This is a genomic window from Pseudomonas vranovensis DSM 16006, from assembly GCF_000425805.1.
GTDB lineage: Bacteria > Pseudomonadota > Gammaproteobacteria > Pseudomonadales > Pseudomonadaceae > Aquipseudomonas > Aquipseudomonas vranovensis.
In genome coordinates this window covers 1-115,343 of the sequence record NZ_AUED01000017.1, presented here as the reverse complement: position 1 = coordinate 115,343, position 115,343 = coordinate 1, and the positions used below count along the sequence as shown (strand labels likewise).

Sequence of the window (115,343 nt, the reverse complement as noted above, 5' to 3'; positions counted from 1 at the left end):
GGGCGGTGGACGAGCCGCCGCCCCCCAGTTCGGTGGTCACGAACACCTTGCCCTGGCTCTCGGCGGCGGTGTCGTACATGGCCTGCGCATCCAGTTCGAGCATGCGCATGCTGTAGGGCGCGGCAAAGGCCCGCATGGCGGCCTCGCAGCGCGCTTGCTGGGCTTTGTCGGGCAACACGTGACAGGCGGCAAACGGCAGGAAGTCCAGGGTGCGGCCACCGGAATGGATATCCAGTACGATGTCGGCCAGTGGCAGCAGCGTGCGCCGGAAGTAATCAGCGATCTTCTGCGTCACGGTGCCGTCGGGCTTGCCGGGAAAGCTGCGGTTCATATTGCCCTTGTCGATCGGCGAGGTGCGCTGACCGGCATGGAACGCCGGGGTGTTCATGAACGGTACGATGATCACCCGCCCGCTTACCTGGCCGGCCTCAAGCCGTTGCGCCAGCTTGCTCAAGGCCACCGGCCCCTCGTACTCGTCACCGTGGTTGCCGCCGGTGAGCAACGCCGTGGGGCCTGTACCATTCTTCACCACGGTGATCGGGATCATCACCGCGCCCCAGGCCGAGTCGTCCCGCGAATAGGGCAATTTGAGAAAACCGTGCTGTACACCGTCGCGTTCGAAGTCGACCGTGCTGCTGATCGGGTTCACCGCCAGCGTGGCTTCAGGCAGAGGTGCGTTCATGGCTCAATCCTTCACGAACAGTTGGCGCGGTACGTTGCATAACGTTTCGACGCCGGTGTCGGTAATCAGAATGCTTTCGGTGATCTCCAGGCCCCAGTCGTCCATCCATAGGCCCGGCATGAAGTGAAACGTCATGCCCGGTTGCAACACACTGGTGTCGCTTGGACGCAGGCTCATGGTGCGCTCGCCCCAATCTGGCGGATAGCTGATACCGATCGGGTAGCCGCAGCGGCTGTCCTTGTGGATGCCGAACTTCTCCAGCACCTTGAAAAAGGCCTTGGCCACGTCACCGGTAGTGTTGCCGGGACGTGCCGCCTCCAGGCCAGCGGCAATGCCTTCGACCACGGCCTTCTCGCCATCGAGAAAGTGCTGCGGCGGTTTGCCCAGGTACACCGTGCGCGACAATGGGCAGTGATAGCGCTTGTAGCAGCCGGCGATCTCGAAGAAGGTGCCGGCGCCTTTCTCGAACGGGGTGTCGTCCCAGGTCAGGTGCGGGGCACTGGCGTCGGCACCGGTAGGCAGCAAGGGCACGATGGCCGGGTAGTCGCCGCCATGACCGTCGGCACCGAGGATGCCGCTGCTGTAGATCTCGGCCACCAGCTCGTTCTTGCGCATGCCCGGCTCGATGCGCTCCAGAATCCGTGCATGCATGTTCTCGACAATGCGCGCAGCAATACGCATGTACTCGATTTCCTGGCTCGACTTGATCGCCCGCTGCCAGTTCACCAGCCCTGCTGCATCGCTGAAGCGTGCCTTGGGCAAATGCTTTTGCAGCGACAGGAAGGCGGCGGCGCTGAAATAGTAGTTGTCCATTTCAACGCCGATGCTCAGCGTGCTCCAGCCCCGGGCGGCGATCACCTCCTGGCAGAGATAATCCATGGGATGACGCTCGCGCGACTGCACGTAGATGTCCGGGTAACCGACGATGTTCTCGTGGCGCATGAACACCGTGCGCTTGGCGCCATTGGCGTCCTGGCCGCGGCCATACCACACCGGCTCGCCGTCCAGCGCCAGCAACACACACTGGTGCACATAGAACGACCAACCGTCATAGCCCGTCAGCCACGCCATGTTCGACGGGTCGGTAACCAGCAGCAACTCGATGCCTTGCGCTTGCATCGCGGCGCGGGTCTTGGCCAGGCGCTGCGCATACTCCTGCCGACTGAACGGCAGATTGACGACGACCTCAGACATGCAAATACCCTCGTTGGGTGAGTAATCGGAGTGATCAGCTGTTGAACTGCAATCCCTTGCCCGCCTTGAGCGCACGCTCGAAGGCCAGGTTGGCAATGGCGGTGTCCTGGGCGCCGGTGCCAGTCAGGTCGCACAGGGTGATATCGCGGGCGTCCCTGCGCCCCGGACGCTGGCCAGCAATCACCTGGCCCAGCTCGCTGAAACCGCTTTCTTCGCTGACCAGGCCAGCCTTGAGTGCGTGATGCATCTCGCCCAGCACGCGGGTCTGGCTCAGGCGGTCGGCCACATAACAGTCCACCGCGGCCAGCGCGGCCGGGGCGATTTCATTCTTGTGCTCGGCATCCGAGCCCATGGCGGTGATGTGCAGGCCCGGCTGCAGGTGGCGTACCTCGATCAATGGCTCACGGCTCGGCGTCGTGGTGACGGCGATGTCCACCCCGTGCATGGCCTCATCGACCGAGCTGCAGGCCAGCACCTGCAGGCGGCCATCACAGCCCAGCTCGTCACACAGGACCGCGACCTTTTCGGCGTCCCGCCCCCACACTCGCACCGCCTCGATCGGACGCACCAGGCGCAAGGCCTGCAGCTGCAGGCGCGCCTGTTCGCCCGTGCCGATCAGGGCCACACTGCGGCTGTCTTCACGGGACAACCAGCGGGCAGCCACAGCGCCGGCAGCGGCAGTGCGCAGCGCGGTCAGGTAGCCGTTGTCGAGCAGCAAGGCTTCGAGCAGGCCGGTACGAGCCGACAGCAGCATCATCATGCCGTTGAGGCTGGGCAAGCCCAGCGCGGGGTTGTCGAAAAAACCCGGGCTGACCTTGATTGCAAAACGCTCGAGACCTGGCAGGTAGGCAGTCTTTACGTCGACCTCGCCGTTATGCTCCGGCACATCCAGGCGCAGGATCGGTGGCATGGCCACCGCCGCCGTCGCCAGCAATACAAAGGCATGCTCGATGGCATCGACCGCCGCCGGGTCAAGGCTGACGCAGGCACGCAGGTCGGCTTCGCTGAGCAAGGTAGTAGCAGGCATCACATATCCTCCGTTGGAAACCGTCTCAGGCGTCGGCGCCGTTCATCACCCGCAGGTGCTGTTCGATGTCGACATTGCGGCCACTGACCACCACCACGATCGGGCCCCGCGCCGGGATCAGCCCGTCGAGCAGGGCCGCGATGCCCACCGCGCCCGCGCCCTCCACCACCTGCCGCTCCTGGCGATAGGCGTGGCGCATGCCGGCGGCAATCGAGGCTTCATCGAGCAGGTGTACCTGGTCGCACAGCTCGCGGGTCATGGAATAGGTGTACTGGTTGTCCAGGCCGATGCCGCCACCCAGGGAGTCGGCCAGGGTGGGCAGCTCCTGCACGTCCACCGGCTGGCCGGCGAACAGGCTGGCGTGCATGGCCGCACCACGACGCATGCTGATGCCGTGCAGGGTGATGGCCGGGTTGGTGCTCTTGAGTGCCAGCGCCACGCCGGCAAACAGGCCACCGCCCGACAGCGGCACCAGCACCTGGGCGACCTGTGGAAGTTGCTCCAGAATCTCCAGGCCCAGGGTGCCCTGGCCGGCAATGATCTCGGGGTGATCGAACGGCGGCAGCAAGGTGGCGCCCTGCTCGGCGGCGATACGCTCGGCTTCGCACTGGGCGTCATCCTGGGAATGGCCGACGATGCACACCTCGGCGCCCAAATCGCGAATCGCCTGAACCTTATTGGCCGGCACCAACTGCGACAGGCAGATCGTGGCCCGAACCCCCAACTGCGCAGCGGCGTAAGCCAGCGCCCGGCCATGATTGCCGGTAGACGCGGCCACCACGCCCCGGGCCTTCTTGTCGGTATCGAGTTGAGCAATGGCATTGCTGGCACCGCGCAGCTTGAAGCTGCCGGTAATCTGCTGGGAGTCGAGCTTGAGGTAGACCGCCACGCCCATGAGCTTCGACAAGCTCGGCGAATGCTCCATCGGCGTTGTACGCACGAGGCCGGCGATACGCTGGCGGGCGAGGTAGATAGCGTTTAGCGAAAGCGCTGACATATCCGAATCCCAACAGAAGGTCTGGTGTTGGGCGGAGTGTAAGAGCGGCAAATTGTCGTGATGAATGTACTAGGTCAATTTGCCGGGATTTTTATTTTCGCTGTGCAATCAGAAGTCGTGTATCTGCGGATACTGCCCGAACAGCTCGCGCATGCCGGCCAACGCCTGGCGCATTTCCCTGTCGCTGCACTCGGCGCCCACACACAAGCGCACTGCACGCGGACGTGGTGTGCCCCGTACCAGGAACGGTTCGGGTGGTGTCACGGCAATGTGCCGGTGGCGCAGTGCCCGCACCAGGCTGTCCACCTCCCAGTGCGCAGGAATGCCCAGCCAGGCACTGAGTGCCTGAGGGTGGTGCCCCAGCAGATACTCATCAAGGTACTCGCGCACCATGGCCTGACGCGCGCCCAGCAACTTGCGCTGCAACTGCACCAGGGTCTCGGCTCGCCCGTCGCGGATCCAGCGGCTGGCGATCTCCGAGACCATGGGCGTGGCCATCCAGCTGTTGACCCGCAAGATGCTTTCGGTGCGCAGCGCCAGGCGCTTGGGCATTGCCAGGTAACCCACGCGCAGGCCCGTGAGCACCGACTTGGTCATGCTGGTGCAATAGAACGACAGCTCCGGCGCGTAATGGCTCAGCGGTGGTGCGTGGCGCTCGCCCAGCAACGGCCCGTACACATCATCCTCGATGATATGCACGCCAAAGCGCCGGGCAATCGCGGCAATTTCGCGACGACGGGCATCGGGCATCAGGCTGGTGGTGGGGTTATTCAGGTTCGGCGTACACACCAGCGCGGTGATGCGCTCGTTGCTGCACATGTCTTCGAAATGCTCCGGATCAATCCCGTCGCGATCCAGTTCCAGGCCTTTGAGGGTGAAGCCCAACACCTGGGAATTGCCAATCACGCCGTGGTCGGTCAGGCCTTCGCACAACACCACATCATCAGGGCCGGCCAGCGAGGCCAGCGCCAGGAAAATCCCGTGGGCGGCGCCGTTGGTGATCAACACATCCTCGCGCGCCACATCAAGCCCCAGGCCGCGCACCCACTGCGCGGCTGCCTCGCGGTGTGCCTCGAAGCCCGCGATGGGCCGAAAGGCATGAATCCACGGTTGGTCTTCTTCAACGCTCAACTCGGCACAGGTGTCGCGCCAGATCCGTTCATGCTCCTGGGTGTGCAGGATGCGGGTGATGGAGAAGTCCACCAGAGCCCGTTCAGGCGTATCCAGAATGTCGTTGGCCACACGGTCGCTCATGCGCCGGGTGACAAAGCTGCCACGGCCGATCTCGCAGCGCACCAGGCCCTGGCGCTCCAGCTCCTTATAGGCATTGGTGACGGTCTGCACACTGATGCCCAGGGCATCGGCGACCTGGCGCTGGGGAGGCAGGCGCTGATCGTTGACCAGGTCGCCCTGCTCTATTTCGCGGGTGATGGCCTGCACCAGAATCTTGTACTTCGACTCGCCGATACGCGCCGCGCCGAGGGCCGTTTTCCAGCTTTCCATAGTGATCGCACCGCTAGTACTGACGGGATGCACAGCATCGCCCGGGAAGTGATTGCAGGCAATTGTCCTAGTGCAATGCAATCGCTGGCGCAGCTTTTGTATGCTCGGTCCAAGGTCGATCATTCGCCCGGTTCGCCGGCGTCAACAATAGCCAACTCGACCGGTGCCGGAACGGATCCACCGTTTGCCCGCTCCAAAATGGAACGGCCCTGCACGTTTGAAGTTCTTGCTCCACTGCCTCCTAACACAGTGCCGTCAACGACGGACGTATAACAAACAGGAGATTTCAACGATGAGCCCAACGTTCAAGAACGCAGCAACACCGTTCAAGCAACTGTTGCTTGCCTGCGCAGCCTTCGGCCTGATGGCCAGCGCCCAGGCGGCAACCACGCTGGAAACGATCAAGCAGAACAACAGCATCCGCATCGGCTATGCCAACGAAACCCCCTTCGCCTTTACCGAAACCGACGGCCGGGTTACCGGCGAGTCGCCGGAAATCGCCAAGATCATCTTCGAGAAAATGGGCATCAAGAAAGTCGATGGCGTGCTCACCGAGTGGGGCTCGCTGATCCCTGGCCTGCGTGCGGGACGCTTCGACGTGATTGCCGCGGGCATGTACATCACCCCGGCGCGCTGCAAGCAGGTGATCTTCACCGACCCGCAATACCAGTTGCCCGATACCCTGCTGGTGGCCAAAGGCAACCCGAAAAACCTGCACAGCTACGCCGATGTCGCCAAGAATCCCGACGTGAAACTGGCGATCATGGCCGGCACGGTGAATCTGGCCTATGCCCGCGATTCCGGGGTCAAAGAGGCGCAGATCCTCCAGGTGCCCGACACCACCGCACAACTGCAGGCCGTACGCGCCGGTCGCGCCGACGCCGCCGTCGGCACCCAGCTGACCATGAAGGGCCTGGCCAAGAAAGGCGGTGAAAAGGTCGAGGCCATCAGCGATTTCACCGACGACCCGTCGCACACCGGCTACGGCGCCCTGGCCTTCCGCCCTGAAGACAAGGACCTGCGTGATGCGGTCAACGCCGAGCTGCAGAAGTGGCTGGGCAGCGAAGAGCATCTCAAGGCCGTCGAGCCCTTTGGCTTCGACAAGTCCAACGTGACCAAAAAGACCGCTGCCGAGCTCTGCGCCCAGTGAGTCGAGGTGGCATGGCGCCTGCCATGCCGTTCCCTGCGTAGTCTGAATAGTCAGGTCGAACCATGGGTGAATTGATACCGTTGTTACTGCAGGGGGCCTGGATCACCATCCAGGTCACTTTCTTCGGCTCGATCCTGGCCGTGGTGGCCGCGATCCTCGCAGCCCTCGGGCGCCTCTCCAGCTGGCGGCCGCTACGCTGGTTCTGCGTGGCCTACATCGAACTGTTTCGTGGCACCTCATTGCTGGTGCAGTTGTTCTGGCTGTTCTTCGTCTTGCCCCTGCCGCCCTTCAACATCGAGTTGAGCTCCTACACCGTGGCCATCGTCGGCCTGGGCCTGCACATCGGCGCCTACGGTGCCGAGGTGATGCGCGGCGCCATCAGTTCGGTCGGCAAGGGCCAGTACGAAGCCTCCATCGCCCTGAACATGCCATCGCGTACGCGCTTTCGGCGGATCATCCTGCCCCAGGCGCTGCTCGCGGCCATTGCACCGGGCACCAACCTGCTGATCGAGCTGCTCAAGAATACTTCGCTGGTGTCGCTGATCACCCTGTCGGACTTGAGCTTCCGGGCCCGCCAACTGGACCAGGCAACCTTCCAGACCCTGGAGATCTTCAGCCTGGCCCTGGTGATGTACTTCGTCCTGGCCCAGGTCATCAACTTCACCATGCGTGGCTTTGAACGCCGCTTGAGCCGTGGTCGTCTGCGTGGAGGTCTGTCATGAACCTGTGGGACTGGAACTACGTCTGGCAGATTCTTCCCGAACTGCTGCGTGCCTCGCTCAACACCCTGGGTATCACCCTGGTGGGCTTCATGATCGCCATCGTCCTGGGGCTGTTTCTGGCCATCGGCCGGCGTAGCCGCAAGGTCTGGCTGTCGTGGCCTGTGACCCTGCTGATCGAGTTCATCCGCAGCACGCCGCTGCTGATCCAGGTGTACTTCCTCTACTACGTACTGCCCAACTACGGCGTCAATCTCACGGCCATGCAGGCGGGGATCCTCGGCATCGGCCTGCACTACGCCTGCTACATCGCCGAGGTGTATCGCGGCGGCCTGGACTCGGTGGCGCGCAGCCAGTGGGAAGCGGTCATCGCCCTGAACTTCGCGCCCTGGACCGCCTACCGCGCCATCATCCTGCCCCAGGCGATCCGGCCAATCCTGCCGCCGCTGGGCAACTACCTGATCGCCATGCTCAAAGACACCCCCGTGCTGTCGGCGATCACCGTGGTGGAAATCATGCAGCAAGCCAAAAACGTGGGCTCCGAGAGCTTCCGTTACCTGGAGCCGATCACCCTGGTCGGCCTGTTCTTCCTGGCCCTGAGCGTTGCTCTGGCTTACCTGGTTCGGCGCCTCGAAGTGCGCCTGGAGTTACGCTAATGATCGCGCCCGTCTCGACCCTTGCCGTCAACACCAACCCGCTGCAGCAGGTAGCAACGCCTGCCGTGGACAGTGCCCAGTCGATCGTCAGTTTCAACGACGTGACCAAGCGCTATGGCAGCTTCACTGTACTGGACCGCCTCAACCTCAGTGTTGCGCCGGGGGAGAAAGTCGCCATCATCGGCCCCAGCGGCTCGGGCAAATCGACCCTGCTGCGGGTCCTGATGACCCTTGAAGGCATCGATGAAGGCATGATCGAGGTCGACAACGACTCCCTGACCCACATGCGCAACCGCAACGGCATCCTGGTGCCGGCCAACGACCGTCACGTGCGCAAGGTGCGCGCCAAGATCGGCATGGTGTTCCAGAGCTTCAACCTGTTCCCGCACATGACCGCCCTGCAGAACGTGATCGAAGCGCCGGTGCAGGTACTGGGGGTCAAGCCTGCCGAGGCCCGCGAGCGCGCCGCGCAATTGCTGGAACTGGTGGGCCTGGGCAGCAAGTTCGATCACTACCCTTCGCAGTTGTCGGGTGGGCAACAGCAACGGGTGGCCATCGCCCGGGCGCTGGCCATGCGGCCAAAGGTCATGCTGTTTGACGAGGTCACCTCGGCGCTGGACCCGGAGTTGTGCGGCGAAGTGCTCAATGTGATCCGCACGCTTGGCAGCGAGCACAACCTGACCATGCTCATGGTTACCCACCAGATGGGCTTTGCCCGCGAGTTTGCTGATCGGGTGTGCTTTTTCTACAAGGGGCAGATTCATGAACAGGGTACGCCCAAGCAGATCTTCGAGAATCCGCAGCAGGAGCGGACGCGGGCGTTTCTGAGTGCGGTGAAAGAGGCCAACTGAGAGATGGGCGGTGGGTGGTTGGGCGCCTGGGTGAGCCTATCCAGTCGTGGTGGTGATGCTGCCGGCCCCTTCCGCCCTTACGGCGGCCTGCTTTTCTCTTGGGAAAAGTAGCCTGCCGTAAAGGCGGAAGGGGCCGGCAGCGTCAACCAAGATAACGGATCAACCCCAAACATCAGGCACTGCAATACCACGCCACACCCTCATCATCCTCAGTCACCCGCACCACCCCCCGGTGCAGCAGGTAATTGAGATTGGCCAGACACTCCCCGGTCGCCATGGTCAGTAGCCCATCATCAATGGTGCGCTTGAACAACACACTGAACAGGTCCACCGCCCGCCTGGGCCCATCCAGCAATGCCTGTTGCAGCCGCTCGACCGCGCGGTGCTGGCTGTCATGCAACTGATCGAGCCTGGCATGCAATGGCTTGAACGGCTCGTTATGCGACGGCAACACCAGCACATCATCGGGGATCTGGCGCTTGAGTTTCTCCAGCGATGCCAGCCACAGTGCCAGCGGGTCGGCATAAGGCTCGGTAGGAAACACCGACACGTTGGAAGAAATACGCGGCAGCACCTGGTCGCCAGAAATCAGCAACTGCAGCGCCGGGCAATGAAAGCATGCATGCTCCGGCGAATGCCCCTCGCCCACCACCACCTGCCAGTCATGCTCACCAATGCGCAAACTGTCGCCATCACGCAGGCGCCGATAACCCTGGGGCAGTGGCGAGATATAGCGGCCATAACCACCAAAGCGCACGCGATAGTTCTCGATGGCCTTGGCATCCCATCCGGCACGTCGATAGAAGTTGACGCCCTGCGCGGGTGCTGCGCGCCCACAATCGGCCACCAACACCCGGCAATTCATGTACTCGCCAAACGTCATCCACAACGCGCACCCCAGGGTCTCGGTCAACCAGCCGGCCATGCCGATGTGGTCGGGGTGCATATGGGTGGCGAACACCCGGGTAATACCCAGGCCCCCCAGCGGCCCGTCGCTGGCGAGCAAGGCCTGCCAGGCATCGAGGGTGTCCGGGGTATGCATGCCGGTATCGAAGATCGCCCAGCCCTGACCGTCGCGTACCGCCCACAGGTTGATGTGATCGAGCGATATCGGCAGCGACATGCGCAGCCACAACACTCCCGGGGCAACCTCAACCGCGGTGCCTGGCATCGGCGCGGGGCCACAGGGGTAGTTCAGTGATTGGCGTTCCTGATTCATGACCTATGACTCCTGTTCGCGCATACCGCCGCCTGGTGGGAGCGGCGCTGCGACGTCTCGACTTGTCCCGCGTTAGCGATAGTGACGCCGCCATCGTATCGCGGGACAAGCCCGCGCCAACAGATAAAAAAGGGCCGTCACTTGGACAGCCCAAAGGGCGCAGGCCGACGAACCCACCGTCACCGACACTGCGTCACTGCCGCGTGCTGACCCGATCAGCACGCAGCGAGTTCTAGAACTGATCGTCGCCAAGCGCCAGGGCCGAATCACCGCCCTGAATCAACGTGTGGGCAAGGCCCGGGGCGCGGGACAGCACGTGGTCGGCGTAGAAGCGTGCGGTTACAAGCTTGGCGCTGTAGAAGTCCTGCTCAAAGCTGGCAACCTTCAAGCACTGCTGCGCCACCAGCGCCGAGCGTGCCAGTTGCCAGCCCCCGACCACGGTGCCAAACAGCTCCAGCATCGGTACTGCCCCGACCGATACCGCCGCTACCCGACTGTCGTAGTTCGAAACGATGAACGCGACCGCTTGTTCCAGGGCCCTGACACCCTGCCCCAGGGAAGCGGCGATGGCGGTCAGCGACGGGTCGTCGGCGGCCAACAGTTGATGGGTCACCTGGCGCATCTGTTCGATTACCCAACCGATGGCTCGCCCTTGGTCACGGGCGATCTTGCGGCCGATCAGGTCGGCGGCCTGGATACCGGTGGTGCCTTCATAGATGGTGGTGATGCGCGCATCACGCAGGTGCTGGGCGGCGCCGGTTTCTTCGATGAAACCCATGCCACCGTGGACCTGCACGCCAAGGGAGGCGATGTCCACCGATTGCTCGGTGCTCCAGCCTTTGACCACCGGGATCATGAGGTCCACGAACGCCTGGTCGAGCTCGCGCTGTTGCCGGTCGCTGTTGCGCTCGGCGCTGTCCATCGCCGCGGCCACGGTACAGGCCAGGGCGCGCATGGCTTCGGTGCGGGCCTTCATCGACAGGAGCATGCGTCGCACGTCGGGGTGACGGATGATGGCCACCTTGTCGCGGCTCTTTACCCCGACTTCAGTGCCCTGGACCCGGTCGCGGGCATAGCTGCGGGCCCGCTGGTAGGCGCGCTCGGACAGGCCGACGCCTTCAATGCCAACCGAGAAGCGCGCCGCGTTCATCATGATGAACATGTATTCCAGGCCACGGTTTTCTTCGCCCACCAGCCAGCCGGTGGCCCCTTGCTTGTCGCCAAAGGCCAGCACCGCCGTGGGGCTGGCATGGATGCCCAGCTTGTGCTCGATGGACACGCAGCGCACATCGTTGCGCTCACCCAGGCTGCCGTCGGCTTCGACCAGGAACTTGGGCACCACGAACAGCGAGATGCCCTTGACCCCTTCCGGTGCGCCGGGCACCCGGGCCAGTACCAGGTGGACGATGTTGTCGGTCAGGTCGTGCTCGCCATAGGTGATGAAAATCTTCTGCCCGAACACCCGGTAAGTGCCATCGTCCCGGGGCTCGGCGCGGCTGCGCACGGCGGCGAGGTCCGAGCCGGCCTGGGGCTCGGTGAGGTTCATGGTGCCGGTCCACTCGCCGCTGATCATCTTGGCGAGGTAGGTGTGCTTGAGCAGGTCGCCGCCGCGCAGTTCGATGGCCTCGATGGCGCCACGGGTGAGCATGGGGCACAGGCCGAACGAGACGTTGGCGCCGTTCCACATTTCCTCGACCAGGGCCGAGATCAACCGTGGTAAACCCTGGCCGCCGAACGTGGTATCACAGGACAGCGCATTCCAGCCGCCCTCGACGAACTGTTCGTAAGCTTCGCGCCAACCCTTGGGGGTGATCACCTGGCCATCGACCCAGCGCGCGCCTTCGCGGTCACCGCTGACGTTGAGTGGCGAGAGCACGCCCTGGGCGTACTTGCCGGCTTCGTTGAGGATGGCGTCGACCAGGTCGCTGCCCAGCTCTTCGCAGCCAGGCAGGCGGCGGACGTGGTCAAGATGGCCGAGTTCGTTGAGGACGAACTGCATGTCGCGCAGCGGCGCGGTGTATTCACTCATGGCTCAATACTCGTATCGGGCAGGGCTTTTGAGGGTGCGAGTAGAACAGAGCGCATGGCCGGGGCACCCCACCCGTAGCGAGTGGGCGGGCCTGGTTTATCTTGGAGCAAGCCCGCGGCTACCCGGAAGGCGGCCACAGAGGTCAGTTGTCGAAGGACCGCAAGCGCGCGTACTGGTCATAGGGGGCGTAGCGTGCCTTGCGATCACGCATCACCTTGATCATCGCCACGGCAGGATCACGTGCCAGCACCAGTCGGCCGCGCTTGGCCACCAGGTGATCGAGCAGACGCTCCTTCTCGTCGGCCAGGCATTCAGGGTTGCGATCAAAGCCACTGCCCGCATCCAGGCTCAGCCAGTGGGTACCGGGAATCAAATCGCCGGCAAACACCACACAACCGCCGGGAAGGTCGATTTCAGGCAACAACTGGCCGGGGGTATGGCCATCACTGAAATGAAAGCGCCAGCCACTGCCCAGCACGTCTTCGCTGGTCTCATCGAGCAGTTCCAGGCGCTCGCTGACTTGCAATTGGCCCAGGATCGGGCTGATGAACAACGCACGATCGCGCGGATGCGGCCGCAATGCCCGCAGCCAATGGCGCCTGCCGGTGAGATAGCGCGCGGTGGGAAACAGCAGACGCGGGGTGTCGCCATCCTCGATGGCGTGGCGCAGCTCGGACGACACCAGGGCTTGCAGGTGGGTGAGCACCACCGCGTGGATGTCATGTTCGCCCAGGCCGTGGCGGGCCAGGCTGTCGAGCAGGCCGTGGGTGTGCTTCTGGCAGCGACAGGTGCGCGGCAATGGCGCCAGCAGCGCATCAGTGCCGGCCAGTACCAGGATGTTCTTGTCGCCCTGCTGCACCAGCAGGGCGCGTGAGGGCAACTGCACCAGGTTTTCGTGGTCGGGTTTTATCAACGCTGCCCAGTCTTTTCGTGGGGTAGCGCCAAACATGACGCCGCCATCGAGCGTGCGGCTGCCGCTGGAGAGCGTGGAAATACTCCGGTTCACAACGCGTACCTCTTCAATTCGGGCAATTCGCGCACCGGGCAGGCCAGTGCTTGACGACGTATGCAGACTAGTGTGCCAACAGGCAGCAAGCCCCCACCCACGTGGAGTGGGTGGCAGGTTGGGCGGGGTTCGCGAAAAAAGAGGACCGGTGGGGCTATTCACTTTTTAAGTTGTACGATAACGTATCTCTACTCGAGTACCACTGCGTCTTTCCATGTGTCTTACAGGGTGTTCTACAACAATGAATCCACAAGAACTGAAAACCATCCTCTCCAGCGGCCTGTTGTCTTTCCCGGTCACCGACTTCAACGCCCAGGGCGACTTTAACCGCGCTGGCTACATCAAACGCCTGGAATGGCTGGCCCCGTACGGCGCCAGCGCCCTGTTCGCCGCCGGTGGCACCGGTGAGTTCTTTTCGCTGGCGGCCAGTGAATACTCGGAAATCATCAAGACCGCCGTCGACACCTGTGCCACCAGCGTGCCGATCCTGGCCGGTGTCGGCGGTTCGACCCGCCAGGCCATTGAATACGCGCAAGAGGCCGAGCGCCTGGGCGCCAAAGGCTTGCTGCTGCTGCCGCACTACCTGACCGAAGCCAGCCAGGACGGCGTTGCCGCCCACGTCGAGGCAGTGTGCAAGTCGGTGGATATCGGTGTGGTGGTTTACAACCGCAACGTCTGCCGTCTAAATGCCGTGCAACTGGAACAGCTGGCCGAACGCTGCCCGAACCTGATCGGCTACAAGGACGGCCTGGGTGATATCGAGCTGATGGTGTCGATCCGCCGTCGCCTGGGCGAGCGCTTCACCTACCTCGGCGGCCTGCCGACTGCCGAAGTCTACGCGGCGGCCTACAAGGCCCTGGGCGTACCGGTGTATTCCTCGGCGGTGTTCAACTTCATCCCGAAAACCGCGATGGAGTTCTACCACGCGATCTCCCGGGACGATCACGCCACCGTGGCCAAGATCATCGACGACTTCTTCCTGCCATACCTGGACATCCGTAACCGCAAGGCCGGCTATGCCGTGAGCATCGTAAAGGCCGGTGCCAAGATCGCCGGTTACGACGCAGGCCCGGTGCGCACGCCGCTCACTGACCTGACCGCTGAAGAATACGAAATGCTCGCCGCGCTGATGGACAAACAGGGTGCGCAGTAACACCTGACGACCGCAGGTCGCCGGAGCCGAAGCCTGACCCCTTCGGCTCCACAATAAACAGAACCCCGCACAAAAATAATTAGTGGGAGTACACCTGCATGCAAGCGACTAAAAAGACGCATGTGCGCTATCTGATCCTGTTCATGCTGTTCATCGTGACCACGATCAACTATGCCGACCGCGCCACCATTTCCATTGCCGGCTCAAGCCTGCAGAAGGACCTGGGCATCGACGCCGTCACCCTCGGCTACATCTTCTCGGCGTTTGGCTGGGCGTATGTGCTGGGGCAGATCCCTGGCGGCTGGCTGCTCGACCGCTTCGGCTCCAAGAAGGTCTACGCCCTGAGCATCTTCACCTGGTCGGCATTCACCGTGCTGCAAGGTTTTGTCGGCTACCTGCCAGTGGCCAACGCGATCATCGCCCTGTTCATGCTGCGCTTTCTGGTCGGCTTTGCCGAAGCGCCCTCCTTTCCTGGCAACGCCCGTATCGTCGCGGCCTGGTTCCCGACGGCCGAGCGTGGCACGGCCTCTGCCATCTTCAACTCGGCGCAGTACTTCGCCACTGTGCTGTTCGCACCGCTGATGGGCTGGATCGTCCATTCCTGGGGCTGGGAGCATGTGTTCATCGTCATGGGCGTGCTGGGCATCCTGTTCTCGGTTGCCTGGATGAAGCTGATCTACAACCCCAAGGAACACCCGATGATCAGCGTTGCCGAGCTTGAGCACATCGAGCAGAACGGCGGTCTGGTGGACATGGACAAACCCAGGCAGGCCGGCAAGAGCGGGCCGAAATGGGGCTACATCAAACAGCTGCTCAGCAGCCGCATGATGCTCGGCATCTACCTGGGCCAGTACTGCATCAACGCCATTACCTATTTCTTCCTGACCTGGTTCCCGGTGTACCTGGTGCAGGAGCGTGGCATGTCGATCCTCAAGGCCGGTTTCATCGCCTCGTTGCCAGCAATCTGCGGGTTTATCGGCGGCGTGCTGGGCGGGATCATCTCCGATCACCTGCTGCGCCGTGGCAACTCGCTGACCTTCGCCCGCAAGGCGCCCATCGTCATCGGCCTGCTGCTGTCGACCTCGATGATCATCTGCAACTACGTCGATGCCGAGTGGATGGTGGTAGGCATCATGGCCTTGGCATTCTTCGGCAAGGGCCTGGGTGCGCTGGGCTGGGCGGTGGTGTCCGACACCTCGCCCAAGCAGATCGCCGGGCTGTCCGGCGGCATGTTCAATACCTTCGGCAACATCGCCTCGATCACCACGCCGATCATCATCGGCTACATCATCAGCGCCACCGGCTCGTTCAAGTGGGCCCTGGTGTATGTGGGTGCCAACGCTCTGGTGGCGGTGTTCAGCTACCTGGTGATCGTCGGCCCGATCAAGCGGATCGAATTGCGTGAAGACCCGAGCAAGAACGGCAACGCCCAAACGCAGCCAACTGCGGGCGCGCTGGCCGAAACCCGTCGTTGAGTGAAGCGCCTGCGGCCCTGGCCGCAGGCGTGTTGATCAGCCTGAATACAGTACAAGAAGGGCCAACCCATGCACATGATCGAACACGCCGACTCACCCCGCTACGTGCGCCTGCATGAACAGGACAACGTCGTTGTCGTGGTGAATGATCAGGGTGTTGCCGAAGGCAGCCGCTTTGCCGATGGCCTGACGGTGACCGAAGGCATTCCACAGAGCCACAAGGTGGCCCTGGTGAACATCGCCAAGGGTGAGCAGGTAGTGCGCTACGGCCAGATCATCGGCTACGCGCTGCAAGACCTGCCCCAGGGCAGTTGGGTCAAGGAAACTCAACTGGCCATGCCGTCGGCACCGCCACTGGACAGCCTGCCGATGTCGGACGCCGTGCCCGCCGCGCTGCCGCCGCTTGAAGGCTACACCTTCGAGGGCTATCGCAACGCCGACGGCACAGTCGGCACCCGCAACATACTGGGCATCACCACCACCGTACAGTGCGTGACCGGGGTGCTTGACCATGCGGTAAAACGCATCCGCGACGAGTTGCTGCCCAAGTACCCCAACGTCGATGACGTGGTGGCCCTGACCCACAGCTATGGCTGCGGTGTAGCGATCAACGCCCGCGACGCCTATATTCCGATCCGTACCGTGCGTAACCTGGCCCGCAACCCCAACCTGGGCGGCGAAGCACTGGTCATCAGCCTGGGCTGCGAAAAGCTGCAGGCAGGCCAGGTGATGCACGAGGGCGACGCCTCGGTCGACCTGAGCGAGCCCTGGCTCTACCGCCTGCAGGATGCCAGCCACGGCTTTGCCGAAATGGTCGAGCAGATCATGGAACTGGCTGAAACACGCCTGAAAAAACTCGACCAGCGCCGCCGCGAAACCGTACCGGCCTCGGAACTGATCCTGGGCATGCAGTGCGGTGGCAGCGATGCGTTTTCCGGCATCACCGCCAACCCGGCGCTGGGCTATGCATCGGACCTATTGATTCGCGCAGGTGCCACGGTCATGTTCTCGGAAGTCACCGAAGTGCGTGACGCCATCTACATGCTCACCTCCCGCGCCGAAACCCCGGAAGTGGCCCATGCCCTGGTGCGCGAGATGGACTGGTACGACCAGTACCTGCAACGCGGCGAGGCCGACCGCAGTGCCAACACCACGCCGGGCAACAAGAAAGGCGGGTTGTCCAACATTGTCGAGAAGTCCCTTGGGTCGATCGTCAAGTCCGGCAGCAGCGCCATCAATGGCGTGCTCGGCCCTGGCGAGCGCGTTGCCAGCAAGGGCCTGGTGTTCTGCGCCACGCCGGCCAGCGATTTTGTCTGCGGTACCCTGCAACTGGCGGCCGGCATGAACCTGCATGTATTCACCACCGGGCGCGGCACGCCCTATGGCCTGGCCATGGCGCCGGTGGTCAAGGTGTCGACCCGCACCGAGCTTGCCGAACGCTGGCCCGACCTGATCGACATCGACGCGGGGCGCATTGCCACCGGCCGCGCCAGCATCGAAGAGCTGGGCTGGGAACTGTTCCACTACTACCTGGACGTAGCCAGCGGCCGCAAGCAGACCTGGGCCGAACGCTACAGGCTGCACAACGACATCACCCTGTTCAACCCTGCACCCATTACCTGAGCGTCGTCACCTCCCGCACCCGACGCGGTGTTGGAGGTGATTGCGTTACTGCCTTTCAAGTCATCCGACGTCCTTCATCCTTAAACTCGAACCAGGAGCTCCCCATGCCAACCGTTCTGGGTCACAACTTCATTGCCGGTGCGCGCAGCGCCGCAGGCAGCCAGACTTTGAAAAGCCTCGATGCCAGTACCGGTGAAGCCCTGCCGTACAGCTTCATCCAGGCCACCGAAAGCGAAGTGGACAGCGCCGCCCGTGCGGCCGAAGCAGCGTTCATCGAGTTTCGCCAGCTGAGCCCGCAACGCCGTAGCGAATTTCTGCTGGCCATTGCCGATGAACTGGATGCCCTGGGCGATGATTTCGTCGCCATCGTCTGCCAGGAAACCGCCCTGCCCGCGGCCCGCATCCAGGGAGAGCGTGCGCGTACCAGCGGACAGATGCGCTTGTTTGCCCAAGTCTTGCAGCGCGGGGATTTTGTCGGTGCGCGCATCGACCTGGCGCTGCCTGAGCGCAAGCCATTGCCGCGTGTCGACCTGCGCCAGATGCGTATTGGCGTCGGCCCGGTGGCAGTGTTTGGCGCCAGCAACTTCCCGCTGGCCTTCTCCACCGCCGGCGGCGATACCGCTGCGGCCCTGGCGGCCGGTTGCCCGGTAGTGTTCAAGGCCCATAGCGGCCATATGGCCACCGCCGACCTGGTCGGCTGCGCCATTGTTCGCGCCGCCGAACGTACCGGCATGCCCAAAGGTGTGTTCAACATGATCTTCGGCGCTGGCGTCGGCGAATGGCTGGTCAAGCACCCGGCGATCCAGGCGGTAGGCTTTACCGGCTCGCTCAGCGGTGGCAATGCCCTGTGCAAGATGGCGGCCGAGCGGGCGCAGCCGATCCCGGTGTTTGCCGAAATGTCGAGCATCAACCCGGTCATCCTGTTGCCTGAGGCGTTGGCCGCCAGAGGTGAAACCGTAGCCCGCGAACTGGCCGCTTCCGTGGTGATGGGCTGCGGCCAGTTCTGCACCAACCCTGGCCTGGTGCTGGGCATCCGTTCGCCAGCCTTCGCCGCCTTCCAGGCGCACCTGCAGGAGCAAATGGCTGCCCAGGCGCCACAGACCATGCTCAATGCCGGGGGCCTGCGCAGCTACAGCAAAGGGCTGGAGCACCTGCACAGCCATCCTGGCATCAGCCACCTGGCCGGCCAGCCGCAGGAAGGCAACCAGGCCCGACCGCAACTGTTCAAGGCCGATGTCGAGCTGCTGCTGAACGGCGACGATCTGCTGCAGGAAGAAGTTTTCGGCCCAACCACCATCGTCGTCGAAGCCCGCGACGATGCCGAGCTCAAGGCAGCATTGCAGGGATTGCGCGGCCAACTGACCGCCACCCTGATTGGCGAGCCGGGAGACCTGCAGGGGTATCAGTGGCTGGTACCGGTGCTGGAGCAGAAGGTGGGCCGTATCCTGGTCAACGGTTACCCGACCGGTGTGGAAGTGTGCGATGCCATGGTTCATGGCGGGCCTTATCCTGCGACCTCCGATGCCCGTGGAACCTCGGTGGGCACCTTGGCGATTGACCGCTTCCTGCGGCCGGTGTGCTACCAGAACTACCCCGAGGCATTGCTGCCCGAGGCCTTGCGCAACAGCAACCCGCTGGGGTTGAAGCGCCTGGTCAATGGCGAGTGGTCGGTTGAATCGATTGGCTGATCGGCAAAGATCGCAGGGCATAGCGGATTTCTGTAGGAGCGGGCTTGCCGCGCGAAAACGTACCGTCAGGCAGATCGCATCGCGGGGCAAGCCCGCTCCCACAGAGCCCCGCCGTCAGTTGGTTTTGTTCCCTTGCGCCTCGGCCTCTTCATGGGCCAGCCGCAACCGCTCCCGGCTGTTGGTCAGGTGCAGGCGCATCGCCGCCCGCGCCGCCTCGGCATCCTGACGCGCAATAGCCTCATAAATCGCCTCGTGCTCATGACTCAGGCGGCTCATGTAATGCTGCTGATCATCGTGCGCCAACCGGGCGGAGTTCAACCGAGTACGCGGGATGATGCTGGTACCCAGGTGGGTCATGATGTCGGTGAAGTAGCGATTGCCCGTCGCCATGGCAATCTGCAGGTGGAACTGAAAGTCCGAAGCCACCGCATCACTGGCATGGGCCACGCTTTCGTTCAACGCATCCAGCGCCTCACGCATCGCCGCCAGTTGCTCCGGGCTGCGGCGCAGCGCAGCAAGCCCTGCCGACTCCGTCTCCAGGCTGATACGCAGCTCCAGTACCGCCAGCACCTCTCGCAAGGTGACGATGGTCGCCGGATCAATACGAAAACCACTCGGGCTCGGTGTATCCAGCACAAAGGTGCCGATGCCATGCCGGGTTTCCACCTGCCCGGCCGCCTGCAGGCGCGAGATCGCCTCGCGCACCACGGTGCGGCTGACGCCCTGCTCTTCCATGATTGCCGACTCGGTCGGCAGCTTGTCGCCGCGCTTCAAGTGGCCATCACGGATACGCTCGGTGAGCACGGTCACCAGCTCCTGGGCCAGGCTACGGGGCTTTCTGCGGGCACGTGGCAGTGCGCTCTGGTCTTTCATATCGAACATCTGTCCCGAATATTCTTTAACCCGGATCATAGCGCAATCAGTTGTACGATCACATGCATCAGAAGCGCTGGCCGCTTCGCGGCCAATCGCAGCCTCACGGCAGTGGCTACGGCGCCTCTGCCCTGACTCGGTACGCCTTGCGATTAGCGTTGCGCGCAAAGCACACGAACAGCGCCGCCATCACCGCCAGCGCCATGGGCAGGCCATGCGGCGCCACATCCATCGCCGCACCACTGACCAACGGCCCCACCAGGCTACCCACGCCCCACAGCAAGCCGACACTGGCATTGGCGGTCACCAGGTCCTGCCCCTTGAACTGCTGCCCGATCAGCACCAGCGCCAGGGTATACACCCCGCCCGCCACCGCGCCGAGCAACACCAGTGCCGGCCACAGCAACCACTGCACCTGCAGCAGCCAGGGCAAGGCGATGCCGATCAGCATCGCCACCACACCACACACCAGATGCACCAGGGTGCGCTCACTGCGGTCCGCCAGCCAGCCCAGCGGCAGCTGGAACAGCATGTCGCCGGTCAGGATCACGGTGACCATCAACGCGGCCACCCCCACGGCAAACCCGTGACTGGAGGCATACACCGGCATCAACGAAAGGATCACCGCATCGAAGAAGGAGAAGAACAACACGCCCATGCACAGCGCCGGCGCGACGCGGAAAAAGCCCGCCAGCGAGAAGCTCTTTTCGCCCTCTTCACCATGCTCCACATGATCGTTGGGCACCGTCAGCAGGATGCACAATAGCGCCAGGCCATAGCAGGCCGTGACCACGGCGGTCACCGATGTGCTCTGCGCGCCGACCAACGCCAGCATCGCCGGGCCGAGCATCTGGAAGCCAGTGAAGGCCGTGGCGTACAGCGCCATGATCTTGCCGCGGTTGTGCTCCGGGCTCAGTTCGTTGACCCACGACTCACCCAGGATGATGGCGATGCCCATGCCGATCCCCAGCCCCAGGCGCAACAGACCCAGCAGGTAGATCGAAGAGAACGCCCATTCCAGCAGGCCGATGCTCAAGGTGCACAAACCAAAGCACAGCAGGTAAATGGTGCGCCGGGTCAGGTGCCGGCAGCAGGCATCGACCATGAATGCCGAGAGCATCATGCCCGCCGCCGGAATGGCCGAAAGCACGCCGATCTGCAGGGTACTGGCGCCCGCTTCGAGCAGACGCAGGGACACCAGTGGCAGGCTCGCACCAAGGCTGAAGCCGACCACCGACACGGCGAACAACAGGCCCGCCAGAAAACGCTTGTTCATCACAACTCCACTCCCGGCGCAGACGCGACTTCGCGCCCCGGGCCGGGTCTACACGACCGATAAAATATTCAGGTGCATCAAGGCCGGGCCACGGCAAGGCGCCGGGCGTGCAACGGCCTTGTCAGAGGGTGTGACGGGGAGGGGAGAAGGTAAAGGCGAACAGCACGCTGCGCCGACGCTTGAGGACGGTATCGCTCGGCCAATCGCAGCAGCGGGTCAGGATAACCGGCTGGCAGTACTGGCAAGGGAGGCTGGAGCGATTCATTCGTCGGCTACGCAGTAAAGGACGGGCGGCACTCTAGGAGAACCCATGCCACCCGTCAATAGCCCGTGCTTGAGCCTTCAGCGCTTGCCGGTAGACGGCAGCAGGACCGCCAGCAAGCCGAACAATGGCAGGTAGGAACACAGGCTGTAGACGTACTCGATGCCCTTGAAGTCGGCCAGGTAGCCGAGCAGCGCCGCACCGATACCGCCAAAACCGAACATCAGTCCGAAGAAAATTCCCGCGATCATGCCGACATTGCCCGGCACCAGCTCCTGGGCATACACCACGATGGCCGAGAACGCCGAGGCCAGGATAAAGCCGATGATCACACTCAGGACGCTGGTCCAGAACAGGTCCACATAAGGCAGTAACAAGGTGAACGGCGCCACGCCCAGGATCGAGAACCAGATCACCGCCTTGCGGCCGATCCGGTCACCGATCGGCCCACCGAAAAAGGTGCCGGCCGCCACTGCGCCGAGGAACAGGAACAGATGCAGCTGCGAGCTGCCCACCGACAGGTCGAACTTCTCGATCAGGTAAAAGGTGAAATAGCTGGTGAAGCTGGCCATGTAGAAGTACTTGGAGAACACCAGCAGGCCCAGTACCACCAGCGCTCCGATCACTCGCTGGCGCGACAGGCCGTGGGTGGCGCGCTGGCCCTGCTTGGCCTTGAACAGGTTCAGGTGCTCCTTGTACCAGCGGCTCAGGCCGTAGGTCACCAGCACGGCGAAGATTGCGAACAGGCCGAACCACACCACGTTGCCCTGGCCGAAGGGAATAATGATCGCCGCCGCCAGCAACGGACCGAACGCCGAGCCGGCGTTACCACCCACCTGGAAGGTCGATTGTGCAAGCCCGAAGCGACCGCCCGAGGCCAGGCGCGCAATGCGTGAAGTCTCGGGGTGGAAGGTCGAGGAACCAATCCCCACCAGCGCCGCCGCCAGCAGGATCATCGGGAAGCTGCCGACATAGGCCAGCATGACGATCCCCACCAGCGTGCAAAGGGTGCCCAGGGGTAGCAGGTTCGGCATCGGTTTGCGGTCGGTGTAGAACCCCACCCAGGGTTGCAGCAGCGAGGCAGTGATCTGGAAGGTCAGGGTGATCAGGCCCACCTGGGCAAAGCTCAGCCCGTAGTTGGCCTTGAGCAACGGGTAGATCGACGGCAATACCGCCTGAATCAAGTCGTTGATCAGGTGCGCCAGGGCGCAGGCGGCAATGATGCGCATGACCAACGGGCTGCTCTGGGCAGTCGCGGTGCTGGCGGGGGAAGTCGACGAGGCACTGCTCACAGCCATGACAAAAACATCCATCCGGTAGGCGGGATCCAATTATCCAGAATTCGTTAGCAAGCGCACTATCTCTTTTCCACGGCAACCGACAGGCGTACTTGTTAATAATTCTCAATAACGTTAGCATCGCCAAAACATGTAACCCCACTGCCCGCCTGTTTAGAGGCCGCACACGCCATGCCCGACAACCAGGATCAACGCAACCTGTCGCTGCTCTACCAGCGTCATCGCAGCGAACTGCTGGCGTTCCTCACACGTCGGGTGCGTTGCCGGGAGACCGCGCTCGATCTGCTCCAGGATGCCTTTGTCCGCCTGATGCACAGCGAGCGTGGCGAGGTGGGCAACCTGCGTGCCTTCCTTTACCGCATCGCCAACAACCTGAGCATCGACCATGCCCGTCGCACCCAGGTACGTGGCGTCAACGACGAACAGGCGCTGGGGCTTCTGCTCAACGAAACCTCGCCGGAGCGCAGCGCGGTGGCCGGCAATACCCTCGACCATCTCGAGCGCCTGATCGACGGCCTGCCCTCGCCTACCCGCGAGGTGTTCCTGCTGGCCCGGGTCGAACAGCTGAGCTACAAGGACATCGCCGCGCGCCTGGGGCTGGACCCGCGCGCCGTCGAGCGTCACCTGAACAAAGCCCTGAGCCATTGCGCCGCGGCAGCACTTCATGCCCAACACAAAGATGTCTCGCCATGAACCCATCGCCTGAAACAACCTCATCGATCGAACCGGGCGACCGGGAACAACAAGCCCTGGACTGGTTCACCCGCCTGCGCGCCCACGACCTGAGCGCCGCCGAGCAGCACGCCTTTGCGCAGTGGCGCCTGGCGCCGGCAAACGCCCGGACCTTTGCCGAAATCGAACTGCTCTGGCAACAGGTGGAACTGCCGGCGCGCCGGGTGCGCCGCGCTGAACACCGACCAGCCAGACGCCCTTGGCGGCGTTTGGCGGTGGCCGCGTGCGTCATGCTGGTCAGTGGCCTGCTGGTACTGCAATTGCCCGTATTGGAGCGCCTGAACAGTGACTACGCCACCTCGGCCGGCGAACGCCGCCACCTGCGCCTGGCCGATGACACGCTAATGGTGCTCGACAGCGCCAGCGCCGTGGATGTCGACCTGCGGGGGCCGGTGCGCAAGGTCCGCCTGGTTCAGGGGCAGTTGTTCCTCGACGTGACCCACGATGGCCGGCCGTTTGTCGTCGATGTCGATGACGCACAGGTCCAGGTGCTGGGTACGCGCTTCTCGGTCAGCCGGACCAAGGATCATGACGAAGTGGTGTTGCTCAAGGGCAAGGTCGAAGTCAGCAACAGTGGCCAGAAGCGCATGCTCGACCCCGGTCAGCGCGTGACCTTCAGCGGCCAGCGCCTGGACGCGGTCCAGGCTGTCGATGCCGAACGCCTGACCGCCTGGCGCGATGGACAGTTGCGCGTTCGCGAAGTGCCACTGCGCCAGGTGCTCGAACAACTGGCGGGTTATCACGGCGCTCGCCTGGTACTGCTCGACGAGCAGCTCGGACGCCGGTTGGTGAGTGGCAGCTTCAACCTCGACAAGGCCGACAGCGCGCTCGATGCCCTGGCCCAGAGCCAGAACCTGAGCATCAACAATCTGGCCGGGCAGTTGATCATCGTACGCTGAGGGCCTGGTAAATAATTTACGCGGCCTGCGGTAATTTCAAGCGCTGTTGCGTCACACCTCGGATAAGAAGCATTAGCATTTGCACTTTCTGGGGGAGGACACATGCAGTACCCACGCGATTTCGGCTTTGCCCGCTTGCCACTGGCCAGCGCCATTCTTGCAACCACCTTGCTCTCGGCACTGCCGTTGGCGACCCAGGCGGCCCAACCTGCCGCCGCGCAAAGCCAGGCCCAGCGCCTGGACTTCAACATCAAGGCCCAGCCACTGGCCGATGCCCTGGACCAGTTCAGCGCCCAGAGCGGCTTGCAGGTGATCTACGACGCCAGCCAGCTGGCCGGCCACAGCTCGCCCGGCGTGCAGGGCAAGCTGAACCCGGCAGAGGCACTCCGGGCCCTGATCGCCGGTAGCAATGCGCACCTCAGCCAACCCAATGCCAGCAGCTTCGTGATCGATCTGCCCATCGAACGGGGCGGCGCACTGCAACTGGATGTCCTGAGTATTTCCGGCAAGGCGCCGGGTTCCACCACCGAAGGCACCGGGCTGTACACCACTTACTCCTCCAGCAGCTCGACGCGCCTTAACCTGACACCCCAGGAAACCCCGCAGTCGCTGACGGTGATGACCCGCCAGCGTCTGGACGACCAGCGCCTGACCAACCTCAGCGATGCCCTGGAAGCGACGCCGGGCGTGATCGTGGTGCGCGACGGCCTGGGCGCGGAAACCGACACCTACTACTCGCGCGGCTTCGTAATCCAAAACTACGAGATCGATGGTGTGCCGACCGTCTCGCGCATGGACAACTACACCCAGAGCATGGCGATGTATGACCGCATCGAGATCGTGCGCGGCGCCAGCGGCCTGATCAGCGGCATGGGCAACCCGTCGGCGACCATCAACCTGATCCGCAAGCGTCCCACCGCCGACGCCCAGGCCAGTGTCAGCGGCTCGGCCGGCACCTGGGACCGCTACGGCACCGGCTTTGATGTGTCCGGGCCGCTGACCGAAACCGGCAACATCCGCGGCCGCCTGGTCGCCGACTACAAGACCGAAGGCGCCTGGGTCGACCGCTACAAGATGGAAAGCCAGTTGCTTTACGGCATCAGCGAATTCGACCTGAGCGAAGACACGCTGCTGACCCTGGGCTTCAGCTACCAGCGCACCGATGTCGACTCGCCCCTGCGTACCGGCTTGCCCACCCGCTTCAGCACAGGCGAACGTTCCGACCTCAAGCGCTCGATCAACATGGCGCCGACCTGGTCGTACAACGACCACGAGCAGACCAGCTTCTTCACCTCCATCGAGCAGCAACTGGGCAACGGCTGGAGCGGCAAGGTCGAGTACAGCCATTCCGAGAACCAGTTCGACGAAGTGTTCGGCTTTCTCATGGGTGACCTGCAGCCCGATGGCAGTGGCCTGAGCCAACTGCCGGTGCGTTTCTCCGGCACCCCGCGCCAGGACAACCTCGATGTGTACGTGACCGGGCCGTTCAGCCTGTTCAATCGTGAACACGAGTTGATCGGCGGCGTAACCCTGTCCAGATACAACGAAAACGTGCCGAGTTGGGGCGGCTGGCGCTACGACTACAATGCTACGCCAGGGGCATCGGTCGAGAACATTTTCGACTGGAACGGCAGACAGCCCGAGCCGGACTGGACCATCAGTGGCAAGTCCTCGATGGAGGAAACCCAGTACGCGGCCTACCTCACCTCACGCCTGCACCTGACCGACGACCTGAACCTGATCCTCGGCAGCCGGGTGATCGACTGGAAACGCGACACCGAAGATCGCCCTTACGGTGGGGCCACCACCGAAGTCAATCGCAAGGAGACTGGCGTCTTCATCCCTTATGCCGGCGTGGTCTATGACCTGGACGAGACCTGGGCGCTCTATGCCAGCTACACCAAGATCTTCAACCCGCAGGCTTCGTGGGTCACCGATGCCAACAACCAGCCGCTCGATCCGATGGAGGGCGTGGGTTATGAAGTCGGCGTCAAGGGCAGTCACTTCGACGGCACGCTGAACTCGAGCCTGGCGCTGTTCAAGCTCGAACAGGACAACCTGGCGATCTGGCTGCATGACAACGTGTACGAAGCCAAGCAGGACACCACCTCCAAGGGCCTGGAGATGGAGCTCAATGGCGAACTGGCCGAAGGCTGGCAGGCATCGGCGGGCTACACCTACACCCTGACCACCGACAACCAGGATGAGCGCATCGCCACCGTGGTGCCGCGCCACAGCCTCAAGACCTTCACCAGCTATCGCCTGCCGGGCATGCTCGACAAGGTGACCGTAGGCGGCGGGGTGAACTGGCAGAGCAAAGTGGGGCAGGACCTGCACAGCTTCGATCAAGGCAGCTACGCGCTGGTCAACCTGATGGCGCGCTACGACATCAGCAAAAACCTCAGCGCCACCGTCAACCTGAACAATGCCTTTGACCGCGAGTACTTCTCCATGGCCTCGTCATACGGTAACTACGGCGCGCCGCGTAACCTGATGACCACGTTCAAATACGACTTCTGACCCGGTAATCGGCTAAGCGGTTGATCATGCGTAAAATTTTTTGAAAGAGGTGTTGACACAACTTCGTTTCGAGCGAATAATGCGCGCCACTTGGCTACATAGCTCAGTTGGTTAGAGCATAGCATTCATAATGCTGGGGTCCGGGGTTCAAGTCCCTGTGTAGCCACCAAGTACTGAAAAAGGGCTTACCGAAAGGTAGGCCCTTTTTTTATGCGTTGATTTTTCGCGGGGCAAGCCCGCTCCCACCTCAATACAGTGGGAGCGGGCCTGCCCCGCGAAACGCTTAGCGCACGCTCGCCATCACCACCGCCAGGCCCAAACCGATCAGCGCCACGCCGATCACCCGGTCGACCAGGATCTGACGCTCGAGCATGATCCGGCGCAAACCGTGCGACGAGAAGAAGATCGCCACCAGGCTGAACCACACCCCATGCGCCAACGACATGAACAGGCCGTAGCCCAGGCTGCTGGCCAGCGAGCTGCCGGGTTGCACCACCTGCGTGTAGGCACTGACCACGAACAACATAGTCTTGGGGTTCATGGCGTTGGTCAAAAAGCCCGAACGAAAGGCCGCCACTACCCCCAGCCGGCTTGAACCATCGTTGTCATCGAGCGAGATTCGCGTGGTGTTGGTCAGCGATTTGTAGCCCAGGTAGACCAGATACCCTGCCCCCAGCACCTTCATCGCCATGAACAACGCCGGTGTCTGGCTGATGATCACGGCGATGCCAAACACGGTGTACAGCACATGGACCTGCACGCCCAGGGCAATGCCCAGCGCGGCCGACAGCCCGGCGCGGCGGCCGAAGGCGTAGCTGCTGCGGGTGACCATGGCAAAGTCGGCGCCGGGGCTGATCACCGCCAGGATGGTGAACAGGGCAACGGCTATGAGTTCATTCACGAAAAGCTCCTCGATCTGCTAGGCAATTGCACAGATAGCACCGTGCATGCCCATTATCGAAAGCTCAGTGGCTGGCCAAAAGCGATTTATAGTGTAGGAAATCCGCTAGTTTTTCTCACAGATATGAAACTGCCTGCACTCACCGCTTTTCGTTACTTCGACGTCGCCGCCCAGACCCAGAGCTTCGTGCGCACTGCCGAACTGCTCAACGTCACTCACGGTGCGGTCAGCCGCCAGGTGCGCCTGCTGGAAGAATCACTGGGCGTGCAACTGTTCGAACGGCGCAACCGGGCGATCTTCCTGACGGCAGCCGGGCGCACCCTGCACGGCACCACCCAGTCGATTTTCGAGCAGTTGGAAGGCACGGTGTACCGCTTGCAGCAACAAGCGCGGGAGAACGTGCTGGTGCTGTCGTGCGAACCGACCATCGCCATGAAATGGCTGATTCCGCGCCTGCCGGCCTTTCATGCCGCACATCCCGATATTCACCTGCACCTGGTGGCGGCTGGCGGGCCCATCGACTTTTCGCGCAGCGGCGTCGACCTGGCCTTGCGCCGCGATGACTTTCGCTGGGATGCCGACCTGCACAGCCTGAAGATCTGCGATGAATGGGTGGGGCCGGTGTGCAGCGTCAACCTGCCCCTGCCCGACACCAGCCTCGACGGGCAGCGCCTGCTGCACAGCGCCTCACGCCCGGGGGCGTGGAACACCTGGCTGCGTCTGAGTGGCGAGTCGGCCAATGGCGCCAGCCGCACCGACTACGAACACTTCTACCTGTGCATCCAGGCGGCCGTGGCAGGATTGGGCGTGGCCATGGCCTCGTTCCTGATGGTCCAGGATGAAATCGACAGCGGCCAGCTGCAGGCACCGCGCAGCTTTGTGCAGGATCAATCGGGCTACGTCCTGTTGTGCCCGCGACCGATCCTGGCCGACGACACCTGCCGGCGCTTTGCCCAGTGGGTCAGCGCAGAAGCGCAGGCCTGCCTGGCTCACTTGCTCTGAGGCTTGCCCGCCACCGGCAAGGCGCAGAACGAAGAGTTGGCACTGAAGTCCCCGCCCCAGGTGCGAAACCCCGCCGTGTCGATGTGAATGCGGCCCGACGGATAGCGCCCCAGGCCCATGTTCCAGGCCTTGCCGTGGGCTTGCCAGAAAGTGCACAGCGGCGTGGGATCGGTCCAGCGCGGCAGCAGTACATCCACGGCGAAGGCCCGGGTATGGGCGCTGGCCAGCGCACCACCAGCACAGCGATTGAGCTGCGGGTCGCGATAGGCCGAGACCACCTCGAACTGGCGCAAGATACCCTGATCCCCCAGGGTCTTGAGCAATTGCACCGTGGAGCGCACCGCTGGCCACTGGCTCGCGGGGGCCACGGCAAAGGGCTCGGCGCGACACAGCCGCCAGTCGCTGGCCGAGCGCAGCAACTGGTAGATCGGCACCACCCCGTACAGGCGTGCATCCACCAGCATTTCGCGAAAGGCGCGGGTTTCATGGTCGCCGGCCCATTGCGCGAACATGTACAGATCGCGCGGGTCGGCATGGGCGCTGCACAGCCCAGCCAATAATACGCCAGTGCCGAGTCCGACCTTGCTCCACAGGTTCATCATCCCTTCCCCCCTTGTCCTCATGACATCGTAGCCGCTGCCGTCAGGCTGCGGCTACGGGTCAGTCTTGCGGACGCAGGCGGTATTGCGGGGGCAACTGGTCCAGGCCGCTGATGGTCGCGTTGAGGCTTTTCCAGCGACCATCCTTGATGCCGTAGATGCACCCGTGGATCGACAGGCTCTGGCCACGGTGCCAGGCATTCTGGACGATGGTGGTGTGACCGACGTTCGCCACCTGCTGGATCACATTGAGCTCGCACAAGCGGTCGACACGTTCCTCTTCGGTGGGCAGCTTGCCCAGCTCTACCCGGTTTTCGTAATACAAGTCACGAATCGAGCGCAGCCAACCATCGATCAGGCCCAGCTGACGGTCCTGCATCGATGCCCGCACCCCGCCGCAGCCGTAGTGGCCGGTCACCAGGATGTGTTTCACCTTGAGGACGTCCACCGCGTACTGGATCACCGACAGGCAATTGAGGTCGGTGTGCAGCACCACATTGGCCACGTTGCGATGGACGAACAGATCACCGGGCAACATGCCGACGATCTCGTTGGCCGGTACACGGGCATCGGAGCAGCCGATCCAGAGGAATTCAGGGGTTTGCTGGCGGGCAAGCTTGGCGAAGAAATCCGGGTCTTCCTGCTTGATTGCATCAGCCCAACGCGCGTTGTTATCAATCAGTTCTTGTAGGTCGTGCATGTTCAAGCCTCATGGTTGATGCGCATCTTGTGACAGGCATGGCCCCGTCCGGGTCACGCCTTTGAATCTTCCCGCCGGGGCCCGGTCCACCGAAAGACAGGCACCCGCAGGAGAATAGCCCCCATGAACGAATCAAGACGCCCACCCCACGCCCCGGAACCCGCGCCCATCGACACCAACGAAGACCGCATGGGTTCAATGGAAAGCCTGGACTTCGACGATGATACGCCCAGCGAAAAAATCGGCGACCTGATTCCCGATCAGGAGCGCGAGCACTTGATGCCCGCCGAGCGCGTACGCGAAGCCGGCATGACCGGCGCATCAAGCGATGACCACGCACCCACCGACGATGACCTGAGCCCGGAGACCCTGATTCACCAAGACGGGGCCCGCTCGGCCACTGAAGCCGGCGAAGACAACCCCGCCGACTGGGACCTGAGCCTGGTCGATGAAGACGACATTGGCGGCGGCAACGGCTTGGATGAAGCCGAGCTTGCCCGGCGCGACCCGCTGGACGGCAAGCCCGAGCGCTAAGGCGTTATTCGAACAGGGTGCAGGCCATGACCAGTGCGTCTTCACGGCCACCGGCAATCGGGTAGTAGTCGCGGCGACGACCAATCTCGTTGAAGCCGTAGCGCTCGTACAGGCGATAGGCGGACTGGTTGCTGGCCCGCACCTCGAGGAAGCACTCGCGGCCGTTGAGCGCGTAGGCACGCCTCATCAACTCTTCGAGCAGGCGCAAGCCCAGGCCACGGCCCTGGCTTTCGGGCTTGACGGTGATGTTGAGCAGATGGGCTTCGTCGATGATCACGTTGATCACGCCGTGGCCTACCTGTTGCTCGCCCTCGAACATCAGCCAGATTTCATAGGACTTGAGCCCGTCGAGGAAAATCCCGCGGGTCCAGGGGTGGCTGAAGGCGGCGTATTCGATCTTCAGTACGGCATCCAGATCCGCCTCGGTCATCCGGCGGAAGCTGATTGTGTCACTCATCGCTTGGTTTCCAGCGCGCCATCAGCCGGCGCATGGCTTGCCAGACGTCCGCCTTGCGTTGCGGCTCGTCCATCAACAGTTCGAGGCCAGGCAAGGCCCAGGCAGTGCCCAGGCCCTCGACCGGCAGCTCGCGGTAATAACTTTCGGCATCCGCCTCGCCGGCAAAACGCACGGCAGGCAGGCCGACCAGCCACAGGCAGACACAGGGCGACTCTTCGAGCCGGGCCTGGATAAAGCCCTGGACGAAATCGGTGGCCGCCTGGGGCCCCTGGTCGAGGTTGCCACGCACCAGCAACGGCCAACGCACCGGCTCTCCGATGATCTGCGGGCTGTCGGGCAACCCGGCGGCGCGCAGCATGTCCTTGAGCAGGAGGTACGACGGGTCGCGGCTCTGAAATGGCTCGCCGGTGGCGAGTTCCACCAGCAGCAGGCAGTTGCCGGCACGCAGCAGCTGCAGTGCGAATCGCGGTGGCGGTACCGGGGCCGGACGCGCTGGAGCGGGTGCCTTTTCGGCCTCCTCCACCGGTTTGCCGGCTAGTTTGGGCGTGGTGCCAGGGCGCGGAATCTCGATCTTCGGTCGCTCGCCCGTGCGTGCTGCCGGTGCGCTGGGCACTGCGACCTGCGCAGCGGGCACCTGCACCTGCGGCTCGAGCGCCGGCTCGTCCAGCGGCGCCACCGGCTGCAACAGCTCCAGACGCGACGGTGCGGCGAACGGCAGTTCGGCACGTGGCAGCCAGTGCACCACTTGCATGGCGTTGAGGTAAGCGCGGCGGCGGGACTCGATTAACAAGAAGGGTCGGCCATCTGTGGATAAGTCAGGGGCGACATTCTAACGTTGTTCGCCGCGCTGCGCCGCTGTTGATCGGCACAAATCCGCCGGGATGCCGCGCGAATCGATCAGGGGGTGAATCGACAGGCACTTGATGCAGTACAATCGGCGCTTTTATTTGGCAACGAGTCGACCCGCCAATGATCGAACCCAAGCGCGTCCTGCGCGCCCTAGCCGAACACTGGGCCTTGCTTGAGCCGTTGTGCGAGCGCTTCGACGGAGGCACCCTGAGCCTCGGCGAACTGCGCCAGCAACTGGCCAACCAGCAGTTGGAGAGCACGCCCCAGGACATCACCAGCCTGCTCGACGTCTGGATTCGCCTCGATATCCTGGTGCCGGTGGCCAAGAGCCCCAACCGATTCGAGCTCAATGCGCAGATCCACGACTTCCTCGCCTACCTGCGCCGCGAACACCGCCTGGGCCTGTGCCTTGAGATCGAAGCCTACCTGCGCCACCTGGAGCGTTTGGCCGGGCATATCCAGGACGCCTTCGAGATTCGTGACAGCAACGACCTGGCCCGCCAGCTGCGCTTGCTCGACATGCGCGTGCGCGACGTGCTGAAAAAACTCGACAACGACGAACAGGCCCTGGTCGCCGTGGCCGAACGGGCCAAGACCAGCGACCGGCAGATTCCGTTGCGCCAGCGCTATGCCGAAGTACTGGCGACCTGGGACGAGTACGTCGAACCGATGATCCAACTGGTGAACGCCGACGGCGCCTTCGAGCAAGGCGTGCGCAAGGTCGAGACCGTGCTGCTGCGCCTGCTGGGCGAACAGGCGCGCCTGGGCCATCTGGTCGACGACGACATGCTCCTGCGCACCCACGCGCGCATCCTTGAAATGCAGACCAGCGCCCAGCTGACCTTGCGCCATGCCCGTGAACTGCTGCTGCCGCTGCGTGAAGAAGCCCGCCGCCACAACGCCGTGACCCGTGGCGCCGCCCTGGCCCTGTCGGTGATCCGCCGCAAGGGCCTGGACGCCGTACCGCAAGCGGCCATGCCAATGTTCACCCGCCCGCAAAGCACGTTCCTGGGCAGCGCCAGCCAGGTCGAGGCCTACGTCTATGCACTGGCCCGCTTCGAGCCCAAGCCTGCGCAGTTCCCCAAGGCCCACAAGAGCAACCGTGGCGACAGCCCGAAAGCGCCGCGCACGGTCAAGGAAATGCTCCAGCGCTGCGAAAGCGCCCTGCCACTGCCCGACCTGATGGTCTGGCTGCTGGACCAGGAGCCCGACGGCGCCACCGACGAATTGCTGTACTGGTTCTCGCGCCTGTCGCGGGAAAAACGCTTTACCCGCGAACGCCTCGAGCGCCGCGAATACACCACCCGCGAACACCTGGTCAGCCTGCGTTCCTTCGCCCTGACATCCAGCCGCGAACCATCGCCTGAACCAACTGCGAGCCCTGCCCATGCATCTTGATCTTTCCGAACTGTCCCAGCTCGCACCGATCTTCCGCGAGCTGTTCAAGGGCTTTCACATCAGTCGCCGCGACCCGGAACTGTACGGCCAGCTGTCGAACTTCCAGGACCAGTACCGCGGCCTGTTCAAGGCCCTGGGCTTTGAGCTGGTGTGCGACACCCGCGGCTTCTACTACTTCGTTCCCGACCAGGCCGCCGCCCAGGTCAACAAGACAGCCCAGCGCCTGTCGCTGTTCACCTTCATCCTGGTGGAGCACCTGGCCGACCAGGGCCGCGACCCGATGTCGGTGCTCGACGGTGGCAGCCTGGGCCGTGACGAGCTGCCCTCGATGCTGGAAAAGTACCGCGACCTGTTCATCCAGGCCGAGGTGCAGACCCCGGACGAGCTGGAAGAAAAGATCATGCGCCGCATGACCCAGCTGGGCTTTGCCCACGAAGAGAACGGTATCTACCGCTTCCTGCCCCCAATGCACCGCTTCCTCGACGTGTGCCTGTCGGTGCAGCAGGACCGCGACCTCGCCGCCAGCCTGCACAGCACCCTGCCGCTGCCAACGCCAGTACTGGTCGAAGAAGAAAGCCCCGAAGTGCTGAACCGGACCGACGACCCGCTCGACCTGAGCCCGTTCGAGGAAAGTGAAGAAGACGCCTTGGCCCGCGCCATCGCCGAAGAGCAACAGGAGATTGATGCATGAGCCAGGAACGCTACGGCATTCGCCGCTTTGCACTGCTCAACACCGCCGGCTACAGCCTGGGCCTGTTCCCGCTGGAACACCCGCTGTCGGTCTACGGCGCCAACAACCTGGGTAAATCCGCCTCGATCAACGCCCTGCAGTTCCCGATCCTGGCGCGCATGTCGGACATGAGCTTCGGCAAGTACAGCCTGGAACAGTCCCGGCGCTTCTACTTTGCCAGCGACACCAGCTACATCCTCTGCGAGGTCAACCTGCCCCACGGCCCGCACGTGATCGGCGTGGTCGGCCGCGGCCCGGGTGGCGGCTTCGGCCACCAGTTCTTCGCCTATGCCGGCGAACTTGACCTGGCCCATTACCAGAAGAACGACACCTGCCTGCGCCAGAAAGTGCTGTTCAGCAACCTGGAGCGCAACGGCCTCAAGGCCTACGAACTCAAACCTGACGAGCTGCGTCGCCTGCTGGTCGGTGGCCACACCTCGATCCCGCTGGACCTGACCCTGATCCCGCTGCGCTCCACCAGCGAGCAGAGCCTGAAGACCTTCCGCGCACTGTTCATCAACCTGCTGCACATGCGCGAGATCACCGCGGCCAAGCTCAAGCAGTTGTTCCTCGATGCCTTCGAGCACAGCCTGCGCTCGGGCAGCGTCGACTACATCGCCGCCTGCGAGGAGGCCTTCCGCGACGTGCGCCGCATGGAGCAGGACTACAACTCCCTGGTCGCTGCCGGCCCGCTGGTCGAGGCCCTGGCCAACGGCGTGGCCCAGCGCGACATCCTGCGCGGCAAGCTGCATCGCCTGTCGCCGCTGCTCGACTCGCTGCTGGGCACCTGGCAGGACTACGCCAGCGCCCGCAAGGAAGAGCTGGTAATCCAGGCCGAGCACTACAAGAACGAACAGGACAGCCTGCAGAACGACCAGCGTGGCGGCACCCAGGAGCTGATGCGCCTGGAGCGCGAAATCACTGGTATCCAGCGCTGGCTCGGCGAGCTGTCGGTACTCAAGCACCGCTTCGCCCTGGTCGATGACGTCAAGGTGCTGGAGCAGCAACTGCTGGCCGCCAAGGATGCCCACGACGAACTGGCCGGTGCCCTGGCGCAGTCTCGCCAGTTCAGCGCCGAAGACCTCGAAGAGCGCCTGCGCGACCTGGAGAAACGCCTCAAGTCGGTCAAGCAGCAGCTCGACCATGCTGACAACAACAGCTATGCCCGCCTGCGCGAAGAATTCTCCCAGCAGGATGTCGAGCGCCTGATGCGCCTGTTCAACGGCGCGCTGTTCAGCCTGCCGCTGGGTGAGCGCGGCATCGAGCTGGACGACAGCGACCTGTGGGTCAAATCCCTGGAGGCCGTGCTCGACGGCTTCAAGGGCGAGCGTTTCGAGGCTCCGGGGCTGTCGATCGATCTCTCGCACATCGAACCGCCAGCGCTGCAGGCCCTGGCCGACCGCGCCGCCCTGCGCGACCAGAAGGAGCGCCTGGAAAAGGAGCTCAAGCAGCTCAAGACCCAGCAGGCCGTGGCCGCCGACCGCGCCGCGAGCAAGACCCAGACCGAAACCCTGTACCAACAGGTACTGGACGCGCAAAAGGCCCTGGAAGACTTCCGTCGCACCCAGACACTGTCTGCCGAAGAAGGCGACAAGCTCGAACAGCTGGCACAGATGGAAGCCGCCCAGGACGAGCTCAAGCGTTCCAGCGATGCCTTCACCGAACGCGTCCAGCAACTGTCGGCCAAGCTGCAACTGGTTGGCCGCCAGATCGCCGACATGGAAGCCAAGCAGCGCACCCTCGACGACGCCCTGCGCCGCCGCCAGCTGCTGCCGGCCGACCTGCCGTTCGGTACGCCGTTCATGGAGCCGGTGGACGACTCCATGGACAACCTGTTGCCCCTGCTCAACGACTACCAGGACAGCTGGCAGGGCCTGCTGCGGGTCGATGGCCAGATCGAGGCGCTGTACGCCCAGGTTCGCCTCAAGGGCGTGGCCAAGTTCGACAGCGAAGACGACATGGAGCGCCGCCTGCAGCTGCTGATCAACGCCTACGCGCACCGCACCGACGAAGCCCTGACCCTGGGCAAGGCGCGCCGTGCGGCGGTCACCGACATCGCCCGGACCCTGCGCAACATCCGCAGCGACTACGACAGCCTCGAGCACCAGCTGGCGCTGTTCAACCGCGAGATCAACAAGCGCCAGGTGTCCAACCTCGAGAGCTTCCGCATCGTGCTGGCACCGAACAAGGAAGCCCTCAAGCACATCGACCAGATCATCCACAGCGCCGGACAGTACGAAGAAGGCGAGACCCTGTCGGTGTTCGACCTGAGCGCCAGTGCCGAGCAGGACAACAAGAACGAGGAAGCCAAGGAGTACCTGGCGCGACTGGTAGCGGCCAACCACAACCAGTTGGGCCTCAAGGACCTGTTCGAGCTGGCCTTCGAGATCACCAAGGTCAACGGTCAGCCGGTGATCCACACCGACATCGACGGTGCGGCGTCCAACGGCACCACCATGACCATCAAGGCGCTGACCAACATGTACCTGTTGCTGCACCTGATGGACCGCGACCTCGCCGGTCGCGTGCGCCTGCCGTACTACCTGGACGAAGCGGCAGACATCGACGAACGCAACCAGGCCGCCCTGCTGGAAACCAGCTTGCAGTTGGGCTTCGTGCCGATTCTGGCGAGTGTGAAGCCGCAGGTCTCGGCGCATGTCGCCATCGACCTGGAAGGCGGTAGCGGGCCGAACGGCATCTACATCGACGAGGCCGACTGGAAGTTCATCAGCCGGTTGGATGAGGTGAAGGCGGTGGTGCGCGAGGAAGAGGAAGCGGCTTCGGTCTAATGCAATCGCGGGGCAAGCCCGTTCCTACACCAGTAGGAGCGGGCTTGCCCCGCGATGATTATTGCTGCGGCCAGGGCAGGATCGGAATCGCCGTCACCGCGTTCTGCGGGCTGCCTTCGATCAGCCGGTCCGAGTACACCAGGTAGACCAGGGTGTTGCGCTTCTTGTCCAGGAAGCGCACCACCTGCATGGTCTTGAACACCAGCGAGGTGCGCTCCTTGAACACCTCGTCACCGTCCTTGAGCTTCTCCTTGAAGCGAATTGGCCCTACCTGGCGACAGGCAATGGAGGCTTCGGCACGGTCTTCGGCCAAGCCCAGGCCGCCCTTCACTCCGCCCGTCTTGGCACGGGACAGGTAGCAGGTCACACCCTCGACTTTCGGATCGTCGAACGCCTCGACCACGATGCGGTCGTTTGGCCCGACGAACTTGAACACGGTCGACACCTGACCGATTTCCTCGGCCGCAGCCACTGCCGGCAATGCCAGCAGCGCCGCTGCAATCATCCCTTTGAACACGGTTGTTTCCTCAGACCAGAATCAGGTTGTCGCGGTGAACCAGCTCAGGCTCGGCGATGTAGCCCAGCAGGCTTTCGATGGCCTCGGAGGACTGGCCGATGATCTTCTGCGCTTCAAGGGCGCTGTAGTTGGCCAGGCCACGGGCGACTTCCAGGCCATCCGGGCCGACACAAACGACCATTTCGCCACGGCGAAAGCTGCCCTGCACGGTTTTGACGCCGACCGGCAGCAGGCTCTTGTTGGCCTGACGCAAGGCCTGCACGGCACCGGCGTCGAGCACCAGGGTGCCGCGGGTCTGCAGGTGCCCGGCCAGCCACTGCTTGCGCGCGGCCAACATGCCGCGCTCGGGCGACAGCAAGGTACCCAGGCGCTCGCCAGCCTTGAGGCGATCGAGTACGCGCTCCAGGCGACCACCGACGATGATGGTATGGGCACCGGACCGGGCCGCCAGACGCGCAGCACGCAGTTTGGTCTGCATGCCGCCACGGCCCAGTGCGCCACCGGTACCGCCCGCCACCGCATCCAGGCTCGGATCGTCGGCACGGGCTTCATAGATCAGTTGGGCATCGGGATTGTTACGCGGGTCAGCGTCGAACATGCCATCGCGGTCGGTGAGGATCACCAGCAGGTCGGCTTCGACCAGGTTGGCCACCAGGGCAGCCAGGGTGTCGTTGTCGCCGAAACGGATCTCGTCGGTCACCACGGTGTCGTTCTCGTTGATCACCGGCACCACGCCCAGCTCCACCAGCGTGCGCAGGGTACTGCGCGCGTTGAGGTAGCGCTTGCGATCCGACAGGTCGTCGTGGGTCAGGAGAATCTGCGCGGTGTGCTTGTCATGCTCGGCGAAACTCGACTCCCAGGCTTGCACCAGGCCCATCTGGCCAATCGAGGCTGCCGCTTGCAGCTCATTCATGGCACTCGGTCGCTTGGACCAACCCAGGCGGCTCATCCCGGCGGCAACCGCCCCGGACGATACCAGTACCAACTCGACACCCGCCTCATGCAACGCCACCATCTGCTCGACCCAGACGCCCATGGCCGTACGATCGAGCCCCTTGCCATCTGCTGTCAGCAGGGCACTGCCGATCTTCACCACCCAGCGCTGCGCACCCGTCACCTTGCTCCGCATCTTCTTCCAACCTATAGAGATCTTTAGATACTAAAACGCCGCTCCAGAGAGCGGCGTTTAGTGTACTGCAACGAATCAGTCGCGCACGTAAATGATTTCCGGACCGTCTTCGTCGTCGTCATCCCAGTCGTCATCGTCGTCGCCGATGTCGTGAACGCTCTTGACACCACTGCGGCGCAGGGCACGGGCATCGTCCAGGGCTTGCAGCTGGGCACGGGCCTCGTCTTCGATGCGCTGATCCAGGTCGGCCAGCTCTTCGGCGTAGGCCGGGTCGTTGGCCAGGCGGTCGGCGCGGTCTTCGAGGTAGCGCATGATGTCGCGGCTGAGCTGCTCGGTACCCTGCTTGGAGATGGCCGAAATCACATAGACAGGACCTTCCCACTGCAGACGCTCGACCACTTCCTTGACGCGCTCGTCACGCTCGTCGTCCATCAGCATGTCGGTCTTGTTCAGTACCAGCCAGCGATCACGTTCGGCCAGCGACGGGCTGAAGCGGGTCAGCTCGTTGACGATCACTTCAGCCGCGTCGGCGCTGCTGCTTTCATCCAGCGGCGCGAGGTCGACGAGGTGCAGCAACAGGCGGGTACGGGCCAGGTGCTTGAGGAAGCGGATACCCAGGCCGGCACCGTCGGAAGCGCCTTCGATCAGGCCGGGGATGTCGGCGATGACGAAGCTTTTCCAGCGATCGACACTGACCACGCCCAGGTTCGGCACCAGGGTGGTGAACGGGTAGTCGGCGACTTTCGGCTTGGCGGCCGATACCGAGCGGATGAAGGTACTCTTGCCGGCGTTCGGCAAGCCCAGCAGGCCAACGTCGGCCAGTACTTTCATTTCCAGCTTCAGGTCACGCTGCTCGCCGGGTTTGCCCGGGGTGGTCTGGCGTGGCGCACGGTTGGTACTGGATTTGAAACGGGTGTTGCCCAGGCCGTGCCAGCCGCCCTGGACCACCATCAGCTTCTGGCCTGGCTTGACCAAGTCGCCGATGACTTCCTGGGTGGCGGAGTCGATCACGGTGGTGCCGACTGGCACGCGCAGGATCAGGTCGTCGCCTTTTTTGCCGGTGCAGTCGGTGCTGCCGCCATTGGAGCCGCGCTGGGCCTCGAAATGTCGGGTGTAGCGGTAGTCGACCAGGGTGTTGAGGTTTTCATCGGCGACCATGAACACCGAGCCGCCGTCGCCACCGTCACCGCCGTTGGGACCACCGTTCTCGATGAATTTTTCGCGGCGGAAGCTCATGCAACCGTTACCGCCGTCACCGGCTTTGACCCGGATCGATACTTCGTCAACAAACTTCATAAAAACCGCCTCTCGTCAGCTGGACGAGCTGAGTGACACAAAGACATAAGGCTCTTGCAAAAGTGAGCGCGGCGGCCCCCGTCAACGACCGAAACACCAGCGCCGGCAGCCCATACAAACAGCTTTGCAAGAGACTCACCCCACAAACGAAAAAGCCCCGTCGCGAGACAGGGCTTTTCCAGCGTCCGCGCGATTACTCGGCGACAACGCTCACGTAACGACGACCGAAGGCGCCTTTTACTTCAAACTTGATCTTACCCGCGATCTTGGCGAACAGGGTGTGATCCTTGCCCATGCCAACGCCGTAGCCAGCGTGGAATTGGGTGCCGCGCTGACGGACGATGATGTTGCCAGGAATGATAGCCTGGCCGCCATACATCTTCACGCCAAGGCGTTTGGCTTCTGAGTCGCGACCGTTACGGGTACTACCACCAGCTTTTTTGTGTGCCATGGTTCAATTCTCCAGAAAAGGGATTTAGGCGATTACGCCGAAATACCGGTGATCTTGATTTCGGTGAACCACTGGCGGTGGCCCATACGCTTCATGTGGTGCTTACGGCGGCGGAACTTGATGATGCGCACTTTGTCGTGACGACCTTGCGAGATCACTTCAGCAACAACCTTGGCACCAGCAACGACTGGAGCGCCGATGTTCACGTCGTCGCCATTGGCAACCAACAGAACGCGGTCGAAAGTCACGGATTCGCCAGTGGCGATTTCCAGTTTTTCGATTTTCAGGTATTCACCTTCGGCGACTTTGTACTGCTTGCCACCGGTAACAATTACTGCGTACATGGTATTTCTCCGATAATCCTGCTCACCCAGCTCTTTATAGGAAGAGTATTGGCTGGCATGGCTGCATAGGGCTGGAACGGCCCAGTGCAATTGCGTAAGGCAGGTGCTGCCCAGGAAGTTCAGGGTGCGCGATTGTACGCAAGCCGCCCGCCCCTTGCAAGTCCCGCCCCCGGCCCGCCGGGACCGCGCCTTGACAGGCCGGGACCCGCGACCTAGCATGCCGCGCAACCTTTATGGAGCACCTGTGGCCGATGCAACCCCAAGCTTTCTACCGCGCGGTAGCGGACGACTTCAGCGCCGTTGACGAGATTATCAAGAAACAGCTGACTTCGCGTGTACCGCTGGTATCGAAAATCGGCGACTACATTACTTCGGCTGGCGGCAAGCGCCTGCGCCCTCTGCTGGTGCTGCTGTGCGGCAAGGCACTGGGCCGCGAAGGCGATGACCTGCGCCTGCTGGCCGCCACCATCGAATTCCTGCACACTGCCACCCTGCTGCACGACGACGTGGTCGACATGTCGGGCATGCGCCGTGGTCGCTCCACCGCCAATGCCCTGTGGGGCAATGCGCCGAGCGTACTGGTCGGTGATTTCCTCTATTCGCGTTCGTTCGAGATGATGGTCGAACTGGGCTCGATGCCGGTCATGCAGATCCTCTCCAAGGCCACCCGGGTCATCGCTGAAGGTGAAGTCCTGCAGCTGTCCAAGGTCCGCGACGCCAGCACCACCGAAGAAGTCTACATGGACGTCATCCGCGGCAAGACCGCGATGCTGTTCGAGGCCTCGACCCACAGCGCCGCTGCCCTGGCCCAGGCCACAACTGAGCAGAGCGAAGCCCTGCGCACGTTCGGCGACCACCTTGGCGTGGCCTTCCAGCTGGTCGACGACCTGCTCGACTACAAGGGCGATGCACAGACCCTGGGCAAGAACGTCGGCGACGACCTGGCCGAGGGCAAGCCGACCCTTCCGCTGATCTACACCATGCGCGAAGGTACTGCCGAACAGGCCGCCCTGGTTCGCCAGGCGATCCAGAAAGGTGGTATCGAAGACCTGGAAAGCATCCGCGCTGCGGTTGAAGCTTCGGGCTCCCTGGACTACACCGCGCAACTGGCACGCGACTACGTGGCCCGTGCCATCGCTTGCCTGGACGTGCTGCCAGCCAGCGAATACCGCGACGCCCTGGTGGAATTGAGCGAATTCGCTGTCGCCCGTACCCACTGAGCCTGCCCTGTGGCCCATCGCTCGATGGGCCCGACTAACCTCTGACGGACAAAACCCTATACAATGTAGGCTTTGTACCTGTACGTCTTGAGGAACCCTAGTGAGCACTTTGCCACCCTGCCCTAAATGCAACTCCGAATACACCTACGAAGACGGCACCCAGCTGATCTGCCCCGAATGCGCCCACGAGTGGTCTGCCGCCGGTGACGCCGAAGCAGTGAGCGACGAAGCGGTCAAGAAGGATTCGGTGGGCAATGTCCTGCAGGACGGCGACACCATCACCGTGATCAAGGACCTGAAGGTCAAGGGCACGTCGCTGGTAGTCAAGGTCGGCACCAAGGTCAAGAACATCCGCCTGTGCGATGGCGACCATGACATCGACTGCAAGATCGATGGCATCGGCCCGATGAAGCTCAAGTCGGAGTTCGTCCGCAAGGTCTGAACCCCAATGGTTTCGGGGCTGGCCTCCAGCCTCGAAGCGCCGCGCAAGCACACGGCGGCAATTTTCTGCCAATAGGCACTTGCTATTTTGATAATAAGAATTATTCTCATTGGACGCTTCCAAGGAGAATAGCCATGACTTATCTGATAGACGCCTGGCTTGACCGCCCCCATCCATACCTGCGCATCCTGCACCGGGAAACCGGCGAGGTCTGTGCCGTGCTTGAAGAAGAAGCACTGGACGAACTTCGCGACCAGGGCGACCTGGATCTCAACGGCTTGAATTCGAGTGAGCCAATCGTGCTCAAGGAACTGGTGAGGAACCTGTTCCTGTTCTGCTATGCCCGGGCGTTGCGCCCAGGAGGTGGGACCGAGTGGAACTGATACAAAAATCGCGGGGCAAACCCGCTCCTACAGGTAGGAGCGAATTTGCCCCGCGATCAGGTATTACAGGACGTCCAGCAACTCGACGTCGAATACCAGAACGCTGTGCGGCGGAATGCTGCCAACGCCCTGAGCACCGTAGGCCAACTCGCTCGGAACGTACAGGCGCCATTTGCTGCCGGCGTTCATCAGTTGCAGGGCTTCGGTCCAGCCGGCAATCACGCCGCTGACCGGGAACTCGGCTGGCTGGCCGCGCTCGTAGGAGCTGTCGAATACAGTGCCGTCGATCAGGGTGCCGTGGTAGTGGGTGCGAACGCTGTCGTCGCGGCTTGGCTTGGCGCCTTCACCAGCGGTCAGCACTTCGAACTGCAGGCCCGATGCCAGGGTGGTGATGCCGTCACGCTTGGCGTTCTCGGCCAGGAAAGCTTTGCCTTCGCCAGCAGCCGCTTCGGCTTTGGCGGCGGCTTCGGCCTGCATGATTTCACGAATGACCTTGAAGCTGGCAGACAGGTCGGCTTCGCTGACGCGGCTGTCCTGGCCGTTGAAGGCGTCGGTCAGACCGGCGAGGATGGCTTCCAGGCTCACGCCCGGTGGCGGGTTGTCACGCAGTTGACCACCCAGTTGACGGCCGATGCCGTAGCTGACGCGGGTTTCGTCGGTAGACAGGTTGATTTCGGACATTTGTTTGCTCCGCAGCAGGGCGCACGACAACCGCGCCCTTTATGAAAAGGGCGAGCAGCCTAGCACACTGCGGCAAAGCAGATCAGCTACCAGGCGGAACGGCGGGGCATCGGTATTTTCAGGTCGCCGTCACCGGTGACGTCTCCCCCGCACATCTCGTCGTCCATCGACCAATGCACCAGGTGCAACGGCACGGCCGGCAAACCATTGAGCAGGCGCTGCGCATCGACTACCGAATGGACTTTAAGGCGCTCGCCGCGGGTATCCGACAGGGGATGCGCATGGCCTTTTACGCGAGCTTCGAGAATGTAATCACCGCCTTCGATGGCGATCAGGTTGAGCTCTTCGACATGACCAGCCCTGGCCTCGGTGTTCAGTTGTTGAAGGTTCATTGCGATACCTCGTGACTGGCACTTCGAGTGACCGTTCATTTTTCGTACAGCACGAGGCAAAGCACAAGGTAAAAACGCAACCGCCCGTCCGTTTTGCAACGGACGGGCGGTCTGGAACTGCGCCAAGCCTCTGAATCAGTGCTTGGTCAGCTTATCCAGATAACCCATGGCGAAGGCCGATACCACGAAGGTCATGTGGATGATCACGTACCACATCAGGTACTGGGTCTCTATATTGCGCGCGTCCATGAACACCCGCAGCAAGTGAATCGAGGAAATCGCCACGATGGAGGCTGCAACTTTCATCTTCAGCGAAGAAGAGTCCATCTTGCCCAGCCAGTTGAGCTTTTCCTTGTCTTCGTCGATGTCCAGCTGCGAGACGAAGTTCTCGTAACCCGAGATCATCACCATCACCAACAGGCCACCCACCAGTGCCATGTCGATCAGCGACAGCAGCACCAGGATCAGGTCTGCTTCGGCCAGGGCGAAGACATTGGGCAGGACGTGGAAGATCTCCTGGAAGAACTTCAGCGCCAGCGCCAGCAGGCCCAACGACAGACCAAAATAAATCGGGGCGAGCAGCCAGCGCGAGGCATACATCGCATTTTCGATAATACGTTCCATTGAAAACTCGTCAGGTGGCCAAAAAGCGAGCGCGAGTATAACAGCCAGCCATGACAGAAAAAGCCCGTGGCACGCTGCCACAGGCGTGACGCCCAGACGGCTCAGGTTTCCGGATGGAACTGGAAGTCGCCGACGTGATGGACCCGTTCACCATTGATCCGGCGTAGCTGGGCTTGCAGGTGCACGCACCAGATCTGTGGATCGTCGGCCACTTGATAACCGTGCAGGGTGAGGCTGTCGACAATGGCACTGAGGACCGACTCGGCCACGAAGGGCCCATGAAACGGCCCCTGGGCCTTGATGGCCGAAGGTTGCTCGCCAGCCATGCCGGCGGCAAACAGGAGGGTCCACATGCCGTTGTCGCCGGCCAGTGGGCGGATACTGCATTCAATGCGGGTCACCAGGCCCAGGCATTGGCGGGTGAGGCTGAGGTTGCGCGGCATGGCGACGTCCCTCGGTAAACCCTTGTTCAGCCTTGCGGGCAAGGCTGTTTCGATCCTTTAGCGACTACACTCCCTGTTTATCAGGATAGAAGAATTCCGATAGTGCGTGGAAAAACCGGCGCCCAGCGGTCAGACCCGCTGCGGCGCCGATTATTTGACTCAGGACGGTTTGACCTGGGCCAGGGCTTGCTCGGCCTGCTCCTTCTCGGCTTCCTTGAGGTCCTCCTCGCTGATCATTTCGGCGATCACCCGCAGGCGCTCCACCACCCGGGCGTTGACGCTGCCCTCGGGGAACTCGCCCTCGGCATCGGGCTCACCGGCCGGCTCCCCTACCAACAGGCTCAGCGCCTCATCGGCCTGGCTGACCGCATAGACGTGGAACATGCCCGCACGCACCGCCTGCAGCACCCGCTCGTCGAGCATCAGCGTGGCGACGTTGGCCTTGGGGATGATCGCGCCCTGCTCACCGGTCAGGCCGCGTGCCTCGCACAAGCGGAAGAAGCCTTCGATCTTCTCGTTGACCCCGCCCACTGCCTGCACTTCACCGAACTGGTTGATCGATCCGGTGATGGCGAAACACTGCTTGAGCGGGGTTTTCGACAAGGCCGAGATCAATGTGCAGGCCTCTCCCAGCGACGCACTGTCACCATCCACGTAACCGTAGGATTGCTCCAGGGCGATACTTGCCGAGATCGCCAGGGGGAATTCCTGGGCGTAGCGACTGCCCAGGTAACCGGTAAGGATCATCACGCCCTTGGAGTGGATCGGCTGGCCGAGGTTTACCTCACGCTCGATATCGACGATGCCGCTGCCACCGGGATAGACCGTGGCAGAAATCCGCGCCGGTATACCGAAGGCCGAGTCGCCCACTTCCAGCACGGTCAGGCCGTTGCACTTGCCGACTGCTGCGCCTTCGGTGTCGATCAGGATGATGCCGGCCAGCATGTCGTCGAGGATTCGCGCCGACACCCGGCCGGTTCGCGTGGCCTTGGCCTTGAGTGCCCGTTCGATGTGCCCGGCATCGGTCATCTCATCGTTGGCCAGGTGGCGGATGAAGTCCGCCTCGCTGACCAGTTGGAACAGATCACCGATACGTGCCGACAGGCGCCCTTGGTGTTCGGCCAGGCGGGCACTGTAGGTAGCCAGTCGGGCGACCGCATCGGCGCTCAGCGGCGCCATGCCCTCCTCGCTGGTACGGGTCTTTAGCAACTGGGCGAACTGTTCCAGGCTCTCGTCGACCATGGGAATGTCTTCGTCGAAGTCCACCAGCACCCGGAACATTTCCTGGAAGTCCGGATCATGGTCCTGAAGTGCGTAGTACAACTGGCGCGAACCGATGATCACCACCTTGATGTTCAACGGGATCATCTGCGGATTGAGAGTGACGGTGGCCAGGCGACCATATTCACCCAGCGGCGACTCCATCTTCAGCTTGCGCGACTGCAGCGCGCGTTTGAGTGCATCCCAGACGAAGGGCTCGCCGAGCATCTTCTCGGCTTCCAGAATCAGGAAACCGCCATTGGCACGGTGCAAGGCACCCGGGCGCAGCTGCCGATAGGTGGTGTACAGCGCGCCCTGGTCGGTGCTGTATTCGATACGGCCGAACAGGTTGTCGTAGGTTGGGTGCGGCTCGAATACCACTGGTGCGCCGCCACTGGCGTGGTGACCGACGACCAGGCTCGGTGCGTACTGTTCTTCAAGCAGCTTGCGCGCCTGGGCATCGCTCTTGCTGTCGTCGACCAGTTGCTCGACCACCGTGCGCAACAGGTACACCTGCATGGCCTGCAGGTAGGCACACACGGCCGCATTTTCCGCGTACTTCTCCGACAACGGCGCCAACAGGGGTTGAAGCGCCAGGGTGATAGTCTCCTCATTGAGCTGACGCAGCTGATTGTTCGACTCTCGCTTCCACTGCGGAAGGCTCGCCAGTTCCTCGTTGAGGCGCTCTTCCAGGGCGGAGATATCGTCATGGAAGCGTTCGCGCTCGGCTTCCGGCAACTGGGCAAACTCCGCCTCGTCCAGCGCCTTGCCGTCGGCCATGGGCGTAAAGGCGACGTTGCTGCTGTCGCGGTAAAGGGCCACGTCCTTTTCCAGCGAGGCACGTTCAATCACATCCAGGGCACGGTCGTAGCGCTGGTTGAAACCGCGGTCGATGGCGCTTTTTTTCTGTTGGTAGGACGGGTGCTCGAAGACCGCCGGGAAGGTGGCCAGCAGGTTGTCGATCAGGCCACCAATATCGCTGATGAACGCACCGGCACTGCCGGCCGGCAGCTCCAGGGCCCGCGGCTCGCGGGGCTCGTCGAAATTATTGACATAGACCCAGTCCGACGGCGTGTGCAGGCGCTTGCCTTCGGCCTTGAGGTAACGCTTCACGAAAGAGAAACGCCCGGTGCCGGGCTCACCCATGACAAACACGTTGTAGCCGGGACGTGGCATGGCGACGCCGAACTGCAAGGCTTCGACGGCACGTTCCTGGCCTAGCACACCGCGAAAAGGCTCCAGATCATTGGTGGTGGAAAAAGCGAACTGTTCGGCGGAAAACGGCCGGGTCAGGGCTTCAGGCGCAAGACGCAGACTCGCAGCGACAGGATCGGGCATCGGGCTTCCTTACTTCGGCGGGGCAGATGACGGCATTCTGGCGCCGCCTGCCCGCGCCTTGCAAGGCTCATCGGCACAATATGTCGCAGGGTCGAAAACCCGTGCTACGTCAATGTTTCAAGCCAATTATTCGCAATAAATCACGGAACCCTTAGATCGTGCCTAAACTCCATAACTGCGCGGCTGGGTAAACAACCGACCCGCCCCTGGCTACCGCTCCCAAAGCCATGCCAGACAACCCTGACCTTTGGTATGTACGACTAGAACGAGAACAACGCTATGAAACGGATTCTTCTGGGTACTTTGTTCACCGCGGTTTCCCTCAATGCAATGGCCCAGGCGCCAGGCGGACCGGACTGCGGCTGGGGTAACATGCTGTTCGAGGGCCAACGCGGCACACCGGCCCACTTCCTCGCTTCCACCACCAACGGCACTTCCGGCAACGCCACCTTCGGCATGACCTCGGGCACCAACGGCTGCTCGACCAACGCTGCTCTGACCTATGGCGGCAAATCCTGGTTCGCCATGAACGGCATGATGAACGAGCTCTCCGAAGACATGGCCAAGGGCCAGGGCGAAGCGCTGACCACCTATGCCGTGGTACTCGGTGTCGCCCCGGAAGACCGCGCCCACTTCGCGGCAGTCACCCACCAGCACTTCCAGGAAATCTTCAAGACCGCGGATGTAACCGCCGAAGATGTCCACACCAACACGCTGGCCATACTCAAAAGCGATCCACGCCTGGCCAAATACGCGACCCAGGCTTAAGCTCGGCCACCCGCCCCTTTACCGGGGCGGGTTGTTTTCCGCCTCTATCGGCATCATTCAGACTTAGTTGCCCGACATGCTCAAACGCCTTGCCTACCTGGCGCTCTGTGCCTGCGCCCCGCTGCATGCTGCCCCTTCGTTCGATGACGCGCGCCTTGCGCAACTGGCTGCAGACCGTTACTGGATCGCCCTGGGCCACTACGAAACCGCCAAGCTCGGCGGCTGGCGCAGCTACGTCGACGACCGTCGTTTCTTCCTGGCCGAGGACGGCGCCCACCATCCGGACCAGGAACTGCGCGCCACGGTGCAGGCGCTCTACGCACCGGCCAACCGCGGCGACAAGCATGCGCAGTGTGTATTCCCGGCACGCACCCGCTGGCTGCGCGAGCAGCTCCAGCTCGATGACCTGCCGGCGCCGGAATGCAAGGAGTACACCCAGTGGTTCAAGGATGTGTCGCCGCACAGCGCAGTGATGATCTTCCCCGCCGCCTACCTCAACAGCCCCTCCTCGATGTTCGGCCATACCCTACTGCGCATCGACCAGGCCGACGTGCAGAGCAACGAGACGGCCCTGCTCAGCTACGCGATCAACTTCGGCGCCTACATCGAAGGCAACGACAACAGCATTCTCTACGCCTGGAAGGGCCTGATGGGTGGCTACCCCGGCCTGTTCGCCCTGGTGCCCTATCAGGAAAAGCTCTCCGAGTACCGCAGCCTGGAAAACCGCGACCTGTGGGAATACCGGCTGAACCTGACGCCCGAGGAAACCGGGCGCATGGTCGAGCACATCTGGGAACTCAAGCAGATCCAGTTCGATTACTTCTTCTTCGACGAGAACTGTTCCTACCGCCTGCTTGAACTGCTGCAAGTGGCACGCCCGGGCCTGGACCTCACGTCGCAGTTCCCGCTGACGGCGATCCCTACCGACACCGTCAAGGCTGTCAAGCAGTCGGGCCTGGTGGAGCGAATCGACTATCGTCCCTCCCGCGAACGAGAGCTGCTGGAGCGGGCCAAGCCGCTGGATGCCGATGAACAACAGCAAGTGCTGGCGGTCAGCGCCGACACCGGCCTACTACAGAGCGCCGAATTCACCGCCCTGCCCCGCGAGCGCCAGGCGTTGATCCAGGACGCGGCGTACCGGCTGGAGCGCTACCGCGCCAACGGCCAGGAGCGTGATCCGGCGCGCACCAAACGCAGCTTCGAGCTGCTGCGGGCAATCAACCGCAATCCGGCGCCAGAGCTGGACATCGCGCGCCCCGGCCTGCCTGAAGACGGCCACGAATCACGCACCTGGCAGCTCGGCGTGGGCACCCGAGAAGACCGAGCCTTCGCCGAGTACGGCCTGCGCATGGCCTACCACGACCTCAACGACAATGCCTATGGCTTTCCCCTGGGCGCACAGATCGAGATCCTTCAGCTCAAGCTGCGCCAGTACGAGAACAACGACTGGCAGGTGCAGCGCCTGGACCTGGCGACGATCCGATCGCTGACGCCACGCAATACCTTGCTGCAACCCTGGTCGTGGCAAGTCACCGGGGGCCTTGAGCGTGTATTGGGCAAACATGAGGACGATGTACTGGTCAGCCACATCAATGGCGGCGCCGGCGGCACCTGGCAACTGGCCGACGGCATGCTTGGCTTTGCCCTGGGCACCGTGCGGGTGGAGCACAACAACGACTTCGCCCAGTTCATCGCCCCGGCGGCCGGTTTCAACACCGGCCTGCTGTGGCGCAATCCGCTGGGGAACATGACGCTCGAAGCCAAGGGTGACTACTTCACCAACGGCGAGGTACGCCGCACCCTGAGCCTGAACCAGCAATGGGAGCTGTCACAGAACCTGGGGCTGCGCCTGAGTGCCAAGCGTGAATTCAGCCAGCTGTCGACGGCGCAGAACGAGGTGATGCTTGAATTGAAGTGGTATCACTATTGAGTCCCACGGCCGCTGCGCGGCCGATCACAGGTTGGCGCCAGCGGCTACCACGGTTCGACTTCAATCGATAGCAGCTAGTCATCAGAAAGACCGCGACGCCGCACGTGCCTGCCGACGCCAGTAGGTCGCAAACAGACAGCCAATGAAACCGCCAACCTGTCAGCATGGTCTCCTCTGAAAGGAGGCAATCATGAGCCGAGCATTCGTCAACGAGGACCAGGCTGCCACCCAGGCCGACCAGCCGGTAGAGCGCCGCGTCAGTGAGCAACCCAACTATGTCACCGCCCGGGGCCTGGCCCAGCTGCAGCAACGGCTCGGCGAACTCAAGGCCCTGCGCAGCGAACTGCAGGCCCAGGGCGAGCACGCTGATAAACAACGCCTGGCCGATACCGAGCGCGACCTGCGCTACTTCAACGCTCGCGTACAGAGCGCTCAGGTGGTGCCCAAGGCAACCGCTGAAGACAAAGTGCAGATAGGGAGTCGGGTGACTTACGTCGATGAACACGCCCAGCAGCACCAGGTGCAGTTGGTCGGTGAAGACCAGGCCGATGCCGCCCATGGCCTGATCAACTGGGGTTCACCACTGGGCCGGGCGCTGCTGGGTGCAGCCCCCGGTGATGAAGTGTTGTGGCGACGACCGGCAGGGGATCAGCAGATCGAGATCGTCGCCATCACACCCGAGCCTTAGACCACGCCCTGGGCCAGCATGGCGTCGGCAACCTTGACGAAGCCGGCGATGTTGGCGCCCTTGACGTAGTTGATGCGGCCGTTCTCTTCACCGTAGTGTACGCAGGCGTGGTGAATCGACTGCATGATCGCGTGCAGCTTGCTGTCCACCTCACCGGCGGTCCACAGCAGGCGCATGGCGTTCTGCGACATCTCCAGGCCACTGACCGCAACGCCGCCGGCGTTCGATGCCTTGCCCGGTGCGAAGAGGATGCCGGCCTCGATGAAGATATCCACAGCGTCGAGGGTAGTGGGCATGTTGGCGCCTTCAGCCACGCAGATGCAGCCATTGCGCAGCAGGGTGCGGGCGTCTTCGCCATTGAGTTCGTTCTGGGTGGCGCACGGCAGGGCGATATCGCACGGCAGGCTCCAGGGCGTCTGGCCCTTGCGGAACTCCAGGCCGAAACGCTCGGCCAGCTCGCTGATACGGCCACGCTTGACGTTCTTGAGCTCCATCAGTGCATCCCACTGCGCGTCGGTCATGCCGGCTTCGCAGTACAGGGTGCCCTCGGAGTCCGACAGCGAGATCACCTTGCCGCCCAGGTCCATGACCTTGCGTGCAGCGTACTGGGCCACGTTGCCGGAACCGGAGATCGCCACGCGACGACCGTCGATGCGCAGGTCCTGGCGCTTGAGCATTTCTTCGGCGAAGTACACGCAGCCGTAGCCGGTGGCTTCAGGGCGGATCAGGCTACCGCCGTAGGTCATGCCCTTGCCGGTCAGTACCGAGGTGAACTGGTTGGCCAGGCGCTTGTACTGGCCGAACATGAAGCCGATCTCGCGGGCGCCCACACCGATGTCACCGGCTGGTACGTCGAGGTCCGCGCCGATGTGGCGATACAGCTCGCTCATGAAGGCCTGGCAGAAACGCATGACTTCAGCGTCGCTCTTGCCCTTCGGATCGAAGTCCGAGCCGCCTTTGCCGCCGCCCATGGGCAGCGAGGTGAGGGAGTTCTTGAATACCTGCTCGAAAGCCAGGAACTTGAGCACGCCCAGGTTCACCGACGGGTGGAAGCGCAGGCCGCCCTTGTACGGGCCGATGGCGCTGCTCATCTGGATACGGTAGCCGCGGTTGACCTGGACCTTGCCCGCATCATCGACCCACGAGACGCGGAACAGGATCGCCCGCTCAGGCTCGACCATACGCTCGAGAATGCCGGCCTGCAGGTAGTGGGGGTTGGCCTCAAGGAAGGGCCAGAGGCTGCGCAACACTTCTTCCACGGCTTGATGGAATTCAGGCTGGGCTGGGTCGCGTTGTTTTAGACGAGCGAGGAAGTCTTCGACGGATTCAGACATGAGACATTTCACCAGATAGTGTGGGACTTATTAGTTTTTTCAGAACTTTACCAAGAACCACTCGCACCGCAACAGGGCGAAATGTCGTTTTTATGAAATTAAATGGTGCGTTTGTATAAGTGTATACAGTTTTGTCGCCGGGCAAGCCCGCTCGTACAGGGGCTTTCCCCCCGAACAGAAACGGGGCCCGAAGGCCCCGTTTTTGTGCAAACCGGTAAGGTTATGCCAGTTTTTTGTGCCGTACCCGATGCGGCTGGGCGGCAGCTTCGCCAAGACGCTTCTTGCGATCGGCTTCGTACTCGGTGTAGTTGCCTTCGAAGAACACGGCTTGCGAGTCGTCTTCGTACGCCAGGATGTGGGTGGCCACACGGTCAAGGAACCAGCGATCGTGAGAGATCACGATGGCGGCGCCCGGGAAGTCCAGCAGGGCTTCCTCCAGCGAACGCAGGGTTTCAACGTCGAGGTCGTTGGACGGTTCGTCGAGCAGCAGGACGTTGCCGCCTTCCTTGAGGGTCAGGGCCAGGTGCAGACGGCCACGCTCACCACCGGAGAGGTCCTTGACGAACTTCTGCTGGTCGCCACCCTTGAAGTTGAAGCGCCCCACGTAGGTCCGCGACGGAATCTCGTAGGTACCGATGCGCAGTTGGTCGGAACCATCGGAGATCTGCTGGAACACGGTCTTGCTGCCGTCCAGGTCCTCGCGGCTCTGGTCGACGCAAGCCAGTTGCACGGTTTCACCGATTTCGATGCTGCCCGAGTCTGGCTGCTCCTTGCCCATGAGCATGCGGAACAGAGTCGATTTACCGGCACCGTTACCACCGATCACACCGACAATGGCGCCTTTGGGCATGCTGAACGACAGGTTGTCGATCAGGACGCGATCGCCATAGCCCTTGGTGACGTTCTTGAACTCGATAACCTTGTCACCCAGGCGAGGACCGGCCGGGATGTAGATCTCGTTGGTTTCGCTGCGCTTCTGGAATTCCTGCGACTGCATTTCTTCAAAGCGTTGCAGACGGGCCTTGGACTTGGACTGACGTGCCTTGGCGCCCTTGCGCACCCACTCCAGTTCTTCCTTCATGGCCTTTTCATGAGCCGATTGCTGCTTGGATTCCTGGGCCAGACGATCGGATTTGGCTTCAAGCCAGCCCGAGTAGTTGCCTTCGTATGGAATACCGGCGCCGCGGTCGAGTTCGAGGATCCAGCCGGCAACGTTGTCCAGGAAGTAACGGTCGTGGGTAATCGCGACCACAGTACCCGGGAAGTCGTGGAGGAAGTGTTCCAGCCAGGCGACGGAGTCGGCGTCCAGGTGGTTGGTCGGTTCGTCGAGCAGTAGCATGTCAGGAGCCGACAGCAGCAGGCGGCACAGGGCCACACGACGCTTTTCACCACCGGACAGGTGCTCGACCTTGGCGTCCCAGGCCGGCAAGCGCAGGGCGTCGGCCGCCACTTCCAACTGGCGCTCCAGGTTGTGGCCGTCGCTGGCCTGCAGGATGGCTTCAAGCTTGGCCTGTTCGGCGGCCAGCTTGTCGAAGTCGGCATCCGGCTCGGCGTAGGCGGCGTAGACTTCGTCCAGACGCGCCTGGGCGTCCTTGATCACGCTGACTGCTTCCTCGACCACTTCACGTACGGTCTTGGTCGGGTCCAGTTGCGGTTCCTGCGGCAAGTAGCCGATGTTCAGGTCGGGCATCGGCCGGGCTTCGCCGTCGAACTCTTTGTCGACACCGGCCATGATCTTGAGCAGGGTGGATTTACCCGAGCCGTTCAGGCCAAGCACGCCGATCTTGGCGCCTGGGAAAAACGACAGGGAGATGTTCTTCAAGATTTCCCGCTTCGGCGGGACAACTTTGCCCAGCCGATGCATGGTATAGACGTATTGAGCCATGGAAAAACCTAGCGTCAGAGACGAAAAAATAAGCGCGAAACAGATGAAGGGAGCCGCAGCCCCCAGGAAAGGGCCAAAGCTACCGTAATGCGCCAGGTTGGGCAAACCGCCGACGAACAGGGCTGGCACTTTGCCACGTTTGCGGGCATGCTAACCGCCCTTCGGGCGTCGGGCTTATAGTGCGAAACCGGAGTAGCCGCCAGGACCGCGGTGCTTGCCCCCCAGCAGCTCTAAACCTGCCATCCAGCCATACCGCAGGATCATCGTTTGACCAATCTCACTCAGCCGACATCCTTGCGCATACCGTCCAGCGCGTCCGGCTCACCATTGCGCGGTTCCTTGAAGAGCGCCCTGGCCCTGCTGGTATTCCTGTTGCTTGGCCTGCTGCTCTGGCAACTGGTCGACCAATACCGCCACACCCAGGCCGACCAGCACCAGCACAGCCTGGATGCCAGTGCCGAGCTTGCCGATCACCTGTCCCTGAACATGTCGCTCAAGGCCCAGCAGGCTCTGAATCTGGTACAGCCTTACCGCTCGTCGATCGATGCCAAACATCTGCCCGAAACGCTCGCGCAGTTGCAATCCCGGCTACCCGCCCTGCAAAGCCTGGCCTGGATCGATGCAAGCGGCGCAGTGCTGACCGACAGCCTTGGCGATACACCCGACCGGGATGCCCTGCTGGCCCTCTGGCAACTGAACCAGGGCCGCCCTTATTACTACAGCAACACCCCAGACAACCAACTCATCTACTTGCTGCTTCACCAACAAGGCGATGTGCCTGGGTACTGGCTGCTGCGCCTGGATTCAACTTTCTACAGCGATCTGACCTCACACCTGGACCGACCCAACCATCCATTGTGGCTGCTGGAAAACAGCCGCACCGGCAACATCATCAACCGCCACCCGCCAACACCCGGCAGTGACAAACCGCTGCAAAGCGTGATGCTGGCGTTTCTCGACAACAGTACCTGGCAACTGCGCGGCCTGTTCGATGCGGGCCTTGCCCGCCAGCAACTGCTGCCGGCACTGATCGGCAAATGTGTACTGGGCCTGTTTTGCGCTCTGATCCCGCTGCTGGCGCTGATCAACATGCGCCGGCGCCATCGCATGCTGCAGGAAAGCCGTCGGCGCTATCACGACATCTTCGAAGGCACCGGGGTTGCCCTGTGCGTGCTCGATCTCTCCGGCCTGCCCGGGATGCTGGAGCGCCACCGCCTGCCCAGCCGCCAGGCGCTTGCCCAACGCCTGGGCTTCGACCTGCCGCTGCGCCGAATGCTGCTGCAGGAGCTGAAAGTCACCGAAGTGAACCAGGTCGCCCTGCAACTGCTGGGCGTGCAGTGCAGCAACGGCGCCTGGCATCGATTGATCGAAGGCACCGGGAACGGCGTCGAGGGTATCGGCGTGCAACTGCTTGAAGCGGTGCTGGACAACCAGCAGCAGCTGGAGCTGGAAGTCCGTCTGCCGCTGGTCGATGGCCAGGTGATGCACTTGTGGTTGATGGTGCGCTTCCCCGAGGACCGTCGCGATTACCAAGCGGTGATCCTCAGCATCAGCGATATCACCAGCCGCAAGCAGGTCGAGCTGTCGTTGCTGGAGCGCGAAAGCTTCTGGTCGGACGTGGTGCGTACCGTACCTGACCAACTCTATGTGCAGGATGTAAGCAGCCAGCGGATGATCTTCAGCAACCGCAACCTGGGCCAGACCCTGGGCTACAACCGTGCCGAGCTGGCTCAGCTGGGCGAGCAGTTCTGGGAGCGCTTGCTGCACGCCGATGATGCCCAGTTGTACCTGAAGATGCGCCAGCAACAACGAGAATCCGGCTACGTCCAGCAACTGCACTGCCAGTTGCGCTTCCGTCATCACGACAACAGCTGGCGGCGCTTCGATATCCGCGAACAGGCCCTGACCCGCAACAGCGCGGGCCAGGTGACCCGCATCATCGGCGTGGGCAAGGACGTCACCGACCAGATCGAAGCCAGCGAATCCCTGCGCGACAGCGAGCAGCGCTACCGCATGCTGGCCGAAAGCATCAGCGACGTGATCTTCTCTACCGACAACCAGCTGCAGCTCAACTATGTCAGCCCGTCGGTACACGCCGTACTCGGCTACGACGTACAGTGGATCTTCGACAACGGCTGGCAGTCGACCATCGCCAACCCCGCACAATTGACCGGCATCTACAGCCTGGTCGAACGGGTCAACCGCGCCCTGGGCGACCCCGCGCAGCTCGAACAGTTGCGCACCCAGTTACCGACCCAACTGTTCCTGTTCGACTGCCTGCGCGCCGATGGCCGCAAGATCCCGATCGAACTGCGCCTGGTGCTGGTGTGGGACGACCAGGAACGCTTCGAGGGCATCCTCGGCGTCGGCCGCGATATCAGCCAGCAACGCCGCGCCGAAAAAGACCTGCGCATGGCGGCCACGGTGTTCGAGCACTCGACTTCGGCGATCCTGATCACCGATCCGGCCGGCTATATTGTCCAGGCCAACGAGGCGTTCAGCCGGGTCAGCGGCCATGCCGTGGCCGATGTGCTCGACCAGTTGCCCGGCATGTTGACCGTCGATGAGCACCAGGAAGCGCACCTGCGCTACGTGCTCAAGCAACTCAACCAGCGCGGCACCTGGGAAGGCGAAGTGTGGCTCAAGCGCCGTAGCGGCGAGCACTACCCGGCCTGGGTCGGCATCACTGCCGTGCTCGACGATGAAGGCGACCTGGCCAGCTATGTGTGCTTCTTTACCGACATCAGCGAGCGCAAGGCCAGCGAACAGCGCATCCACCGCCTGGCCTACTACGACGCCCTGACCCACCTGCCCAACCGCACCCTGTTCCAGGACCGCCTGCACACGGCCCTGCAACAGGCCGAGCGGCAAAAGGCCTGGGTGGTGCTGATGTTCCTGGACCTGGACCGCTTCAAGCCGATCAACGACTCCCTCGGCCATGCCGCCGGTGATCGTATGCTCAAGGACATGGCCGAGCGCCTGCTCGACTGCGTCGACAATGACGACACCGTGGCACGCATGGGCGGTGACGAATTCACCCTGCTGCTGCAACCACGGTCCTCCCGCGAGATGGCACTCAATCGCGCCATCCATGTAGCCGAGCAAATTCTCGCCAGCCTGGTGCGACCGTTCGTGCTGGAAAACCGCGAGTTCTTCGTGACGGCCAGTATCGGCATCGCCCTGAGCCCGCAGGACGGCAGCGAACTCAGCCAACTGATGAAAAACGCCGACACGGCCATGTACCACGCCAAGGAACGCGGCAAGAACAACTTCCAGTTCTACCAGGCCGACATGAACGCCAGCGCACTGGAGCGCCTGGAACTGGAAAGTGACCTGCGCCACGCGCTGGAGCAGAACGAGTTCATCCTCTATTACCAACCGCAGTTCAGCGGCGACGGCAAGCGCCTGACCGGTGCCGAGGCCTTGCTGCGCTGGCGCCACCCGCGGCGCGGGCTGGTGCCGCCGGGTGACTTCATCCCGGTCATCGAAGAGTTGGGCCTGGTGGTGGATGTCGGCGACTGGGTCATCAAGGAGGCCTGCCGCCAGCTCAAGGCCTGGCACCAGGACAAGGTGCGGGTGCCCAAGGTGTCGGTGAACATTTCCGCCAGGCAATTCTCCGATGGCCAGTTGGGCACGCGGATCGCCACCATCCTCAAAGACACCGGCCTGCCGCCGGCGTGCCTGGAGCTGGAGCTGACCGAGAGCATCCTGATGCGCGAGGTGAACGAGGCGATGGTAATTCTCGACAGCCTCAAGAACCTCGGCCTGAGCATCGCGGTCGACGACTTCGGCACTGGCTACTCGTCGCTCAACTACCTCAAGCAGTTCCCCATCGACGTACTGAAGATCGACCGCACCTTCGTCGACGGCCTGCCCGAAGGCGAACAGGACGCTCAGATCGCCCGGGCCATCATCGCCATGGCTCACAGCCTGAACCTGGCGGTGATCGCCGAGGGCGTGGAAACCCATGAACAGCTTGAATTCCTGCGTGAGCACGACTGCGACGAAGTGCAGGGTTACCTGTTCGGCAGGCCCATGCCGGCCAACCAGTTCGAGGCGCAGTTCAGCAACGAAACGCTCTTCATGTTCGAGTAGCAACTGCTGGCGACAGCACCGGGGCGCTCAACAATTTACGCCCCTCTTGCCGCTTGAAGTTTGCAGCTTGTCGCTCATGAGCCCCATTTGTCTGCGACATGATGCCCTTTCATATGCCAGACAATTTCTGATGGGGTAGAATGCCCGCCTATTTCAGCACGATCCTTGAGGACCGCCATGTTCAGCCGTGATTTGACCATTGCCAAGTACGACGCCGATCTCTTTGCCGCCATGGAGCAAGAAGCTCAGCGCCAGGAAGAGCACATCGAGCTGATCGCTTCGGAAAACTACACCAGCCCGGCTGTCATGGAAGCCCAGGGCTCGGTGCTGACCAACAAGTACGCCGAAGGTTACCCAGGCAAGCGCTACTACGGCGGTTGCGAATACGTCGACGTGGTCGAGCAACTGGCCATCGACCGTGCCAAGGAACTGTTCGGCGCCGACTACGCCAACGTCCAGCCACACGCCGGTTCCCAGGCCAACGCCGCTGTCTACCTGGCCCTGCTGTCGGCCGGTGACACCATCCTGGGCATGAGCCTGGCTCACGGTGGTCACCTGACCCACGGTGCCAACGTCAGCTCCTCGGGCAAACTGTACAACGCTGTCCAGTACGGTATCGATGCCAACGGCCTGATCGACTACGACGAAGTCGAGCGCCTGGCTGTCGAGCACAAGCCAAAGATGATCGTTGCCGGTTTCTCTGCCTACTCGCAGATCCTGGACTTCCCGCGCTTCCGCGCAATCGCCGACAAGGTCGGTGCCTACCTGTTCGTCGACATGGCCCACGTTGCCGGTCTGGTCGCTGCAGGCGTGTACCCGAACCCGGTGCCATTCGCCGATGTGGTCACCACCACCACCCACAAGACCCTGCGCGGTCCACGTGGTGGCCTGATCCTGGCGCGCGCCAACGCCGACATCGAGAAGAAGCTGAACTCCGCCGTTTTCCCAGGCGCCCAGGGCGGCCCGCTGGAGCACGTGATTGCCGCCAAGGCCATCTGCTTCAAGGAAGCACTGCAGCCTGAGTTCAAGGCTTACCAGCAGCAAGTGGTGAAGAACGCCCAGGCCATGGCCGGCGTGTTCATCGAGCGCGGTTTCGACGTGGTGTCCGGTGGTACTCAGAACCACCTGTTCCTGCTGTCGCTGATCAAGCAGGAAATCTCCGGCAAAGACGCCGACGCCGCCCTGGGTCGCGCCTTCATCACCGTCAACAAGAACTCGGTGCCTAACGACCCTCGCTCCCCGTTCGTCACCTCCGGCCTGCGCTTCGGCACCCCGGCAGTGACCACTCGCGGCTTCAAGGAAGCAGAGTGCAAGGAACTGGCTGGCTGGATCTGCGACATCCTGGCCGACCTGAACAACGAAGCGGTGATCGATGCCGTTCGTGAGAAGGTCAAGGCCATCTGCGCCAAGCTGCCGGTCTACGGCAACTGATTGCAGGCCTGATGTGAAAAAGCCCGGCTCAATAGCCGGGCTTTTTTGTGCCTTCTGTAGGAGCGGGCTTGCCCCGCGAACCGATGGTACGGCCACTATCGCTGTCGCGGGGCAAGCCAAGACGTCGCCCCGCCGCTCCTACAGGGTCAATGCCTCGAACCCCGCGCGGATCTTTTCTTCCGGCAGCTCGTCGGCAATAAATACCATCACGCTCTCGCGCGCTTCCCCTTCTGCCCACTCGGTATCCCAGTCAAAGCCATAGAGCTTGAGCACACCCTGGAACACCAGGCGACGGTCCTCGCCAGCAATGTTGAGTACGCCCTTGTAGCGCAGCAGTTGCTTGCCATGGTCTTCCAGCAACTGGTTCATGAAGTTGCTGAGCTGGTCGATGTCCAGCGGCGTCTCGGTGCGCAGCACCAGGCTGGAGATACGATCCGGGGTCGCAGGCTGCGAAACCGGACGCAAGCTCAAGCCACCGCCCAGGTCCGCGTTGAGGTTGAAACCGCGCACGTCCAACAGTTCGGCCAGATCAATGCGACCGTGCTCGACCACCCGGATCGGTGCCCGGCGGTTGATCCGCCCGAGGCGCTCGCTCAATGCCTGGAAGCTGTCGGCATCGACCAGGTCGGTCTTGCTCACCAGCAGGCGGTCGGCGAACCCCACCTGCGCCTGGGCGATGGCCTGGGCCAGGTGCTGCTCGGCGTGGGCGGCATCGACCAGGGTAATGATACCGTCGAGGATGTAGCGATCACGCAGTTCCTCATCGATGAAGAAGGTTTGCGCCACAGGCGCAGGGTCGGCCAGGCCGGTGCATTCGATCACCAGGCGGTCGAAGGCGATCTCGCCGCTGTCCAGGCGTTCGAGCAGCAGCACCAGCGCCTTGGTCAGGTCGGTGTGGATGCTGCAGCACACGCAACCGTTGGCCAGGGTCATCACCTGCACCGGCTCGTCGCCCAGCAACTGGGTATCGATACCGGCGTCACTGAATTCGTTCTCGATCACGGCGATCTTCAGGCCGTGCTCGGCCTTGAGCAGATGGCGCAGCAAGGTGGTCTTGCCGGCCCCCAGAAAACCGCTGAGTACTGTTACGGGTATGGGCGCGTGCAAACGGAAAATCTCCTGAACTGAAAATGACTGTGGGAGCCCGGCAAGCCGGGCTCCCACAGGGTGTAGCGCCGTCAGTGGCTGTGGTTCAACAGCACTTGGGCCCACCCTTGCCGCCGTAACGGGCTTCCTGGCGCTCGCGGAAGAACGCCTCGTAGCTCATCACCGGCTTGTCCGGGTGCTTGGTCTGCATATGCTCGACGTAGTTGTCGTAGTCGGGCATACCGACCATCAGGCGGGCTGCCTGCCCCAGGTACTTACCCAGTCGACCGAGATCGTTGAACATCACTGCATTCCTCGAAGGTTACGCATCCGGCAGGGCCTGGAACGGGGACTCTTTGTCAGTCCGCTCTTTTTTGTTCAGGGCGGCGATGCCGACCTTGAGGGCAAAGAACAGAATGCTGAAGACCACGAGCAGGAACAGGCCGGTCAGGGCTGCGTTGGTGTACGCGTTGAAGATCACGTGCTGCATCTGGCCGATGTCCTTGGCCGGAGCCAGAACCTGACCGGCGTCGAGCGCGGTGCTGTACTTGTTGGCCAGGGCCAGGAAGCCGACGGCCGGGTTCGGGTCGAACAGCTTGATGAAGCCCGCCGTGGTGGTGCAGATCAGCAGCCATACCGCCGGCAGCAGGGTGACCCACATGTAGCGCTGGCGCTTCATCTTGATCAGGACCACGGTACCTAGCATCAACGCGATACCGGCCAGCATCTGGTTGGAAATACCGAACAGCGGCCACAAGGTGTTGATACCCCCCAGCGGGTCGATCACGCCCTGGTACAGCAGGTAGCCCCAGAGGGTCACGCAACCTGCGGTAGCGAGCAGGTTGGCCCCCCACGACTCGGTACGCTTGAGGGCTGGGACGAAGCTGCCCAGCAGGTCCTGGAGCATGAAGCGCCCGGCACGGGTACCGGCGTCCACGGCGGTAAGAATGAACAACGCCTCGAACAGGATCGCGAAGTGGTACCAGAACGCCATGGTGTTTTCACCCGGCAGCACCTGGTGCAGGATCTGCGCGATACCCACCGCCAGGGTCGGTGCACCACCGGCACGGGCCAGGATGGTGTGCTCGCCGATGTCCCTGGCGACCGCCTCAAGGGCGTCCGGGGTGATGGCGAAGCCCCAACTGCTGACCGTCTGGGCCACTGTGACCACATCGGAACCGACGACCGCAGCCGGGCTGTTCATGGCGAAGTACACGCCTGGCTCGATCACCGACGCGGCAACCATGGCCATGATGGCAACGAACGACTCCATCAGCATGCCGCCGTAACCGATGTAGCGGGCGTTGGTTTCGTTATCCAGCAGCTTGGGCGTGGTGCCCGAGGAGATCAGCGCGTGGAAGCCCGACACCGCGCCGCAGGCAATGGTGATGAACAGGAACGGGAACAGGGTGCCCTTCCAGACCGGTCCGGTGCCGTCGGTGAACTGAGTCAGCGCCGGCATTTTCAGCTCGGGTGCGATGATCAGGATACCGATGGCCAGGCCGACGATGGTGCCGATCTTGAGGAAGGTCGACAGGTAGTCGCGCGGCGCCAGTACCAGCCATACCGGCAGTACAGCGGCAACAAAGCCGTAGCCCACCAGCATCCAGGTAATCTGCACACCGGTGAAGGTGAATGCCGGGCCCCAGACCGGATCGGCGGCAACCTGGCCCCCCAGCCAGATCGACAGCAACAGCAGCACCACGCCCATGATCGAGATCTCACCGATCCGGCCCGGGCGGATGTAGCGCATATAAATGCCCATGAACATCGCGATCGGGATGGTCGCCATGACCGTGAACATGCCCCACGGGCTCTCGGCCAGGGCCTTGACCACGATCAGCGCCAGCACCGCGAGGATGATGATCATGATCAGGAAGCAGCCGAACAGGGCGATGGTGCCCGGGATACGGCCCATTTCCTCACGCACCATGTCACCCAGGGAGCGACCGTTGCGGCGGGTGGAGAGGAACAGGATCATGAAATCCTGTACCGCACCGGCCAGCACCACGCCGGCAATCAGCCAGAGCGTGCCGGGCAGGTAGCCCATTTGCGCAGCCAGGACCGGACCGACCAGGGGGCCGGCGCCAGCGATGGCGGCAAAGTGGTGACCGAAAAGAATGTGCTTGTTGGTCGGGACATAGTCCAGACCATCGTTGTTGAGCACCGCCGGGGTGGCCCGACGCGGGTCCAGCTGCATCACCTTGGTGGCGATGAACAGGCTGTAGTAGCGATAGGCGACCAGGTAGATGGCGACCGACGCAACCACGATCCACAAGGCGTTGATGGCCTCGCCACGGCGCAGGGCGACCACACCCAGCGCACAGGCTCCTATGACTGCCAGCGCCAGCCACGGAATGTGGCGTAGCAGGCTATTATTGTTGTTCATGGTTTGCTTCCACTGGTGGATAAAAGACAGCCATTGGAGTCTAGCGATACTGGCAGGAAAGGCCAGCCCCCACGTTGGTCTAGAGCCCTCAACGCGGTACGGGAAGCTGTTGTTATGCGCCCATGCACAGGCCTTGGCAAGGCCTGAGCTATAGTCAGGAAGAACCCCGGAGTGCCTGATCATGAGCGACCACCAAGAACGTCGACGTTTCCAGCGTGTGGCCTTCGATGCGCCCACCGAATTGTGCCAGGGCGAGCGCTGCTGGCCCGTGACCCTGATCGACCTTTCGCTCAAGGGCATGCTGGTTGAGCGCCCCGAGCCCTGGGATGCCGACCTGACCCAGGATTTCGAGGCCATTGTTCATCTGGGCGACCTGGAAAAGGTGCGCATGCAGGTTGAACTGCGCCATGAAGAGTCGGATCAGCTCGGTTTCATCTGCCTGCACATCGACATTGATTCGATGACCCACTTGCACCGTCTGGTGGAATTGAACCTGGCCGACAGCACCGAAATGATGCGTGAACTGCGAGAATTGATCGAAGTTTAGAATCTATTAGCCTGCTACTTACTTTCCCTCCTGGCAGGTTTCTTTGTTTTTCTGTCCACCTGGACAGCTTTTTTCCACCGAATGTCACCTTTCACGCAACCTTGCGAAGCTTGCGTGCGGGCGTTGGAACGATACCTGCATTCAGTAATGGACCCAAACGGATAGCCTTACTGTTCCTACGCCAATCTAAAAATTGTATACAATTAGGCTGGCTTTCGGATGTAGGAAATGTCTACAGTAGCCCCACAAAAATAAAACACAGAGACCCTGCCCCATGAATACGTCCTCCCCTAGCACGTCTTCAGCCCCACGTCCCGAAGACGAAAACTTGGGCCTAGGTGCAAACCTGGCGTACGGCCTGCAACACGTTCTGACCATGTATGGCGGCATCGTTGCCGTACCCCTGATCCTCGGACAGGCCGCAGGCCTGACACCGGCGGAAATCGGCCTGCTGATCGCCGCATCGCTGTTTGCCGGTGGTCTGGCAACCCTGTTGCAAACCCTCGGCCTGCCTTTCTTCGGTTGTCAGCTACCGCTGGTGCAAGGGGTCTCGTTCGCCGGTGTGGCGACCATGGGTGCGATTCTCAGCAGTGAAGGCGGTGGCGGCCTGCCCGGCGTACTGGGTGCGGTGATGGCAGCATCCTTCCTCGGGTTTTTGATCACGCCGGTGTTCTCACGAATCACCAAGTACTTCCCACCGCTGGTGACCGGTATCGTCATCACCACCATCGGCCTGACCCTGATGCCCGTCGCCGCACGCTGGGTGATGGGTGGCAACAGCAACGCCCCGGACTTCGGCAGCATGGCCAACATCGGCCTGGCGGCGCTGACCTTCGTCATCGTCCTGGTGCTGAGCAAACTGGGTAGTGCGACCATCTCGCGCCTGTCGATCCTGCTGGCCATGGTCATCGGTACCCTGATCGCCTGGTCGCTGGGCATGGCGGACTTCAGCAAGGTGCTCGAAGGCCCGCTGGTAGCCTTCCCGACCCCATTCCACTTCGGCATGCCGACCTTCCACATCGCCGCGATCCTGTCGATGTGCATCGTGATCATGGTCACCCTGGTGGAAACCTCGGCCGACATTCTCGCCGTTGGTGAAATCATCGACACCAAGGTCGACTCCAAGCGCCTGGGCAACGGCCTGCGTGCCGACATGGCGTCCAGCATCCTGGCTCCGATCTTCGGCTCCTTCACCCAGAGCGCCTTCGCCCAGAACGTCGGCCTGGTCGCCGTGACCGGGGTCAAGAGCCGCTACGTGGTCGCCACCGGGGGTGTGATCCTGGTGGTGCTCGGCCTGCTGCCGATCATGGGCCGGGTGATTGCCGCGGTACCCACTTCGGTACTCGGTGGTGCCGGTATCGTCCTGTTCGGCACCGTGGCTGCCAGTGGTATCCGTACCTTGTCCAAGGTCAGCTACAAGAACAACGTCAACCTGATCATCGTCGCCGCCTCCCTGGGTTTCGGCATGATCCCGATCGCCGCACCGAACTTCTACGCGCAGTTCCCCAACTGGTTCGAGACCATCTTCCACTCCGGTATCAGCTCGGCAGCCATCATGGCCATTGTTCTGAACCTGGTGTTCAACCACTTCACGGCCGGCAACTCGGATCAGCAATCGGTGTTCGCCGCTGCCTACGAACGCACCATTCATTACTCGGACATCTCCGCCCTGCGCGATGGTGACTACTTCGAGGATGGCAAGCTGTTCAATGCCGAAGGCAAGGAAGTGCCTGTGATGGGTGAAGGAGAGCACGGGGAGCCACCTGTGCGCCGAGAGGCCATCTCGGAACACTGATCTTTCCCAAGGCCGTTGAAGCTGGGCCGGTGCGCATCACCGGCCCTTTTTGTTCATGCGATACAAGCGACTATTCAAACAGCGCGTCGAGGGCCTGCTCTAGTCGGGTCACGGCAATCACCTGAAGACCGGCCGGGGCCTCCTTGGGAGCGTTGCCCTTGGGCACGATGGCCCGCTTGAAGCCGTGCTTGGCCGCTTCTTTCAAGCGTTCCTGGCCACTGGGCACCGGGCGCACCTCGCCAGACAAGCCCACCTCTCCAAACACCAGCAGGCCGTTGTCCAACGGACGGTTGCGCAAGCTGGACATGATCGCCGCCATCAACGCCAGGTCCGAGGCGGTCTCCAGCACCTTGACCCCGCCCACCACGTTGAGGAACACATCCTGGTCATGGGTCGGAATGCCGCCGTGGCGGTGCAATACCGCCAGCAGCATGGCCAGGCGATTCTGGTCCAGGCCAAGGGTGACGCGCCGGGGGTTGGACAAATGACTGTCGTCGACCAGCGCCTGGACTTCTACCAGCATCGGTCGGGTGCCTTCCCAGGTGGCCATGACCACGCTGCCGGGGACTTCCTCCTGGGCGCGAGTGAGGAAGATCGCCGAAGGGTTGGAAACTTCCTTGAGGCCACGGTCGGTCATGCCGAACACGCCCAGTTCATTGACCGCGCCGAAGCGGTTTTTCACCGCCCGCAGCAACCGCAGGCGGCCATCGGATTCGCCCTCGAAATACAGCACGGTGTCGACCATGTGCTCCAGCACTCGTGGGCCAGCCAGCGCGCCTTCCTTGGTCACGTGGCCGACGAGGAAGATCGCCGTGCCACTCTGCTTGGCATAGCGCACCAGCAAGGCCGCGCTTTCCCGCACCTGGGAAACCCCGCCCGGCGCCGACTGCAGCTGCTCGGTAAAGATGGTCTGGATCGAGTCGATCACCATGACCTTGGGCTTTTCCACGCGTGCCGTGGCAATGATGGTTTCAATGCAGGTTTCAGTCATGACCCGCAACTGGTCCTGGGGCAGCCCCAGGCGCCGTGCGCGCATGGCCACCTGCTGCTGGGATTCCTCGCCGGTGACGTACAGTGCCGGCATCCGCGTGGCGATGGCACACAGGGTCTGGAGCAGGATCGTCGACTTGCCGATGCCTGGGTCACCGCCGATCAATACCACCGAACCGTCCACCAGGCCACCGCCGAGCACCCGGTCGAGCTCGGCGCTGGCGGTGCTGAAGCGCGGAATTTCCTCGATGCTGACCTCGGCCAGGGTCTTGATCTGCGCCTGCTGCCCGGCCCAGCCGGTACGACCGCTGGGCGCCGCGGCTGCGCCGCTTTCCAGCACGGTCTCGACCAGGGTGTTCCAGGCCCCGCATTCGCCACATTGCCCGGCCCATTTGGGAAAGGTGGCGCCGCACTCAGTGCAGCCGTACATGCGCTTGGCCTTGGCCATGGGGACGGTCCTCTGGAAAAGGGACCATGATAGCCGACCGGGGTGACCTGGATCGCCACAGAAATCGACAAAACTATTGGATATAACTGCAGTCTGTTGCAGCAGCGCGGAGCATGAAGCGCCTAGCTGATTTACACTTCGCTCACCAACCTCATCTGTTACAAGGAATAAACCATGGGCGTGCTCAACGAATTCAAGGCCTTCGCGGTCAAAGGCAACGTGGTCGACATGGCCGTCGGTATCATCATCGGCGCAGCCTTCGGCAAAATCGTTTCATCCTTTGTAGGCGATGTGGTGATGCCGCCAATCGGTATGCTGATCGGTGGCGTGGACTTCAGTGACCTGGCGATCACCCTCAAGGCGGCCGAAGGTGACATCCCGGCCGTGGTGCTGGCGTACGGCAAGTTCATCCAGACCGTGCTGGACTTCATCATCGTCGCGTTCGCAATCTTCATGGGCGTCAAGGCAATCAACCGTCTCAAACGTGAAGAAGCCGAGGCTCCCAGCCTGCCACCGGTCCCCACCAAGGAAGAAGAACTGCTCACCGAGATCCGCGACCTGCTCAAGACACAGAATCGGCAGCCCTGAATTCGGAACAAAAAAACGGCGCCAATGGGCGCCGTTTTTGTAGCCGCTGCCGCCAGGCTGCGATCGACTGCATAGCAGTCGCCCTAGCCGTATGACGCCCGCTTCGCGGTGTAGCGGTAGCGCCCACAAAGCCAGATCTACCAGTAGTTTTCTACCGCCACTTGCCCCGGCCGGCGGCTCAAGCTCAAGTTCAAACCCCGCTGCTTGAGCGCCTGACGCGTGTCGTCGATCATCTGTGGGTTGCCACACAGCATCACCCGCGAATGCTCCGGTGTCAGTTCCAGCCCAGCCGCCCGCTCCAGCTCGCCGTTCTCGATCAGGGTCGTGATGCGTTCGTTGAGGGCTCCCGGGTGCTGCTCGCGGGTGACCACCGGAATGAACTGCAACTTGCCCGCGTACTCGGCCAGGTAGTCGCGCTGCTCAAGGCCTGCGATCAGGTCCAGGTAGGCCAGCTCATTGGCTTCACGCACCGAGTACACCAGTTTGATCGACTCGAAACGCTCCCACGCCTCGAAGTCCTGCAGGATCGACATGAACGGTGCAATGCCGGTACCGGTGGCCAGCAACCACAGGTCACGACCATCGACAAAGCGATCCAGGGTCAGGAAGCCGAACGCCTGGCGATCGATCAGCAGGCTATCGCCCTCGCGCAGTCGACTCAGCTCGCTGGTGAATTCACCGCCCGGTACCACGATGGAAAAGAAATCCAGATGCTCGTCATGGGGCGCCGAAACCATTGAATAGGCGCGCCAGACCACGCTGCCGTCGGCTTTGGTCACACCCAGGCGGGCGAACTGGCCGGACCGGAAGCGAAACCCCGAATCGCGACTGGTACGCAGGCTGAACAGGCTGGGGGTCAGCGGCTGGACGTCGAGCAACGTCTGGCGAGTGAACTTTTCAGCGCTGGCAGTCATGACTTACTCCATAGAACAGATGTGCCCAGTGTCGCGCAAACAGGCCCGGATAAACACCGCAGGATTGTAGTGACATCCCCTGGCCGGCAAAACCCTTGTAGAATTGCCACCCTGTCACTCGCCGTCGAATGCACGGCGCGCCATTGCCCCAGAGCCTTACACCATGCCCTTGCTGACCAGCCCTTTTGCCGAACTCGACCTGCTACGCCAGCCCGAGCAAGCCAACGATCCCTTGCAAGCGTTCGACGCCGCCGACGAATACTTGCTGGAACACCTGGCCGAGCAGGCAGCGGCTGCCTCGACCCGGGTGTTGGTACTCAATGACAGTTTCGGGGCCTTGGCGATCAGCCTGAACCGGCACTTCCCGCTCCATAGCAGCGGTGACTCGCACCTGGCTCACCTGGCGCTGGAGAAGAACCTGGTGCGCAACGGCCAGCCGTTCGACGCAGTACCCTTCATTCCGGCCAACAGCCCATGGCAGGGCCCATTCGACCGAGTGCTGGTACGTGTACCCAAGACCCTGGCCCTGCTCGAAGAGCAATTGATCCGCCTGCAGGGACACCTGGCCCCAGGTGCCCAGGTCATCGCCGGGGCGATGATCAAGCACCTGCCACGCGCCGCCGGCGACTTGCTGGAGAAATACATCGGCCCGGTGCAAGCCTCGCTGGCCCGGAAGAAGGCCCGTCTGTTGATTGCCACCGTCCAGGACAAAGGCACCTTCACCTCCCCGTACCCAACCCGCTACCTGCTGGAGGCGCCGCGCCTGGAGCTGGTCAACCACGCCAACGTGTTCTGCCGCGAAGGCCTGGATATCGGCACCCGCGCCTTCCTGCCCCACCTGCCAACCAACCTGGGCACGGCCCGGGTCGCCGACCTTGGCTGCGGCAACGGCGTGCTGGCCATTGCCAGCGCCCTGAACAACCCGCAGGCGCACTACACCTTGGTGGATGAATCCTACATGGCCACCCAGTCGGCCCTGGAAAACTGGCAGGCGGCACTGGGGGATCGTGAAATGACGGTGCGTGCCGACGATGGCCTGGCCGGACAACCGGCGCAATCGCTGGATGTGGTGTTGTGCAATCCGCCTTTCCACCAGCAGCAAGTGGTGGGCGACTTCCTCGCCTGGCGCATGTTTCAGCAGGCCCGTGAGGCGTTGGTGGTGGGGGGTTCGCTGTACATCGTCGGCAACCGCCACCTGGGTTACCACAGCAAGCTGGCGCGCCTGTTCCGGGGCGTCGAGCAAGTGGCGGCCACCCCCAAGTTCGTGGTGCTCAAGGCCCGTAAATAGCCGCCACACAATAGGAGCGGGCTTGCCCCAGGATGCGGCGTGGCTGACAGAACGCTTTCGCGGGGCACGTCGAGACGTCGTACCGCCGCTCCTCCACAGGCAAAAAAAACCCTTCGCGACCGAGGTTGCGAAGGGCGCAGAATCCGCCGCGAGGCGGGATGGGAATGTCAGTCAGTGGGTGCTCAGGCCGGCTGCCGCCATGAACATGCGCATCAGCCAGGCCACGATGCCCAGGGCCGCCACGCTGCCGGCCCAGATCACCGCCAGCCAGCCCAGCCGTTGCCAGAGCGGCTTTTTCTCTTCGTCATACGTGTGCTTGCCAGTCATCGCCAGGGCTCCTAGTGATAGCCGTCCTCATGGGTCACCTTGCCGCGGAACACGTAGTAGCTCCAGAAGGTGTAGCCAAGGATGAACGGAATGATGAACAGCGTCCCCACCAGCATGAAGCCCTGGCTCTGCGGGGGTGCGGCAGCGTCCCAGATCGAGATCGACGGCGGGATGATGTTCGGCCACAGGCTGATGCCCAGGCCGCTATAGCCAAGGAAGATCAGTACCAGGGTCAGCAGGAACGGGGTGTAGTGGGCATTGCGGGCCACAGCCTTGAGCAGACCGTACAGGGTCACCAGTACCAGGATCGGCACCGGCAGGAACCAGAACAGGTTAGGCAGGCTGAACCAGCGGGTGGCGATGTCCGGGTGCGCCAGCGGCGTCCAGATGCTCACGATACCGGTCACCGCCAGCAGCACCAGCGCCAGCGGGCGGGCCAGGTCGTGCATCTGCAGTTGCAGCTTGCCTTCGGTTTTCATGATCAGCCACGTGCAGCCGAGCAGCGCATAAGCCACGATCAGTCCCACGCCACAGAACAGGCTGAACGGTGTCAGCCAGTCCAGGGAGCCGCCTGCATAGCTGCGGTCAACCACTTTGAAGCCTTCGATGAAGGCGCCCAGGGCCACACCCTGGAAGAAAGTGGCTGCCAGCGAGCCGCCGATGAAGGCCTTGTCCCAGAGGTGACGCTTGTCGGCCTTGGCCTTGAAACGGAATTCGAAGGCCACGCCCCGGAAGATCAAGCCGATCAGCATCAGCATCAGCGGCAGGTAGAGCGCCGACAACACCACGGCATAGGCGAGCGGGAAGGCGCCGAACAAGGCCGCGCCCCCCAGCACCAGCCAGGTCTCGTTACCGTCCCAGACCGGCGCGACGGTGTTCATCATCACGTCGCGGTCCTGCTCGGCCTTGACGAAGGGAAAGAGAATGCCGATGCCCAGGTCAAAGCCATCCATGACCACGTACATCATGATGCCGAAGATGATGATCACGGCCCAGATCAGTGGAAGATCAATACCCATGATTCAGTTCCCCTTGCTCAGGCTGGCGTGCTCGCCATCGTCATGATCGTCACCGGCAGCCGACAGCGGCCGTGCAGGCGTACGTTTCTGGCCAGGACCACCGGGGTTGGTTTCGTCACCCTCGCCGGTTTTCGGCCCTTTGCGTACCAGGCGCATCATGTAGCCAAGGCCCGCGCCAAACAGGGCGAAATAAACCACCACGAACATCACCAGGGTCACGCCCAGCTGGGTGTAGCTATGGTTCGAGACGCCATCGGCGGTGCGCATCAGGCCATAGACTACCCACGGCTGACGACCGATCTCGGTGGTGAACCAGCCGGCCAGGATCGCGATCAGGCCGGAGGGGCCCATCCACAAGGTCAGGTACAAGAAGGGGCGCGAGCTGTAGAGCTTGTCGCTCTTGCGCAGCCACAGGCTCCACAAGCCGACGAAGATCATCAGCATCCCCAGTCCGACCATGACCCGGAACGACCAGAACACCACGGTGGAGTTTGGCCGGTCTTCCTTCGGGAACTCCTTCATCGCCGGCACTTGCTTGTCCAGGCTGTGGGTCAGGATCAGGCTGCCCAGGGCCGGGATTTCCAGCTTGAAGCGGGTGGTCTCGGCTTCCATGTCGGGAATGCCGAAGAGGATCAGCGGCGTCGCCTCGCCCGGGACGTTTTCCCAGTGCCCTTCGATCGCGGCAATTTTCACCGGCTGGTGCTTGAGGGTGTTCAAGCCGTGGAAGTCGCCGATCACCGCCTGGATAGGGGCAACGATCAAGGCCATCCACATGGCCATCGAAAGCATCTTGCGAATGGCCGGGTTGTCACGCCCGCGCAGCAAATGCCAGGCCGCAGAAGCACCCACGAAGAACGCGGTGGCCACGAACGCGGCAGTGGCCATGTGTGCCAGGCGGTAAGGGAACGACGGGTTGAAGATCACGGCGAACCAGTCCACCGGGATTACCACGCCATTGACGATCTCGTAGCCCTGCGGGGTTTGCATCCAGCTGTTGGAGGCAAGAATCCAGAAGGTGGAAATGATGGTGCCAATGGCCACCATGACTGTCGCGAAGAAGTGCAGGCCACGGCCTACACGGTTCCAGCCAAAGAGCATGACGCCGAGGAAACCGGCCTCGAGGAAGAAGGCGGTGAGTACTTCATAGGTCAGCAACGGGCCGGTGATGGAGCCGGCAAAGTCGGAGAACTTGCTCCAGTTGGTGCCGAACTGGTACGCCATGACCAGACCGGACACCACCCCCATGCCGAAGTTGACGGCAAAGATCTTCGACCAGAAGTGATAAAGGTCACGGTAGACACTGTTGTTGGTCTTGAGCCACAGCCCTTCAAGTACCGCCAGGTAGCTCGCCAGGCCAATAGTGATGGCCGGAAACAGGATGTGAAACGACACGGTAAACGCGAACTGAATTCGGGCGAGATCTAGAGCCTCTAATCCGAACATAGTGCTTCCTCTGTCAGGTAATCCGGCGTCAGGCAACGCGCCTTGGCGCCAACTGCCCCCACGGTAGTTGAGTGCGGCTGGTTGGAATTGTTCTAAAAACATCACATCGCAGGGAATTCGGCCGTACGGCCCAACCGTTGCAAATGAAACTATTGATCCAGATCAACGGTTGCCAGAAAGGATAGTCCTGAAAGCCCTGCGCAGTTGTGTGGTTGATTGCCGCGTGACCGGTTGTCTCACCCCCTTTACGACGCTCCCAAACGGTGCGCTGACCGCCCAACAGCCGCCATCCCTGCAACCTGTTGTTACAAACTGATGATAATCTGCTCCCCCGCTCCCCTCGCCGAGGCTCTGTTTCGCCGATGTCAGACCAACCGCAGCTGTTGCGCCACCACCGTCCCTTCCTCAAGTTCTGGCTGGCCCGGGTGTGTACCGCCAGCGGCTTCCAGATGCTCACCGTGGCCATCGGCTGGCACCTGTACCAATTGACCGGCAACGTGCTCGACCTGGGCCTGGTCGGCCTGGTGGAGTTCGCGCCACGGGTGTTGTTCATGCTGCACACCGGCCACGTCGCCGACCGCTATGACCGCCGCCGGGTCGCCGCGCTGTGCCAGAGCATCCAGGCGTTGATCGCGGTGGCACTGGTGATCGGCAGCAGCACCGACAACGTCAGCCGCGAGATGATCTTTATCCTGGCCTTCTTGCTGGGCGCCACCCGCTCCTTTGAAATGCCCGCCACCCAGGCGCTGCTGCCTAACGTCGTGCCACCGGGGCTGTTCCCCCGTGCCGTGGCCGCCTCGGCCTCGGCAATGCAGTCGGCGACCATCGTCGCGCCGGCGGTGGGTGGCTTTCTCTATGCCTTTGGCAGTGTCTGGGTCTATGGTCCGACGGTCCTGCTGTACGTGACCGCCTGCCTGCTGACCCTGAGCCTCAGCGTCCGGCCGCAAGTGCCACAGACCGGCCGCGCCAGCCTGGACTCGCTACTGGCCGGCATTCGCTTTATCCGCAGCCGCCCGGACATCCTTGGCGCCATCTCGCTGGACTTGTTCGCCGTATTGCTGGGCGGCGCCACGGCACTGCTGCCGGTATTCGCCAAGGACATTCTGCTCACCGGCCCCTGGGGCCTGGGCTTGTTGCGTTCGGCGCCCGCGGTGGGCGCATTGCTGATGTCACTGTGGCTGGCGCGCTTTCCGGTGGAGCGCAAAGTGGGCCGGGTGATGTTTACCGCGGTCGGTGTCTTTGGCGTGGCCACCATCGCGTTTGGCCTGTCGACTTCGTTCTGGTTCTCATTGGCGGTACTGGCCGTGCTCGGTGCGGCCGACATGATCAGCATGGTGATCCGCGGTGCCTTCGTGCAGCTGGAAACCCCGGATGAAATGCGCGGGCGGGTGAGCGCGGTGAACGGGTTGTTCATCGGTGCTTCGAATCAGTTGGGGGAATTCGAATCCGGGGTGACGGCGCACTGGTTCGGTACGGTGCCGGCGGTGGTGCTGGGCGGGGTAGGTACGCTGGTGGTGACCGGGGTGTGGATCAAGCTGTTTCCGACGCTGGCGGGCCGGGATCATATGCATCGGTCTTGAGCGTTCTTCGCGGGGCAAGTCGAGACGTCGCACCGGCGTCTCGACTTGCCCCGCGATACCTAGACGCCCAACTGCCCCGCCACTCGCTTGCGAGCGGCCCTGCCCACCACCTGCTCGACCAGCACCAGGGCAAATTCCAATGCCGCACCCGACCCTTGCGCCGTGATGCAATTGCCGTCCACCACCACCGGCTGGTCGACAAACGTACAACCGGAAAGCTGTTGACTGACATCGACATGGCAGGTCATGCGGCGCTGGCGCAAAACACCGAATGCCTGCAGGGCCAGCGCGGGAGCCTCGGCGATAGCGGCAAAAAACTTTCCGGCCTTGGCCTGGTCCTTAACCTGCTGCTCCAGCGGTTGATGCGCCGCCATATGCTGCGCGCCCTTCTCGCCCCCTGGCAACACGATCAGGTCGAAGGGCTGGGCGAGGATGTCCACCAACATGCCGTCGGCGGTCAGGCGTGTACCCCGGGCACAGGTCAACATCCGCCTGCCCTCGATACTGGCTACCACCACTTCTACCTCGGCCCGGCGCAAGACATCGATCAAGGTCACGCACTGCAGGTCGTCAACGCCTTCGGCAACAACGATCAGGGCTCTATGGCTCATGGGCGTTCTCCTGTGAGTATCTTTCAAGCGTAGTTGATCGGAAAAACGCCCTGAAACTGCGTACATCTGCAGTGTATCCACACATTAATTACCGCTCGGCGAGCATGCTGGTATGATGCGCGGCTTTTTTCCGGCTCATTCAAATTGCACACACCACCCGGTACGGTCTGTGCTTTGCTGATGGGGTCGATACATTCACGGCGCCGGGGCGCGCCACGGGGAGCAGGCATGCTGGAAAGGCTGTTTCAACTAAAAGCACACAACACCACTGTGCGTACCGAGATTCTCGCGGGCGTCACCACCTTCCTGGCCATGGCCTACATCTTGTTCGTCAACCCGAGCATTCTCGGCGAGACCGGCATGGACAAGGGCGCGCTGTTCGTTGCCACCTGCCTGGCAGCGGCCATCGGTTCGACCACCATGGGCCTGATCGCCAACTACCCGATCGCCTTGGCGCCGGGCATGGGCCTGAACGCCTTCTTCACTTACACCGTGGTCCTGCACATGGGGCATACCTGGCAGGTGGCACTGGGGGCGGTGTTCATCTCGGCGGTGCTGTTCTTCCTGCTGTCGATCTTTCGAATTCGTGAGTGGATCGTCAACAGCATCCCCCTGCCGCTGCGTTCGGCCATTGCTGCCGGTATCGGCCTGTTCCTGGCGCTGATCGCCCTGCACAATGCCGGTATCGTGGTCGACAACCCGGCGACCCTGGTGGGCCTGGGCGATCTCAAGCAACCGGCACCCATCCTCGCCACCCTGGGCTTCTTCCTGATCGTCGCGCTGGAGGCCCTGAAGGTCCGTGGTGCGGTACTGATCGGCATCCTGGCCGTGACCGTGACCTCTATCGTGCTGGGCTTCACTCCGTTCGCCGGCGTGGTCTCGATGCCGCCATCGCTGGCGCCAACCTTCCTGCAGCTGGACATCAAGGGTGCGCTGGATGTGGGCCTGATCAGCGTGATCTTCGCCTTCCTGTTCGTCGACCTGTTCGACAACTCCGGCACCCTGATCGGCGTTGCCAAACGCGCCGGCCTGATGCGCAAGGATGGCCACATGCCGAAAATGGGCCGCGCCCTGATCGCCGACAGTACCGCGGCCATGGCCGGTTCCCTGCTGGGTACCTCGACCACCACCAGCTACATCGAGTCGGCAGCCGGCGTGAGTGCGGGCGGGCGCACCGGCCTTACCGCCATCGTGGTGGCTATCCTGTTCCTGCTGGCGCTGTTCTTCGCCCCGCTGGCCGGTAGCGTGCCGGCCTTCGCCACGGCCCCGGCGCTGCTGTTCGTCGCCGTGCTGATGGCCTCGGGCCTGGCAGAAATAAACTGGGACGACGTCACCGAAGCCGCACCGGTGGTTATCACTGCCCTGGCCATGCCGCTTACCTACTCGATCGCCAACGGCATCGCCTTCGGTTTCATTTCCTGGACCGCGATCAAGCTGATCTCCGGCCGTCGTGGTGACCTGAACCCGGCACTGGTGATCCTCTCGATCCTGTTCGTCATCAAGCTGGGCTGGTTCAACGCATGAGTGCTGTCCTCGATCCTTCGTCCTATACCCAGCAGCTCGACGCCAAGGCTGCCCGCCTGCGTGAGCTGCTGGCGCCGTTCGATGCCCCGGAACCTGCGGTGTTCGACTCGCCGCGCGAGCACTATCGCCTGCGCGCCGAGTTTCGCCTGTGGCGCGAGAACGAGCAGCGCTTCTACGCCATGTTCGCGCCGGGCGAAAAGCACACGCCGATCCTGATCGAAGACTTCCCCATCGCCAGCCTGCGCATCAATGAACTGATGCCACGCCTCAAGGCCGCCTGGATGGCGAGCTCAGCCCTGAGCTTCAAGCTGTTCCAGGTGGAGTTCCTCACCACCCTGGCGGGCGACGCGATGATCACCCTGTGCTACCACCGTCCCCTGGACGAGCACTGGGAGGCGGCTGCGCAACAACTGGCCAGCGACCTGGGCGTGAGCATCATTGGCCGCTCCAAGGGCAAGCGCGTGGTGATCGGTCGCGACTACGCGGTCGAAGAGCTGCAGGTTGCTGGACGCAGCTTCCGCTACCGCCAGCCGGAAGGCGCCTTCACCCAGCCCAACGGCACGGTGAACCAGAAGATGCTCAACTGGGCCTACGAGGCCCTTGGCGAGCGCCAGGACGACCTGCTGGAGCTGTACTGCGGCAACGGCAACTTCACTCTGCCGCTGGCAACCCGGGTGCGCAAGGTGCTGGCCACCGAGATCAGCAAGACTTCGGTCAATGCCGCACTGCACAACCTCGATGACAACGGTGTGGATAACGTGCGCCTGGTTCGCTTGTCTGCCGAAGAGCTGACCGAGGCGCTGAACGAAGTGCGTCCGTTCCGCCGTCTGGAAGGCATCGACCTGAAGAGCTATGAATTCGGTAGCGTGTTCGTCGACCCGCCGCGCGCCGGCATGGATCCGGACACCTGCGAACTGACCCGGCGCTTCGACAACATCCTGTATATCTCCTGCAACCCGGAAACGCTGGCAGCCAACATCGCCCAGTTGCACGACACCCACCGTATCGAGCGGTGTGCATTGTTCGACCAGTTCCCGTACACGCATCACATGGAGAGTGGGGTGTTGCTGGTCCGGCGCTGAAACCATCGGTGTAGCCGCTGCCGCCAGGCTGCGATCGGCCGCGAAGCGGTCGTAAAAAGCCAAGGCGTCTGCTGCGCAGTCGATCGCAGCCTGGCGGCAACGGCTACACCGGCAACAGCTTCACTTGTACATCAACAACGGCACCAACTGATCCTCATCGGTCAACGCCCCATGGTGCCCACGCCACTGGCTGGCATGCTTCTCCACCTCGCTGCGAATAATCCCCCCTGCCCCGTTCGGCACCACGATCAGGTCGCCGATCCGCGCCTCGGCCTGGCTCAGCATTACATCCCCAAACAACCCTTTGGCAATCGCCTGGGCCTTGCTCAATACCCGGTAGTCGTCGCCAAGGCGGTTCTGCCAGCGTTCATGCACGCGGTCCTGCTGGTGCTCGTGGGTGTAGAGGTAGCGCGCCCGGATATCGCCTGCGATGGCGCGTACACCTTCCTGCAAGGCAGGTTCGAGATCGAAGTCCCGCACCTGCTCGCTGTCCAGCGCCAGCATGCCGTGGTCGGCGATGATCATCAGTTGGGCGCGTTCCGGTAACCTGCGAGCAATGGCCTGGGCCAGTTGATCGGCAATCTGCAGCTGATTGATCCAGCCGTCCGACCCCGGACCGAACAAGTGCCCGGCAAAATCCAGGTCGCCAAAATAAGCAAAGCAGAACGCCGGCCCCGGTGCGTCCAGCGCCGCGTTTACCAGCGCGGGATAGGCGTCATAGGCCGGCGCAGGCAATATCTGCCCGGCCTTGTAGATCGCCTGGCTGAACGCCGAATTGGCAAAGCGCCCGAGCATCACCGTGCTGATGGCGATACCCTGTTCAGCGGCCAGGCTCCAGGCATCGGGTGGCACGATGAACGACCCGGGCGCCGGGGCCTCACAAGGCTGCGCGCCGGGCTGCAGTGCAGCGGTGGCCCACTGCAGCGGCGAAAGCTCGCTGTGTTCATCAAGGGCAAAGCTGCAACCGACAATGCCATGGGCACCACTGCCCAACCCTGAAGTGACCGATGCCAGACTGGTTGCGGTGGTCGCGGGAAAGCCAACGCGAAATCGGGAGTCCGGCTGCGCCAGTGAAGCCAGAAACGGAGCGTGGCGGGCATGTGCCTGCAACAGGTTCCAGCCCAGGCCGTCGATCAGCAGCAGGCAGGCAGCCTGCGAGCGGTCGAGGTGAAAGCTGTTGCGAAAGCCCTGTCCACCCAGGCCCGCGAAGATCGACTGAGTGAGGCTGGCCAGCCCCGGCCAGGTTTCACCCATCAACTGTGAGTCGTTGAACGGCATTGCCATGTCTCCCTCCGCAGGCAGGTCAAAACAACAGGTGTAGCACAGGCTGTGCGATCAGCGCACAGAAAAGCACGGGGCTTCGGTTCCGACAATTGACCTTGTTAACCAAACGGTACATTTTCACTGAACGCCATTTCCAAGAACAACAATGGAGTCCCCCCATGAATCCGGCCACCTCCGGCGGTATTCTCGCCGGCCTGATCGGCGCAGGCATCCAGGCCTCGCGCACCCCTGCGCTGCATGAGCACGAAGGCCGTGCCCAAGGCTTGAATTACCTGTACCGGCTGATCGACCTGGACAGCCTGCAACTGGACAGCACCGCGCTGGAGCAACTGCTCACCGCAGCCGAGTCGATGGGTTACACCGGCCTGAACATTACCTTCCCGTGCAAGCAGGCGATCCTGCCGTTGCTGGACGATCTCTCGGCTGAAGCGCGGGGCATTGGTGCAGTCAATACCGTGGTGCTCAAGGACGGCAAGCGCATCGGCCACAACACCGACTGCCTGGGTTTTGCCGAAGGCTTTCGCCGGGGCCTGGCCGATGCGCCGCGTGCCGAGGTGGTACAGATGGGCGCCGGTGGTGCAGGCGCTGCGGTAGCCCACGCACTGCTGGCCGAAGGCGTTGAACAACTGACGGTGTTCGACGTCGAAACAGCCCGAGCGCAGGCACTGGTGGATAACCTCAATCAGCATTTCAACGGTAGCCGCGCCCGCGTCGGCCATGACCTGGAAAGTGCCCTCGCCGCCACCGACGGGCTGGTCAACACCACGCCAATGGGCATGGCCAAGCTTCCGGGCATGCCGGTACCCAAGGCATTGCTGCGCCCTGCGTTGTGGGTGGCGGAGATTGTTTATTTCCCGCTGGAAACCGAGCTGCTACGCGAGGCACGGGCGTTGGGGTGCAGGACCCTGGATGGGTCGAACATGGCGGTGTTCCAGGCGGTGAAGGCGTTCGAGTTGTTCAGCGGGGTAACACCAGACGCTTCACGGATGATCGCGCACTTCAACAGCCTGGGCGGCTGAAAGCATCGCGGGGCAAGCCCGCTCCCACAGATTGGCAAAAATCCTGCAGGAGCGGGCTTGCCCCGCGATCAGGCCTGCAGGTACCGCAACACCGACTCGCAGATCATCTCGCGATGGCGATCCTTGATCGCCTCGTCCTCGAAATCGACCTGGAACAGCTCACCAAAGGTGTGCCGGTTCGATACCCGGTAAAAACAGAACGAACTGATCAACAAATGCACGTCCAGCGCCTGCAGACCCTGGCGGAACAGGCCCTGCTCGGCGCCGCGGTGGAGGATCTCGTCCAGCGCGGTAAGCACCGTCTTGTTCATCGAGCGGATGGTCGAGGAGCACTTCACGTACTCGCCGTGGTGCATGTTCTCGTTGCAGACAATGCGCACGAAATCGACATTGCGATCATGGTGATCGAAGGTGAACTCCACCAACCGGCGAATGCCCTGGCGCGGCTCCAGCTCCGCCAGGTTCAGGCTGCTTTCAGTGTTGCGGATATCTCCGTAGAGCTTCTCAAGCACCTCGACGTACAACTGCTCCTTGCTGTTGAAGTAGTAGTAGATCATGCGCTTGGAGGTCTGGGTGCGCTCGGCGATCGCATCGACCCGCGCCCCGGCCAGCCCCTGCTGGACGAACTCGCTGATCGCCGCCTGAAGAATGTTCTCGCGGGTTTTTTCCGGGTTGTTCTTGCGGCCTTTGCGCACCGCCGGTTCCGGGGCTGCGAAAAGTGCTGAGGTAGTCGTCATACGGGACTCGTGGCCAACGGTTAACCCGGTGATTATGAGCCCCGGGGGATAAGGAAGAAAGCCTGCCTACAAACGCGCCTGCGCCGGCGCTCCTGCCCGCGCCTTGGCCATGGCGGCCAGACGCACGGCCACGTTGGCCGCGCCGTAGCCACTGTAGCCATTGCGACGCTGCAGCACCTCGAAGAAAAAGCGCTCCTCGAACGGCTCGGTGTACACGTGAAACAGCTCGCCGCCCTGGGCATCACGGTCGTAGAGCACATTGTAGTAGGCCAGTTCGCTGAGGAATTCGTCATCGAAGTCGAACCGCGCGGCCAGGTCGTCGTAGTAGTTGAGCGGGATGTCGAGCAACGCCACGCCCGCCTCCTTGGCCTGCTTGACCGCCGCGAAGATGTCGTCGCAGTCGAACGCAATGTGATGCACACCCGAGCCACGATAGTGCGACAGCGCGTGGGCAATGGCGGTATTGCGGTTTTCCGAGATGTTCAGCGGCAGCCGGATCGAGCTGCAACGGCTGCGCAGTGCACGGCTTTTCACCAGGCCGTAAGGGTCGGGCAGCACCACTTCGTCGTCTGCGGTGAAGTCCAGCAGGCTCTTGTAGAACAGCGCCCAGCTGTCCAGGCCATCGGCCGGCAGCGCCAGGGCCATGTGGTCGATGCGCTTGAGCCCCAGACTGTTGCCCGACGGCAGCAATTGGCTGAAGTCGGTGTCATAGATGGTGCGGCCTTCGGCGTCCTGATCGACCAGGTAGATCAGGCTGCCATCCGGCGCACGCACGGCGGCCAATTCACGTTCGTTGGGCCCGACCAGGCCGCGATACGGCTGGCCGTGATAGGCCACTGCCCGGGCCAGGGCCTGGGCGCTGTCCTTGACCCGTATAGCCGTGGCACACAGCGACGGTCCATGGCTTTCAAAGAAGTTATGGGCGAACGAATAGGGCTCGGCATTGAGGATCAGGTTGATATCCCCCTGGCGCAGCAAGCTGACGTTCTTCGAGCGGTGCGCACCGGCGCGGGTAAAACCGAGGCGCTCCAACCAGTTGCCCAGCTTGGCGCCCAGGGCGTCGTCCACGGCGAACTCAAGGAACTCGATGCCGTCGTAGGCGCTGGCGGCCGGTGGGGCGAACAGCAGGTCGTCCAGCGGCTGCGGGGTATCCAGTTCAAGACGCTGGCGGGTCTTCTCTTCCAGGTACAACAACGAGCGCAGGCCATCGGCGGCATTGGCCCGTGGCGGCGCAGCGCGAAAGCCGTCATTGAAGATCTCCAGCGACAACGGCCCGCGATAACCACTGGCCAGGATCGGCGCCAGGAACCCGGCCAGGTCGAATTCGCCTTGCCCGGGGAAGCAACGGAAGTGCCGACTCCACTCCAGCACATCCATGGCCAGCACGGGTGCATCGGCCATTTGCACGAAAAAGATCTTGTCGCCCGGAACCTGGGCGATACCGCGCGGATCACCTTTGATCGACAAGGTGTGGAAACTGTCGAGAATCATGCCCAGGCTTGGATGATCGCCCGCCTTGACGATATCCCAGACCTGCTCCCAGGTGTTCACATGACGACCCCAGGCCAGCGCCTCGTAACCAATGCGCAGATCCCGTGCCCCCGCCCGTTCGGCCAGCAGGCGCAGGTCGTCGACCAACACCTGGCGCTCGCCCAGGGAGTCGGCGGCAACGTTGCTGCACACCAGCACCAGATCGGTGCCCAGCTCCTGCATCAGGTCGAACTTGCGCTCGGCGCGGTCCAGGTTGCGGGCCAGGCGGTCACGGCGGCAGCCCTCGAAGTCGCGGAACGGCTGGAACAGGGTGATTGCCAGGCCCAGGTCGGCACAGCGCTGGCGGATTTCCCGCGGGCTGCCGGCGTAGTACAGCAAGTCATTCTCGAAGATCTCGACCCCGTCGAAACCCGCGGCGGCTATGGCTTCGAGTTTTTCAGGCAAGGTACCGCTCAAGGACACAGTGGCAATCGAACGCTGCATTTTTATTCGCTCCGATGGGCAGGCAAAACCCGGATGCTGCAAGTATTGGCGGTGAACAAAAAATGCTCAACGCAATATGTACGAACCGGTTAGTTTTGTGTTCGATTATCGCCCATAATAGCGTTCTACGAATTGACCCTTTTTTGACCACAGGCGCACCATTTCGACACCAGGCAGTGTTGCTCCGGCCAAAAGCCCATCGACCCCTGCCGCTGAATCGACCGCCGAGCACCCCGGCGACCGTAGTGTTGCGTGACCCAAGGCTTGACCCATAAACATAAAAATACGGGTAACCCTCCCATGATCCATTCACAAAGCACCCGCATGGCCCAGCCGCTGGCCAACACCCCGCACGCCGGCATCGGCGACAAGATCCGTGGCGCCATGGCAGTGGGCAAGACCCGTTGGGTCATGCTTGCCCTGGTGTTCTTCGCCACCACCCTGAACTACATCGACCGCGCCGCCCTGGGCGTGATGCAGCCGATCCTGGCCAAGGAAATGAGCTGGACGGCGATGGATTACGCCAACATCAACTTCTGGTTCCAGGTGGGCTACGCCATCGGCTTCGTCCTCCAGGGCCGGCTGATCGACCGTATCGGCGTCAAGCGCGTGTTTTTCTGCGCCGTATTGCTCTGGAGCCTGGCCACCGGCGCCCATGGCCTGGCGACTTCGGCGGTGGGCTTTATGGTCTGCCGGTTCATCCTCGGCCTGACCGAAGCGGCCAACTACCCCGCCTGCGTCAAGACCACACGCCTGTGGTTCCCGGCCGGAGAACGAGCGGTGGCCACCGGCATCTTCAACGCCGGAACCAACGTTGGCGCGATGTTCACCCCGATGCTGCTGCCGCTGATCCTCACCGTGTGGGGCTGGCAGGCGGCCTTCATGGGCATGGCGGCACTGGGCCTGGTGTGGGTAGTGTTCTGGGGACTGAAGTACTACAACCCCGAGAGCCATCCAAGCGTCAGCAAGGAAGAGCTGGCGTATGTGCAAAGTGAAGTGGAACCGGAGCGGGCCCGCGTGCCGTTCTCGCGGATCCTGTGCATGCGTGGCACCTGGGCCTTCGCCCTGGCCTACTCAATCACCGCACCGGTGTTCTGGTTCTACCTGTACTGGCTGCCGCCGTTCCTCAACCAGCAGTACAACCTCGGTATCAGTGTCACCCAGATGGGCATCCCGCTGATCGTCATTTACCTGAGCGCTGACTTCGGCAGCGTCGGCGGCGGCATTCTCTCTTCGTTCCTGATCGGCCGTGGCATGGCCCCGGTCAAGGCGCGCCTGCTGTCGATGCTGCTGTTCGCCGCCACCATCGTCAGCGTGATCTTCGCTGCCGGTGCCAGCAGCCTGTGGGTCGCGGTTCTGGCCATCTCGCTGGCCATCGCGGCTCACCAGGCCTGGACCGCCAACATCTGGAGCCTGGTGATGGACTACACGCCCAAGCACATGATGAGCACGGTGTTCGGTTTTGGCGGCATGTGCGCGGCCATCGGCGGGATGTTCATGACCCAGCTGGTGGGCTACATCCTGACCACCACCAACAACAACTACACCCTGCTGTTCACCATGATTCCGGCCATGTACTTCATCGCCCTGGTCTGGATGTACCTGATGGCCCCCCGCAAAGTGCCCAAGGTCGAAGCCTAAGGCTTGCGCTGCAACCAGGCAGCGCCCAGCCCGCTCAGGCAGATCAGCGCAATCCCCACCAGCCCGGCCATGTCCGGGCTGTGTCCGAACAGCACCAGGCCAAGCACCCCGGCAAACACGATCTGGCAGTAGCTGAATGGCGCCAGCATCGCCGGCGGCGCATGGCGGAAGGCCTGGGTCAAGAACAGGTGTGCGGTCATTCCGCAGGTGCCCAGCGCCACGGCCATCAGGCCGTGGACCAGGGTCGGGGTCTGCCAGAACATCGGCACGATGGCACTCATGATCAGCGTGTTGAGCACGCCGGTGAAGAAGTTGCTGGTGGTCGGGCTGTCGATACCGCTGAGCTTGCGGGTCAGCAGTTGGTAGAAGCAGAAGCACAACGCCGAACCGAACGGCAGCAGCACCGCCGGGGTGAACAACGCACCGCCTGGATGGATGATCACCGTGACGCCGACAAAACTCACCAGCACCGCCACCCACTGCCCGCGGGTGACCTTTTCGCCCAGCAGCGGCAGCGACAGTGCCGTCACCAGCAAAGGCGCGAGAAAGTTCACCGCCGTGGCTTCGGCCAGCGGGATGAATTGCAGCGCGGTGGTGAACAGCAGGCTCGTACCCAGCAGGCACAACGCCCGCAGCGCCTGCAGCCCTGGTCGGCGGGTGCGCAACACCCGCAGCCCCGACTGCGGCAGGAAGATCGCCATCATCAACAGGGTGTGCACCAGGTACCGTGCCCAGACCACCCAGAGAATCGGATAGAACCCGGCCAGGTACTTGGACAGGGCGTCGTGGCTGGCAAACAGGAAGGTGGCCAGCACCACCAGCAAAATGCCCCGCAATGGCTGGCTGGCATCGGTAAGCGCGGTGGGACGGGGCATGTAATCGGCTCGCAGGTTAGTGCTGCACAAGCAGCTGACGGGTCTTGTCCAGGGCCATCTGTGCCCGTTGCAGGGCGCTCACGCCCTGTTCATACAACTGCCGGGTGGGGATCTCCAGGCTCAAGGGGATCGACGCCGGCAGGCTGTTCAGCAGCTCACCCAGGTCGCAATCACCGTCGCCCGGAAAGCGCCGCTCGTTGCGGGCCTGACGCAAGATCTCGGTCATGTCGTCAGGCCGCGGGCCGGCGACATCGCACAGCTGAGCATATCGCAGACGCGCAGGCGCGACCCGACGCAACTCATCCAGCGACGACGCCGAGCGGTCGAAGTGAAAGGCATCGACCAGCACACAGCCGTTGTCACGCCCGGCCTGCTCGACGATGCGCAGGGCCTGGGCAAGGTTCTTCGCGTCGGTCCAGGGCATGAATTCCAGGTGCGGATGCAAGCCGTACTGCAAGGCCAGGTCGCACAGGGCGGCGAAGTTATCCGTCAGGCGTCGCTCGTCAGGGTCGTTGCCGGCCACCAGCAATTCGCTGGCACCGAACTCGGCGCCAACGGTCAGCAAGGCTTCAAAATCGGCTACACAGGTGTCTGGCGTGAGCCGCAGGATTTCCACGTCCAGCACCTGGATGCCGGTGTCGCGCAAGCGGGCGGCGGTGCGGCGTCGCAGGCCGGCGTCGGCCACCAGCGGAAAGTGATGCTCCTCAGGGGTAGCGGGCTCCAGGCGCAGGCCCACATGGCTGTAGCCGGCCCGGGCGGCGACCTCGACCATTGCGTCGGGTGACAGCTCCAGCACTGTCAGGGCAGCCAGGGACATCACGCGTTGACTCATTGTTGTTATCTCGCAGAATGGGTTTTGATTATTTAGAACCAAGTTCCATTTTTAATGCAAGAAAAATAAAAAGCATCGCCGGGCACGTCGAGACAATCAAACAAACAACTCGGAAGCAGGACTCGCCGCCGACAACTCCGCCGCCGCCGCCAGCAGCACCGGCGCCAGCTCATGCATGCGCGCCTCGCTCATCCGCGCGCTGGGCCCGGCCACGCTGAGCACGCCTACCGCATGGCCATCGACGGGGTTGCGCACCACTGCTGCCAATGCCGAAGTACCCACCGCCGAACTTTCCACCACCCAGGCATAACCGTGCTCACGCGCCAAACGCAGGCGTTCGAGCAATTCGGCATTGGAGGCTGGGGCGTTGGGGCCGAAGTCTTCACGCCGGGCAATGCCCTGGCGCTCCACCAGCACCAGGGCCTGGGCATCGCTCAGGCTCGACAGCCAGGCATGCCCGGAGGCGGTATAGAACAGCGGCGCATCACGGCCCATGTCCGGGTCGTAGCGCAGGCCCGAACGGGCGCCCTGGGCCTTGGCGATCCAGGTCTGGCGGTCGCCGTCGATCACCCCCAGGCGCACCAGTTCACCGGTCTGTTGCGCCAACTGATCAAGGATCGGCTGAACGACGTCGGCACCGCTGCTGGCCAAGTAGCGAAAGCCCATGGCCACCAGCCGCGTGCTCAGGTGATAGCGGCTGCTCTCCGGGTTCTGGCGCACATAGCCCAGGCGCATCAGCTCGGCGAGCATGCGGTGGGTAGCGCTTTTGGGGATAGCCAGCTCGTCGGCCAGGGTCTGCAACGGCAGGCCGCGGGGTTCGCTGGTAAGGCGTTCAACAAGGCTGAACGCGCGTTCGATCTGACTGCCGGCCATGGTCACGGTCCCTGAAAATTGTGCCGATTCTAAAGAGCCACGGGCAAAGCGCAAATCACTGTCCGATCTTCGCCCACTTTGTCTGCCCGACCCCTTGGCCACGAGCGACCTCGAATCATAGAATATAGAATCAAGTTCCAGAATATAACAAAACCCATTGTTCGAGGAGACACTGCCATGGCTGCCCACCCCCCCACGTCCTTCCGCGTGGAGTGCGACGTACTGGTCATCGGTTCCGGTGCTGCCGGTTTGTCGGCGGCGGTAACCGCCGCCTGGCATGGGCAGAAGGTCATCGTAGTGGAAAAGGAGGCCGTGTTCGGTGGCGCCACCGCCTGGTCGGGCGGCTGGATGTGGGTGCCGTGCAACCCGCTGGCGCAACGGGCCGGCATCATCGAAGACCGCTCGCAACCGCGCACCTACCTTGAACACGAACTGGGCGAGCGTTTCGACGCACCGATGATCGACGCCTTTCTCGACGCCGCGCCGCGCATGGTGTCGTTCTTCGAGCGCCACACCGCCCTGCAGTTTGCCGACGGCAACGCTATCGCCGACATCCATGGGCAGACACCGGGTGCCGGCACCGGCGGACGCTCGGTGATCGCCGCGCCCTATGACGGCCGCCAGGCGGGCAAGCTGCTCAAGCGGTTGCGCAAGACCCTGCGCGAAACGTCCTTTGTCGGCATGCCGATCATGGCAGGCAAAGACCTCGGCGCCTTCCTCACCCTCACCCGCTCGTGGCGCTCACTGTGGCATGTGGGTAAACGCGTCAGCCGTCACCTGCTCGACCTGGCCGTGCATGGCCGCGCCCTGCAGCTGGTCAATGGCGTAGCGCTGGTAGCACGCCTGGCCAAGTCGGCAGAAGACCTGGGCGTACTGCTGTGGGAGTCGGCCCCGGCCAAATCATTGGTGCATGAACAGGGCCGGGTCAGTGGCGCCGTGGTCGACACTGTCCGCGGCCCGGTCACCATTCATGCCCGCAAGGCGGTGGTGCTGGCGGCCGGTGGCTTTGCCAACGACATCGAGCGGCGCAAGGCGCTGTTTCCACGCACGCCCACCGGGCATGAACACTTGGCCTTGCCGCCATTGGGCGCCAACGGCGATGGCCTGCGCCTGGGCGAAAGCGTCGGCGGCCAGGTGGCGGACGACCTGCACAGCCCGGTGGCCTGGGCGCCGGTGTCGCGGGTGCCGTACAAGGACGGCACCTTCGGGCATTTCCCGCACATCATCGAACGTGGCAAGCCCGGCATCATCGGCGTGCTGGCCAGCGGCAAACGCTTCGTCAACGAAGCCGACGGGTACTACGACTACGTCAGTGCCATGGTCGCCCAGGCGCCGGGCGAGCAGGTGGCCTCGTGGCTGATCTGCAGCCATGTCTTCCAGCGTCGTTATGGATTGGGCATTTCCCGGCCCTTCCCGCTGCCGCTGCAACCTTCTATCGACTCGGGCTACTTGAAGGTCGGCAACACCCTCGAAGCCCTGGCCCAAGCGTGTGGAATCGACCCGCAGGGCTTGAGCGACACCGTGGCCGAATACAACCGCCACGCCCGCCTGGGCGAAGACCCGGCGTTCGGCCGCGGCTCAACGCCGTACAACCGCAAACAGGGCGATGCCCTGCATGGGCCGAACCCTTGCGTTGCACCCATCGAACAGAGGCCTTTCTATGCAGTGAAGGTGGAGCCGGGATGCTTTGGCACCTTTGCAGGGCTCAAGACCAACGAGCATGCGCAAGTGCTCGACAACCAGAGCCAGCCCATTGCCGGGTTGTACGCGGCGGGTACCGACATGGCCAGCATCATGGGTGGGTACTACCCGGCGGGGGGGATCAACTTGGGCCCGGCGGCGACCTTCGGCTACATCGCCGGACGGCATATTGCGGGAGTTACCGAATACGAATGATGGCTGTAGGAGCGGCGGTGCGACGTCTCGACTTGCCCCGCTCCTACCAAGAGCAAGAGTGCATCAACTCAGAAATCGAAGAACACCGTCTCGCCTTCGCCCTGAATCCGGATATCAAAGCGATAGGCCAGCTTCCCATCCACCTCACACCGTGTCGCCACCAACGTCTCGCGACGCTGCGGTTGCTCGATCAGGTTGAGCACCGGGCACTGCGCATTGGCCTGCGCCTCGTCATCGAAGTACAGCCGCGTCTGCAGGTGAATGTTGATCCCCCGCGCAAACAGACTGACATTGATGTGCGGCGCCATCGGCACACCGGCCGCGTTGCACACTACGCCAGGCTTGATGGTGTTCAACGTCCACTCACCGGCATCGAAGGTGGTGGCCGTACGGCCAAAGCTGTTGAATGGCTGCTCCAGGTCGAAGTCGCCCTGGTACTGGCCATTGTGATCGGCCTGCCAGAACTCCAGGAACGAGTCGCGCACCAGGTGGCCATTGCCGTCGTAGACGTTGCCAAACACCAGGATGTGCTCACCCGGCGCATCCGGGCGGGCCATGCGATTCCAGATTTCCTGGTCACGGGTTGGGTTGCCGGCAGCTTCAAGGGCCAGGCCGATGTGAACATACGGGCCGGCCGTCTGCGAAGGGGTTTCCGGCAGCAATTGAATGGGCATAGTCACCTCCTCAGCGGTTTTCGAAGTGGGTCTTGCGCTGGCCGCGCAACACGATGTCGAAGCGATAGGCCAGGCTGTCCATCGGGTTGGCGTTGCTCATGTCCAACCGGGCAATCAGGCTCTGCACCGCCTCGGGATTGGCGATCGACTTGACGATCGGGCACATCGGAATCAACGGATCGCCTTCAAAATACAGCTGGGTGATCAACCGCGTGGCAATCGACGGGCCGCTGATCGACACGTGAATATGCGCTGGCCGCCAGTCGTTGGGGCCGTTGCGCCATGGGTACGGGCCCGGCTTGATGGTGCGGAAGCTGTAGTAGCCATCGCTATCGGTCAAAGCACGGCCGACACCACCGAAGTTGGGGTCCAGCGGGGCGAGGTAGCGGTCGTTCTTGTGGCGGTAGCGGCCACCGGCGTTGGCCTGCCAGATCTCCACCAGCGTATGCGGGATCGGCTTGCCGTACTGGTCGCACACACGGCCGGCAAGGATGATCCGCTCTCCGATCGGCAGGCCGCCATTGTTGAAATTGAGCAGCAGGTCGTGGTCATGCTCGCCGAATTTCAGGTGCGAGAAGTCCGGTCCGGTGCTTTCACTGATCGACTGGGGAATGCTCACCAGTGCCTGGCGCGGCGAACGGGCAATGGAGGTTTTGTAGTCCGGGGTCAAGGCCTTGGGGTGCCAGTTGCGATCACGGATAGCGAAGCGACTGTTGTCTTGTGCAGACATGCCGTTCTCCTGTCTTGGAATTATTGGAACACCTGGGCGTGGCAGGCGAGCTTGCAGTTTCCGGCATGTCCGGCATCGGCGATATTGAAAAGAGCCCTCACAATCATAACCATATGGTTATGTGAGCATCAGGAATCTGACAGAGCGAGGCCCGGTGAACTAATCTTTGAGCTCATGTTTCCAAGCTCGGGAGAGCACTCATGCAATGGCGAAAAGGCAGGCGTAGCGACAATGTGGTCGATGCCCGAGGCGAGGGCGGTGGCGGCATGCGCTTCGGCGGTGGCAAGGGCCTGAGCATCGGTGCGATCCTGCTGATCGTCGGTATCGGCTGGATCACCGGGCAAGATCCTTTGCAGATTCTCGGCCAACTGGCCGGGCAGATGGACCAGCAAAGTGCTCCGGTCAGCACGGGCCCTGCCAAGGCACCTCCGGCCAACGATGAGCAGGCCGAGTTCGTTGCCTCGATCCTCGGCGATACCGAAGACACCTGGCGGGCGATCTTTGCCCAGGCCGGCCGCCAATACAAAGACCCGACCCTGACCCTGTTCAGCGGCCAGATCAATTCGGCCTGCGGCTTCGCCTCCTCGGCGGTCGGGCCGTTCTATTGCCCAGCCGACCAGAAGGTCTACCTGGACATGAGCTTCTTTCGTGAAATGGAGCAGCGCTTCGCCGCCGCCGGCGACTTCGCCCAGGCCTACGTGATTGCCCACGAAGTCGGCCACCATGTGCAGACCCTGCTCGGCGTGTCGGCCAAGGTCCAGGCGGCACGCCAGCGGGGCGAACGCATGGAAGGCGACAATGGCTTGCTGGTACGCCAGGAACTGCAGGCCGATTGCCTGGCCGGCGTCTGGGCCTACCAGGCGCAACAACGCCTGAACTGGCTGGAGCCGGGAGACATTGAAGAGGCCCTGAACGCTGCCAATGCCATCGGCGATGATCGGCTGCAGCAGAAAGGCCAAGGCCGGGTGGTGCCGGACTCCTTCACCCACGGCACCTCGCAACAGCGCGTGCGCTGGTTCAAGACCGGCTTCGCCAAGGGCGACATCAACCAGTGCGATACCTTTACCAGCCGCGCCCTCTGAACACTCGTCCCTGATGCACGGCAGCCCCTTCAGGCTGCCGTTTACATACCTGGTTACGACCGCCGGTCATTTTTGCCGAAAAAGCGTTTCAGCTCCGCGCCGAGCCGCCGATAACCCGTGCTCAAGTACATCGACTGGCTACAACAACAACCTTCCAGCGATACGGATCAAGACGCACAACGTTCCTGGAGGGATTGCATGAATAGCTGGTTTGCCAACATCAGCGTCAACCTGAAACTCGGCCTGGGCTTCGGCCTGGTGCTGCTGCTCACCAGCCTGCTGGCCCTGACCGGCTGGAACAGCATGGGTGGGCTGATCGACCGCAGCAACTGGATGAGCGACATCACCCAGCTCAACAGCGACCTGACCAACCTGCGCATCACGCGCCTGCAATACATGCTGACCAACGGCGACGATGCCACCGCTGGCACCGTGCAGGTCAAGCTCAATGCCTTCAGCGAACAACAGCAAAAGCTGCTCAAGAACTTCAAGAGCCCGGAAAACGTCAAGCTGCTTCAGGAACTGGGCCAGACCATCAGCGAATACCAGGTGTCGATCAACAAGATGCGCGCCGGTTACAAAACCAGCCTGGCCGCCCGTGATGCGATGAACCTGGCCGCCGCGCGCGCCATCGACCTGGTCGAGGCGATCAACCGCGACATCCTTGCCCTGCCCGAAGGCGACGCCAGCCGTCTGGAGCAATTCCGCACCATCACCCAGGCCAAGGAGCAGCTGTTCCAGGTGCGCCTGGCCGTGCGCAGCTACATTGCCGACATCAGCAGCGAAGCCGAGCAACTGGCCCTGCGCCAGCTCGATGGCGCCCTGGCCGAAATTGCCAGCCTGAACCGCCAGATGCCGCACGAAGCCGCTCGCATCCAGCAGTTTGAAAGCGCAGTGCTGGCCTACCGCGATGCCGTGCGTCAGTTCCGCGATGCCACCGCCGACGTTGCCGTGGCCCGCCAGGAAATGACCGTACAAGGCGCCACCATCGTCAAGATCAGCGACGCCTTGTACAAGATCCAGCTCGAACGCCGCGACAGCGAAAGCGCCCAGGCCCGTACCCTGCAATTGACCGCCACCCTGCTGGCACTGTTGGTGGGTGTATTGGCTGCGGTGGTCATCACCCGCCAGATCACCCGTCCGCTGCGCGAGACCCTGGCCGTGGTGGAAAAAATCGCCGCCGGCGACCTCACCCACAACCTGCGCGTTACTCGCCGCGACGAACTGGGCGTATTGCAGCAAGGCATCCAGCGCATGGGCGAGACCCTGCGTGACCTGATCAGCGGCATCCGCGACGGCGTCACCCAGATCGCCAGCGCCGCCGAAGAACTCTCGGCCGTGACCGAAGAAACCAGCGCCGGGGTCAACAGCCAGAAAGTCGAGACCGACCAGGTCGCCACCGCCATGCACGAAATGGCCGCCACCGTGCAGGAAGTGGCGCGCAACGCCGAACATGCCTCGGCCGCCGCCACCGATGCCGACTCGCAAGCCCGTGCCGGTGATCAGGTCGTCGCCGAAGCCATCAGCCAGATCGAACGCCTGGCCGAAGAAGTACACCGTTCGACCGAGGCCATGGGGCTGCTGCAGCAAGAAAGCCAGAAGATCGGCAGCGTCATGGACGTGATCAAGTCAGTGGCCGAGCAAACCAACCTGCTGGCCCTGAACGCGGCCATCGAAGCGGCCCGGGCCGGTGAAGCCGGACGCGGTTTTGCCGTGGTGGCCGACGAGGTCCGGGGCTTGGCTCAGCGCACGCAAAAGTCCACCGAAGAGATCGAAGAATTGGTGGCCGGCCTGCAGAGCGGTACCCAGCAAGTGGCCAATGTGATGCTCGGCAGCCGCAACCTGACCGACAGCAGCGTCGAACTGACCCGCAAGGCTGGCGCCTCGCTGGAAAGCATCACTCGCACGGTGTCGAACATTCAGTCGATGAATCAGCAGATTGCCGCTGCGGCCGAACAGCAGAGCGCAGTGGCCGAACAAATCAGCCGCAGCATCCTCAACGTGCGCGATGTGTCGGAACAGACCGCGGCGGCCAGTGACGAAACTGCGGCCTCCAGTGTCGAGCTGGCCCGGTTGGGCAACCAGCTGCAGACCATGGTCAGCCACTTCCGGGTGTAAACGCATCGCGGGGCAAGTCGAGACGTCGCACCGCCGCTCCTACACAAAACCTGTGGAGCGGCGGTGCGACTTGCCCCGCGATCAACCGCCAGTGTTTATTTAACGACGTGTCCCACTCCCCGCCCACGCGGGTCGGATGCCGTCTCCAGCGCCGTGCCATTGACCCGGATCGCCTGGATGTCACCCATCTCCCAACCCTGGTCTTCCAGGGTGTAGCCCATCTTTTTCAGCTCGTCCGCCACCTTGCCGGTGAGCGGTGCATAGGCATCGAAGTAGATAGTGTCTTTAGGCAGCAACTGGTGATGAACCCGCTGCGCCGCCACGGCTTTCTCCAGTGGCAGGTTGTAGTCGTACAGGTTGTTCAGCACCTGGAAGATCGAGGTGAAGATCCGCGAACCACCCGGCGTCCCCAGCACCAGGGTGACCTTGCCGTCACGGGTGACCAGGGTCGGGGCCATGGATGAGAGCATGCGCTTGCCCGGCTCGATGGCGTTGGCATCACCGCCCACCACACCAAAGGCATTGGCGACACCTGGCTTGGAGCTGAAGTCGTCCATCTCGTCGTTGAGCAAGAAGCCTGCGCCCTTGACCACCACGCCACTGCCGTAGTCCCAGTTCAGGGTGTAGGTGTTGCTGACCGCGTTACCCTGCTTGTCGACGATGGAGAAGTGGGTGGTCTGGTGTGGTTCAAGGCCCGGGCGGACTTTCTCGGTTTCGGAAATGGCTGTCGGGTTGACCTCCTGGGCACGCTTGGCCAGGTAATCCTTGGCGATCAACTTATCCACAGGCACCTTGGAGAATGCCGGGTCGCCCAGGTAGTCGGCACGGTCGGCGAACACGCGCTTTTCGATTTCGGCCAGCAAGTGGATGTAGCGCGCCGAGTTCAGGTCAACGCCCTTGAAGTCGGCCGCACGGTTTTCCTTGATACCCAGCAGTTGGGCCAGGGCCACGCCGCCAGAGCTTGGCAGCGGTGCGGTGTAGACCACGTTGCCACGCCACTCGATACCCATCGGGTCACGCCATACCGCTTTGTAGTCCTTCAGGTCTTCCTTGCTGATCAGGCCTTTGTCAGCCTGCATCTGCGCCACCAGCAGGTCGGCGGTCTTGCCCTGGTAGAACTCGCTAACACCTTTGTCGGCAATGCGCTCCAGGGTTTGCGCCAGCTCCGGCTGCTTGAAGGTCTCGCCGACTTTCATGTTGCCGAAGTAGTCGTTGAAGTTGGTGCTGTCCTTGAACAGGCCCAGGGCATCTTCGCGGTACTGGTACTGCTTTTCAGCGATCTTGAAGCCGTTCTTCGCGTAGCCCACCGCCGGGGTGATCAGCTCGGCCCAGGGCAACTTGCCGAACTTCTGATGCGCCTCCCACAAGCCCATCACTGTACCCGGTACACCGGCGGCGCGGGCGCCGACCAGGCTCAGGTTCTCGATGATCTCGCCTTTTTCGTCCAGGTACATGTTGCGGCTGGCGGCTTTTGGCGCCACTTCGCGGTAGTCGAGGAAGTACGGCTTGCCGTCCATGTACAAGGTCATGAAACCGCCGCCGCCGATGTTGCCGGCTTCGGGATAGGTCACGGCCAGGGTGAACGCGGTGGCTACAGCGGCATCGACCGCGTTGCCACCTTTTTTCAGGATTTCGGCGGCCACCTGTGCACCATATTGATCAGGTGCGGCTACCGCGCCACCTTCCAGCGTCACGGCGTAAGCCGATGAACTGGCGATTATCGCGGCACTCAGGCCCAGGGTTCGGAACATCACAACGCGCATGAGAGCTTCCTTGGTGTTGTTTTCGTTGAACAGCCATTAAGGCTTATGTCCGAAAACTAATCAAACACCGCAAGAAAATGCGCCGCAGGCAGGCAGGTTTTGTCGCAGCCGGAGTAGTCAGCAGGCGTAGACCGCCAGTTTGTGCTGGATGAAATCGAGAAAGCACTGGATGCGCAGCGCCAACTGCGAGTTGCGGTAGTACACCGCATTGATCGGCTGGCGATAGCCGCTGTTGTACTCGCCGAGCACCACCTGGAGGCCGCCGGCGCGAATGTCTTCATGGGTCATGAAGTGCGACAGGCAAGCGATGCCCTCACCGGCCAGGGCCAGTTCGCGCAGGGTCTCGCCGCTGGACGCCGACAGGCTCGGGCGTATCAGCAAGCGGTCACCTTCGGCATGGCGCAGCGGCCAGTGGTTGAGGGTTTCGGTCTGGGTGAAACCAAGCAGCGCATGCGCCTGCAGGTCTTCGACCCGCTCGGGTGTGCCATGGCGCGCCAGGTAGGCGGGGCTGGCCAGCACATTCAACGGGCTGCATCCCAGCGAGCGGGCATGCAGGCTGGAGTCGGCCAGCTCGCCGATACGAATGGCGACGTCGGTGCTCTGCTCGATCAGGTCGATGATCAGGTCGCTGGTGTTGAGCTCCAGCTGGATCTGCGGATACAGCGCACGGAACTCGCCCACCCAGGGCACAATGGCGTGCAGCATGAAAGGCAAGGCAGCATTGATGCGCAGGCGGCCGGAAGGTGTCTGGTGGTGCACCGAGAGGTGCTCTTCGAGTTCGTCCATCTGCTGCAGGATCGACTTGGCCCGTTCGAAGAAAAACCGTCCCTCTTCGGTCAGGTCCATGCGCCGGGTGGTGCGGTTGATCAGCGTGGTGCCCAGCTTGGTCTCCAGGCGCGACAGGGTCCGGCTGATTGCCGAAGGCGTCTGCCCGCCCTGCTCGGCGGCAGCGGAAATCGAGCCGCACTCGATCACCGAGACGAATACCTGCAATTCATCGGACCTGGCTTTCACGGCTGTACCTTGGGGTGAGCAACAGCCGTGATAGATAGCCGCTTGGCGCGGCCAACGCAAGGACTCATCAGGCCGGTGTCTGGAAAACCCGGGCCAGGTGCTGCTCGTAGGCGGCCACGGCGGCCTCGACGTTCGGGCGCTTCATTACATCCACTGCCAGGTAGGTAGGCAAACCGCTCATACCGAGGAACTGGTTGGCCTTGTGGAACGGGAAGTACACCGCATCCACACCCTTGCCCTCGAAGAAATCGCTGGGGTCGTCAAAGGCTTGCTGCGGCGCGTTCCAGGTCAGCGACAGCATGTACTGCTTACCGTGGATCAGGCCGCCGCTGCCATACTTTTGCGAGGCATCGGAACGGGTGCGGCCATCGTTGGCGTACAGGCTGCCGTGGCCGGCGGTGAAGACTTCGTCCAGGTACTGCTTGACGGTCCAGGGCGCGCCCATCCACCAGCCGGGCATCTGGTAGATGATCACATCGGCCCAGAGGAATTTCTGCACTTCTTCGGCATTGTCGTAGCCACCGTCGATATAGGTGGTCTTGACGTCGAAGCCTGCACGGTCGAGGAACGCCAGTGCGGCCTCGTGCAGGGTCTCGTTCAGGCGACCGTCGGAGTGGGCGAATTTTTTACCGCCGTTGAGCAACAGGACCTTTTTCATCACTTGCCTCATCTGTCGTTCGATCCGTTGCTGTCTCATGGCGGCTGGGATCGGGTGAATTTGGATGGCGGCAGATTAGGGGTTCGCGAGCGTTGGAAAAACCACCTCGCAGGCAAAAGGCTTTTGACTAAAAAGCACGAATCTAGCACTCATTATTGAAATAAAATCAGGCTTCCCTACCAGAGGTCCACCTCATGAGCGAACCCTACGGCTTCATTCTCAAAGCCAAGACCCGCCCGGAAAAAGCCGAAGCGTTCGAGGCGCTGTTTCGTGCCTATGTCGAGCCTAGCCGTGCCGAACCCGGCTGCATCGAATACCACATGCTGCGCGACAAGGAAGACCCGAGCCTGTTCGTGTTCTACGAAATCTGGGCCAGCAAGGCTGCACTGGACATACACTCGGCCCTGCCCCATATGCAGCAGTTTTTCGAAACGCGCATGGAGTACCTGGAGCGCGACTTCGACATCCAGTTGGTCGAGATGCTCAGCCCGTCCTCGGCTAGCCGTTGAGCAACAAGTGCGCACCGAGCACCGCCAGGCCGATAAAGAAGCAGCGTTTGAACAGCACCGCACTGATGCGCTGACGCAGCCACTGGCCGCACAGCATGCCCAACAGCGCCGGCGCCAGCACCAGCAGTGATGCCCCCAGCGCCTCGGCGCCAAGCGCATCCTGACCGGCCAGGCCGACCGCCAGGGCCAGGGTCGAGACCGTGAACGACAGGCCCAAGGCCTGGACCATTTCGTCACGGTTCAGGCCCAGGCTCTGCAGATAGGGCACCGCCGGGATCACGAACACTCCGGTGGCCGCCGTCACCACCCCGGTGACCAGCCCACACAACGGCCCGAGCCAGGACTCCCGGCCCGGCGCCAGTCGCAGCCCAGGCCCGCACAGTCCGTAGACGGCATACACCAGCAGCGCGCCACCCAAGGCATGTGCCGCCCACTGACCGCTGTCGATCCCAAGCCACACGCTGCCCAGCAAGGTGCCGGCGAAGATCATCACCAACATCGGCCACAACCGTCGCAACAAGGCCAGCAAGTGCCCGCCGGCCGCCAGTTGCCAGAGGTTGGTCAGGGTGGAAGGCACAATCAGCAGCGCTGCAGCCTGCGTCGGGGCCATAGCCAGCCCGAGCAGGCCCATGGCGATGGTCGGCAGGCCCAGGCCAATCACGCCCTTCACCGCCCCCGCCAGCAAAAAGGTGAACACCACCAGCAGCGTCAGCGCCGGACCGATATCCTGATAAAAGCCGAGTAAGGTCGTCATGGGCCCATGCTGCCTGCAATGCGGGTGGCTGAAAATCTGCCATATACTGAGCCAGACTATTGCCCAGGCAGAGGCTCATGCATTTTGATCTGATCGACCTGCGACTGTTCAAGCACACCCTGGAGTGCGGCAATATCACCGCCGGCGCCCAGCGCAGCCACCTCTCGCTGCCCGCCGCCAGCGCGCGTATCCGCGCCATGGAAGCATCGCTCGGCACGCCCCTGCTCGAACGTAACCGCCGCGGGGTGCAGGCAACTCCGGCCGGCCAGGCGTTGCTGCAGCATGCACGCCTGATCGGCCAGCAGGTCGAGCGCTTGCAGTTCGACCTGGCCCAGCATGCCCAGGGCCTGCAAGGCCAGGTGCGGTTGTTGTGCAACACCGCAGCCCTCAGTGAATACCTGCCCGAACGGCTGGCAGGTTTCCTCGCCAACTACCCGGCTATCACCCTCGACATCCAGGAGCTGCCCAGCCTGCGCATCGTCCAGGCCATCACCCAGGGCGCGGCGGACATCGGCATCATCTCCACCGCTGTCACCAGCGAGCACCTGCAGACCCTGCCCTTTCACGACGACCCGCTGGTGCTGATCATGCCGCCAGCGCACCCACTGGCGACGCGCACCGACCTGCGCTTCGCAGACACCCTGGACTATGGTTTTGTCGGCTTGTCGAGCGACAGTGCCCTGACCCTGCACTTGGAAGAACAAGCCCTGCACCTGGGGCGGCGCTTGCAGATCCGGGTACGGGCCGAAGGCTTCGACGGCATGATCCGCATGGTCGCCCATGGCGCCGGGCTGGGCGTGGTGCCCTTGGCAGCGGTACACCGCTGGCAGGGCGTGCTGGCCTTGCACAACGTGGCCCTCAAGGAACCCTGGGGCCAGCGCCAACTGCTGTTGTGCGCCCGCGACTTCAGCACCTTGCCGGGCCATAGCCTGGCGTTGGTGCAACACCTGCGCCCTTAGGAGAACGACAGTGGACTTCACCTTCCCAGCCAGCCTTTCCAGCGCTGTTGCAGAGCAGTTGGCAGCGGCCTGCGCTGTACTCGAACGCCACCTCGGCGATACCCTGCAAGCCGTTCACTTGTACGGCTCGGCTACCGTTGGCGGGCTCAAGCCGGCCAGCGATCTTGACCTGCTGGTTACCGTAAGTGCGCCGCTGCCCGAGCCACTCAGGCGGACGTTGATGTCTGCCTTGCTCGCAGTTTCGGCGCCATCCGGTGGCCCGGTACGCGCCCTGGAAGTGACGGTTGTGGCCAAGGTTGATGTGCGGCCCTGGCACTACCCGCCACGGCGCGAACTGCAGTTTGGCGAATGGCTGCGCGACCAGGTGCTGGCCGGCCAGATCGAGCCCGCCCAGCTCGACCCGGACCTGGCAATCCTGCTGACCAAGGCCCGACAGCACAGCTTCTGCCTGCTGGGAGTGGCGGCGGCGGCCTGGTTCGAGCCTGTACCAAAGGCAGACCTGGCCCAGGCCTTCGCCGATACGCTTGCGCAATGGCAGACACCCGACGACTGGCGGGGTGATGAACTGACTGTGGTTCTGGCGTTGGCGCGTATCTGGTACAGCATGGAGACTGGCGCCATTGCGCCCAAGGACGTGGCCGCGACCTGGGTGCTGGAGCGCCTGCCTCCAGAGCAACAGGCCGTATTGAGACAGGCGCGCGATGCCTACCTTGGCCATGTCGAAAACAGCCTGGCTGATGATCTCGAGCAGGTTAGCGCTTTTGTGTACCACTGCAAGGCGCAGATCGAGCGCTCGACGTCGAACCCAGACAACTCCACCCCGTAGATCGGGCCTATGGTGACGGACCTTTGAGCCGATCCCATGGAGTTCACATGTCTGATTTCATCACCGTGCTGCGAGACACCTGCCCAACCCCCGTGCTGAACGCGACCCAGTGGAAACGCATCGGTGGCGACCCGCACACCGTGAACCTCAACGCCTACCTGTCCGAAGACGGTAGCAAGATCATGGGCACCTGGATCTGCACGCCAGGCAAGTTCGAGGTCAATTATGAAAAATGGGAGTACTGCCACTTTCTCGACGGCTACTGCGTGATCACCCCTGAAGGTGAGCAGCCGGTGCATCTGAAGGCGGGGGATGTGTTCGTGATCGAACCGGGGATGAAGGGGACCTGGGAGGTGGTGGAGACGGTACGCAAGTATTTTGTCTTTGCTTGAGTGAATTGATCGCGGGGCAAGCCTGCTCCTGCGGTAGGAGCGGGCTGGCCCCGCGATGCGGTGTTACTCCGGCTTGCGATAGCCCTCGACAATCGCCGAGAAGTCCTTGCCGCCGTCACCGCGCAGGCTCATCGCCTGGTACAGCTGCTGGGCCACGGCGCCCATGATCACCGGCTGGTGCGCCTGACGCGCCGCTTCGGTCGCCAGCCCCAGGTCCTTGAGCATCAGCTCGGCACCAAAGCCGCCGGTGTAGCCGCGTGAGGCCGGTGCCGTCTCGATAATGCCCGGCCACGGGTTGTAGGTGTCCGAACTCCAGCAGCGGCCGGTCGAGCTGTTGATGATCCCGGCCAGTACCTTGGTGTCGATGCCCAGGGCGTTACCCAGGGCCATGGCTTCAGACACTCCGACCATCGAGATGCCCAGCAGCAAGTTATTGCAGATCTTGGCGATCTGCCCGGTACCTACCGCACCACAATGGACGATATTGCGGCCCATCTGCGCCAGCACCGGCTGCAGGGTGGCGAACAGCTCGTCACTGGCGCCGACCATGAAAGTCAGGGTGCCGGCCGCTGCACCACCGGTGCCACCGGATACCGGCGCATCGGCCAGGTCGACACCTTGCTTGGCCGCTGCTACCGATACATCGCGGGCGGTCTGTGGGTCAATGGTGCTGCAGTCCACCACCGGCGTGCCTTTGCGCACACCAGCCAACACACCGTCTTCGCTCAGGTACACACCACGCACATGAGCGGCGGCCGGCAGCATGGTGATGACCATGTCGCTCTGCTGCGCGGCATCGCGTGGCGAGCTGCTGATCTGCCCGCCCAGTTCGGCAAGCTCGGCCAAAACGGTCTTGTTCAGGTCGAACAGGTTCAGTTGATGCCCGGCCTTGATCAGGTTGCGCGCCATGGGCGCGCCCATGTTGCCCAGGCCGATGAATGCAATACGCATGTTGAGCTCCTTAGCGCAGGCTGATGGTGGTGTTCACACCGTCGTTGACGCTGTCGTCATCGAACCAGCGACTGGTGACGGTCTTGGTCTGAGTGTAGAACTGCACCACTTGCTTGCCGTACGGCCCCAGGTCGCCAAGCTTGGAGCCGCGCGAACCGGTGAAGCTGAAGTAAGGAACCGGTACCGGGATCGGGATGTTGATACCGACCTGGCCGACGTCGATCTCGTTCTGGAACTTGCGCGCCGCCGCGCCGCTCTGGGTGAACAGGCCAGTGCCATTACCGAAGGGGTTGCGGTTGACCAGGGCGATGGCTTCATCGAGGGTGTCGACTTCCAGTACCACCAGCACCGGGCCAAAGATTTCCTGGGTGTAGATCTGCATGTCGGTGGTCACCCCGGAGAACAGGGTCGGACCAACGAAGTTGCCTTGCTCATAACCCGGCACGCTCACCTCGCGACCGTCGAGCTCAAGCGTGGCGCCTTCCTTGATGCCGCTCTCGATCAGGCCCAGGACACGCTCCTTGGCACGCTTGGAAATCAGCGGACCGACGTCGGTGCCGGGCTCGCTGCCTGCGTTGACCTTGAGCTTGGAGGCCAGCTCCTTGAGTTCTGGCAGCCACTCGCGGGCCTTGCCCACCAGCACTGCTACCGAGGTCGCCATGCAGCGCTGGCCAGCCGCGCCGAAGCCTGCTCCAACCAGGGCGTTGAGGGTCTGGGTACGGTTGGCATCAGGCAGCACCACCGCGTGGTTCTTGGCGCCCATCATCGACTGCACGCGCTTGCCGTGCTGGCCGGCCAGGTTGTAGACGTGGGTGCCTACTTCGGTGGAGCCGACGAACGAGATCGCCTTGATGTCGGTGTGGGTACACAGGGCATCGACCACCTGCTTGCCGCCGTGTACCACGTTGAGCACGCCGGCCGGCACACCGGCTTCCAGGGCCAGCTCGACGAGCATCATGGTCGACAGCGGGTCCTGCTCCGACGGCTTGAGCACGAAGGTGTTGCCGCAGACGATGGCCATCGGGAACATCCACAGCGGAATCATCGCCGGGAAGTTGAACGGGGTGATGCCCGCGCACACGCCGATAGGCTGGCGCAGGGTGTAGGTGTCGACACCGCCTGCGACGTTCTCGGCGAACTCGCCCATTTGCAGGCTGCCGATGCTGCAGGCGTGCTCGACCACTTCCAGGCCACGGAAAATGTCACCTTCAGCGTCGGCAATGGTCTTGCCCTGCTCGGCGCTGAGCACCACGGCGATGCGTTTGGAGTGTTCGCGGATCAGGGCCTGGAGCTTGAGCATGATGCGCATGCGGGCGCCGATCGGGGTGTCGCGCCAGGTCTTGAACGCACGCTGGCCGGCGGCGATAGCGGCATCGACTTCTTCGGCGGTGGCGAACGGTACACGGGCCAGCACTTGCTGGGTCGCCGGGTTGACCACGTCGCGCCATTCACTGGTTTTCGATTCGACCCACTGACCGTCGATCAGCAGCTTGACCTGCTCGACCTTGGTCTGGCCGGGAGTGAGGGATGCGTTCATGTGGGCTCTCCTGAAATTGTTGTTAGGAAGAGAACGCCGCCGGGTTTGCCACGACGGACGCTTGGGTCTGGGGCTTGTTTTGGAGTATAGATGTGCAAAGATCCAATAAGAACGCACATAAAAACCGGACCAACATGCAAAAAAACATCACCTCGCTGGGGTCGCTGAACTGGGACGACCTCAAGTTTTTCCTCGAAGTGGCCCGTACCCGCAAGGCCAGCGCAGCCGCCAAGCGCCTGGGCGTGGACTACACCACAGTGTCGCGTCGCATCAGTTCACTGGAAGTGTCGCTGGGAACGTTGCTGTTTGAAAAATCACGGACCAACGGCTTTGTCCTGACCGCCGAGGGCCAGCGTTTGCTCAGTTATGCCGAGTCCATCGAAAGCACCCTGCACATGGCGTGCGAGCAGGTGTCGGGGTCTGGCGTGGCGTTGTCCGGGCATGTACGCATGGGCTGTACCGAGGGCTTTGGCAGCTTTTTCGTCACTCCGCAGTTGAGCCACTTCGTCGATGCCTACCCGGCCATCTCGGTGGATATCCTGCCGCTGCCGCACTTCATCAGCCTGTCCAAGCGCGAAGCCGACATCGTCATCGCCCTGGAGCGTCCGGAACACGGGCCCTATGTGTGCTGCAAACTGTGCGACTACCGCCTGCGGCTTTACGCCACCCAGGACTACCTGGACAACCACGAGCCGATCACTCGCAGCAGCGACCTGGCCCAACATCAGTTCATCAGTTATGTCGACGACCTGGCCTTCAGCTCCGAACTGCTGTACCTGGCCAATGTGATACCGGCAGCCAGCGCCAACCTGCGCAGCACCAGCGTGATCGCCCAGTACGTGGCGGCTCAGCAGGGACGTGGCCTGGCGATTCTGCCGTGTTTTCTGGCCGCGCAGGATCCACGCCTGGTGGCGATATTGCCGGAGGAAGTGGAGATTACCCGGCAGTTCTGGATGTACTGCCGCGAGGACCTGCGCAAGTTGAAGCGGATCACCCTGTTGTGGGATTACATCCGCAACGTCACCGAGCGCAACGCGCCCCTGTTGATGGGCACGTCGCGCTCGATGGGTTTTGCCGATTAGTCGGAGGCGACGACGATGGCCACCCGTCGGTTTTCCATGCGCCCGGCACGGCTGGCGTTGCTGGCCACCGGCTCACTGCTGCCCAGGCCTCGGGTTTCGACATTTTCCGGGCGCATGCCAACCGAGGTCAGGACCTTGGCCACGCTGTTGGCCCGGCGCAGCGACAGTTGCTCGTTGTAGGCTGCCTTGCCGGTGGAGTCAGTGTGACCGTCGATCCGTACGCGCTGGATATCCACCGACAACAGCGACTTGCCAATGCGTTCGACAATGGCCTGGCTCTGGCTGTTGAGCGAGTCCAGGTCGCTGCCGAACAGCACCTTGCCGGACAGGCCGAATTCCCAGCCCTCGTCGGTCAGACGAAAGCCTTCCTGTTTGAGTACGGCAATCTGCTCAGCCGTCAGTCCTTTGGGCGGCACACTCTGGCAACCGGTCAAGGCCAACAACGCCAAGACCAGGAAGGTAAAGTGAAAACGCAGGTATCGACTCAAGTGTGTCACGGTTCAGCTCCTGTTTTTTTGATGGGCAGAGCACTCCGTCTCTGCCGTTTGCCACTGGCCGCGCGCAGTGCGCTTGGCCTGGTACATCGCCGCATCGGCGGCATTGAGTAAATCGGCGGGATTGCGGCCGTCATCCGGGAAGTAGGCGATGCCGACGCTCAATGAGGTGACGATGCTCTTGCCCTCGGCCAAGCCGATGGGCTGGCGCATGCTGATGATGATCTTCTCGGCGATGCGCTGGGCATCCTCGCGGCTGTGCAGGGGAGCCAGCAATACAGCGAATTCGTCACCGCCCAGACGCGCGACCAGGTCGTTTTCGCGCAGTTGCGAACGCACCCGCGCGGCGACGCTGACCAGCACTTCATCGCCGGCCGCATGCCCGTAGTTGTCGTTGATGTCCTTGAAGTTGTCGCTGTCGAGGAACAAAAGCGCCAGGTGCTCCTGGTGCTTGTTGGCGTTGCGCACGGAGCGGTTGAGCCGACCTTCGAAGTAGGCCCGGTTGGGCAGCCCGGTGAGGCTGTCGTGGCTGGCCTGGTGGGCGAGGCTCTCGTTCTCGCTCTGCAGGTGGTTCTGCCAGCTTTCAAGTTCGTCGAGCAAGGCATTGAAGTCGTTGCCCAGTTCATTGAGCTCGGCGATCTGTGCCGGTGGCACGCGCCGGTCAAAACTGCGCTCGCGGCGTGCCGCATGGGCCACGGTGGCCAGGCTGCGCAACGGCCCGACAATATCGCCGAACAGGCGCCGCGACAGGTACAACGCCCCCAACGCACTCAACACCGTGGAAAGCATGATGCCGGCCAGACCACTGAGCATGAAGCGCAACAGACTGCCGCCCTGCCCCACCAACTCGATGCGCCCGACCTGTCGGTCCTGGTGCAATACCGGCAGGATGATCGGCTCTTCCAACAGTGCTCGGGCTACCTGCTGCTCGATCTGAGCCATCAAGGTGTCTTCGCTGCGCTGCCAGCGGGCCAGCAGTTGATTACGGTGGTTGAATACCTTGGCGTCGGCCACCTCTTCGGTCGAGGCAATCATTGCCAGGGCTTCATTGGCGGCGCTGCTGTCATTGAACACCACGGCGGCTTCGACGGTGTAGTTGATCGATCGGGCGATCAGGTGCAAGTTGTGGTTGGCATACACCCGCAGCGCCAGTACGCCGAGTACGGTCAGCGAGATGCCGGCCAGACCCACCGCCAACAGCGCCACGCTCAAGTGTCGGCGGCCCAGGACAGATCGCAGGGTGGGGCGCTGGCGCACCCATTTAAGGCCCATCATGGCTGCGCCGCCCGACGCCGCGACAACTGCAGCACGCTGGGGTGAATGCGCACGCCGCTGCGCGCCACCGAATCGAGGTTGACCTCAAAGGCCACCTGCTGGTCGCTGACCCGCAAGCAGAACACGCTACCGACCGTACAGGGATCATTGGCCTCACTGATACTCAACACCGGGTGGCCCGTCACAGCGCTGAACAGCTGTGTACGTTCATCCTGGCTCAGTTGCCCCAGGTACATGGCGTCGCACTCGGTGACGATTCGTGGGTCGTTGGCCAGCAGTCGGCGCACTGCCACCGGGCGTCCGCTGGCCTGGGTGGTGCCCTTAACCAGGTCGTCGGCGTATTCGGTAGGGCCGACCAGGCACAGGCGCAGTTGCTCGGGCTCCACCGGCCAACGCGCATAACTGAGGATGCCGAGTACCACTTCGGTCACGGCTTTGGCGCGTTGCTCTGCCAGGGTCGAGGCTGAATCCGTCCCGGCATGGGCCAGCGCTCCGAACATCAACGGCAACGCGACCAGCAGCGAACGCCCCCGGTTCGTCACACGTCCCGATGTCGGGGCGGCCACTTTCATGAAGGAAATCTCTTGGAGTACTGCAGGATACTGTCGCAACGATAGCACAATGGGCGATTTGCCAGCGAGGGGGCAAGCCGGGGGCGGTCCGGTCATTTACCGGACCGCCACGCTTATACCTGCTTGAGCATCAACCCTGAGATCCGCTTGACCTTGCGCCGCACAGCGTCTTCAAACACACCCTGGCGTGGCTCGATCAACGTGAAGCAGGTCTTGGCACGGGTGATTCCGGTGTAGATCAGCTCTTTGGTCAGCACCGGATTCAACGCATCGGGCAGTACCAGCGCGGTATGGGTGAACTCCGAGCCCTGGGATTTGTGCACGGTCATGGCATACACCGTTTCCACCTCGTTGAGCCGGCTCGGCAGTACAAAGCGCACGCCACCACGACCATCGTTGCGGGCAAAGGCGACGCGCAGAACAGTGTGCCCGGGATGCTGCTCGTCCGGCAGGCGCAGGGCGATGCCAATATCGCCGTTCATCAGCCCCAGGCCATAGTCGTTGCGTGTCATCAGCACCGGACGGCCTTCGTACCAGGGCTGGTCAGCCGGAATCAAGCCGGCCGCCGCCAACACCCGGCCGACCCGCGCGTTAAGCCCTTCGACCCCCCACGGCCCCTTGCGCACCGCGCACAGCAGCTGGAAGGTCTCGAAGCCCTGCAGCACCACCATGGCCCAGGCTTCCCAGCGTGGATCATCGGCAGCAGTACCCACGGGCGGGCGCTGCCGACCGATGATCTGCAGGTAGCTTCGATAGCCCTGAGGATCCTGCTCCCCACGGCCCAACCCTTCCAGCAGCAGGCGATCCAGGGCGCGATCCTGCTCGCCGCGCAGGCTCAAGCCGAACACATCGTCCAGTTTGTCCTTGAGCAAAGCCCGCGCCTGCTCGGCATCTTGCTGGTTGACCAGGCGCGCCAGCCGACCGATACCGCTGGTTTCACCGAAACGCCGGGAAAACCGCAACATCACCACTTGCTGGGCCAACGGGTATTGCTCGGCCGTACCCGCTTCGAGCCCGCTACCGGTCAAGGTTTCGCCGCTGACCTGCTCCAGCCACGCCTGGGTCTGCGCACTGTAGCGCCCGGCCTCGGCATCCCGGCACAGATCGCCCAGTACCGCGCCGGCCTCCACCGACGCCAACTGGTCCTTGTCACCCAGCAGCACCAGGCGCGCATGGGGCGGTAGCGCTGCCAGCAGGTTGGCCATCATCTCCAGGTCAATCATCGACGCTTCGTCGACCACCAGCACATCCAGGGGCAATGGATTGCCGGCATGGTGACGAAAATGCCGTGAACCCGGGCGGCTGCCGAGCAAACGGTGAACAGTGGACACATCGGTAGGAATGTTTTCGCGCACTTGAGTGTCAACCGCCAGGCGTTCCACCTGCTGGCCGATGGACTCGGTCAAGCGCGCCGCCGCCTTGCCGGTGGGTGCCGCCAGGCGAATGCGCAAAGGACGCCCGGCCTCCACGGCCGGGGCCTGCAGCAAGGCCAGCAAGCGCACCACGGTGGTGGTCTTGCCGGTCCCGGGCCCGCCGGTAATGATGCTGAACGCCCCCCGGGTCGCCAGGGCACAGGCGAGCTTCTGCCAGTCCACCTGCCCCGCCGGGCCGCCACCTGCAAACAATTGCGCCAGGCGCACCGGCAAGTCCGCCGGACTGGGTTCGACCTGCTCCAGGCGTTGATGCAGGGCCTGGTCGATACTGCGCTCGTAGGCCCAGTAGCGACGCAGATACAGGCGCTGGCCGCTGAGCACCAGGGGCCTTGAGGCCTGTGTGGGGTGATCCGCGTCGGCTACCAGGCCGCTGCTGGCCAACCGTTGCAACCAGGTGCCCAGCACCAGGCGTTCGAGCAACTGCGAGGGCAGCAGCAACGGGCCGGCCAGGGCATCGCCTTCCGGCGGCAAGGACAGGGCAAAATCCGGCTCGGCCAGGGTTTCTCCCAAGTCCAGGCATACATGCCCATGGCCCAACTGATGGCTGGCCAGGGCAGCGGCCAGCAGTACCAGCGAATCACTGCCCGGCTCGCGCTCCTGCAAGAAGCCGACAAACGCGCGGTCCAGTGCCCGCAACCAACCTCGCTCGACCCATCGATCGAGCAGGGACAGCAGGTCGGCACTGTTGCTCAACGGCTCGAGCGCCGCCAGATGCCGGGCATCCAACGGTGTAGGCAGCAGGTCGTCGAGGGTACGGCTCATGATGCATCTCCCAGGAACAGGTCGTGTTGTTGCAAGGTGCTCGCGCCGCGGAACAGGTCATCGAGGCGTTCGATCAACTCCCGTGGCGGCTTGACGAAGTACAGGCCGCCCGACGCCGCATGCACGCCGCGCAGAAACACGAACAGTGCCCCGCCTACATGCAGGTCGTAATCGTAGTCCGGAAGGCGCGCCCGCAACTGGCGGTGCAGGGCCAGCAGGTACAACACATATTGCAGGTCGTAGCGGTGGGCGAGGATCGCCGCTTCCATCGCCTGCTCGCTGTAGGCCAGGTCATCCGGCCCTAGCCAGTTGGACTTGTAGTCGGCCACGTAATAGCGCCCGTCATGCTCGAAGGCCAGGTCGATGAAGCCTTTGAACATGCCATTGAGCTGGGCCGGTTGAGCAGCGACCCGACTCATGCCCTGATGAGTGAACTCGCAGACCAATCGGTCCAACTGGCCTACATCGACCTTGTGGCTGGCGAACCAGAACTCCATTTCGATCTGGTACTCGGACAATTGATTCAGGGCCGCTGGCGGACTGTCCGGCGCCAGGCTCATGGGCTGCACCAACAGCGCCTGCAGCCATGAGGTCAAGGTATTGATCCAGCCTGTCCAGTCTCGGCGGTTACAGCGTTGGCCGACGGTGCGCTGCAGTTTTTCCGGGTCGGCCGTCACCGGGTCGAAACCTTCGTGCCCCGCCCATTCAAGCAGGCCGTGCAAAAAGGTCCCGGGATTCGGGCCGCGAGGGAATCGGTGGATATCACCACTGCCAGGCGCCACTTCGCGCAGCTGTTGCGGGTCAGGCCGCTCGTCGTCGAGCAGGTGCTGCGCCTGGGAGCTGTCGGCGGTCAGCGGCAGTGACTCTTCACCGATACGCAACGCACTGTAGGAGGCGATCCACCAGTTTTCGGCGGCCCGGCGTTTCGGCTGGCGTACAGGCAGCAACTCAGCCGTATTGGCCGTGGCGCAGAAGACGTGGTCATCCGCATCGGGCATGACGTTGCTGGCGATGGCCGGGCAATTGGCTTGCAAGGTTTTCAGCCAGTCACTCAACTGCTCCGAGGACGCCAGTGGCGCGCCCCCTCCGAGCAGATAGCCCAGAGCCGAGCGGTGCAGCACCGAGCCTTTTACGTTGCCGCGCTTGAGGTCGGCCACGCCCAGCCAGCAGGCGTGCTGGGCACGGGTCAGGGCGACATAGAGCAGGCGCAGATCTTCAGCCAGACGCTCGTCATCGGACAGGGCGATCTGTTCGGCATCCGGGGTAAGGGTCAGGTGTGCCTGGCCGTCACTGTCATGCCAGCCCAGGGGCAAGCGCTGGCCATCCACCGGCTTGCTGGAACAGATGAATGGCAGGAACACCAGCGGGTATTCCAGGCCCTTGGACTTATGGATGGTCACTACCTTGACCAACTGCTCATCGCTTTCAAGGCGCAAAATCTGCTCTTCACCTGCCTGACCTGCGTTGGCCAGGTGTTCGCCCAGGTGACGGATCAATGCCTGCTCGCCATCAAGCTCGGTGGCTGCCTGCTGCAGCAGTTCGGCCAGGTGCAGCAGGTTGGTCAGCACACGCTCACCGTCGCTGTGAGCCATGAGCACCTGAGGCAGGTCGAAATCGTGAAGCAGGTGGCGCAACATCGGCAACACACCCTGGCTGCGCCAGATCATCCGGTACTGGCGAAACTGCATGACCCAGCGCTCCCAGACCCGCTCATCCTGATTCAGTTGCTCCAGGGCGGTCAGCGGCAAGTCGAGGGTGACGCTGGCAAGCGCGGCCTTGAGCAGGCGCTCGGCATCCGGCTCGGCACAGGCCTTGAGCCAGCTCAACAGGTCCCTGGCTTCCTGGGCGGCGAACACCGAGTCCTTGTCCGAGAGGTACACACTGCGCACGTCGCGCGCCGCCAGTTCGGCTCGAATCAACTGCGCTTCATGACCATCGCGCACCAGAATGGCGATGTCCGACGGCAGGCAACCACGCACGGTCTGATCGGCCTGAACAAAACCGCTGCGGCCCTGCTGCCCGCCATTGAGCAAGGCAACGATCTGACTGGCACAGCTGGCGGCCAGCTGTTGTCGGTAGACCGCACCGGACACCGGCTCTTCGCTTGCCAGCTGCCAGAGATTCAACGCCGCGACCGGTTGCCCGTCGATCTGCAAGTGCTCGCTACGGCCTTTGGCCTTGACTTCGACAAAGGGTACCGGGTTGTCATCCCCCTCCCGGAACAGAAATGCGCCACGCCCAAGCGCCCGGGCCTCGGCCTGCATGAACACGTGATTGACGGCCGTGACCATGGCCTGGCTGGAACGGTAGTTGGTGTCCAGGCTGTGAAGGCGCCCGGCGGTGGCGCGGCGAGCGCCCAGGTAAGTGAAGATATCGGCGCCACGGAAGGCATAGATCGCCTGCTTGGGGTCACCGATCATGAACAGGCCGGTGTCGTGTAGGTTTTCCTCGATGCGATAGATACGCTGGAAAATCCGGTACTGCACCGGGTCGGTGTCCTGGAATTCATCGATCAGGGCCACCGGGAACTGCTCGCGAATCAAGCCTGCCAGGCGCTCACCGGTGTCGCTGTGCAGGGCGTGATCCAGGCGCAGCAGCATGTCATCGAAGCCCATTTCGGCGCGCCGACGCTTTTCCGCTTCAAAGCGCGCACCGACCCAGACCGCCGCATGTTCGAGCAGGCAGGCGTCTGCCGTTGGCAAGCCCTGGAGTTGCTGGGCAAGGCCTTCCATCGCCTGCAATGCCGGGTGCTCGGGCGGCCCGCCCTTCCAGGCCTCGGCCATACCGGCGCGGGTCAGGCGGGTGAAGCCTGTGCCCAGGTCCAGATCCAGCGCTTGCTCATCCGTTGCCCAGGTCGCCAGTTTTTCGCACCAGGGCTCGAAGAAGCGTGCCTGCATCTTGCGGCCATCGACCTGCTTGGTGGCCACGCCGTCACGGCAAATCTGCAGCAACTCATCCGACCATTTGGCCCAGGGTGCCTTGAGCGCGCGCAGTTGCTCCGCACGTTGCTGCAAGACCGCTTCGATCAAGGCCTGGGGTTCTTCATCGTTGCTCAGGACGCGCTGGCGGCCGAACAGCGCACGCACTCGCGGCAGCAAGTCCTGGGGGCTGACCCAGTGGGCGCGAACCCAGGCCAGTGCCTCACCTTGCATGCCGTAGCAGAACCGGCGCCAGTAATCGCGCATGACCTGCCCGAGCAACTCGCTGTGGTCGGTTTCCAGACGCTGGGTGAACAGGCTGCCGCTGTCGAACGCATGTTCGCGCAGCATGCGCTGGCACCAACTGTGAATGGTCGATACGGCGGCTTCGTCCATCCATTGGGCCGCCACGTCCAGTCGATTGGCGCAGGCACTCCAGAGCTCGGGTGAATAATCGTCGCGCAGTTGCTGGAGCAGCGGATCGGCTTCCGACAACTCGCTGCGAAAGTACCGCGCCGCTTCGGCAAGGCGGGTGCGGATACGCTCGCGCAGCTCCTTGGTCGCGGCATCAGTGAAGGTCACCACCAGAATCTGCGGCGGCAATAACTCACGACCAAAGCCCTGTTCGCCGCCATGGCCGAGCACCAGCCGCAGGTACAGGGCAGAGATGGTGAAGGTCTTGCCGGTACCGGCGCTGGCTTCGATCAACTGGCTGCCATGCAGGGGAAAGGTCAGTGCCAGGGGTGCTGCGCGACTCATTGGCCGGCCTCCTCATTGCCCAAGGTCTGCCAGGGCGCATCGAACATCGGACGGTACAACGCCTCACACCAGCCTTCGAACTCTTCGCTGGCGCTCAGGGCGGCAAAATCGGGGAACTGACGGGCCAGCGCAGTACTTTCGCTACGCTCGCCGGCGCTGTTGCGACCATCGCCTTCGTATTGCTTGAGCGCTGCCGCCTGCGCTTTGTCGGGATCACTCTGGGCCAGCCAGGCGAAGGCCGTCTTGACCGCCACCGGTAACGGCGCGCACATCCCGGTCTGGCGGGCCAACAGCAAGTAACCCAGCAATTCGGCGGCCTGCGATTGCTCGAGAGGGGGAAGCAGCAAGGTGACGTCGGTCGCCACTACGGCGCTATGCAGTGGCAGGCCCACGGCGCAGGCAGCCAGGTGTGTCACCCAGGTGGCCGTCAGCCGATGCCACTTGCGGGTCCGGCCGCTGCTGATGGTGTTGGGAACGGTGGTAATACTCAACAAGGACTGATCGTCCCCCTGGTATACCCGGCCAAGCCACCCCTCAAGCGTAAGCTGGCGGTGCTCGAAGCGAATCGGCAAGGCGCTGTCCAACGGCGTGGGCCATTGGCGCAACAACTGTTGGTGGCGCTGCAGCAGGTCTGGCAGGGGCTCGATCAACTCTGCCTGCAGGCACTCACCGAAACCTGCCAGAGGCAGCATGCCGCTACCCTGCAAGCGGCGAGCCTGGGCGTGCAACGCCTGAGCTGCATCGTCCGGTGCTGCCAGTGCGGCATCGAGCAGGCTTGCGCTGAGGCTGTAGCGCTCGAGGGAATCAAGCACGAAAGGTTCTTCGTCGGGTAGCGGGGCCTGGGCCGATTCAAAGAAGACTTTCAGGCGCTGGCTGAAGAAGTGCTGCACCGGACGACGCAGAAAGTCCTGCAGCAGGTTCAGGCTCAACGCCTCGTCACCGACATAAGGCGGCAGCTCATCTTCCGGCTTCACCTTGTCCTCGCCAGGCTGGTGCAGTGAATGCCATTCGCGCGCATAGCTGAACAGGTTGCTGCCCTTGAGGTAGTAGCGGCTGCTGAAGGGCTGCAGTGGATGTTCGACGGTCAGTGCGTGGAGCAGTTGCTCACCCGCATCGAGTTTGCTGCTGGCATCGGCACGGGCCAGGCGCCAACCGGCTGCCAGGTGGTCGCGCAACTGCCCGATCAACACGGAAGCCGGTCGCTCGCTGTTATCACGAATGCTGCGTCCGACCCAACTGACATACAGCTGCTCACGCGCCGAGAGCAACGCTTCGAGCAGCAAGTAGCGATCGTCCTCGCGGCGCGAGCGGTCACCAGGGCGGTAATCGCTGCCCATCAGGTCGAAGTCCAGCGGCGGTTGCGCGCGCGGGTAATCGCCATCGTTCATGCCCAGCAGGCACACCACCTTGAACGGAATCGCCCGCATCGGCATCAACGTGCAGAAGTTGACCGAGCCGGCCAGGAAACGCTGGGACAAGCGTCCTTGATCCAGCCCGGCCAGCCAGGCTTCCCGCACGACTGTCAGCGGCAACTGGTCTTGCAGTGCAACCGACTCGCAGGTCTGCAACCAGGTTTCGCGCAGGGTGTGCAGCTGCACCAGCAGGTAGTCGTCGTGTTCATTCTCGGCGAGGAAGAACACTTGCAACAGGGCATGCAGGCGCTCGCCCCACTGGCTGGCTGTGGCCGGTACAGAGAGCTGTTGGTAGGCCACTTCAAGGGCATCGAGCAAGGCCACCAGCGGGCCGATCAATGCCGCATCCAGACCGCCGATTTCATCGTAGGGCTCGATACCGTCACAGGCTTCGCCAACACCGACGGCATAGCCCAGCAACATGCGGCGCAAGCCAAATCGCCAGCTGTTCTGTTCCAGGTCCGAAGGCAGGCCAAGGCTTGCCCGCTGCTCGGCATTGAGCCCCCAGCGGATGCCGGCCCCTTCGATCCAGCGATGCAGGGTCGGCAGATCGCTTTCCTTGATGGCGAACCGAGCCCGCAAGGCGGGGACGTCGAGCAGGTCGAGCACTTCGCTGACCGAGAAGCGGCTGTCCGGCAACTTGAGCAGGTGCTCCAGGGCAATCAGCAACGGATCGCGCCCGCGCTGGCCCTGGTCAGTCAGGGTGTAAGGAATGTAGCGGGCGTCATCACGCTCCAGCTGGCCGAACACGGCGCGGATGTGCGGCGCGTAGGTGTTGATGTCCGGCAGCATGACGATGACATCGCGAGGCCGCAGGTGCGGGTCGGCGCTGAAGCGAGCCAACAGCTGGTCGTGAAGAATCTCGACCTCGCGCTGCGGGCTATGGGCGATGTGGAAGCGTACCGAGCGATCCTTGGCAGGATCGACGTCTGGCCAGCGCTCGCGGGTTTCGGCCAGCGGACGTAGCTCCAGGATGTCGTCCTGCAACTCATTGAGCAGGGTCTTGGGGTCGCTGTCGCTGAACAGGTCGATGCGACCTTCGCTGAAAGCTGCGCGGTAGCTGCCGGGGTCGTCATAGCTGTCGAGCAAGTTGATGTAGTCGCGCCCTTGCTTGCCCCAGGCGGCCAGCAGCGGGTGAGCATGCTGGTGCAGGGATTGGGCGTCGATCAGGTTGGGCATGCCTTGCTTGCGCTGCTGGCGTTTGTACTGGTGGCGGAGCAGGTCTTTGTCGGCAACGATGTCGGCCCAGTGGTGACGGCAGGGGTTATGCACGCAGAGCAGCACCTGGCTGAAACGGGCCAGGCCAGCCAGCGCTTCCAGCGCTTGTGCCGGCAGCGATGAAATCCCAAAGACGATCACCCGTGAAGGAAGCCCTGGCGGGGCTGTTTCGAGGCTGTTGATGCGTTCGACAAACCGTTGGTGTACCCCGGCACGGCTCTGGGCCATACCCTCTTCCCCGACATCCACCAACAGTGCTCGCCAAAGCTCGGCTTGCCAGCAGTTGGCGAGAGGCAGTGGCTTGGCCTCGCCCCGGGCGGTATTGAGCACATGCCGGCCAGCAGCCCAATCCTTCAGCCAGTCGGCCCGGTAGACCTGGTATTGGTCGAACAGGTCGGCCAGGCGCTCGGCCAACTGATAGCGCTTGCGCAGATCGGTGTCGTCATTGAGGAAGCGCTGCAGGGGTTCAAAATGCGGCTTGTCGATGACTTCCGGCAGCAGGCGCATCAGGCGCCAGGTCAGGGGGGCTTTGTCGAGCAGGGAAACTTCCGGGATCTCGTCGCGCCCCAGCACTCGGCGGTACAACTGCCACATGAAGCTACCAGGCAGTTGCACTTCGATGGCTGCCGCAATACCGCAGCCGCCTGAATCATCGTCTTCGGGATCTTCAGCCAGGGCCAGTTTCAGCCACTGGGCGATGCCGTTGCTCTGCACCAGGGCAATCTCGTTTTCCAGCGGCTTGAGAGGGTAGCGCCGCATCCAACTGACAACCAGACTGCGCAATTCGTCCAGGCGATTGCCGTGGACCACCATGAATCCTGGAAGCAATGGATTTACGTGCGGCATTGGACATCCTTGAGCGTGCGGGCAGGGGGAAACGATATCATGAGGGAGCGGCGCTGCGGCTGCAGGGCCATAAAAGACAAAACCCCTACCTGCGTGTGCAGATAGGGGTTTCGGAATTTAATCTTGACGATGACCTACTCTCACATGGGGAAACCCCACACTACCATCGGCGATGCATCGTTTCACTGCTGAGTTCGGGATGGGATCAGGTGGTTCCAATGCTCTATGGTCGTCAAGAAATTCTGTGTACCGGACCGTCTTTCGACACTCCAGCAAATCGGGTATGTGATGATTGTGAGCTGCAAACTTTCGGTTCGTTTCGTCTTCACAACACCGCAATCTGGTCATTCGACGCAAATTGCTTGGGTGTTATATGGTCAAGCCTCACGGGCAATTAGTAT

Annotated in this window: 97 protein-coding genes, 1 tRNA gene, 1 rRNA gene and 2 pseudogenes (1 of these 101 running past the window's edge); 43 read left to right on the top strand and 58 right to left on the bottom strand. The window is 62.7% G+C overall.

Features of this window, described 5'->3' with window-relative positions; genetic code table 11:
• The 5 genes from doeB to ehuR all read right to left on the bottom strand — a co-directional run.
• On the bottom strand, window positions 1-682 hold the 5' portion of the coding sequence (doeB, locus tag H621_RS0114405; protein ID WP_028944083.1) for a N(2)-acetyl-L-2,4-diaminobutanoate deacetylase DoeB. It extends 338 nt beyond the left edge of the window; only the first 682 of its 1,020 coding nucleotides appear in the window; the start codon lies at window positions 680-682; its stop codon lies beyond the left edge, outside the window.
• Window positions 683-685: 3 nt separating this feature from the next.
• Window positions 686-1,876 (bottom strand): ectoine hydrolase DoeA, encoded by a 1,191-nt coding sequence (gene doeA, locus H621_RS0114400; RefSeq protein ID WP_028944082.1) that lies wholly within the window; start codon window positions 1,874-1,876, stop codon window positions 686-688.
• A 34-nt stretch (window positions 1,877-1,910) separates the two neighbouring features.
• On the bottom strand, window positions 1,911-2,903 hold the full coding sequence (locus tag H621_RS0114395) for a cyclodeaminase (protein ID WP_028944081.1): 993 nt from the start codon (window positions 2,901-2,903) through the stop codon (window positions 1,911-1,913).
• A gap of 25 nt (window positions 2,904-2,928) precedes the next feature.
• Window positions 2,929-3,900 (bottom strand): hydroxyectoine utilization dehydratase EutB, encoded by a 972-nt coding sequence (gene eutB, locus H621_RS0114390; RefSeq protein ID WP_028944080.1) that lies wholly within the window; start codon window positions 3,898-3,900, stop codon window positions 2,929-2,931.
• Between the two features lie 108 nt (window positions 3,901-4,008).
• A complete protein-coding gene (gene ehuR / locus H621_RS0114385; RefSeq protein ID WP_028944079.1) occupies window positions 4,009-5,403 on the bottom strand; it encodes a MocR-like ectoine utilization transcription factor EhuR in 1,395 nt (464 codons plus the stop codon).
• Window positions 5,404-5,695: 292 nt separating this feature from the next.
• Here ehuR and ehuB point away from each other — a divergent pair, with 292 nt between their 5' ends.
• The 4 genes from ehuB to ehuA all read left to right on the top strand — a co-directional run bounded on the left by ehuB (window position 5,696) and on the right by ehuA (window position 8,779).
• Complete coding sequence (gene ehuB, locus H621_RS0114380; protein WP_028944078.1) at window positions 5,696-6,553, top strand: ectoine/hydroxyectoine ABC transporter substrate-binding protein EhuB; 858 nt, start codon at window positions 5,696-5,698, stop codon at window positions 6,551-6,553.
• A gap of 62 nt (window positions 6,554-6,615) precedes the next feature.
• On the top strand, window positions 6,616-7,275 hold the full coding sequence (gene ehuC / locus H621_RS0114375; RefSeq protein ID WP_028944077.1) for an ectoine/hydroxyectoine ABC transporter permease subunit EhuC: 660 nt from the start codon (window positions 6,616-6,618) through the stop codon (window positions 7,273-7,275).
• Window positions 7,272-7,928 carry an ectoine/hydroxyectoine ABC transporter permease subunit EhuD gene (ehuD, locus tag H621_RS0114370; RefSeq protein ID WP_028944076.1) on the top strand — a complete coding sequence of 219 codons (657 nt, stop codon included), beginning with the start codon at window positions 7,272-7,274 and terminating at the stop codon, window positions 7,926-7,928. The genes ehuC and ehuD overlap by 4 nt, the downstream gene beginning before the upstream one ends.
• Window positions 7,928-8,779 (top strand): ectoine/hydroxyectoine ABC transporter ATP-binding protein EhuA, encoded by an 852-nt coding sequence (ehuA, locus tag H621_RS0114365; protein ID WP_028944075.1) that lies wholly within the window; start codon window positions 7,928-7,930, stop codon window positions 8,777-8,779. The genes ehuD and ehuA overlap by 1 nt, the downstream gene beginning before the upstream one ends.
• A gap of 172 nt (window positions 8,780-8,951) precedes the next feature.
• Here ehuA and H621_RS0114360 read toward each other — a convergent pair whose 3' ends face one another.
• From H621_RS0114360 to H621_RS0114350, 3 genes are all read right to left on the bottom strand, one after another.
• Window positions 8,952-9,998, bottom strand: a complete 1,047-nt coding sequence (locus H621_RS0114360; protein WP_028944074.1) for an MBL fold metallo-hydrolase — start codon at window positions 9,996-9,998, stop codon at window positions 8,952-8,954.
• Between the two features lie 232 nt (window positions 9,999-10,230).
• Complete coding sequence (locus tag H621_RS0114355; RefSeq protein WP_028944073.1) at window positions 10,231-12,027, bottom strand: acyl-CoA dehydrogenase; 1,797 nt, start codon at window positions 12,025-12,027, stop codon at window positions 10,231-10,233.
• 142 nt (window positions 12,028-12,169) lie between these two features.
• Complete coding sequence (locus tag H621_RS0114350) at window positions 12,170-13,033, bottom strand: MBL fold metallo-hydrolase (RefSeq protein ID WP_028944072.1); 864 nt, start codon at window positions 13,031-13,033, stop codon at window positions 12,170-12,172.
• A 241-nt stretch (window positions 13,034-13,274) separates the two neighbouring features.
• Between H621_RS0114350 and kdgD the strand changes: the two genes are divergently transcribed.
• The 4 genes from kdgD (at window position 13,275) to H621_RS0114330 (ending at window position 18,972) form a co-directional block, all read left to right on the top strand.
• Window positions 13,275-14,186: a 5-dehydro-4-deoxyglucarate dehydratase gene (gene kdgD, locus H621_RS0114345; protein ID WP_028944071.1), complete on the top strand. Its 912-nt coding sequence runs from the start codon at window positions 13,275-13,277 to the stop codon at window positions 14,184-14,186.
• Window positions 14,187-14,284: 98 nt separating this feature from the next.
• Window positions 14,285-15,661, top strand: coding sequence for an MFS transporter (locus tag H621_RS0114340; protein WP_028944070.1), 1,377 nt, complete (start codon window positions 14,285-14,287; stop codon window positions 15,659-15,661).
• 69 nt (window positions 15,662-15,730) lie between these two features.
• Window positions 15,731-17,284: a galactarate dehydratase gene (gene garD / locus H621_RS0114335; RefSeq protein WP_028944069.1), complete on the top strand. Its 1,554-nt coding sequence runs from the start codon at window positions 15,731-15,733 to the stop codon at window positions 17,282-17,284.
• 104 nt (window positions 17,285-17,388) lie between these two features.
• On the top strand, window positions 17,389-18,972 hold the full coding sequence (locus H621_RS0114330) for an aldehyde dehydrogenase (NADP(+)) (RefSeq protein WP_028944068.1): 1,584 nt from the start codon (window positions 17,389-17,391) through the stop codon (window positions 18,970-18,972).
• 114 nt (window positions 18,973-19,086) lie between these two features.
• Here H621_RS0114330 and H621_RS0114325 read toward each other — a convergent pair whose 3' ends face one another.
• From H621_RS0114325 to H621_RS0114315, 3 genes are all read right to left on the bottom strand, one after another.
• On the bottom strand, window positions 19,087-19,845 hold the full coding sequence (locus H621_RS0114325) for a FadR/GntR family transcriptional regulator (protein ID WP_028944067.1): 759 nt from the start codon (window positions 19,843-19,845) through the stop codon (window positions 19,087-19,089).
• Between the two features lie 115 nt (window positions 19,846-19,960).
• Complete coding sequence (locus tag H621_RS0114320) at window positions 19,961-21,121, bottom strand: MFS transporter (protein WP_028944066.1); 1,161 nt, start codon at window positions 21,119-21,121, stop codon at window positions 19,961-19,963.
• A gap of 342 nt (window positions 21,122-21,463) precedes the next feature.
• On the bottom strand, window positions 21,464-22,681 hold the full coding sequence (locus H621_RS0114315; RefSeq protein WP_028944065.1) for an MFS transporter: 1,218 nt from the start codon (window positions 22,679-22,681) through the stop codon (window positions 21,464-21,466).
• A 171-nt stretch (window positions 22,682-22,852) separates the two neighbouring features.
• Here H621_RS0114315 and H621_RS27110 point away from each other — a divergent pair, with 171 nt between their 5' ends.
• From H621_RS27110 to H621_RS0114295, 4 genes are all read left to right on the top strand, one after another.
• On the top strand, window positions 22,853-23,374 hold the full coding sequence (locus H621_RS27110; RefSeq protein ID WP_051270537.1) for an RNA polymerase sigma factor: 522 nt from the start codon (window positions 22,853-22,855) through the stop codon (window positions 23,372-23,374).
• On the top strand, window positions 23,371-24,312 hold the full coding sequence (locus H621_RS0114305; protein WP_028944064.1) for a FecR family protein: 942 nt from the start codon (window positions 23,371-23,373) through the stop codon (window positions 24,310-24,312). Before H621_RS27110 ends, H621_RS0114305 begins: the two co-directional genes overlap by 4 nt.
• 102 nt (window positions 24,313-24,414) lie before the next feature.
• Window positions 24,415-26,832, top strand: coding sequence for a TonB-dependent siderophore receptor (locus H621_RS0114300; protein WP_036989861.1), 2,418 nt, complete (start codon window positions 24,415-24,417; stop codon window positions 26,830-26,832).
• Between the two features lie 92 nt (window positions 26,833-26,924).
• Window positions 26,925-27,001, top strand: a tRNA-Met gene (locus tag H621_RS0114295).
• 114 nt (window positions 27,002-27,115) lie between these two features.
• On the opposite strand, the gene H621_RS0114290 is transcribed toward H621_RS0114295, so the two are convergent.
• Entirely contained in the window at window positions 27,116-27,733 is a 618-nt protein-coding gene (locus H621_RS0114290; RefSeq protein ID WP_028944062.1) for a LysE family translocator, read from the bottom strand.
• A 123-nt stretch (window positions 27,734-27,856) separates the two neighbouring features.
• Here H621_RS0114290 and H621_RS0114285 point away from each other — a divergent pair, with 123 nt between their 5' ends.
• A complete protein-coding gene (locus tag H621_RS0114285) occupies window positions 27,857-28,735 on the top strand; it encodes a LysR substrate-binding domain-containing protein (protein WP_028944061.1) in 879 nt (292 codons plus the stop codon).
• Here H621_RS0114285 and H621_RS0114280 read toward each other — a convergent pair.
• Window positions 28,723-29,334 (bottom strand): D-Ala-D-Ala carboxypeptidase family metallohydrolase, encoded by a 612-nt coding sequence (locus H621_RS0114280; RefSeq protein WP_028944060.1) that lies wholly within the window; start codon window positions 29,332-29,334, stop codon window positions 28,723-28,725. The two genes, H621_RS0114285 and H621_RS0114280, sit on opposite strands and share 13 nt — an antisense overlap.
• Before the next feature lie 61 nt (window positions 29,335-29,395).
• Window positions 29,396-30,034, bottom strand: a complete 639-nt coding sequence (can, locus tag H621_RS0114275) for a carbonate dehydratase (RefSeq protein WP_028944059.1) — start codon at window positions 30,032-30,034, stop codon at window positions 29,396-29,398.
• 123 nt (window positions 30,035-30,157) lie between these two features.
• On the opposite strand from can, the gene H621_RS0114270 reads away from it, so the two are divergent.
• Window positions 30,158-30,568 (top strand): hypothetical protein, encoded by a 411-nt coding sequence (locus H621_RS0114270; protein WP_028944058.1) that lies wholly within the window; start codon window positions 30,158-30,160, stop codon window positions 30,566-30,568.
• Between the two features lie 4 nt (window positions 30,569-30,572).
• Here H621_RS0114270 and rimI read toward each other — a convergent pair whose 3' ends face one another.
• Both rimI and H621_RS0114260 read right to left on the bottom strand, forming a co-directional pair.
• Window positions 30,573-31,025, bottom strand: coding sequence for a ribosomal protein S18-alanine N-acetyltransferase (rimI, locus tag H621_RS0114265; protein WP_028944057.1), 453 nt, complete (start codon window positions 31,023-31,025; stop codon window positions 30,573-30,575).
• Window positions 31,018-31,815, bottom strand: coding sequence for a hypothetical protein (locus H621_RS0114260; protein WP_028944056.1), 798 nt, complete (start codon window positions 31,813-31,815; stop codon window positions 31,018-31,020). Before H621_RS0114260 ends, rimI begins: the two co-directional genes overlap by 8 nt.
• A gap of 179 nt (window positions 31,816-31,994) precedes the next feature.
• Here H621_RS0114260 and mksB point away from each other — a divergent pair, with 179 nt between their 5' ends.
• The 3 genes from mksB to mksF are packed head-to-tail and all read left to right on the top strand — an operon-like array spanning window position 31,995 to window position 36,791.
• Entirely contained in the window at window positions 31,995-33,272 is a 1,278-nt protein-coding gene (gene mksB / locus H621_RS0114255) for an Mks condensin complex protein MksB (protein WP_028944055.1), read from the top strand.
• Window positions 33,262-33,963, top strand: coding sequence for an Mks condensin complex protein MksE (mksE, locus tag H621_RS0114250; RefSeq protein ID WP_028944054.1), 702 nt, complete (start codon window positions 33,262-33,264; stop codon window positions 33,961-33,963). The genes mksB and mksE overlap by 11 nt, the downstream gene beginning before the upstream one ends.
• Window positions 33,960-36,791, top strand: a complete 2,832-nt coding sequence (mksF, locus tag H621_RS0114245; protein ID WP_028944053.1) for an Mks condensin complex protein MksF — start codon at window positions 33,960-33,962, stop codon at window positions 36,789-36,791. The genes mksE and mksF overlap by 4 nt, the downstream gene beginning before the upstream one ends.
• Window positions 36,792-36,849: 58 nt before the next feature.
• Here mksF and H621_RS0114240 read toward each other — a convergent pair whose 3' ends face one another.
• The 5 genes from H621_RS0114240 to rplU form a co-directional block, all read right to left on the bottom strand.
• Entirely contained in the window at window positions 36,850-37,296 is a 447-nt protein-coding gene (locus H621_RS0114240) for a CreA family protein (RefSeq protein ID WP_036989872.1), read from the bottom strand.
• Between the two features lie 22 nt (window positions 37,297-37,318).
• Window positions 37,319-38,437 (bottom strand): glutamate 5-kinase, encoded by a 1,119-nt coding sequence (gene proB / locus H621_RS0114235; protein WP_028944051.1) that lies wholly within the window; start codon window positions 38,435-38,437, stop codon window positions 37,319-37,321.
• A 75-nt stretch (window positions 38,438-38,512) separates the two neighbouring features.
• Window positions 38,513-39,733 carry an Obg family GTPase CgtA gene (gene cgtA, locus H621_RS0114230; protein WP_028944050.1) on the bottom strand — a complete coding sequence of 407 codons (1,221 nt, stop codon included), beginning with the start codon at window positions 39,731-39,733 and terminating at the stop codon, window positions 38,513-38,515.
• Window positions 39,734-39,926: 193 nt separating this feature from the next.
• The gene (gene rpmA, locus H621_RS0114225) at window positions 39,927-40,184 is read right to left on the bottom strand and encodes a 50S ribosomal protein L27 (RefSeq protein ID WP_010225698.1); all 258 of its coding nucleotides are present in this window, start codon (window positions 40,182-40,184) and stop codon (window positions 39,927-39,929) included.
• A 32-nt stretch (window positions 40,185-40,216) separates the two neighbouring features.
• The gene (gene rplU, locus H621_RS0114220; RefSeq protein ID WP_010225695.1) at window positions 40,217-40,528 is read right to left on the bottom strand and encodes a 50S ribosomal protein L21; all 312 of its coding nucleotides are present in this window, start codon (window positions 40,526-40,528) and stop codon (window positions 40,217-40,219) included.
• Between the two features lie 251 nt (window positions 40,529-40,779).
• Between rplU and H621_RS0114215 the strand changes: the two genes are divergently transcribed.
• The 3 genes from H621_RS0114215 to H621_RS0114205 all read left to right on the top strand — a co-directional run bounded on the left by H621_RS0114215 (window position 40,780) and on the right by H621_RS0114205 (window position 42,573).
• A complete protein-coding gene (locus H621_RS0114215) occupies window positions 40,780-41,748 on the top strand; it encodes a polyprenyl synthetase family protein (protein ID WP_028944049.1) in 969 nt (322 codons plus the stop codon).
• Window positions 41,749-41,848: 100 nt separating this feature from the next.
• A complete protein-coding gene (locus H621_RS0114210; protein ID WP_028944048.1) occupies window positions 41,849-42,190 on the top strand; it encodes a zinc ribbon domain-containing protein YjdM in 342 nt (113 codons plus the stop codon).
• Window positions 42,191-42,324: 134 nt separating this feature from the next.
• A complete protein-coding gene (locus tag H621_RS0114205; RefSeq protein ID WP_028944047.1) occupies window positions 42,325-42,573 on the top strand; it encodes a PA4570 family protein in 249 nt (82 codons plus the stop codon).
• A gap of 63 nt (window positions 42,574-42,636) precedes the next feature.
• Here H621_RS0114205 and bamJ read toward each other — a convergent pair whose 3' ends face one another.
• From bamJ to H621_RS0114180, 5 genes are all read right to left on the bottom strand, one after another.
• Window positions 42,637-43,254 carry a BamJ family beta-barrel-assembly machinery protein gene (gene bamJ, locus H621_RS0114200; RefSeq protein WP_028944046.1) on the bottom strand — a complete coding sequence of 206 codons (618 nt, stop codon included), beginning with the start codon at window positions 43,252-43,254 and terminating at the stop codon, window positions 42,637-42,639.
• Window positions 43,255-43,340: 86 nt separating this feature from the next.
• The gene (locus tag H621_RS0114195; protein ID WP_028944045.1) at window positions 43,341-43,646 is read right to left on the bottom strand and encodes a DUF6482 family protein; all 306 of its coding nucleotides are present in this window, start codon (window positions 43,644-43,646) and stop codon (window positions 43,341-43,343) included.
• A gap of 135 nt (window positions 43,647-43,781) precedes the next feature.
• Entirely contained in the window at window positions 43,782-44,270 is a 489-nt protein-coding gene (locus H621_RS0114190) for a TIGR00645 family protein (protein WP_028944044.1), read from the bottom strand.
• A gap of 101 nt (window positions 44,271-44,371) precedes the next feature.
• The gene (locus H621_RS0114185) at window positions 44,372-44,713 is read right to left on the bottom strand and encodes a PA4575 family protein (protein WP_028944043.1); all 342 of its coding nucleotides are present in this window, start codon (window positions 44,711-44,713) and stop codon (window positions 44,372-44,374) included.
• 159 nt (window positions 44,714-44,872) lie between these two features.
• Window positions 44,873-47,311 (bottom strand): Lon protease family protein, encoded by a 2,439-nt coding sequence (locus tag H621_RS0114180; RefSeq protein ID WP_028944042.1) that lies wholly within the window; start codon window positions 47,309-47,311, stop codon window positions 44,873-44,875.
• A gap of 279 nt (window positions 47,312-47,590) precedes the next feature.
• On the opposite strand from H621_RS0114180, the gene H621_RS0114175 reads away from it, so the two are divergent.
• The 3 genes from H621_RS0114175 (at window position 47,591) to H621_RS0114165 (ending at window position 50,697) form a co-directional block, all read left to right on the top strand.
• On the top strand, window positions 47,591-48,079 hold the full coding sequence (locus tag H621_RS0114175; protein WP_028944041.1) for a DUF3015 domain-containing protein: 489 nt from the start codon (window positions 47,591-47,593) through the stop codon (window positions 48,077-48,079).
• A gap of 76 nt (window positions 48,080-48,155) precedes the next feature.
• Window positions 48,156-50,009, top strand: coding sequence for an Lnb N-terminal periplasmic domain-containing protein (locus H621_RS0114170; RefSeq protein WP_028944040.1), 1,854 nt, complete (start codon window positions 48,156-48,158; stop codon window positions 50,007-50,009).
• 190 nt (window positions 50,010-50,199) lie between these two features.
• Window positions 50,200-50,697 (top strand): GreA/GreB family elongation factor, encoded by a 498-nt coding sequence (locus H621_RS0114165; RefSeq protein ID WP_028944039.1) that lies wholly within the window; start codon window positions 50,200-50,202, stop codon window positions 50,695-50,697.
• Here the strand turns inward: H621_RS0114165 and gdhA are convergent.
• Window positions 50,694-52,031: an NADP-specific glutamate dehydrogenase gene (gdhA, locus tag H621_RS0114160; protein ID WP_028944038.1), complete on the bottom strand. Its 1,338-nt coding sequence runs from the start codon at window positions 52,029-52,031 to the stop codon at window positions 50,694-50,696. The two genes, H621_RS0114165 and gdhA, sit on opposite strands and share 4 nt — an antisense overlap.
• Before the next feature lie 220 nt (window positions 52,032-52,251).
• On the bottom strand, window positions 52,252-53,916 hold the full coding sequence (gene ettA, locus H621_RS0114155; RefSeq protein ID WP_028944037.1) for an energy-dependent translational throttle protein EttA: 1,665 nt from the start codon (window positions 53,914-53,916) through the stop codon (window positions 52,252-52,254).
• 1,107 nt (window positions 53,917-55,023) lie between these two features.
• Between ettA and H621_RS0114145 the strand changes: the two are divergent.
• Both H621_RS0114145 and glyA read left to right on the top strand, forming a co-directional pair.
• Window positions 55,024-58,011, top strand: a pseudogene (locus tag H621_RS0114145) (sensor domain-containing protein); the annotation flags it as partial.
• A 177-nt stretch (window positions 58,012-58,188) separates the two neighbouring features.
• Entirely contained in the window at window positions 58,189-59,442 is a 1,254-nt protein-coding gene (glyA, locus tag H621_RS0114140) for a serine hydroxymethyltransferase (RefSeq protein WP_028944035.1), read from the top strand.
• 138 nt (window positions 59,443-59,580) lie between these two features.
• On the opposite strand, the gene yjiA is transcribed toward glyA, so the two are convergent.
• From yjiA to H621_RS0114125, 3 genes are all read right to left on the bottom strand, one after another.
• A complete protein-coding gene (yjiA, locus tag H621_RS0114135) occupies window positions 59,581-60,549 on the bottom strand; it encodes a GTPase (protein WP_028944034.1) in 969 nt (322 codons plus the stop codon).
• Window positions 60,550-60,634: 85 nt separating this feature from the next.
• Entirely contained in the window at window positions 60,635-60,832 is a 198-nt protein-coding gene (locus tag H621_RS0114130; protein ID WP_028944033.1) for a YbdD/YjiX family protein, read from the bottom strand.
• An 18-nt stretch (window positions 60,833-60,850) separates the two neighbouring features.
• Complete coding sequence (locus tag H621_RS0114125) at window positions 60,851-62,917, bottom strand: carbon starvation CstA family protein (protein ID WP_028944032.1); 2,067 nt, start codon at window positions 62,915-62,917, stop codon at window positions 60,851-60,853.
• A gap of 181 nt (window positions 62,918-63,098) precedes the next feature.
• Between H621_RS0114125 and H621_RS0114120 the strand changes: the two genes are divergently transcribed.
• Complete coding sequence (locus tag H621_RS0114120; RefSeq protein ID WP_028944031.1) at window positions 63,099-63,464, top strand: PilZ domain-containing protein; 366 nt, start codon at window positions 63,099-63,101, stop codon at window positions 63,462-63,464.
• A 274-nt stretch (window positions 63,465-63,738) separates the two neighbouring features.
• A complete protein-coding gene (locus tag H621_RS0114115) occupies window positions 63,739-65,259 on the top strand; it encodes a nucleobase:cation symporter-2 family protein (RefSeq protein WP_036989856.1) in 1,521 nt (506 codons plus the stop codon).
• A 70-nt stretch (window positions 65,260-65,329) separates the two neighbouring features.
• On the opposite strand, the gene radA is transcribed toward H621_RS0114115, so the two are convergent.
• A complete protein-coding gene (gene radA, locus H621_RS0114110; RefSeq protein WP_028944029.1) occupies window positions 65,330-66,697 on the bottom strand; it encodes a DNA repair protein RadA in 1,368 nt (455 codons plus the stop codon).
• 174 nt (window positions 66,698-66,871) lie between these two features.
• On the opposite strand from radA, the gene mscL reads away from it, so the two are divergent.
• Window positions 66,872-67,285 carry a large-conductance mechanosensitive channel protein MscL gene (gene mscL, locus H621_RS0114105; protein ID WP_028944028.1) on the top strand — a complete coding sequence of 138 codons (414 nt, stop codon included), beginning with the start codon at window positions 66,872-66,874 and terminating at the stop codon, window positions 67,283-67,285.
• Between the two features lie 137 nt (window positions 67,286-67,422).
• Here the strand turns inward: mscL and H621_RS0114100 are convergent, their stop codons facing one another.
• The gene (locus H621_RS0114100) at window positions 67,423-68,199 is read right to left on the bottom strand and encodes a ferredoxin--NADP reductase (RefSeq protein WP_028944027.1); all 777 of its coding nucleotides are present in this window, start codon (window positions 68,197-68,199) and stop codon (window positions 67,423-67,425) included.
• A 163-nt stretch (window positions 68,200-68,362) separates the two neighbouring features.
• Between H621_RS0114100 and H621_RS0114095 the strand changes: the two genes are divergently transcribed.
• Window positions 68,363-69,487 carry a methyltransferase gene (locus H621_RS0114095; RefSeq protein WP_028944026.1) on the top strand — a complete coding sequence of 375 codons (1,125 nt, stop codon included), beginning with the start codon at window positions 68,363-68,365 and terminating at the stop codon, window positions 69,485-69,487.
• A gap of 171 nt (window positions 69,488-69,658) precedes the next feature.
• On the opposite strand, the gene H621_RS27105 is transcribed toward H621_RS0114095, so the two are convergent.
• From H621_RS27105 to H621_RS0114080, 3 genes are read right to left on the bottom strand one after another with little or no spacing between them, the layout of a single operon-like run.
• Window positions 69,659-69,814: a DUF2474 domain-containing protein gene (locus H621_RS27105; protein ID WP_036989853.1), complete on the bottom strand. Its 156-nt coding sequence runs from the start codon at window positions 69,812-69,814 to the stop codon at window positions 69,659-69,661.
• 11 nt (window positions 69,815-69,825) lie between these two features.
• Window positions 69,826-70,833 carry a cytochrome d ubiquinol oxidase subunit II gene (gene cydB, locus H621_RS0114085; protein ID WP_028944025.1) on the bottom strand — a complete coding sequence of 336 codons (1,008 nt, stop codon included), beginning with the start codon at window positions 70,831-70,833 and terminating at the stop codon, window positions 69,826-69,828.
• 3 nt (window positions 70,834-70,836) lie between these two features.
• Entirely contained in the window at window positions 70,837-72,276 is a 1,440-nt protein-coding gene (locus H621_RS0114080) for a cytochrome ubiquinol oxidase subunit I (RefSeq protein ID WP_028944024.1), read from the bottom strand.
• A 362-nt stretch (window positions 72,277-72,638) separates the two neighbouring features.
• Between H621_RS0114080 and H621_RS0114075 the strand changes: the two genes are divergently transcribed.
• Window positions 72,639-73,856, top strand: a complete 1,218-nt coding sequence (locus tag H621_RS0114075) for an MFS transporter (RefSeq protein WP_028944023.1) — start codon at window positions 72,639-72,641, stop codon at window positions 73,854-73,856.
• Between the two features lie 59 nt (window positions 73,857-73,915).
• Here the strand turns inward: H621_RS0114075 and H621_RS0114070 are convergent, their stop codons facing one another.
• Complete coding sequence (locus tag H621_RS0114070) at window positions 73,916-74,467, bottom strand: DJ-1 family glyoxalase III (protein WP_028944022.1); 552 nt, start codon at window positions 74,465-74,467, stop codon at window positions 73,916-73,918.
• A gap of 228 nt (window positions 74,468-74,695) precedes the next feature.
• Between H621_RS0114070 and H621_RS0114065 the strand changes: the two genes are divergently transcribed.
• Window positions 74,696-75,991, top strand: a complete 1,296-nt coding sequence (locus tag H621_RS0114065; RefSeq protein WP_028944021.1) for an NCS2 family permease — start codon at window positions 74,696-74,698, stop codon at window positions 75,989-75,991.
• Complete coding sequence (gene trmA, locus H621_RS0114060) at window positions 75,988-77,073, top strand: tRNA (uridine(54)-C5)-methyltransferase TrmA (RefSeq protein ID WP_028944020.1); 1,086 nt, start codon at window positions 75,988-75,990, stop codon at window positions 77,071-77,073. Before H621_RS0114065 ends, trmA begins: the two co-directional genes overlap by 4 nt.
• Before the next feature lie 120 nt (window positions 77,074-77,193).
• Here the strand turns inward: trmA and H621_RS0114055 are convergent, their stop codons facing one another.
• Window positions 77,194-78,357 (bottom strand): alkaline phosphatase family protein, encoded by a 1,164-nt coding sequence (locus tag H621_RS0114055; protein ID WP_028944019.1) that lies wholly within the window; start codon window positions 78,355-78,357, stop codon window positions 77,194-77,196.
• Between the two features lie 158 nt (window positions 78,358-78,515).
• Here H621_RS0114055 and H621_RS0114050 point away from each other — a divergent pair, with 158 nt between their 5' ends.
• Window positions 78,516-79,376: a shikimate dehydrogenase gene (locus tag H621_RS0114050; protein WP_028944018.1), complete on the top strand. Its 861-nt coding sequence runs from the start codon at window positions 78,516-78,518 to the stop codon at window positions 79,374-79,376.
• Between the two features lie 68 nt (window positions 79,377-79,444).
• Here H621_RS0114050 and H621_RS0114045 read toward each other — a convergent pair whose 3' ends face one another.
• On the bottom strand, window positions 79,445-80,113 hold the full coding sequence (locus H621_RS0114045; RefSeq protein WP_028944017.1) for a TetR/AcrR family transcriptional regulator: 669 nt from the start codon (window positions 80,111-80,113) through the stop codon (window positions 79,445-79,447).
• 66 nt (window positions 80,114-80,179) lie between these two features.
• Entirely contained in the window at window positions 80,180-82,087 is a 1,908-nt protein-coding gene (gene quiC, locus H621_RS0114040) for a 3-dehydroshikimate dehydratase QuiC (RefSeq protein ID WP_028944016.1), read from the bottom strand.
• 300 nt (window positions 82,088-82,387) lie between these two features.
• Between quiC and H621_RS0114035 the strand changes: the two genes are divergently transcribed.
• Window positions 82,388-83,728, top strand: coding sequence for an MFS transporter (locus H621_RS0114035; protein WP_028944015.1), 1,341 nt, complete (start codon window positions 82,388-82,390; stop codon window positions 83,726-83,728).
• Here H621_RS0114035 and H621_RS0114030 read toward each other — a convergent pair.
• From H621_RS0114030 to H621_RS0114020, 3 genes are all read right to left on the bottom strand, one after another.
• Window positions 83,725-84,603, bottom strand: coding sequence for a DMT family transporter (locus tag H621_RS0114030; RefSeq protein ID WP_028944014.1), 879 nt, complete (start codon window positions 84,601-84,603; stop codon window positions 83,725-83,727). The two genes, H621_RS0114035 and H621_RS0114030, sit on opposite strands and share 4 nt — an antisense overlap.
• Before the next feature lie 16 nt (window positions 84,604-84,619).
• Window positions 84,620-85,435: a sugar phosphate isomerase/epimerase family protein gene (locus tag H621_RS0114025; RefSeq protein WP_028944013.1), complete on the bottom strand. Its 816-nt coding sequence runs from the start codon at window positions 85,433-85,435 to the stop codon at window positions 84,620-84,622.
• 96 nt (window positions 85,436-85,531) lie between these two features.
• Window positions 85,532-86,308, bottom strand: coding sequence for an IclR family transcriptional regulator (locus H621_RS0114020; protein WP_028944012.1), 777 nt, complete (start codon window positions 86,306-86,308; stop codon window positions 85,532-85,534).
• A gap of 177 nt (window positions 86,309-86,485) precedes the next feature.
• Here H621_RS0114020 and H621_RS0114015 point away from each other — a divergent pair, with 177 nt between their 5' ends.
• Complete coding sequence (locus tag H621_RS0114015; protein WP_028944011.1) at window positions 86,486-88,204, top strand: FAD-dependent oxidoreductase; 1,719 nt, start codon at window positions 86,486-86,488, stop codon at window positions 88,202-88,204.
• A gap of 68 nt (window positions 88,205-88,272) precedes the next feature.
• On the opposite strand, the gene pcaG is transcribed toward H621_RS0114015, so the two are convergent.
• Complete coding sequence (gene pcaG, locus H621_RS0114010; protein WP_028944010.1) at window positions 88,273-88,878, bottom strand: protocatechuate 3,4-dioxygenase subunit alpha; 606 nt, start codon at window positions 88,876-88,878, stop codon at window positions 88,273-88,275.
• 10 nt (window positions 88,879-88,888) lie between these two features.
• Complete coding sequence (gene pcaH / locus H621_RS0114005; RefSeq protein ID WP_028944009.1) at window positions 88,889-89,608, bottom strand: protocatechuate 3,4-dioxygenase subunit beta; 720 nt, start codon at window positions 89,606-89,608, stop codon at window positions 88,889-88,891.
• 200 nt (window positions 89,609-89,808) lie between these two features.
• Between pcaH and ypfJ the strand changes: the two genes are divergently transcribed.
• From ypfJ to H621_RS29240, 3 genes and pseudogenes are all read left to right on the top strand, one after another.
• A complete protein-coding gene (gene ypfJ, locus H621_RS0114000) occupies window positions 89,809-90,690 on the top strand; it encodes a KPN_02809 family neutral zinc metallopeptidase (RefSeq protein WP_028944008.1) in 882 nt (293 codons plus the stop codon).
• Between the two features lie 303 nt (window positions 90,691-90,993).
• Window positions 90,994-91,905: pseudogene (locus H621_RS29245) on the top strand (methyl-accepting chemotaxis protein); the annotation flags it as partial.
• 39 nt (window positions 91,906-91,944) lie between these two features.
• A complete protein-coding gene (locus tag H621_RS29240) occupies window positions 91,945-92,808 on the top strand; it encodes a methyl-accepting chemotaxis protein (RefSeq protein WP_425337421.1) in 864 nt (287 codons plus the stop codon).
• Between the two features lie 95 nt (window positions 92,809-92,903).
• On the opposite strand, the gene ggt is transcribed toward H621_RS29240, so the two are convergent.
• The 3 genes from ggt to mdaB form a co-directional block, all read right to left on the bottom strand.
• Window positions 92,904-94,571 carry a gamma-glutamyltransferase gene (gene ggt, locus H621_RS0113990; RefSeq protein ID WP_028944006.1) on the bottom strand — a complete coding sequence of 556 codons (1,668 nt, stop codon included), beginning with the start codon at window positions 94,569-94,571 and terminating at the stop codon, window positions 92,904-92,906.
• 117 nt (window positions 94,572-94,688) lie between these two features.
• Window positions 94,689-95,585 (bottom strand): LysR family transcriptional regulator, encoded by an 897-nt coding sequence (locus tag H621_RS0113985; RefSeq protein WP_028944005.1) that lies wholly within the window; start codon window positions 95,583-95,585, stop codon window positions 94,689-94,691.
• A gap of 67 nt (window positions 95,586-95,652) precedes the next feature.
• Complete coding sequence (gene mdaB / locus H621_RS0113980; protein ID WP_028944004.1) at window positions 95,653-96,243, bottom strand: NADPH:quinone oxidoreductase MdaB; 591 nt, start codon at window positions 96,241-96,243, stop codon at window positions 95,653-95,655.
• Between the two features lie 194 nt (window positions 96,244-96,437).
• Between mdaB and H621_RS0113975 the strand changes: the two genes are divergently transcribed.
• Complete coding sequence (locus H621_RS0113975; RefSeq protein WP_028944003.1) at window positions 96,438-96,752, top strand: putative quinol monooxygenase; 315 nt, start codon at window positions 96,438-96,440, stop codon at window positions 96,750-96,752.
• Here the strand turns inward: H621_RS0113975 and H621_RS0113970 are convergent.
• Complete coding sequence (locus H621_RS0113970) at window positions 96,742-97,506, bottom strand: sulfite exporter TauE/SafE family protein (RefSeq protein WP_028944002.1); 765 nt, start codon at window positions 97,504-97,506, stop codon at window positions 96,742-96,744. The two genes, H621_RS0113975 and H621_RS0113970, sit on opposite strands and share 11 nt — an antisense overlap.
• A gap of 77 nt (window positions 97,507-97,583) precedes the next feature.
• Between H621_RS0113970 and H621_RS0113965 the strand changes: the two genes are divergently transcribed.
• Genes H621_RS0113965 through H621_RS0113955 form a run of 3 tightly spaced genes read left to right on the top strand, consistent with a single transcriptional unit; the run spans window position 97,584 to window position 99,683 of the window.
• Complete coding sequence (locus tag H621_RS0113965) at window positions 97,584-98,465, top strand: LysR family transcriptional regulator (protein WP_028944001.1); 882 nt, start codon at window positions 97,584-97,586, stop codon at window positions 98,463-98,465.
• A 10-nt stretch (window positions 98,466-98,475) separates the two neighbouring features.
• Complete coding sequence (locus tag H621_RS0113960; RefSeq protein WP_028944000.1) at window positions 98,476-99,291, top strand: aminoglycoside adenylyltransferase family protein; 816 nt, start codon at window positions 98,476-98,478, stop codon at window positions 99,289-99,291.
• A 47-nt stretch (window positions 99,292-99,338) separates the two neighbouring features.
• Window positions 99,339-99,683, top strand: coding sequence for a cupin domain-containing protein (locus H621_RS0113955; protein WP_028943999.1), 345 nt, complete (start codon window positions 99,339-99,341; stop codon window positions 99,681-99,683).
• 63 nt (window positions 99,684-99,746) lie between these two features.
• Here H621_RS0113955 and mmsB read toward each other — a convergent pair whose 3' ends face one another.
• Both mmsB and H621_RS0113945 read right to left on the bottom strand, forming a co-directional pair.
• Window positions 99,747-100,634 carry a 3-hydroxyisobutyrate dehydrogenase gene (gene mmsB / locus H621_RS0113950; RefSeq protein ID WP_028943998.1) on the bottom strand — a complete coding sequence of 296 codons (888 nt, stop codon included), beginning with the start codon at window positions 100,632-100,634 and terminating at the stop codon, window positions 99,747-99,749.
• A gap of 10 nt (window positions 100,635-100,644) precedes the next feature.
• Complete coding sequence (locus H621_RS0113945) at window positions 100,645-102,171, bottom strand: CoA-acylating methylmalonate-semialdehyde dehydrogenase (protein WP_028943997.1); 1,527 nt, start codon at window positions 102,169-102,171, stop codon at window positions 100,645-100,647.
• 134 nt (window positions 102,172-102,305) lie between these two features.
• On the opposite strand from H621_RS0113945, the gene H621_RS0113940 reads away from it, so the two are divergent.
• Window positions 102,306-103,253 (top strand): LysR family transcriptional regulator, encoded by a 948-nt coding sequence (locus H621_RS0113940; RefSeq protein ID WP_028943996.1) that lies wholly within the window; start codon window positions 102,306-102,308, stop codon window positions 103,251-103,253.
• Here the strand turns inward: H621_RS0113940 and yfiB are convergent.
• The 7 genes from yfiB to rrf all read right to left on the bottom strand — a co-directional run bounded on the left by yfiB (window position 103,250) and on the right by rrf (window position 115,179).
• Window positions 103,250-103,750, bottom strand: coding sequence for an outer membrane lipoprotein YfiB (gene yfiB / locus H621_RS0113935; protein WP_028943995.1), 501 nt, complete (start codon window positions 103,748-103,750; stop codon window positions 103,250-103,252). The genes H621_RS0113940 and yfiB overlap by 4 nt on opposite strands.
• Before the next feature lie 3 nt (window positions 103,751-103,753).
• On the bottom strand, window positions 103,754-105,019 hold the full coding sequence (dgcN, locus tag H621_RS0113930; RefSeq protein WP_028943994.1) for a diguanylate cyclase DgcN/YfiN: 1,266 nt from the start codon (window positions 105,017-105,019) through the stop codon (window positions 103,754-103,756).
• Entirely contained in the window at window positions 105,019-105,594 is a 576-nt protein-coding gene (yfiR, locus tag H621_RS0113925) for a regulatory sequestration protein YfiR (RefSeq protein WP_028943993.1), read from the bottom strand. Before yfiR ends, dgcN begins: the two co-directional genes overlap by 1 nt.
• Before the next feature lie 113 nt (window positions 105,595-105,707).
• A complete protein-coding gene (gene recD / locus H621_RS0113920; RefSeq protein WP_028943992.1) occupies window positions 105,708-107,789 on the bottom strand; it encodes an exodeoxyribonuclease V subunit alpha in 2,082 nt (693 codons plus the stop codon).
• Complete coding sequence (gene recB / locus H621_RS0113915; RefSeq protein WP_028943991.1) at window positions 107,786-111,466, bottom strand: exodeoxyribonuclease V subunit beta; 3,681 nt, start codon at window positions 111,464-111,466, stop codon at window positions 107,786-107,788. The genes recD and recB overlap by 4 nt, the downstream gene beginning before the upstream one ends.
• The gene (gene recC, locus H621_RS0113910; protein ID WP_028943990.1) at window positions 111,463-114,942 is read right to left on the bottom strand and encodes an exodeoxyribonuclease V subunit gamma; all 3,480 of its coding nucleotides are present in this window, start codon (window positions 114,940-114,942) and stop codon (window positions 111,463-111,465) included. The genes recB and recC overlap by 4 nt, the downstream gene beginning before the upstream one ends.
• Before the next feature lie 121 nt (window positions 114,943-115,063).
• A 5S ribosomal RNA gene (gene rrf / locus H621_RS0113905) occupies window positions 115,064-115,179 on the bottom strand.
• Window positions 115,180-115,343 lie beyond the last annotated feature (164 nt).

Bases quoted from the DNA above. Each gene is read 5' to 3' on its own strand.
- mdaB (WP_028944004.1), bottom strand. From the start codon at position 96,243: ATGAAAAAGGTCCTGTTGCTCAACGGCGGTAAAAAATTCGCCCACTCC.
- yfiR (WP_028943993.1), bottom strand. From the start codon at position 105,594: ATGAAAGTGGCCGCCCCGACATCGGGACGTGTGACGAACCGGGGGCGT.
- gdhA (WP_028944038.1), bottom strand. From the start codon at position 52,031: ATGTCTGAATCCGTCGAAGACTTCCTCGCTCGTCTAAAACAACGCGAC.
- cgtA (WP_028944050.1), bottom strand. From the start codon at position 39,733: ATGAAGTTTGTTGACGAAGTATCGATCCGGGTCAAAGCCGGTGACGGC.
- H621_RS0114195 (WP_028944045.1), bottom strand. From the start codon at position 43,646: ATGAACCTTCAACAACTGAACACCGAGGCCAGGGCTGGTCATGTCGAA.
- recC (WP_028943990.1), bottom strand. From the start codon at position 114,942: ATGCCGCACGTAAATCCATTGCTTCCAGGATTCATGGTGGTCCACGGC.
- H621_RS0114395 (WP_028944081.1), bottom strand. From the start codon at position 2,903: ATGCCTGCTACTACCTTGCTCAGCGAAGCCGACCTGCGTGCCTGCGTC.
- H621_RS0114095 (WP_028944026.1), top strand. From the start codon at position 68,363: ATGCCCTTGCTGACCAGCCCTTTTGCCGAACTCGACCTGCTACGCCAG.
- trmA (WP_028944020.1), top strand. From the start codon at position 75,988: ATGAGTGCTGTCCTCGATCCTTCGTCCTATACCCAGCAGCTCGACGCC.
- H621_RS0114285 (WP_028944061.1), top strand. From the start codon at position 27,857: ATGAAACTGCCTGCACTCACCGCTTTTCGTTACTTCGACGTCGCCGCC.
- ypfJ (WP_028944008.1), top strand. From the start codon at position 89,809: ATGCAATGGCGAAAAGGCAGGCGTAGCGACAATGTGGTCGATGCCCGA.
- quiC (WP_028944016.1), bottom strand. From the start codon at position 82,087: ATGCAGCGTTCGATTGCCACTGTGTCCTTGAGCGGTACCTTGCCTGAA.
- H621_RS0114330 (WP_028944068.1), top strand. From the start codon at position 17,389: ATGCCAACCGTTCTGGGTCACAACTTCATTGCCGGTGCGCGCAGCGCC.
- H621_RS0114280 (WP_028944060.1), bottom strand. From the start codon at position 29,334: ATGAACCTGTGGAGCAAGGTCGGACTCGGCACTGGCGTATTATTGGCT.
- H621_RS27110 (WP_051270537.1), top strand. From the start codon at position 22,853: ATGCCCGACAACCAGGATCAACGCAACCTGTCGCTGCTCTACCAGCGT.
- pcaG (WP_028944010.1), bottom strand. From the start codon at position 88,878: ATGCCCATTCAATTGCTGCCGGAAACCCCTTCGCAGACGGCCGGCCCG.
- ehuB (WP_028944078.1), top strand. From the start codon at position 5,696: ATGAGCCCAACGTTCAAGAACGCAGCAACACCGTTCAAGCAACTGTTG.
- H621_RS0114305 (WP_028944064.1), top strand. From the start codon at position 23,371: ATGAACCCATCGCCTGAAACAACCTCATCGATCGAACCGGGCGACCGG.
- H621_RS0114130 (WP_028944033.1), bottom strand. From the start codon at position 60,832: ATGTTCAACGATCTCGGTCGACTGGGTAAGTACCTGGGGCAGGCAGCC.
- H621_RS0113940 (WP_028943996.1), top strand. From the start codon at position 102,306: ATGCAAAAAAACATCACCTCGCTGGGGTCGCTGAACTGGGACGACCTC.
- H621_RS0114270 (WP_028944058.1), top strand. From the start codon at position 30,158: ATGAACGAATCAAGACGCCCACCCCACGCCCCGGAACCCGCGCCCATC.
- H621_RS0114205 (WP_028944047.1), top strand. From the start codon at position 42,325: ATGACTTATCTGATAGACGCCTGGCTTGACCGCCCCCATCCATACCTG.
- mksB (WP_028944055.1), top strand. From the start codon at position 31,995: ATGATCGAACCCAAGCGCGTCCTGCGCGCCCTAGCCGAACACTGGGCC.
- H621_RS0114170 (WP_028944040.1), top strand. From the start codon at position 48,156: ATGCTCAAACGCCTTGCCTACCTGGCGCTCTGTGCCTGCGCCCCGCTG.
- H621_RS0114015 (WP_028944011.1), top strand. From the start codon at position 86,486: ATGGCTGCCCACCCCCCCACGTCCTTCCGCGTGGAGTGCGACGTACTG.
- H621_RS0114120 (WP_028944031.1), top strand. From the start codon at position 63,099: ATGAGCGACCACCAAGAACGTCGACGTTTCCAGCGTGTGGCCTTCGAT.
- ehuD (WP_028944076.1), top strand. From the start codon at position 7,272: ATGAACCTGTGGGACTGGAACTACGTCTGGCAGATTCTTCCCGAACTG.
- H621_RS0114075 (WP_028944023.1), top strand. From the start codon at position 72,639: ATGTCAGACCAACCGCAGCTGTTGCGCCACCACCGTCCCTTCCTCAAG.
- rpmA (WP_010225698.1), bottom strand. From the start codon at position 40,184: ATGGCACACAAAAAAGCTGGTGGTAGTACCCGTAACGGTCGCGACTCA.
- rplU (WP_010225695.1), bottom strand. From the start codon at position 40,528: ATGTACGCAGTAATTGTTACCGGTGGCAAGCAGTACAAAGTCGCCGAA.
- doeA (WP_028944082.1), bottom strand. From the start codon at position 1,876: ATGTCTGAGGTCGTCGTCAATCTGCCGTTCAGTCGGCAGGAGTATGCG.
- radA (WP_028944029.1), bottom strand. From the start codon at position 66,697: ATGGCCAAGGCCAAGCGCATGTACGGCTGCACTGAGTGCGGCGCCACC.
- H621_RS0114325 (WP_028944067.1), bottom strand. From the start codon at position 19,845: ATGAAAGACCAGAGCGCACTGCCACGTGCCCGCAGAAAGCCCCGTAGC.
- H621_RS0114050 (WP_028944018.1), top strand. From the start codon at position 78,516: ATGAATCCGGCCACCTCCGGCGGTATTCTCGCCGGCCTGATCGGCGCA.
- rimI (WP_028944057.1), bottom strand. From the start codon at position 31,025: ATGAGTGACACAATCAGCTTCCGCCGGATGACCGAGGCGGATCTGGAT.
- ehuC (WP_028944077.1), top strand. From the start codon at position 6,616: ATGGGTGAATTGATACCGTTGTTACTGCAGGGGGCCTGGATCACCATC.
- H621_RS0114030 (WP_028944014.1), bottom strand. From the start codon at position 84,603: ATGCCCCGTCCCACCGCGCTTACCGATGCCAGCCAGCCATTGCGGGGC.
- proB (WP_028944051.1), bottom strand. From the start codon at position 38,437: ATGCGGAGCAAGGTGACGGGTGCGCAGCGCTGGGTGGTGAAGATCGGC.
- ettA (WP_028944037.1), bottom strand. From the start codon at position 53,916: ATGGCTCAATACGTCTATACCATGCATCGGCTGGGCAAAGTTGTCCCG.
- H621_RS0114055 (WP_028944019.1), bottom strand. From the start codon at position 78,357: ATGGCAATGCCGTTCAACGACTCACAGTTGATGGGTGAAACCTGGCCG.
- H621_RS0113965 (WP_028944001.1), top strand. From the start codon at position 97,584: ATGCATTTTGATCTGATCGACCTGCGACTGTTCAAGCACACCCTGGAG.
- H621_RS29240 (WP_425337421.1), top strand. From the start codon at position 91,945: ATGGGCGAGACCCTGCGTGACCTGATCAGCGGCATCCGCGACGGCGTC.
- recD (WP_028943992.1), bottom strand. From the start codon at position 107,789: ATGAGCCGTACCCTCGACGACCTGCTGCCTACACCGTTGGATGCCCGG.
- H621_RS0114215 (WP_028944049.1), top strand. From the start codon at position 40,780: ATGCAACCCCAAGCTTTCTACCGCGCGGTAGCGGACGACTTCAGCGCC.
- dgcN (WP_028943994.1), bottom strand. From the start codon at position 105,019: ATGGGCCTTAAATGGGTGCGCCAGCGCCCCACCCTGCGATCTGTCCTG.
- H621_RS0114045 (WP_028944017.1), bottom strand. From the start codon at position 80,113: ATGACGACTACCTCAGCACTTTTCGCAGCCCCGGAACCGGCGGTGCGC.
- eutB (WP_028944080.1), bottom strand. From the start codon at position 3,900: ATGTCAGCGCTTTCGCTAAACGCTATCTACCTCGCCCGCCAGCGTATC.
- H621_RS0114175 (WP_028944041.1), top strand. From the start codon at position 47,591: ATGAAACGGATTCTTCTGGGTACTTTGTTCACCGCGGTTTCCCTCAAT.
- H621_RS0114355 (WP_028944073.1), bottom strand. From the start codon at position 12,027: ATGAGTGAATACACCGCGCCGCTGCGCGACATGCAGTTCGTCCTCAAC.
- H621_RS0114125 (WP_028944032.1), bottom strand. From the start codon at position 62,917: ATGAACAACAATAATAGCCTGCTACGCCACATTCCGTGGCTGGCGCTG.
- ehuA (WP_028944075.1), top strand. From the start codon at position 7,928: ATGATCGCGCCCGTCTCGACCCTTGCCGTCAACACCAACCCGCTGCAG.
- H621_RS0114360 (WP_028944074.1), bottom strand. From the start codon at position 9,998: ATGAATCAGGAACGCCAATCACTGAACTACCCCTGTGGCCCCGCGCCG.
- kdgD (WP_028944071.1), top strand. From the start codon at position 13,275: ATGAATCCACAAGAACTGAAAACCATCCTCTCCAGCGGCCTGTTGTCT.
- can (WP_028944059.1), bottom strand. From the start codon at position 30,034: ATGCACGACCTACAAGAACTGATTGATAACAACGCGCGTTGGGCTGAT.
- H621_RS0114340 (WP_028944070.1), top strand. From the start codon at position 14,285: ATGCAAGCGACTAAAAAGACGCATGTGCGCTATCTGATCCTGTTCATG.
- ehuR (WP_028944079.1), bottom strand. From the start codon at position 5,403: ATGGAAAGCTGGAAAACGGCCCTCGGCGCGGCGCGTATCGGCGAGTCG.
- H621_RS27105 (WP_036989853.1), bottom strand. From the start codon at position 69,814: ATGACTGGCAAGCACACGTATGACGAAGAGAAAAAGCCGCTCTGGCAA.
- cydB (WP_028944025.1), bottom strand. From the start codon at position 70,833: ATGGGTATTGATCTTCCACTGATCTGGGCCGTGATCATCATCTTCGGC.
- mmsB (WP_028943998.1), bottom strand. From the start codon at position 100,634: ATGCGTATTGCATTCATCGGCCTGGGCAACATGGGCGCGCCCATGGCG.
- mscL (WP_028944028.1), top strand. From the start codon at position 66,872: ATGGGCGTGCTCAACGAATTCAAGGCCTTCGCGGTCAAAGGCAACGTG.
- H621_RS0114100 (WP_028944027.1), bottom strand. From the start codon at position 68,199: ATGACTGCCAGCGCTGAAAAGTTCACTCGCCAGACGTTGCTCGACGTC.
- pcaH (WP_028944009.1), bottom strand. From the start codon at position 89,608: ATGTCTGCACAAGACAACAGTCGCTTCGCTATCCGTGATCGCAACTGG.
- H621_RS0113955 (WP_028943999.1), top strand. From the start codon at position 99,339: ATGTCTGATTTCATCACCGTGCTGCGAGACACCTGCCCAACCCCCGTG.
- mksF (WP_028944053.1), top strand. From the start codon at position 33,960: ATGAGCCAGGAACGCTACGGCATTCGCCGCTTTGCACTGCTCAACACC.
- H621_RS0114190 (WP_028944044.1), bottom strand. From the start codon at position 44,270: ATGGAACGTATTATCGAAAATGCGATGTATGCCTCGCGCTGGCTGCTC.
- bamJ (WP_028944046.1), bottom strand. From the start codon at position 43,254: ATGTCCGAAATCAACCTGTCTACCGACGAAACCCGCGTCAGCTACGGC.
- H621_RS0114035 (WP_028944015.1), top strand. From the start codon at position 82,388: ATGATCCATTCACAAAGCACCCGCATGGCCCAGCCGCTGGCCAACACC.
- H621_RS0114240 (WP_036989872.1), bottom strand. From the start codon at position 37,296: ATGATTGCAGCGGCGCTGCTGGCATTGCCGGCAGTGGCTGCGGCCGAG.
- H621_RS0114300 (WP_036989861.1), top strand. From the start codon at position 24,415: ATGCAGTACCCACGCGATTTCGGCTTTGCCCGCTTGCCACTGGCCAGC.
- H621_RS0114320 (WP_028944066.1), bottom strand. From the start codon at position 21,121: ATGAACAAGCGTTTTCTGGCGGGCCTGTTGTTCGCCGTGTCGGTGGTC.
- H621_RS0114165 (WP_028944039.1), top strand. From the start codon at position 50,200: ATGAGCCGAGCATTCGTCAACGAGGACCAGGCTGCCACCCAGGCCGAC.
- garD (WP_028944069.1), top strand. From the start codon at position 15,731: ATGCACATGATCGAACACGCCGACTCACCCCGCTACGTGCGCCTGCAT.
- H621_RS0114315 (WP_028944065.1), bottom strand. From the start codon at position 22,681: ATGGCTGTGAGCAGTGCCTCGTCGACTTCCCCCGCCAGCACCGCGACT.
- H621_RS0114070 (WP_028944022.1), bottom strand. From the start codon at position 74,467: ATGAGCCATAGAGCCCTGATCGTTGTTGCCGAAGGCGTTGACGACCTG.
- H621_RS0113945 (WP_028943997.1), bottom strand. From the start codon at position 102,171: ATGAACGCATCCCTCACTCCCGGCCAGACCAAGGTCGAGCAGGTCAAG.
- mksE (WP_028944054.1), top strand. From the start codon at position 33,262: ATGCATCTTGATCTTTCCGAACTGTCCCAGCTCGCACCGATCTTCCGC.
- ggt (WP_028944006.1), bottom strand. From the start codon at position 94,571: ATGCGCGTTGTGATGTTCCGAACCCTGGGCCTGAGTGCCGCGATAATC.
- H621_RS0114080 (WP_028944024.1), bottom strand. From the start codon at position 72,276: ATGTTCGGATTAGAGGCTCTAGATCTCGCCCGAATTCAGTTCGCGTTT.
- H621_RS0114115 (WP_036989856.1), top strand. From the start codon at position 63,739: ATGAATACGTCCTCCCCTAGCACGTCTTCAGCCCCACGTCCCGAAGAC.
- H621_RS0114180 (WP_028944042.1), bottom strand. From the start codon at position 47,311: ATGCCCGATCCTGTCGCTGCGAGTCTGCGTCTTGCGCCTGAAGCCCTG.
- H621_RS0114020 (WP_028944012.1), bottom strand. From the start codon at position 86,308: ATGGCCGGCAGTCAGATCGAACGCGCGTTCAGCCTTGTTGAACGCCTT.
- H621_RS0114025 (WP_028944013.1), bottom strand. From the start codon at position 85,435: ATGAGTCAACGCGTGATGTCCCTGGCTGCCCTGACAGTGCTGGAGCTG.
- recB (WP_028943991.1), bottom strand. From the start codon at position 111,466: ATGAGTCGCGCAGCACCCCTGGCACTGACCTTTCCCCTGCATGGCAGC.
- H621_RS0114185 (WP_028944043.1), bottom strand. From the start codon at position 44,713: ATGCCGCGCAACCTCAGCCTCACCCGCCAATGCCTGGGCCTGGTGACC.
- H621_RS0113975 (WP_028944003.1), top strand. From the start codon at position 96,438: ATGAGCGAACCCTACGGCTTCATTCTCAAAGCCAAGACCCGCCCGGAA.
- glyA (WP_028944035.1), top strand. From the start codon at position 58,189: ATGTTCAGCCGTGATTTGACCATTGCCAAGTACGACGCCGATCTCTTT.
- H621_RS0114065 (WP_028944021.1), top strand. From the start codon at position 74,696: ATGCTGGAAAGGCTGTTTCAACTAAAAGCACACAACACCACTGTGCGT.
- H621_RS0113970 (WP_028944002.1), bottom strand. From the start codon at position 97,506: ATGACGACCTTACTCGGCTTTTATCAGGATATCGGTCCGGCGCTGACG.